Origin of the sequence: Micromonospora profundi, assembly GCF_011927785.1 — a bacterium.
GTDB classification, from domain to species: domain Bacteria; phylum Actinomycetota; class Actinomycetes; order Mycobacteriales; family Micromonosporaceae; genus Micromonospora; species Micromonospora profundi.
The window spans coordinates 5164352-5277737 of sequence record NZ_JAATJK010000001.1 but is presented as its reverse complement, the minus strand read 5'-3'; the positions used below and the strand labels follow the sequence as shown (position 1 = coordinate 5277737).

General features: G+C 71.4%; 110 protein-coding genes, 2 tRNA genes and 1 pseudogene (2 of these 113 cut by a window edge). 69 read left to right on the top strand and 44 right to left on the bottom strand.

Annotated features, from left to right (window positions below; genetic code table 11):
• Together F4558_RS23280 and F4558_RS23275 are read right to left on the bottom strand one after the other, a co-directional pair.
• Positions 1 to 65: the start of a hypothetical protein gene (locus tag F4558_RS23280; RefSeq protein WP_053659170.1), read on the bottom strand. 211 nt of this gene lie to the left of the window's left edge; 65 of the gene's 276 nt are visible here — the first part of the coding sequence; it begins with the start codon at positions 63 to 65; its stop codon lies beyond the left edge, outside the window.
• Positions 66 to 75: 10 nt separating this feature from the next.
• Positions 76 to 900, bottom strand: coding sequence for an SDR family NAD(P)-dependent oxidoreductase (locus F4558_RS23275; RefSeq protein WP_053659172.1), 825 nt, complete (start codon positions 898 to 900; stop codon positions 76 to 78).
• A gap of 131 nt (positions 901 to 1031) precedes the next feature.
• On the opposite strand from F4558_RS23275, the gene F4558_RS23270 reads away from it, so the two are divergent.
• Positions 1032 to 1988, top strand: a complete 957-nt coding sequence (locus F4558_RS23270) for an HpcH/HpaI aldolase/citrate lyase family protein (protein ID WP_053659174.1) — start codon at positions 1032 to 1034, stop codon at positions 1986 to 1988.
• Positions 1989 to 2066: 78 nt separating this feature from the next.
• On the opposite strand, the gene F4558_RS23265 is transcribed toward F4558_RS23270, so the two are convergent.
• Positions 2067 to 2576, bottom strand: coding sequence for a DUF4190 domain-containing protein (locus tag F4558_RS23265; protein ID WP_053659176.1), 510 nt, complete (start codon positions 2574 to 2576; stop codon positions 2067 to 2069).
• A gap of 118 nt (positions 2577 to 2694) precedes the next feature.
• Here F4558_RS23265 and F4558_RS23260 point away from each other — a divergent pair, with 118 nt between their 5' ends.
• Positions 2695 to 3600 (top strand): SDR family NAD(P)-dependent oxidoreductase, encoded by a 906-nt coding sequence (locus F4558_RS23260; RefSeq protein ID WP_053659177.1) that lies wholly within the window; start codon positions 2695 to 2697, stop codon positions 3598 to 3600.
• A gap of 15 nt (positions 3601 to 3615) precedes the next feature.
• Here F4558_RS23260 and F4558_RS23255 read toward each other — a convergent pair whose 3' ends face one another.
• Positions 3616 to 4152, bottom strand: coding sequence for a DUF4190 domain-containing protein (locus F4558_RS23255; protein WP_053659180.1), 537 nt, complete (start codon positions 4150 to 4152; stop codon positions 3616 to 3618).
• A gap of 176 nt (positions 4153 to 4328) precedes the next feature.
• On the opposite strand from F4558_RS23255, the gene F4558_RS23250 reads away from it, so the two are divergent.
• The gene (locus F4558_RS23250; RefSeq protein WP_053659181.1) at positions 4329 to 5525 is read left to right on the top strand and encodes an acyl-CoA dehydrogenase family protein; all 1197 of its coding nucleotides are present in this window, start codon (positions 4329 to 4331) and stop codon (positions 5523 to 5525) included.
• Positions 5526 to 5659: 134 nt separating this feature from the next.
• On the opposite strand, the gene F4558_RS23245 is transcribed toward F4558_RS23250, so the two are convergent.
• On the bottom strand, positions 5660 to 6067 hold the full coding sequence (locus F4558_RS23245; protein WP_053659183.1) for a CoA-binding protein: 408 nt from the start codon (positions 6065 to 6067) through the stop codon (positions 5660 to 5662).
• A gap of 26 nt (positions 6068 to 6093) precedes the next feature.
• A complete protein-coding gene (locus tag F4558_RS23240) occupies positions 6094 to 7140 on the bottom strand; it encodes an Rv2578c family radical SAM protein (RefSeq protein ID WP_053659185.1) in 1047 nt (348 codons plus the stop codon).
• Between the two features lie 92 nt (positions 7141 to 7232).
• Between F4558_RS23240 and F4558_RS23235 the strand changes: the two genes are divergently transcribed.
• Positions 7233 to 7652, top strand: a complete 420-nt coding sequence (locus F4558_RS23235; protein WP_053659187.1) for a thiol-disulfide oxidoreductase DCC family protein — start codon at positions 7233 to 7235, stop codon at positions 7650 to 7652.
• Here F4558_RS23235 and F4558_RS23230 read toward each other — a convergent pair.
• The 3 genes from F4558_RS23230 to trxA form a co-directional block, all read right to left on the bottom strand.
• Positions 7616 to 8587, bottom strand: coding sequence for an HTTM domain-containing protein (locus F4558_RS23230; protein ID WP_053659189.1), 972 nt, complete (start codon positions 8585 to 8587; stop codon positions 7616 to 7618). The two genes, F4558_RS23235 and F4558_RS23230, sit on opposite strands and share 37 nt — an antisense overlap.
• Positions 8584 to 9024: a hypothetical protein gene (locus tag F4558_RS23225; protein ID WP_053659191.1), complete on the bottom strand. Its 441-nt coding sequence runs from the start codon at positions 9022 to 9024 to the stop codon at positions 8584 to 8586. The genes F4558_RS23230 and F4558_RS23225 overlap by 4 nt, the downstream gene beginning before the upstream one ends.
• A 151-nt stretch (positions 9025 to 9175) precedes the next feature.
• Positions 9176 to 9538, bottom strand: coding sequence for a thioredoxin (gene trxA, locus F4558_RS23220; protein WP_030329190.1), 363 nt, complete (start codon positions 9536 to 9538; stop codon positions 9176 to 9178).
• A gap of 551 nt (positions 9539 to 10089) precedes the next feature.
• On the opposite strand from trxA, the gene F4558_RS23215 reads away from it, so the two are divergent.
• The 11 genes from F4558_RS23215 (at position 10090) to F4558_RS23165 (ending at position 18659) form a co-directional block, all read left to right on the top strand.
• Positions 10090 to 10605, top strand: coding sequence for a MaoC family dehydratase (locus F4558_RS23215; protein ID WP_053659194.1), 516 nt, complete (start codon positions 10090 to 10092; stop codon positions 10603 to 10605).
• A 113-nt stretch (positions 10606 to 10718) separates the two neighbouring features.
• Positions 10719 to 11222, top strand: coding sequence for a hypothetical protein (locus tag F4558_RS23210; RefSeq protein ID WP_167945983.1), 504 nt, complete (start codon positions 10719 to 10721; stop codon positions 11220 to 11222).
• A gap of 86 nt (positions 11223 to 11308) precedes the next feature.
• Positions 11309 to 11932: a TrmH family RNA methyltransferase gene (locus F4558_RS23205; RefSeq protein ID WP_053659460.1), complete on the top strand. Its 624-nt coding sequence runs from the start codon at positions 11309 to 11311 to the stop codon at positions 11930 to 11932.
• A gap of 40 nt (positions 11933 to 11972) precedes the next feature.
• Positions 11973 to 12692 carry a DUF6758 family protein gene (locus F4558_RS23200; RefSeq protein WP_312877388.1) on the top strand — a complete coding sequence of 240 codons (720 nt, stop codon included), beginning with the start codon at positions 11973 to 11975 and terminating at the stop codon, positions 12690 to 12692.
• Between the two features lie 116 nt (positions 12693 to 12808).
• Positions 12809 to 12967 (top strand): hypothetical protein, encoded by a 159-nt coding sequence (locus F4558_RS23195; RefSeq protein WP_007455302.1) that lies wholly within the window; start codon positions 12809 to 12811, stop codon positions 12965 to 12967.
• A 6-nt stretch (positions 12968 to 12973) separates the two neighbouring features.
• Complete coding sequence (locus tag F4558_RS23190) at positions 12974 to 13849, top strand: PH domain-containing protein (protein WP_053659197.1); 876 nt, start codon at positions 12974 to 12976, stop codon at positions 13847 to 13849.
• 104 nt (positions 13850 to 13953) lie between these two features.
• A complete protein-coding gene (locus F4558_RS23185) occupies positions 13954 to 14754 on the top strand; it encodes a SigE family RNA polymerase sigma factor (protein WP_167945982.1) in 801 nt (266 codons plus the stop codon).
• Entirely contained in the window at positions 14751 to 16007 is a 1257-nt protein-coding gene (locus F4558_RS23180) for a hypothetical protein (RefSeq protein ID WP_167945981.1), read from the top strand. The genes F4558_RS23185 and F4558_RS23180 overlap by 4 nt, the downstream gene beginning before the upstream one ends.
• A 160-nt stretch (positions 16008 to 16167) precedes the next feature.
• Positions 16168 to 17040 carry a PHP domain-containing protein gene (locus F4558_RS23175; protein WP_157552889.1) on the top strand — a complete coding sequence of 291 codons (873 nt, stop codon included), beginning with the start codon at positions 16168 to 16170 and terminating at the stop codon, positions 17038 to 17040.
• Positions 17041 to 17080: 40 nt separating this feature from the next.
• Entirely contained in the window at positions 17081 to 17695 is a 615-nt protein-coding gene (locus tag F4558_RS23170) for a MarC family protein (protein WP_053659201.1), read from the top strand.
• Between the two features lie 136 nt (positions 17696 to 17831).
• Positions 17832 to 18659, top strand: coding sequence for a RecB family exonuclease (locus F4558_RS23165; protein ID WP_197281630.1), 828 nt, complete (start codon positions 17832 to 17834; stop codon positions 18657 to 18659).
• Between the two features lie 17 nt (positions 18660 to 18676).
• Here the strand turns inward: F4558_RS23165 and F4558_RS23160 are convergent, their stop codons facing one another.
• Both F4558_RS23160 and F4558_RS23155 read right to left on the bottom strand, forming a co-directional pair.
• Entirely contained in the window at positions 18677 to 19540 is an 864-nt protein-coding gene (locus tag F4558_RS23160; RefSeq protein ID WP_167945980.1) for an oxygenase MpaB family protein, read from the bottom strand.
• A gap of 75 nt (positions 19541 to 19615) precedes the next feature.
• Positions 19616 to 20044: a Fur family transcriptional regulator gene (locus F4558_RS23155; RefSeq protein ID WP_053659205.1), complete on the bottom strand. Its 429-nt coding sequence runs from the start codon at positions 20042 to 20044 to the stop codon at positions 19616 to 19618.
• 201 nt (positions 20045 to 20245) lie between these two features.
• On the opposite strand from F4558_RS23155, the gene F4558_RS23150 reads away from it, so the two are divergent.
• Positions 20246 to 20728, top strand: a complete 483-nt coding sequence (locus F4558_RS23150) for a DUF2231 domain-containing protein (RefSeq protein WP_053659468.1) — start codon at positions 20246 to 20248, stop codon at positions 20726 to 20728.
• 72 nt (positions 20729 to 20800) lie between these two features.
• Here F4558_RS23150 and F4558_RS23145 read toward each other — a convergent pair whose 3' ends face one another.
• Positions 20801 to 21133: a hypothetical protein gene (locus tag F4558_RS23145; RefSeq protein WP_167945979.1), complete on the bottom strand. Its 333-nt coding sequence runs from the start codon at positions 21131 to 21133 to the stop codon at positions 20801 to 20803.
• A gap of 185 nt (positions 21134 to 21318) precedes the next feature.
• Between F4558_RS23145 and F4558_RS23140 the strand changes: the two genes are divergently transcribed.
• Positions 21319 to 21507: a hypothetical protein gene (locus F4558_RS23140; RefSeq protein WP_053659207.1), complete on the top strand. Its 189-nt coding sequence runs from the start codon at positions 21319 to 21321 to the stop codon at positions 21505 to 21507.
• 90 nt (positions 21508 to 21597) lie between these two features.
• Here the strand turns inward: F4558_RS23140 and F4558_RS31760 are convergent, their stop codons facing one another.
• A complete protein-coding gene (locus F4558_RS31760) occupies positions 21598 to 22305 on the bottom strand; it encodes a hypothetical protein (protein ID WP_231640174.1) in 708 nt (235 codons plus the stop codon).
• A gap of 308 nt (positions 22306 to 22613) precedes the next feature.
• On the opposite strand from F4558_RS31760, the gene F4558_RS32250 reads away from it, so the two are divergent.
• Positions 22614 to 22868: a hypothetical protein gene (locus tag F4558_RS32250; RefSeq protein ID WP_312877456.1), complete on the top strand. Its 255-nt coding sequence runs from the start codon at positions 22614 to 22616 to the stop codon at positions 22866 to 22868.
• 218 nt (positions 22869 to 23086) lie between these two features.
• Here F4558_RS32250 and F4558_RS23120 read toward each other — a convergent pair whose 3' ends face one another.
• On the bottom strand, positions 23087 to 23764 hold the full coding sequence (locus F4558_RS23120) for a 5-formyltetrahydrofolate cyclo-ligase (RefSeq protein WP_053659211.1): 678 nt from the start codon (positions 23762 to 23764) through the stop codon (positions 23087 to 23089).
• Positions 23765 to 23849: 85 nt separating this feature from the next.
• On the opposite strand from F4558_RS23120, the gene F4558_RS23115 reads away from it, so the two are divergent.
• The 8 genes from F4558_RS23115 to F4558_RS23080 all read left to right on the top strand — a co-directional run bounded on the left by F4558_RS23115 (position 23850) and on the right by F4558_RS23080 (position 31646).
• Positions 23850 to 26279, top strand: coding sequence for a diguanylate cyclase (locus tag F4558_RS23115; protein WP_312877387.1), 2430 nt, complete (start codon positions 23850 to 23852; stop codon positions 26277 to 26279).
• Between the two features lie 9 nt (positions 26280 to 26288).
• Positions 26289 to 27251: a UTP--glucose-1-phosphate uridylyltransferase gene (locus F4558_RS23110; protein WP_167945977.1), complete on the top strand. Its 963-nt coding sequence runs from the start codon at positions 26289 to 26291 to the stop codon at positions 27249 to 27251.
• On the top strand, positions 27248 to 28561 hold the full coding sequence (locus F4558_RS23105; protein WP_053659217.1) for a molybdopterin molybdotransferase MoeA: 1314 nt from the start codon (positions 27248 to 27250) through the stop codon (positions 28559 to 28561). Before F4558_RS23110 ends, F4558_RS23105 begins: the two co-directional genes overlap by 4 nt.
• 106 nt (positions 28562 to 28667) lie before the next feature.
• Positions 28668 to 29318 (top strand): GNAT family N-acetyltransferase, encoded by a 651-nt coding sequence (locus tag F4558_RS23100; protein ID WP_053659219.1) that lies wholly within the window; start codon positions 28668 to 28670, stop codon positions 29316 to 29318.
• Between the two features lie 177 nt (positions 29319 to 29495).
• Positions 29496 to 30278 carry a divisome protein SepX/GlpR gene (gene sepX, locus F4558_RS23095; RefSeq protein ID WP_197281626.1) on the top strand — a complete coding sequence of 261 codons (783 nt, stop codon included), beginning with the start codon at positions 29496 to 29498 and terminating at the stop codon, positions 30276 to 30278.
• A gap of 245 nt (positions 30279 to 30523) precedes the next feature.
• A tRNA-Ala gene (locus tag F4558_RS23090) sits at positions 30524 to 30600 on the top strand.
• Between the two features lie 246 nt (positions 30601 to 30846).
• Positions 30847 to 31167, top strand: a complete 321-nt coding sequence (locus F4558_RS23085; protein ID WP_197281627.1) for an ArsR/SmtB family transcription factor — start codon at positions 30847 to 30849, stop codon at positions 31165 to 31167.
• Positions 31164 to 31646, top strand: coding sequence for an SRPBCC family protein (locus F4558_RS23080; protein WP_167945976.1), 483 nt, complete (start codon positions 31164 to 31166; stop codon positions 31644 to 31646). Before F4558_RS23085 ends, F4558_RS23080 begins: the two co-directional genes overlap by 4 nt.
• Positions 31647 to 31891: 245 nt before the next feature.
• On the opposite strand, the gene F4558_RS32000 is transcribed toward F4558_RS23080, so the two are convergent.
• Together F4558_RS32000 and F4558_RS23070 are read right to left on the bottom strand one after the other, a co-directional pair.
• Positions 31892 to 33259 carry a DUF4352 domain-containing protein gene (locus F4558_RS32000; protein WP_280845244.1) on the bottom strand — a complete coding sequence of 456 codons (1368 nt, stop codon included), beginning with the start codon at positions 33257 to 33259 and terminating at the stop codon, positions 31892 to 31894.
• Positions 33260 to 33381: 122 nt separating this feature from the next.
• Positions 33382 to 34038, bottom strand: coding sequence for a 4'-phosphopantetheinyl transferase family protein (locus F4558_RS23070; RefSeq protein ID WP_053659227.1), 657 nt, complete (start codon positions 34036 to 34038; stop codon positions 33382 to 33384).
• 210 nt (positions 34039 to 34248) lie between these two features.
• On the opposite strand from F4558_RS23070, the gene F4558_RS23065 reads away from it, so the two are divergent.
• Positions 34249 to 34509, top strand: coding sequence for a hypothetical protein (locus F4558_RS23065; RefSeq protein ID WP_053659229.1), 261 nt, complete (start codon positions 34249 to 34251; stop codon positions 34507 to 34509).
• 76 nt (positions 34510 to 34585) lie between these two features.
• Here F4558_RS23065 and F4558_RS23060 read toward each other — a convergent pair whose 3' ends face one another.
• The 4 genes from F4558_RS23060 to F4558_RS23045 all read right to left on the bottom strand — a co-directional run bounded on the left by F4558_RS23060 (position 34586) and on the right by F4558_RS23045 (position 39174).
• Positions 34586 to 35368 carry a peptidase gene (locus F4558_RS23060; RefSeq protein WP_167945975.1) on the bottom strand — a complete coding sequence of 261 codons (783 nt, stop codon included), beginning with the start codon at positions 35366 to 35368 and terminating at the stop codon, positions 34586 to 34588.
• The gene (locus F4558_RS23055) at positions 35368 to 36651 is read right to left on the bottom strand and encodes a VWA domain-containing protein (RefSeq protein ID WP_167945974.1); all 1284 of its coding nucleotides are present in this window, start codon (positions 36649 to 36651) and stop codon (positions 35368 to 35370) included. Before F4558_RS23055 ends, F4558_RS23060 begins: the two co-directional genes overlap by 1 nt.
• A gap of 76 nt (positions 36652 to 36727) precedes the next feature.
• Positions 36728 to 37183, bottom strand: coding sequence for an MmcQ/YjbR family DNA-binding protein (locus F4558_RS23050; RefSeq protein WP_245241351.1), 456 nt, complete (start codon positions 37181 to 37183; stop codon positions 36728 to 36730).
• Positions 37184 to 37458: 275 nt separating this feature from the next.
• Entirely contained in the window at positions 37459 to 39174 is a 1716-nt protein-coding gene (locus F4558_RS23045) for a dolichyl-phosphate-mannose--protein mannosyltransferase (RefSeq protein WP_167945973.1), read from the bottom strand.
• Positions 39175 to 39267: 93 nt separating this feature from the next.
• On the opposite strand from F4558_RS23045, the gene rsmI reads away from it, so the two are divergent.
• On the top strand, positions 39268 to 40107 hold the full coding sequence (rsmI, locus tag F4558_RS23040) for a 16S rRNA (cytidine(1402)-2'-O)-methyltransferase (RefSeq protein ID WP_209274587.1): 840 nt from the start codon (positions 39268 to 39270) through the stop codon (positions 40105 to 40107).
• 105 nt (positions 40108 to 40212) lie between these two features.
• On the opposite strand, the gene F4558_RS23035 is transcribed toward rsmI, so the two are convergent.
• Positions 40213 to 41199: a hypothetical protein gene (locus tag F4558_RS23035; protein WP_312877386.1), complete on the bottom strand. Its 987-nt coding sequence runs from the start codon at positions 41197 to 41199 to the stop codon at positions 40213 to 40215.
• 158 nt (positions 41200 to 41357) lie between these two features.
• Between F4558_RS23035 and metG the strand changes: the two genes are divergently transcribed.
• From metG to F4558_RS23000, 7 genes are all read left to right on the top strand, one after another.
• Complete coding sequence (gene metG / locus F4558_RS23030; RefSeq protein WP_167945971.1) at positions 41358 to 43160, top strand: methionine--tRNA ligase; 1803 nt, start codon at positions 41358 to 41360, stop codon at positions 43158 to 43160.
• A 107-nt stretch (positions 43161 to 43267) separates the two neighbouring features.
• Complete coding sequence (locus tag F4558_RS23025; protein WP_167945970.1) at positions 43268 to 44167, top strand: TatD family hydrolase; 900 nt, start codon at positions 43268 to 43270, stop codon at positions 44165 to 44167.
• A gap of 46 nt (positions 44168 to 44213) precedes the next feature.
• On the top strand, positions 44214 to 45083 hold the full coding sequence (gene rsmA / locus F4558_RS23020; protein ID WP_053659238.1) for a 16S rRNA (adenine(1518)-N(6)/adenine(1519)-N(6))-dimethyltransferase RsmA: 870 nt from the start codon (positions 44214 to 44216) through the stop codon (positions 45081 to 45083).
• Positions 45084 to 45178: 95 nt separating this feature from the next.
• Entirely contained in the window at positions 45179 to 46129 is a 951-nt protein-coding gene (locus tag F4558_RS23015; RefSeq protein WP_167945969.1) for a 4-(cytidine 5'-diphospho)-2-C-methyl-D-erythritol kinase, read from the top strand.
• 226 nt (positions 46130 to 46355) lie between these two features.
• Positions 46356 to 48161 carry an ABC-F family ATP-binding cassette domain-containing protein gene (locus F4558_RS23010; RefSeq protein WP_053659242.1) on the top strand — a complete coding sequence of 602 codons (1806 nt, stop codon included), beginning with the start codon at positions 46356 to 46358 and terminating at the stop codon, positions 48159 to 48161.
• Positions 48162 to 48262: 101 nt separating this feature from the next.
• Positions 48263 to 48718 (top strand): DUF4383 domain-containing protein, encoded by a 456-nt coding sequence (locus tag F4558_RS23005; RefSeq protein WP_053659244.1) that lies wholly within the window; start codon positions 48263 to 48265, stop codon positions 48716 to 48718.
• A 253-nt stretch (positions 48719 to 48971) separates the two neighbouring features.
• Positions 48972 to 49448, top strand: a complete 477-nt coding sequence (locus tag F4558_RS23000; protein WP_053659246.1) for a DUF4383 domain-containing protein — start codon at positions 48972 to 48974, stop codon at positions 49446 to 49448.
• Positions 49449 to 49479: 31 nt separating this feature from the next.
• Here the strand turns inward: F4558_RS23000 and F4558_RS22995 are convergent, their stop codons facing one another.
• Entirely contained in the window at positions 49480 to 50160 is a 681-nt protein-coding gene (locus F4558_RS22995) for a TetR/AcrR family transcriptional regulator (RefSeq protein WP_053659483.1), read from the bottom strand.
• A gap of 219 nt (positions 50161 to 50379) precedes the next feature.
• Positions 50380 to 51345, bottom strand: coding sequence for an acyl-CoA desaturase (locus F4558_RS22990; RefSeq protein ID WP_053659249.1), 966 nt, complete (start codon positions 51343 to 51345; stop codon positions 50380 to 50382).
• 267 nt (positions 51346 to 51612) lie between these two features.
• Here F4558_RS22990 and F4558_RS22985 point away from each other — a divergent pair.
• The 8 genes from F4558_RS22985 (at position 51613) to F4558_RS22950 (ending at position 59357) form a co-directional block, all read left to right on the top strand.
• A tRNA-Gln gene (locus F4558_RS22985) sits at positions 51613 to 51684 on the top strand.
• Positions 51685 to 51794: 110 nt separating this feature from the next.
• Positions 51795 to 53327 (top strand): bifunctional UDP-N-acetylglucosamine diphosphorylase/glucosamine-1-phosphate N-acetyltransferase GlmU, encoded by a 1533-nt coding sequence (glmU, locus tag F4558_RS22980; RefSeq protein ID WP_167945968.1) that lies wholly within the window; start codon positions 51795 to 51797, stop codon positions 53325 to 53327.
• 57 nt (positions 53328 to 53384) lie between these two features.
• Complete coding sequence (locus F4558_RS22975; RefSeq protein ID WP_053659251.1) at positions 53385 to 54365, top strand: ribose-phosphate diphosphokinase; 981 nt, start codon at positions 53385 to 53387, stop codon at positions 54363 to 54365.
• 347 nt (positions 54366 to 54712) lie between these two features.
• Entirely contained in the window at positions 54713 to 55411 is a 699-nt protein-coding gene (locus F4558_RS22970) for a 50S ribosomal protein L25/general stress protein Ctc (RefSeq protein ID WP_053659253.1), read from the top strand.
• Between the two features lie 95 nt (positions 55412 to 55506).
• On the top strand, positions 55507 to 56097 hold the full coding sequence (pth, locus tag F4558_RS22965) for an aminoacyl-tRNA hydrolase (RefSeq protein WP_053659255.1): 591 nt from the start codon (positions 55507 to 55509) through the stop codon (positions 56095 to 56097).
• A gap of 133 nt (positions 56098 to 56230) precedes the next feature.
• Positions 56231 to 57061, top strand: coding sequence for an inositol monophosphatase family protein (locus tag F4558_RS22960; protein ID WP_053659257.1), 831 nt, complete (start codon positions 56231 to 56233; stop codon positions 57059 to 57061).
• A gap of 74 nt (positions 57062 to 57135) precedes the next feature.
• Complete coding sequence (cysD, locus tag F4558_RS22955; protein ID WP_053659260.1) at positions 57136 to 58047, top strand: sulfate adenylyltransferase subunit CysD; 912 nt, start codon at positions 57136 to 57138, stop codon at positions 58045 to 58047.
• Positions 58047 to 59357, top strand: coding sequence for a sulfate adenylyltransferase subunit 1 (locus F4558_RS22950; protein WP_053659262.1), 1311 nt, complete (start codon positions 58047 to 58049; stop codon positions 59355 to 59357). The genes cysD and F4558_RS22950 overlap by 1 nt, the downstream gene beginning before the upstream one ends.
• A 200-nt stretch (positions 59358 to 59557) precedes the next feature.
• Here F4558_RS22950 and galK read toward each other — a convergent pair whose 3' ends face one another.
• Positions 59558 to 60718: a galactokinase gene (gene galK / locus F4558_RS22945; RefSeq protein ID WP_053659264.1), complete on the bottom strand. Its 1161-nt coding sequence runs from the start codon at positions 60716 to 60718 to the stop codon at positions 59558 to 59560.
• Positions 60715 to 61701: a UDP-glucose 4-epimerase GalE gene (gene galE, locus F4558_RS22940; RefSeq protein WP_053659487.1), complete on the bottom strand. Its 987-nt coding sequence runs from the start codon at positions 61699 to 61701 to the stop codon at positions 60715 to 60717. Before galE ends, galK begins: the two co-directional genes overlap by 4 nt.
• A gap of 187 nt (positions 61702 to 61888) precedes the next feature.
• Here galE and F4558_RS22935 point away from each other — a divergent pair.
• From F4558_RS22935 to F4558_RS22910, 6 genes and pseudogenes are all read left to right on the top strand, one after another.
• Positions 61889 to 62863, top strand: a pseudogene (locus tag F4558_RS22935) (hemolysin family protein); the annotation flags it as partial.
• A 231-nt stretch (positions 62864 to 63094) separates the two neighbouring features.
• Positions 63095 to 64120 carry a tryptophan--tRNA ligase gene (gene trpS, locus F4558_RS22930; protein WP_053659268.1) on the top strand — a complete coding sequence of 342 codons (1026 nt, stop codon included), beginning with the start codon at positions 63095 to 63097 and terminating at the stop codon, positions 64118 to 64120.
• 70 nt (positions 64121 to 64190) lie between these two features.
• Entirely contained in the window at positions 64191 to 64715 is a 525-nt protein-coding gene (locus F4558_RS22925) for a 2'-5' RNA ligase family protein (protein WP_082377642.1), read from the top strand.
• Positions 64716 to 64794: 79 nt separating this feature from the next.
• Entirely contained in the window at positions 64795 to 65718 is a 924-nt protein-coding gene (locus F4558_RS22920; protein WP_053659272.1) for a YihY/virulence factor BrkB family protein, read from the top strand.
• Between the two features lie 4 nt (positions 65719 to 65722).
• Complete coding sequence (locus tag F4558_RS22915) at positions 65723 to 66106, top strand: GntR family transcriptional regulator (protein WP_231640177.1); 384 nt, start codon at positions 65723 to 65725, stop codon at positions 66104 to 66106.
• Positions 66107 to 66569: 463 nt separating this feature from the next.
• Positions 66570 to 67007, top strand: coding sequence for a hypothetical protein (locus F4558_RS22910; protein ID WP_053659274.1), 438 nt, complete (start codon positions 66570 to 66572; stop codon positions 67005 to 67007).
• Positions 67008 to 67017: 10 nt separating this feature from the next.
• Here the strand turns inward: F4558_RS22910 and F4558_RS22905 are convergent, their stop codons facing one another.
• The 3 genes from F4558_RS22905 to F4558_RS22895 form a co-directional block, all read right to left on the bottom strand.
• Positions 67018 to 67389, bottom strand: a complete 372-nt coding sequence (locus F4558_RS22905) for a VOC family protein (protein ID WP_053659276.1) — start codon at positions 67387 to 67389, stop codon at positions 67018 to 67020.
• 150 nt (positions 67390 to 67539) lie between these two features.
• The gene (locus tag F4558_RS22900) at positions 67540 to 69171 is read right to left on the bottom strand and encodes a glycoside hydrolase family 13 protein (RefSeq protein ID WP_167945967.1); all 1632 of its coding nucleotides are present in this window, start codon (positions 69169 to 69171) and stop codon (positions 67540 to 67542) included.
• A gap of 32 nt (positions 69172 to 69203) precedes the next feature.
• Positions 69204 to 70250 carry a LacI family DNA-binding transcriptional regulator gene (locus F4558_RS22895; RefSeq protein ID WP_053659280.1) on the bottom strand — a complete coding sequence of 349 codons (1047 nt, stop codon included), beginning with the start codon at positions 70248 to 70250 and terminating at the stop codon, positions 69204 to 69206.
• A gap of 197 nt (positions 70251 to 70447) precedes the next feature.
• On the opposite strand from F4558_RS22895, the gene F4558_RS22890 reads away from it, so the two are divergent.
• The 12 genes from F4558_RS22890 (at position 70448) to F4558_RS22835 (ending at position 85473) form a co-directional block, all read left to right on the top strand.
• The gene (locus tag F4558_RS22890; RefSeq protein WP_167945966.1) at positions 70448 to 71695 is read left to right on the top strand and encodes a sugar ABC transporter substrate-binding protein; all 1248 of its coding nucleotides are present in this window, start codon (positions 70448 to 70450) and stop codon (positions 71693 to 71695) included.
• Positions 71695 to 73326, top strand: coding sequence for an ABC transporter permease subunit (locus tag F4558_RS22885; RefSeq protein WP_167945965.1), 1632 nt, complete (start codon positions 71695 to 71697; stop codon positions 73324 to 73326). The genes F4558_RS22890 and F4558_RS22885 overlap by 1 nt, the downstream gene beginning before the upstream one ends.
• Positions 73323 to 74237, top strand: a complete 915-nt coding sequence (locus tag F4558_RS22880; protein WP_312877385.1) for a sugar ABC transporter permease — start codon at positions 73323 to 73325, stop codon at positions 74235 to 74237. Before F4558_RS22885 ends, F4558_RS22880 begins: the two co-directional genes overlap by 4 nt.
• Positions 74238 to 74379: 142 nt before the next feature.
• Entirely contained in the window at positions 74380 to 76191 is a 1812-nt protein-coding gene (locus F4558_RS22875) for a glycoside hydrolase family 13 protein (protein WP_053659284.1), read from the top strand.
• Positions 76192 to 76364: 173 nt separating this feature from the next.
• The gene (locus tag F4558_RS22870) at positions 76365 to 76706 is read left to right on the top strand and encodes a hypothetical protein (protein ID WP_053659491.1); all 342 of its coding nucleotides are present in this window, start codon (positions 76365 to 76367) and stop codon (positions 76704 to 76706) included.
• A gap of 276 nt (positions 76707 to 76982) precedes the next feature.
• Entirely contained in the window at positions 76983 to 78050 is a 1068-nt protein-coding gene (locus F4558_RS22865; protein ID WP_053659286.1) for a BMP family lipoprotein, read from the top strand.
• 90 nt (positions 78051 to 78140) lie between these two features.
• Entirely contained in the window at positions 78141 to 79850 is a 1710-nt protein-coding gene (locus tag F4558_RS22860; protein WP_312877384.1) for an ABC transporter ATP-binding protein, read from the top strand.
• Positions 79847 to 81202 carry an ABC transporter permease gene (locus tag F4558_RS22855; protein WP_053659288.1) on the top strand — a complete coding sequence of 452 codons (1356 nt, stop codon included), beginning with the start codon at positions 79847 to 79849 and terminating at the stop codon, positions 81200 to 81202. Before F4558_RS22860 ends, F4558_RS22855 begins: the two co-directional genes overlap by 4 nt.
• 3 nt (positions 81203 to 81205) lie before the next feature.
• A complete protein-coding gene (locus F4558_RS22850; RefSeq protein WP_053659290.1) occupies positions 81206 to 82489 on the top strand; it encodes an ABC transporter permease in 1284 nt (427 codons plus the stop codon).
• 58 nt (positions 82490 to 82547) lie between these two features.
• Positions 82548 to 83261 carry a cytidine deaminase gene (locus tag F4558_RS22845; RefSeq protein ID WP_053659292.1) on the top strand — a complete coding sequence of 238 codons (714 nt, stop codon included), beginning with the start codon at positions 82548 to 82550 and terminating at the stop codon, positions 83259 to 83261.
• Between the two features lie 135 nt (positions 83262 to 83396).
• Positions 83397 to 84680 (top strand): thymidine phosphorylase, encoded by a 1284-nt coding sequence (locus tag F4558_RS22840; RefSeq protein WP_053659294.1) that lies wholly within the window; start codon positions 83397 to 83399, stop codon positions 84678 to 84680.
• A gap of 112 nt (positions 84681 to 84792) precedes the next feature.
• Entirely contained in the window at positions 84793 to 85473 is a 681-nt protein-coding gene (locus F4558_RS22835; protein ID WP_053659296.1) for a DUF4272 domain-containing protein, read from the top strand.
• A gap of 8 nt (positions 85474 to 85481) precedes the next feature.
• On the opposite strand, the gene F4558_RS22830 is transcribed toward F4558_RS22835, so the two are convergent.
• Positions 85482 to 86495 (bottom strand): putative RNA methyltransferase, encoded by a 1014-nt coding sequence (locus tag F4558_RS22830; RefSeq protein ID WP_053659298.1) that lies wholly within the window; start codon positions 86493 to 86495, stop codon positions 85482 to 85484.
• 83 nt (positions 86496 to 86578) lie between these two features.
• Between F4558_RS22830 and F4558_RS22825 the strand changes: the two genes are divergently transcribed.
• Positions 86579 to 87658: an adenosine deaminase gene (locus F4558_RS22825; RefSeq protein WP_167945964.1), complete on the top strand. Its 1080-nt coding sequence runs from the start codon at positions 86579 to 86581 to the stop codon at positions 87656 to 87658.
• Positions 87659 to 87663: 5 nt separating this feature from the next.
• On the opposite strand, the gene F4558_RS31750 is transcribed toward F4558_RS22825, so the two are convergent.
• Entirely contained in the window at positions 87664 to 87957 is a 294-nt protein-coding gene (locus tag F4558_RS31750) for a hypothetical protein (protein ID WP_231640178.1), read from the bottom strand.
• A 502-nt stretch (positions 87958 to 88459) separates the two neighbouring features.
• Between F4558_RS31750 and F4558_RS22815 the strand changes: the two genes are divergently transcribed.
• From F4558_RS22815 to F4558_RS22800, 4 genes are all read left to right on the top strand, one after another.
• Entirely contained in the window at positions 88460 to 92128 is a 3669-nt protein-coding gene (locus F4558_RS22815) for a sensor histidine kinase (RefSeq protein WP_167945963.1), read from the top strand.
• Positions 92125 to 92529, top strand: a complete 405-nt coding sequence (locus tag F4558_RS22810) for a roadblock/LC7 domain-containing protein (protein ID WP_007455462.1) — start codon at positions 92125 to 92127, stop codon at positions 92527 to 92529. The genes F4558_RS22815 and F4558_RS22810 overlap by 4 nt, the downstream gene beginning before the upstream one ends.
• 97 nt (positions 92530 to 92626) lie before the next feature.
• The gene (locus F4558_RS22805) at positions 92627 to 93004 is read left to right on the top strand and encodes a DUF742 domain-containing protein (RefSeq protein ID WP_053659305.1); all 378 of its coding nucleotides are present in this window, start codon (positions 92627 to 92629) and stop codon (positions 93002 to 93004) included.
• Position 93005: 1 nt separating this feature from the next.
• The gene (locus F4558_RS22800; protein ID WP_007455465.1) at positions 93006 to 93599 is read left to right on the top strand and encodes a GTP-binding protein; all 594 of its coding nucleotides are present in this window, start codon (positions 93006 to 93008) and stop codon (positions 93597 to 93599) included.
• Between the two features lie 170 nt (positions 93600 to 93769).
• Here the strand turns inward: F4558_RS22800 and F4558_RS22795 are convergent, their stop codons facing one another.
• On the bottom strand, positions 93770 to 96157 hold the full coding sequence (locus F4558_RS22795) for a transposase (protein ID WP_167947603.1): 2388 nt from the start codon (positions 96155 to 96157) through the stop codon (positions 93770 to 93772).
• Between the two features lie 39 nt (positions 96158 to 96196).
• On the bottom strand, positions 96197 to 97213 hold the full coding sequence (locus F4558_RS22790; protein WP_053659310.1) for a SatS C-terminal domain-containing protein: 1017 nt from the start codon (positions 97211 to 97213) through the stop codon (positions 96197 to 96199).
• Between the two features lie 121 nt (positions 97214 to 97334).
• Here F4558_RS22790 and F4558_RS22785 point away from each other — a divergent pair, with 121 nt between their 5' ends.
• Positions 97335 to 97676: a PadR family transcriptional regulator gene (locus F4558_RS22785; RefSeq protein WP_053659312.1), complete on the top strand. Its 342-nt coding sequence runs from the start codon at positions 97335 to 97337 to the stop codon at positions 97674 to 97676.
• A 17-nt stretch (positions 97677 to 97693) separates the two neighbouring features.
• On the opposite strand, the gene F4558_RS22780 is transcribed toward F4558_RS22785, so the two are convergent.
• The 10 genes from F4558_RS22780 to deoC all read right to left on the bottom strand — a co-directional run bounded on the left by F4558_RS22780 (position 97694) and on the right by deoC (position 109295).
• The gene (locus F4558_RS22780) at positions 97694 to 98371 is read right to left on the bottom strand and encodes a permease prefix domain 1-containing protein (RefSeq protein ID WP_053659314.1); all 678 of its coding nucleotides are present in this window, start codon (positions 98369 to 98371) and stop codon (positions 97694 to 97696) included.
• Positions 98372 to 98438: 67 nt separating this feature from the next.
• Positions 98439 to 100265 (bottom strand): thiol reductant ABC exporter subunit CydC, encoded by a 1827-nt coding sequence (gene cydC / locus F4558_RS22775; RefSeq protein WP_167945962.1) that lies wholly within the window; start codon positions 100263 to 100265, stop codon positions 98439 to 98441.
• Positions 100262 to 101938, bottom strand: coding sequence for a thiol reductant ABC exporter subunit CydD (gene cydD, locus F4558_RS22770; RefSeq protein ID WP_053659495.1), 1677 nt, complete (start codon positions 101936 to 101938; stop codon positions 100262 to 100264). Before cydD ends, cydC begins: the two co-directional genes overlap by 4 nt.
• Positions 101935 to 102942: a cytochrome d ubiquinol oxidase subunit II gene (locus tag F4558_RS22765; protein ID WP_053659318.1), complete on the bottom strand. Its 1008-nt coding sequence runs from the start codon at positions 102940 to 102942 to the stop codon at positions 101935 to 101937. The genes cydD and F4558_RS22765 overlap by 4 nt, the downstream gene beginning before the upstream one ends.
• A gap of 10 nt (positions 102943 to 102952) precedes the next feature.
• On the bottom strand, positions 102953 to 104203 hold the full coding sequence (locus tag F4558_RS22760) for a cytochrome ubiquinol oxidase subunit I (RefSeq protein ID WP_053659320.1): 1251 nt from the start codon (positions 104201 to 104203) through the stop codon (positions 102953 to 102955).
• Positions 104204 to 104465: 262 nt separating this feature from the next.
• Positions 104466 to 105371: a M56 family metallopeptidase gene (locus tag F4558_RS22755; RefSeq protein ID WP_167945961.1), complete on the bottom strand. Its 906-nt coding sequence runs from the start codon at positions 105369 to 105371 to the stop codon at positions 104466 to 104468.
• A 7-nt stretch (positions 105372 to 105378) separates the two neighbouring features.
• Positions 105379 to 105846, bottom strand: coding sequence for a BlaI/MecI/CopY family transcriptional regulator (locus F4558_RS22750; RefSeq protein ID WP_053659324.1), 468 nt, complete (start codon positions 105844 to 105846; stop codon positions 105379 to 105381).
• Positions 105847 to 106081: 235 nt separating this feature from the next.
• Positions 106082 to 106906, bottom strand: a complete 825-nt coding sequence (locus F4558_RS22745) for an aldehyde dehydrogenase family protein (protein WP_053659326.1) — start codon at positions 106904 to 106906, stop codon at positions 106082 to 106084.
• Positions 106899 to 108329 carry an aldehyde dehydrogenase family protein gene (locus F4558_RS22740; protein WP_167945960.1) on the bottom strand — a complete coding sequence of 477 codons (1431 nt, stop codon included), beginning with the start codon at positions 108327 to 108329 and terminating at the stop codon, positions 106899 to 106901. Before F4558_RS22740 ends, F4558_RS22745 begins: the two co-directional genes overlap by 8 nt.
• Before the next feature lie 6 nt (positions 108330 to 108335).
• Positions 108336 to 109295, bottom strand: a complete 960-nt coding sequence (deoC, locus tag F4558_RS22735) for a deoxyribose-phosphate aldolase (RefSeq protein ID WP_167945958.1) — start codon at positions 109293 to 109295, stop codon at positions 108336 to 108338.
• 134 nt (positions 109296 to 109429) lie between these two features.
• Here deoC and upp point away from each other — a divergent pair, with 134 nt between their 5' ends.
• On the top strand, positions 109430 to 110062 hold the full coding sequence (upp, locus tag F4558_RS22730) for a uracil phosphoribosyltransferase (RefSeq protein WP_053659331.1): 633 nt from the start codon (positions 109430 to 109432) through the stop codon (positions 110060 to 110062).
• Between the two features lie 74 nt (positions 110063 to 110136).
• Positions 110137 to 110814 carry a GOLPH3/VPS74 family protein gene (locus tag F4558_RS22725; RefSeq protein WP_053659332.1) on the top strand — a complete coding sequence of 226 codons (678 nt, stop codon included), beginning with the start codon at positions 110137 to 110139 and terminating at the stop codon, positions 110812 to 110814.
• A gap of 57 nt (positions 110815 to 110871) precedes the next feature.
• Here the strand turns inward: F4558_RS22725 and F4558_RS22720 are convergent, their stop codons facing one another.
• Complete coding sequence (locus F4558_RS22720) at positions 110872 to 112539, bottom strand: phospho-sugar mutase (RefSeq protein WP_167945957.1); 1668 nt, start codon at positions 112537 to 112539, stop codon at positions 110872 to 110874.
• Between the two features lie 47 nt (positions 112540 to 112586).
• Positions 112587 to 113386, bottom strand: the final stretch of a protein-coding gene (locus tag F4558_RS22715; protein WP_167945956.1) for a serine/threonine-protein kinase. Its footprint extends 1258 nt past the window's final position; the window shows 800 of its 2058 coding nt (coding positions 1259–2058); the start codon falls outside the window, past its right edge; it ends in the stop codon at positions 112587 to 112589.

Below are 113386 nucleotides of genomic sequence, written 5' to 3'. Positions count from 1 at the left end.
TCGTAGCGCTGGCCATCGGACTCGGCCCCGGTGGGAAACTCGACGATCGCCACGAGAGTGAGCACGGTGGCAACGCTACCCGTCGATGCCCACGGCGGCGGCGCTTGCCGACCAGAGCCGGGCGGCGAGCCGTGGGTCGGCCGCCTTGCGGTACGGCCGGCGCAACCGCCTGTTGTAGTAGTACCCGCCGCCGACCAACCGGGCCGGGTCCTGGTTGGCGAGCCAGACCAGCGTCTCGGCGGCCTTCTCCGGGCTGCGGAACGGCAGCACCCGCATGCCGAACGCGACAACCCTGCTGTCGTTGCCGAACCGGGTGCGCACCACTCCCGGGTGGAAGCTGTGTGCGGGGATTCCCGGCCAGCGGCGGGCCGCCTCGGCGGTGAACAGGATGTTCGCCTGCTTGCTGGTGCCGTACGCGCCCAGCGGCCGGTAACGGCGCAGTGCCGCGTTCAGGTCGTCCGGATCGAGCGTGCCGAAGCGGTGCGCACCGGAGCCGGTGACCACGATCCGGCCGACCCGGTCGGCGAGCAGGTTGGTCAGCAGGAACGGGGCCAGGTGGTTGGCCTGGATCGACAGCTCGAAACCGTCGACGGTGGTGAGAGGCTGGAGCGCGATCGCTCCTGCGTTGTTGACGAGCACGTCGATCCGGTCGTACGCGGCGCGCAGCCCTTCGGCGAGCCGTCGGACGTCGTCGAGCACCGCGAAGTCGGCGCGGAACAGCTCCGGGCGCTCACCCGAGGTCTCCCGTACCCGTTCGGCGGCGGCCTGGAGGCGGGCAGGGTCCCGCCCGACGAGCACCACCTGGTCGCCGCGGCAGGCGAGGTGCACGGCGGCGGCCAGCCCGATCCCGGAGCTGGCCCCGGTCACCACCACGAGTCGACGCCCAGTGAGATCTTCCACAGGTCCATTCACCCCGGTCACGGCACGAGGTTACCGTGGCGTCAACACGCCCCTTTGGGATCGTTAAGTTTTCTCGGATCTGTCGTCAGGTGGCGTCGGCGTGCCCGCCGAACGCTGGAAGGAGTTCATCCATGGCCGCAGTCGGTCGTCCTCGCCGATCCTGTCTCGCCGTACCGGGTTCCAGCGTCAAGATGCTCGGCAAGGCGCAGGGCCTCCCGGCCGACCAGGTCTTCCTCGACCTGGAGGACGCCGTCGCCCCGCTGGCCAAGCCGGACGCGCGCAAGAACATCGTGGCCGCGCTCAACGACGGTGACTGGGCCGGCAAGACCCGCGTGGTACGGGTCAACGACCTGACCACCCCGTGGACCTACCGGGATGTCATCGAGGTCGTCGAGGGCGCTGGCGCGAACCTGGACTGCATCATGCTGCCCAAGGTGCAGGACGCCGCCCAGGTGCAGTGGCTGGACCTGCTGCTCACCCAGATCGAGAAGACGCTGGGCCTGGAGGTCGGACGGATCGGCATCGAGGCGCAGATCGAGAACGCCGCGGGCCTGGTCAACGTCGACGCCATCGCGGGCGCCTCGCCCCGGGTGGAGACGATCATCTTCGGCCCGGCCGACTTCATGGCCTCGATCAACATGAAGTCGCTCGTTGTCGGTGCGCTGATCCCGGACTACCCGGGCGACCCGTACCACTACATCCTGATGCGCATCCTGATGGCCGCCCGAATGCACGACAAGCAGGCAATCGACGGGCCGTTCCTGCAGATCCGGGACGTGGACGGCTTCCGTGAGGTGGCCAAGCGGTCGGCGGCGCTGGGGTTCGACGGCAAGTGGGTGCTGCACCCGGGCCAGATCGACGCCGCGAACGAGGTCTACCAGCCGGCGCAGGCCGACTACGACCACGCCGAGCTGATCCTCGACGCCTACGAGCACTACACCTCGGAGGCCGGCGGCAAGCTCGGCGCGGTGATGCTCGGCGACGAAATGATCGACGAGGCGTCCCGCAAGATGGCGCTTGTGGTCGCCGCCAAGGGCCGGGCCGCCGGAATGAGCCGTACCTCGTCGTTCACCCCACCGGCGGAGTGAGTGGTCGGGCCGGGTCGACAGCCGCAGGCTGTCGGCCCGGCCCGACAAAGCCGTTGGTACGTCGACCCGGCCGCCCTCTCAGTAGCTGCTGGTGCTGCTGTCGGCGTTCGAGACCGCGAAGATGATGATGGCGGCGTAGGCGGCGATCCCGAGCAGCATCAGCGCGGTGACGATCCAGCCGACGATGATGCCGGCCTTCGCCATACCTTCACCGGCCTCGCCGCTGGTGCGGATCTGACTCTGCGCCACGTGGCCGAGGATCGCCCCGATCGGCGCCGTGATCCCACAGGACGTGAGGCCGACAAGGCTCAGCACAAGCGACGCGATGGCAAGCCCGTTGTTCTTCGGGGGCGGCGGGTAGCCGTAACCGGGGTACGGCGGCGGATAGCCGGGCGGGGCGTACGCCACCGGCTGTCCCGGGGCCGCCTGCCCGCCGGCGTACGGGTCGGCCGGCGAGTACGGGTCGGAGGGGCCGGGCTGGGTTGGCACCGGCGGGCTGGACACCATTGTCGGATCCAGCGGTGAACTCGCCGGCTGAGCCGACCTCGTGGGGTCGTTCCAGTCGCCGGGGGGCGGGGGATTGGTCATGCGTACTCTCCGTCGGCTTGGTTGGCGCCGTCAGGGTAGCCAGGGGTGACCAAACCCGACGCCCCCGCTCCCGGGTGCCGCGTTGCCCAGGTCGGTCGTAACGGGCAGGATCCCTGGCATGGCAATCGAATCGCGTGCCGCGGACCGTTCCGGAAGCCGACCGAGACGGGACGTCAGCCGGCCGGGTGCGGCTCGGCGCGGCCGTGCGACCACGCCGGGCAGCGGGGTCGGCGCCGACGAGCCGGTCGCGCTCCCCGACCCGGTGACCATGCGGCTCGACGGGCGTGTCGCCCTGGTGACGGGGGCGGGCAGCCCGGACGGCATCGGGTACGCGACCGCCCGGCGGCTCGCCGACCTGGGGGCGCGGGTCGCGATCGTCTCCACGACCCGCCGCATCCACGAGCGGGCCGGCGAACTGGGAGTGACCGGCTTCGTCGCCGACCTGACCGACGAGTCGGAGGTCGGCGCGCTCGCCGACGCGGTCGCTGAGCAGTTGGGCGACGTCGAGGTGCTTGTCAACAACGCGGGCCTGGCGAGTCGTGCCAGCCAGGGGGTGCTGCGGCCGGTCGCGCAGTTGACCTACGACGAGTGGCGTGGCGAGATCGACCGCAACCTGTCCACAGCGTTCCTGTGCAGTCGGGCGTTCATCGGCGGGATGGCCGAGCGGGGCTGGGGGCGGATCGTCAACCTGGCGGCCACCGCCGGGCCGGTGAACGCCCTGCCCACCGAGGCCGCGTACGCGGCGGCGAAGGCCGGCGTGGTGGGGCTGACGCGGGCGCTTGCCATGGAGATGATCGCCGACGGGGTGACGGTGAACGCGGTGGCGCCCGGCACCATCTACACGGCGGCGTCCACGATGGCCGAGATCAAGCAGGGGCTGGGCACTCCTGTCGGCCGACCGGGCACCCCGGACGAGGTCGCGGCGGCCATCAGTTTCCTCTGCTCACCGGCTGCCTCGTACATCACTGGGCAGATGCTCGTGGTCGACGGCGGCAACAGTGTCCGGGAGGCCCGGTTCCGCTGACCGGTCCACTGTCGCTCAGTAGCTGCCGTTGTTGCTGTTGCTGCCGATGATGACGAGGGCCAGCCAGCCGCAGCAGGCCAGCAGTGTCAGCCCTGTGAAGACGTACCCGAGGATCATTCCCCAGGTGGCGAGCTGGCCGCCCTCCTCGCCGCTGGTGCGGATCTGGCGCTTGGCCACGTGGCCGAGGACAGCGCCGGCCGGTGGGAACACGAAGGCGAACACCAGCGACAGGATCGCCAGCAGGTTCGTGGGCCGGCTCGGTCCGGGCGTCGGCGGGCCGTACTGGCCGTAGGGGCCCTGCGGAGGGTACGGCGGCTGCTGCCCCCAGTGCGCCGACTGGTGCTGTCCCTGCTGCTCGTACGGTGACGGCTCGTCGGCGGGTGGCCCGTACGGTGAGCGTTCCGGCGACCCGAAGGAAGACTGGTCGGGCGGTGGCGGGTACGGCGTCTGACCGGCCGGCGGCGGCGCGTACGGCGACTGGTCCGGAGGCGGCTCGTAGGGTGACGGTGGCGGCTCGTCGCCGGATGGTCCCGACGGTGGCGGGTAGGTCACAGCCGTGCTCCTCCTGCCGGTGCCGGAAAAGTCCCTCTTGCCGGACGCTACCCGCAGCGGTGAACCTTTTCACAGCGGTTGTGTGGACTGGTCACCTTGGCCTTGCCGGCCCGGAGGTCGATACTGACCGAGCGTTCAGTTACCCATGAGTAGTGCGCTGATCCCCGGAGGCTGAGATGGCCCGACTCGCCCAGACGCCCGGCCTGACCGATGTGCAGCAATCGATCCTGGAGACCGTCCGCGAGTTCGCCGACAAGGAGATCATTCCGCACGCGCAGCGGCTTGAGCACGCCGACGAGTACCCCACCGACATCCTCGACGGGATGCGCGAGATGGGGCTGTTCGGCCTCACCATCGACGAGGAGTACGGCGGGCTCGGCGAGTCGCTGCTCACCTACGCGCTCGTGGTGGAGCAGCTGTCCCGCGGTTGGATGTCGATCTCAGGCATCGTCAACACGCACTTCATCGTGGCGTACCTGATCTCCCAGCACGGCTCCGCCGAGCAGAAGGCCCGGCTGCTGCCGAAGATGGCCACCGGCGAGGTGCGCGGCGCGTTCTCGATGTCGGAGCCGGAGACGGGCTCCGACGTGTCGGCGATCAAGTCCCGCGCGGTCCGCGACGGCGACAGCTACGTGCTCAACGGGCAGAAGATGTGGCTGACGAACGGGGCGTACTCCTCCGTGGTGGCCACCCTTGTCAAGACCGACACCGGCGCCGAGTCTGTGTACGGCAACATGAGCACCTTCCTGCTGGAGAAGGAGCCGGGCTTCGGCGAGACGGCCCCCGGCCTCACCATCCCCGGCAAGATCGACAAGATGGGCTACAAGGGCGTCGAGACCACCGAGATGGTGCTCGACGGCGTGACGGTGCCCGACTCGGCAATCCTCGGCGGTACCGACAAGGTGGGCCGCGGCTTCTACCAGATGATGGACGGCATCGAGGTGGGCCGCGTCAACGTGGCCGCCCGCGCCTGCGGCATCTCCATCCGCGCCTTCGAGTTGGCAGTCGGCTACGCGCAGCAGCGCAAGACCTTCGGCCAGCCGCTCGCCAAGCACCAGGCCATCGCCTTCAAGCTCGCCGAGATGGGTACGAAAATCGAGGCCGCGCACGCCCTGATGGTCAACGCCGCCCGACTCAAGGACGCCGGCCAGCGCAACGACGTCGAGGCCGGGATGGCCAAGCTGCTCGCCTCGGAATACTGCGCCGAGGTCGTCCAGGAGGCGTTCCGCATCCACGGCGGCTACGGCTACTCCAAGGAGTACGAGATCGAGCGCCTGATGCGGGAAGCCCCGTTCCTGCTGATCGGGGAAGGCACCTCGGAGATCCAGAAGACCATCATCAGCCGAGGCCTCCTAAAGGAGTACAAGCTCTAACCCGTCCCCCTTTTGCCCCGTCGATCATGGAGTTGTGGTGGGGGGTTCGGGCGACAAATCCTACTAACCTCGGCACCACAACTCCATGATCGACGGGGCAGCAGGCGAGATCAGCAGGCGGGATCAGGGAGCGGTTAGGGCAGGCGGGTTAGGGCTGCTGCGGCTCGTTCGACGGCTAGGCAGCGGTCTTCTACGTAGTCCATTCCGGCTTCTTCGGCTATCTGGCGCGCTTCCGCCGAGACGATGCCCAGTTGCAGCCAGACCGCCGGGGCGCCGATCGCCGCCGCTTCCCGAACCACCTGCACGGCGTCGGCGGCCGGCCGGAACACGTCCACCATGTCGACGGGGTGCGGGATGTCGGCGAGCGTCTTGTACGCCCGCTCCCCGAAGAGTTCGTCGACTGTCGGGTTGACCGGGATGATCCGCCAGCCGTACTGCTGCATCTGCAACGGCACGCGATGGGCGGCCTTCGATGGGTCGCGGGACGCGCCCACGACGGCGATCACGGCGGAGTCGGCGAGGATCTGCTGAGCTGTACGCACCCGCCGACTGTAGCTCCGACCTCCGGCTACAGCAGGGTCAGCTGCTCGGCGGCCGGTGGTGGAGGCGGCTCGGGCACGCGACGGTTGTCGCTCAGCTCACCACGGTGCAGCCCGTGCCGGCGGGCCGCGATGCGCACCCGCGCTGTCAGCTCCCGCTGGTACGCCTGCGGCGCGTAGGAGCCCGCCCGGTAGAGCTCGCGGTAGCGGGGCACGAGGTGCGGGTACTCCCGGGCCAGCCACTGCGCGTACCACTCCCGGGCGCCGGGACGCAGGTGCAGGGCCAGCGGAGTCACGCTTGTCGCCCCGGCGGCGGCGATCGCCGACACTGTGGCGTCGATCGACTCGTCGCTGTCGCTCAGTCCGGGCAGGATCGGCGCCATCAGCACTCCGACGGAGAAACCGGCGTCGGCGAGCGCACGGACCGCGTCCAGTCGGCGATGCGGGTGCGGTGTGCCCGGCTCGACGGCACGCCAGAGCTGTTCGTCGACGAAGCCCACGGAGTAGGAGATGCCGACAGTTGTCACCTCGGCGGCCTCGCGCAGCAGTGGCAGGTCCCGCAGGATCAGCGTGCCCTTGGTGAGGATCGAGAATGGATTGGCGAAGTCGCGCAGAGCCGCGATGATCTGCGGCATCAGCCGGTAGCGCCCCTCGGCCCGCTGGTAACAGTCCACGTTGGTGCCCATCGCGACGTGCGCACCCCGCCACGTACGCGCGGCAAGCTCCCGCCGGACCAGCTCGCCGGCGTTGACCTTGACGATCACCTTGCGATCGAAGTCCGCTCCGGAGTCGAGGTCCAGGTAAGTGTGAGTGTTTCTCGCGAAACAGTAAACGCATGCATGGGAGCAGCCCCGGTACGGGTTGATGGTCCACTCGAACGGGACGCGGGACTGCCCGGGCACCCGGTTCAGGATGGATTTGGCCTGCACCTCGTAGAACGTCATCCCGGCAAACTCGGGGGTGTCGAAGGTGCGGGCGATGGCGCCGGGCAGCGCCAGCGGCAGGGGTGGCGTCGCTGGCGCTGCCCGCTCGGGGTCTCCCTCGACCGGGGGAGCGGTGAGGTTGTCCCAGCGCATGGGGACTATTCGAACACGTGTACGAGCATGGCGCAAGTGACCCGCCGGACACCCGCGCCCAATCCGCAGGCCGGAGGGGGAGGATGGACGGCATGGAGACGTCGACATTCGTCTACGACGGGGACTGCGCGTTCTGCACGACCTGTGCGGAGTTCATCGAACGCCGGATCCCCACCGCCGCACGGGTGGTGCCCTGGCAGTTCGCCGACCTGGACGCGCTCGGCCTCACGACCGCGGAGTGCGAGGAGGCCGTGCAGTGGGTGGGCGCGGACGACTCCCGCGCGGCCGGCCCGGACGCCATCGCAAAGCTGCTCGCCGCCAGCGGTCCCCTCTGGCGGGCTGCCGGCGCCGTGCTGCGGGTCCCTCCCGTGCGCGCGGTGGCCTGGCCGACGTACCGCTGGGTGGCGCGCAACCGGCACCGACTCCCCGGCGGTACGGCGGCCTGCTCGCTGCCGCAGGAGGCCAGGGAGCGGCTCTACGGCCCGGCGGGCCGCCCGACCACCGGGGCCTGACCTCCGGGCGGCACCGGCTCCGCACCGGCTCCCACCGAAGCAGGGTCGGGCGGCGTCGGTTCGACGTCGACGCGCGCCGGCTCCGGGCCGGCCGTCGCTGACCCGCGAGCTTCGCGGCCGACGAGACGGCGCGCCCAGACCAGTGGTCGGACCCGCTCCAGCGGCAGGAAGCTGGCCATCGCGGCCAGGTGGGGCGCGAACGAGATGGTGATGGTCGCGATGGTCACCGCGTGGAACGAGTAGAAGAAGCCGACCATGGCCAGCCGCCAGCGCTCCCGCAGGAGGAAGACCACGGGGCTGAGCAGTTCGAAGGCCACGATGCCGAACTGGGCGACGATCAGCAGGTACGGCACCTGGGCGATCAGGTCCGCCAGGTCGGTGCCGCGTCGGATGATGGCCCTCGCCAGTACCGAGCCGGTCAGCCAGTCCAACCCGCCGAAGCGCAGCTTGGCGAAGGCGGCTAGGAAGTACGTGCAGATCACCGCGATCTGGGTGACCCGCAGCGCCCAGCCGCCGGCCTCGGTGCGGGTGGTGTCGCCGTGCCGGGCGCGGCCGGCGGTCGGCAGCACGGCGAGCGCGACGAGCAGGGCGAACCTGTCGTGGTCCACCTTTCCGTAGCTCATCGCGATGATCATCCACTCCAGGTACAGCGCGCAGACCGTCCAGCCGAGCAGCCGGGGTGCCCTGCCGGTCGCGGCCACCAGGGCGACGAGCAGCAGCACCCAGAAGATCACCGCCACCAGCGTCGGCGTCGGTGTGGGCAGTGGAAGGATCCGGCCGATCAGCAGCGGCTGGTACAGATCGCCGGGCACGCTGGCCCGGGTGCGGACCCAGGGAGTGAAGATCACCAGGTCGGCGGCGACGAAGAGGTAGATCAGGGTCCGGAAGGCGGCGATCCGGCCGCGCGGCACCGCCTCGGTCAGCCAGCGGCTCATGGGAGGGCCTGCCAGCGGACCACCGTCTGGTCGATGTGCTGCCCGGTGGGGCGACCGGCGCGGATGCCGTGCCAGCGGATGACGATGCGGACCTCGACCAGTTCGGCGGCGTCCGGGTGGCGTTCGGCGTACGCGTCGGCGATCTGCGTGAGCAGCGTCGGGTCGTCGACGTACCGGGACTGCTGGCCCTCGATCTCGGCGCGGCGGATGCCCGTCGCGTTCTGGTCGAGGTCGATCACGTCGCCGTCGCTGTTCACACCTTCGACGCGGGTGTCGGGCGCTGGCGCGTTCGGCGGGTTGGATGTGGAGTACATCCGGAACGGGCCGAACGGAAAGTCATCGTCGCTGCCCCAGAACGTGCCGACGAGGACCAGGACGAGGCCGAGCGCGGTTGCGCCCAGCCGGGTCACGCGCCCGCGGGTGGTCAGATTCTCCATCGGGTCGTGACGATACGGGATGTACCGGCCGTGCCGGGTCCGACTGATGGCCAGTTCCGGCTGCCCAGGCGGTGATCATGGGGTGGCCGGACACGACGAAGGCCGGGCCCGAACCGGGCCCGGCCTTTCGTGCCGTCGCAGGACGGATTGATCAGTGGTTGTGCTCGGCCAGCTGCTTGCGGACGTCGTCCATGTCCAGCGCCTCGACCTGCTCGATCAGGTTTTCCAGCGCGGACTCGGGCAGAGCGCCCGGCTGGGCGAAGACGATGACGCCGTCACGGATCGCCATGATCGTCGGGATCGATCGGATGTCGAACTTCGCGCCCAGCTCCTGCTGAGCCTCGGTGTCGACCTTTCCGAAGACGATGTTCTGGTGCTTCTCCGAGGAACGCTCGTAGACCGGGGCGAACCGCTTGCACGGACCACACCAGTCGGCCCAGAAGTCGACCAGGACGATGCCGTCGTTGCCGGTCACCTCGTCGAAGTTCGCCGAGGTCAGCTCAACGGTTGCCATTGCACTCTCCGATCACCGCGGTTTACCTACGTCCCGTAGAACCAGGGCTGACCGTATCGAATTCCCGGGCGGTGGGGCACGAAACGTGCTCCGGGCTACCCCGGGATCACGAAGGGTCATCGACAAACATCTGTTCATCTCGGTCCTGGCGGATCGCAAGTGCACGGTGCACTTGCGTGACCTGCCGTGATGGGAGCGTTTCCAGAGAGATCCACTCGATTGAGCTCTACGAATCGGTAACTTGAGCTCTGACGAGGACGTATCCAGCCTGCGGAGATCGCTGATCAACCCACATTTCATCACCCACAGTAATGTTACGAAAAGATAAATGTGACCTCGATCTCTGTCGGACCTACGCCACCGTAGGGCAGAATTCACCGCATCAGAGCGTGGGCGGCGGGTGCCGGGGAGGGCCCCGCCGCTCATTGCGTCTCCCCCCGTGCGAGTGACCGGTGTGACATTTCCGCCGAGGTCGCGCCCCGCCGGTCGCCTTAACCACCGGTAAGGCATGCTGTCCCGAACTCCATCGCCGCCCGTCGGAGGGGACCAGCATGCAGTTCGGCCGCTACTACGAGGAGTTCGAGGTCGGCGCGGTCTACCGGCACTGGCCGGGCAAGACCGTCACCGAGTACGACGACCACCTCTTCTGCCTGCTCACCATGAACCACCACCCGCTGCACATGGACGCGCACTACGCCGAGACGGCCAGCCAGTTCAAGCGCAACGTCGTGGTCGGCAACTACATCTACTCGCTCCTGCTCGGCATGTCGGTGCCGGACGTCAGCGGCAAGGCCATCGCCAACCTGGAGGTCGAGTCGCTGCGGCACGTGGCGCCCACCTTCCACGGCGACACCATCTACGGCGAGACCACAGTCCTGGACAAGCGGGAGTCCGGCTCCAAGCCCGACCGGGGCGTGGTGTCGGTGGAGACCCGCGGCTACAACCAGGACGGCACGATGGTCTGCGTCTTCCGCCGCAAGGTCATGGTCCCCAAGCGGGAGTACGCGGCGAGCGCCGTCGCCGAGGGAGTGGACCCGGAGCGGCCCAGCTTCCCCGACCCGCGCTGAGCATCGAAGCGGAGCCACTCCGCCGAGCAGGGCCTCTTCTCCCGGCAACAGCATCTGTTGGGGAAAGGGGCCCTGCTCCCGTTTCGCGGCTTATGCTGACGCCGGAGGTGCCGATGAGCCACTCCGTCGCCGGAGAGCCGCCAGCAACCGGGCGCCGCGCCGCGCCGTTGACCACCGCTGTCTACTCCGCCGCCGAATGGGACCTGCTCACCGGCCTGCCCGGTCGCGTCCTCGTGGCCGCCACGGCACCCGGTCCCGGCCGTCCCGAACGCGGGGTGCAGGCGGGCCTGGCCGGCCTCGACGCCGTGGCCGCCGGCCGTGGGTTCGACAGCGATCTGGTCCGGGCGGTCGTCGCCGCCATCTACGCCCGCCACGACGGCGCACCTGCGCCCACCGAACGCCTCACCGACATGGTGGATCTGCTGGCCGCTTGCCGGGCTGCGGTGCGGGTCCTCCAGCGGCGCGCCGACCCGGCCGACTCGGCCGCGTACCGCCAGTGGGTGCAGTCCGTCGCGGGCCGCGTCTGCCGGGCCGCGCCCGGGCCCGACGGCGTTGCGGCCAGCCCGGCGGACCGGCGCTTCCTGGACCGGCTCGGTGGCGCGCTCGGACTGGGCTGACCGGCCGGCTCTCCCGCCGGACCCTCGCCCCGGGCCGGGCAGGCCGTCGCGGTGGTCGCCGCGCGGGGCCGTACCCTCTGATGACCGTGACCGACGACCAGCTTGAGGTGGGTGTGGGCCCCTGGCCGGGGGACCCGCCGCAGGACCCGCTCTACGACCCGCAGTTGCTGGCCGAGGGGGACCGGCGCAACGTGGTCGACCGCTACCGCTACTGGCGGCACGAGGCGATCGTCGCCGACCTGGACCAGCACCGGCACGGCTTCCACGTCGCCATCGAGAACTGGCAGCACGACTTCAACATCGGCACTGTGGTCCGCAATGCCAACGCCTTCAACGCCGCCGAGGTGCACATCGTCGGACGGCGACGGTGGAACCGGCGCGGCGCGATGGTGACCGACCGCTACCAGCACGTGCGGCACCACGAGACGATCGAGGAGTTCGTCGACTGGGCCGCCGGACGGCGGCTGCCCGTGGTCGGCATCGACAACCTGCCCGGCTCCCGGCCGCTGGAGACGGGCACCCTGCCGCGGGAGTGCGTACTGCTGTTCGGTCAGGAGGGACCCGGCCTCTCCGAACCCGCGCGCCACGCGTGCGACCAGCTCTACTCCATCGCCCAGTACGGCTCGACAAGGTCGATCAACGCGGGGGTGGCGAGCGGCATCGCCATGCACGCGTGGATCCGTACCCACGCTGGGCCGCCGCCGGACTGAAACCGCGCCACGCCGACGCAATCGGACGATCCGACTTGACGTGCCGACGGTCCGGGGTGACGGTGGGGATGTGAGTGTCGCGGTGAGTTGTCCGAGATGCGGAGGCCCGGTACGGGCGCCGGATCTGATGCACACCGAGTCGAGGTGCCTGCGCTGTGGCCCGGTGCCGCCACTGCACGTACCCGAGCACATCGGAGCGGAGATCGTCGCGAGCGTGGTGGAGCGGATCACCGCGACAGCCGGTCCACCCGGGACGCCGCTGTGGTGCCCGTGGCCGCTGCCGCCAGGCTGGACTCTCACCGGAGTGGCGTACGCCGGGGACGACCGCACCGGAGTGCGGGCGACGGCGGTGGCCTGCGCCGGCCCCGCGCCGCTCGGTGGTGGGCCGGCGGACCTTGTCTTCGTGGCCGAGGAGCCCGGCGTCGGCCTGGGCACCAGACTTGCCGGTCTGTCCGGGCCGGACCCGGGGCCGGAGTTGGCCGACGCGTTGAGCGACCCCGGGCCGGGGCATCCGGAGCATGTTGGGCAGGCCAGGATCCGTGTGGGCGGTCATCCGACTCCACTGTGGTTGGTCAATTCGCCGACGGATCGAAGTGCGTACGCCGGCGAAGCTCGGGGAATGTGGCTGCATGCGATAGCCTGGCCGGCGAGTGCGGGTCACCTGCTCGCGGAAGAAGTCGTGCTACACGACCTGACCGAGTGGACTCCCCCCGAGCTCGTGTACGGCGCACCGTCCCCGTACCTACCCGGCAGGGCTTGACAACCCCTACGGATTGACGGAGAACGGACGCAGATATTCACTGTACGACACCACACTGATACTCTGGGTGCCGCTGCGGTAATGGGACCCGGCGCCGCGCGAGAGGATGGCCCGCCATGGTCAAGAAGGTCCTCACCTGGGCCGGAATCGCATTCTTGATCTTCTTCGTCGCCTATAGGCCAAACTCTGCGGCTGACGTGTTCAAGTCGCTGGGCGGCGGGATCATGGACATCGCCCAGGGGTTCGGCGACTTCTTCACCAGCCTCGTCGCCTAGCCGTCGATGGGAAGCCCCTCCGGACCACCCTTCGACCCGGACGACCCTGACCGGGAACGCCGCGAGCGCGACACCGAGCCGATCCCGCGGATCGACCCCGATGACGGCCCGGGCTACGGAGCTGGCCCTGGCCTGTCGGACGGTCCGTCCCTTTCGGACGACGTCGGCTACGGCGCTGGGCCCGGCTATGCCGGCGAAGGTCGGTCCGGTCGGGCCTGGATCCGTGATCCGGAGGCTGCCTATCAGCCACCCCAGATCTCCGAGGACGAGCTAGCGGGGCTGCGTGCCGACGCGACCGGCTCGACCCCCCGTCGGGTCCTTCCGCTGGAGGACGAGCCCAGCTCACTTGTCGCCCGTTACCTCTTCCCCACCGAGCGTTACCGGGGTGAGTGGAAGCGGCACTGGATCCACCTCACCACCCCGCTGTTGATCGGCATCGGGGCGACCTTCGTGCTCGGCTACCTGTCCGGTTTCCTCGCCGGGCAAAATGTGGGCGCATTGACCACCATCGCCGTGCTGCTCTGGTTCGCGGTGATGGGATGGGTGGCCTGGAAGGTCGCCGACTGGTGGTATGACCGTTTCATCCTGACCAACAAGCGGGTCATGGTGGTCAACGGCATCATCACCCGGCGGGTCGCCATGATGCCGCTGGTCCGGGTCACCGACATGAAGTACGAGCAGAGTCCGACCGGTCGCGCGCTCAACTACGGCACCTTCGTGCTGGAGTCCGCGGGCCAGGAGCAGGCGCTGCGCGAGATCAAGAATCTGCCCAACCCGAACGAGCTCTACCTGCGCGTCGTCGAAGAGATGTACGAGCCGCAGGCAGTCGAGGCGCGGCTCGGCAAGGAGGCCGACGAGGCCAAGGCCGACGACGGGGCGTGAAAGTTTTCGTCCGAACATCGGAGGAAGTGCGCACCTTTCGTCATGGACCGGAACGCCTCTGACGTGGCACTCTGCCAGGACAGCTTTGGGCGCGGAGGTGCGTGGTGGCGAGCAGGGACCCGTTGGAGGAGGAGTTTCGCGAGTTCGTCGCGGCTCGCTCCGCCGCCCTGCTCCGCACCGCCTATCTGCTCACCGGCGACTGGGCCACGGCCGAGGATCTGCTCCAGACCGCACTGACAAAGACCTACCTCGCGTGGAAGCGGCTCGGCGGAATCGAGGCCGTCGAGCCGTACGCCAGGCGTGTGATGGTCAACACGTCCACGAGCTGGTGGCGGCGTCGCTGGCACGGTGAACGCCCCACCGAGGTGCTGCCGGAGCGGGCCGGCGTCGACGAGATCGAGCAGCAACTCGACCGCGATCTGCTCTGGCGACACCTCAAGGAGCTGCCCAACCGGCAGCGGGCGGTGCTCGTGCTGCGCTACTACGAGGACATGTCGGAGGCTCAGACCGCCGCGATGCTGGACATCTCGCCCGGCACCGTGAAGAGCCAGGCATCCCGGGCGCTTGCCACGCTGCGCCGGCGGATCGGTTCCGCCACACCCGATCTGGTCGACGACGCTGCCAGGCAGGCTCAGGGCGACGCTGCCGGCACCGGCCGTACGGCCCGCACCGGCACCGGCCGTACGGGTGGCGGGGGTGCCCCGGGCCGGCGGATTCCCGCAGCGACGCCAAGAGTTGACGCGGCAGCCCGGTCCAGAGCCGACGCGGCAGCCCGACCTAGGCCCGACGCGATCGACCGGGCTGCGCCCCGCCCGGCCGTACCCCGTCCGGCCGCCCTGGCCGCCGACCTGCCCACCGCCCCGGCAGCCGTGCCCGTCGGCACCGGCCCCGGGGAACGGCAGTGAGCGCATTCCCCCGCTCGTCGGACAACCTGAACGGCGGGCCGGAGCGTCCTAACCAGGTGCGACGTGACGAGCTGGAAGGTGCGGTGCGGGAGACCCTCTCGCACCAGGTCGCTGTCGCCCACCCACTCAGCGCCGACCCCGCCGGGCAGGCCATCCGCCGGGCGAACCGGATCCGGCGGCGACGTGCAGGTGTCGGTCTCGCCCTCGGGGTCGCCACCACAGTGCTGATCAGCAGCGGCATGGCGCAGCTCGCCGAGGACACCAGCCGGCAGGGTCCACCCATCGTCGTTATCGGCGACCCCGACCCGTCGGACCGGTCGATCCCCTCGGCCACCCCCGTTGCCCCCACCACCGCACCGTCCGCTGGTCGGCTCCTCGCCGGGGTCCTGATCACCGCGGACGGGAAGCGGCTGGCCCAGCACACCGTCGGCCCGGCGGAACGGGCCCACCCGCTGCCGAACGGCGGGGGTCTGCTTGTGGTCGGCGCGGAAACCACAGCGGGCCGTTCCCTGTGGGTCACCCAGAACGACGGGCTGGTGCAGGTGCTGCTGGCCGGCGCGAGCCAGATCGTCCTGGCACCCGACGGCACCCAGGTCGCCTGGCGCGACGGCGCAGACCTGCTGGTGGCGGGCGTGGTCGGCACCCAGCTCATCGGGACGGTGCGCACTCCCGCACCGGACGGCGCGGAGCCCGTCCGGTTCGTCGGCGACCACGTCCTGGTCCGGCTCGACCCGAGCAGTCCCGGCCACGTCCTGTGGCGCCCCGGCACCGGCGACCTGGTTGTGGGCTCCGAGCGGAGCACCCTGAACGTCTACGGCGCGCTGCCGGACGGACGGCTGGTCGGTCAGGTCACCACGAGTGACCCGCGCGGCGCCTGCCTGGCCGTGCTCGACCCGGACCGGGGCCTGAAGCCGGTACGAACCGCCTGTGGCCCGCAGTTGAGCCGGGACGGCGTCGGCGAAATCTCCGCCGATGCGCGATGGCTGCTGGTGAACGGGTCGCTCGGCAAGACCGACAAGGCGCTCCTTGTCGACCTGCACCGGCTCGAGACGCCACTGACCGTCGTACCAGCCGGCCCGCCGGCAACCGGTGCTGTCGCCTGGCGCACCGAATCGGAAGCTTCCTACGTCGACAGCTCCGGAAACCTCGTCCGGGTCGACGTGAAACGGGCGTTGGCCGGAAAGTCGGCCGAGACGAGTCCCGTGCCCGGCCTGCAACCCGGCGACTGGCCGGTCCTGGTCACCGGCTCCTGACCGTACGCCTCGGTCGCGCTACCTTGCCTGTTCGCGACGTACCGGTGCTGCTGACCCTTTGCGGTGACCGGGAGGGCGGTCGCCTGCCGGGAGTCGCGCGGGGCCGGCCGATCGGCGGGCCTGGCGACCGCGGCCGGCGGTCCTCGGTAGCGTCGGGGTGGTGACCTCGCGTACCGGCCCCGCGCCACGAATCGACCTGCACACCCACTCCACTGCCAGCGACGGCACGATGAGCCCGGCGGAGCTGGTCCGCGCCGCCGCCGACGCGAGGCTGGACGTGGTGGCCATCACCGACCACGACACCACCGCCGGCTGGGCGTCGGCCCTGCGGGCGCTGCCCCCGAGGCTGTGCCTGGTCCGGGGCGCGGAACTCTCCTGCCGTTGGACCGGCGCGCATCGGGAGGTGTCCCTGCACCTGCTGGCCTACCTGTTCGACCCGGACCACCCGGAGCTGGTCGCCGAGCTGACCCGGCTGCGCGCTGCCCGGGAGGAGCGCGGCGAGCGGATCGTGACGTTGCTGCGCGCCGACGGCGTCGACGTGAGCTGGACCGAGATCCTCTCCGGCGCGGGCGGCGGCACGGTGGGGCGTCCGCACATCGCGCAGGCGTTGATCCGGGCCGGTCTGGTCGGCAGCACCCGGGAGGCGTTCGGCCCGGACTGGCTGGGCGAGCGCTACCGGCTGCCGAAGGAGGACATCGACATCTTCCGGGCGATCCGGCTGGTCCGGGCGGCCGGCGGCGTACCGGTCTTCGCCCATCCCCGCGCCAGCCGGCGCGGGCCGATCGTTTCCGACGAGCTGATCGCCGAGCTGGCCACAGCCGGGCTGGCCGGGCTGGAGGCCGACCACGAGGACCACAGCCCCGCCGAGCGCTCGCACGTCCGGGCGCTCGCCGGCGAACTGGGGCTGCTGGTAACCGGTTCCTCGGACTTCCACGGCACCCACAAGACCGTCGGGCTCGGCGCGTTCACCACAAGCGTCGAGGCGTACGAGCGGATCGTGGCCGAGGGGGTGACGGATGTCGCTTCGATCTGATCCGAGGTTCGGCCCGCATCGGCAGGGCTAGGTTGATCACGTGGATCTGAAGCTGTTCGGCGAGGTTTTCGTGACCCTGCTGGTGATCACCGACCCGCCGGGCATGATGCCGATCTTCCTGGCGCTGACCGGCCCCCTGCCCGCCCGCGACCGCCACCGGGCGGCCTGGCAAGCCGTCGCGCTGGCGCTCGGCGTCATCGTGATCTTCGCGGTGGCCGGGCAGACCCTGCTCGACTACCTGCACGTCGACCTGCCAGCCCTCCAGGCCGCGGGTGGCCTGCTGCTCGTGCTGGTTGCCCTGGAACTGCTCACCGGCAAGGCCGACGACCCCAGCAAACAGGTCACCTCGAACATCGCGCTGGTGCCGCTGGGTACCCCACTGCTGGCCGGCCCGGGCGCCATCGTGGCCACAATGCTCTTCGTCCAGCAGGCCGACGGGATTGGCGACTTCAGCGCCATCGCCGCCGCGATCCTCGCCGTGATGGTCACTGTCTGGATCGTGCTGCGTTTCTCCGGCGGCATCGTGAAGGTCCTGCGCCCCGGCGGCATCGAGGTGCTGACCCGGATCGCCGGCCTGCTGCTCGCCGCGATCGCCGTGCAGCTCATCGCCGACGCGGTGGCCGCCTTCGTCAGGCAGTACGTGAACATGGCCTGACCGGTACCTCCGGATGTCGGAGGTGGATGGCAGGATCGCAGGCGTGCGACGAGCCTCTTCAGCCGGACGACCCGCCGCAGGCGGCAGGGCCCCCCGACAACGCCCGGGTGGCGCCGAGCAGCTCGGCTTCGAGGGCATGCCGGAGCGGCTGTTCGTCTGCACGCCGAGCAAACTCGGCGCGTACGCCGACTGCCCCCGCCGCTACCGCTACTCCTACGTCGACCGGCCCGCCCCGCCGAAGGGCCCGCCGTGGGCGCACAACTCGCTCGGCGCCAGCGTGCACACCGCCCTGAAGAACTGGTACGCGCTGCCCGCCGACCGCCGCCGCCCCGAGGCGCTGGCCGTCCTGCTCAAGGGCACCTGGGTCCGCGAGGGCTACCGCGACGACGAGCAGGAGCGGGCCGCCTACCGTCGGGCGTTGGGCTGGCTGGAGTCGTACGTCGAGACGCTGGAGCCGGACGCCGACCCGCTCGGTGTGGAGCGGGTGGTGGCGGTCAAGACCGCCGTTCTCGCCTTCAACGGCCGGGCCGACCGCATCGACTCCCGCCCCGGTCCGGACGGTCCGGAGCTGGTCATCGTCGACTACAAGACCGGCCGCACCGGGCTCGACACCGACGACGCCCGAGGCTCGCAGGCGCTGGCGCTCTACGCGTACGCGGCCGAGCGGGTTTTCCGCAGGCCGTGCCGACGGGTGGAGCTTCACCACCTGCCGACCGGCACGGTCGCCGGCCACGACCACACAGTCGAGTCGCTGGCCCGGCAGCTGACCCGTGCGGAAGAGACAGCACGCGACATCATGGCCGCCGAGCGGGTGGTCGCCGACGGCGGCGACGCCGACGAGGCGTTTCCGGTGGCGCCCGGCCCGCGCTGCGGCTGGTGCGACTTCCGGCGGCACTGCCCGACCGGGGCGCAGACGCCGGGCAAGGAGCCGTGGGCGGCCGTGGACCGGCCCGCCGAAGGCTGACCCGGCGGCCGTCGTGGTCAGCCGGCCTGCGACGTCACCGTGAGCCGTGCCGCCCGCTCCTTGGCGGCCTGCAACAGCGGCCCCTCCAGATAGCGGCGGGGCACCGCGCCGAGCCCCAGCCTCAGGGCGCGCACGGTCAGATCCGCCGACAGCGCGGTGGTGGGCAGCCCCAAGCCGCCGTACAACCGGCGGGCCCACGCCGGCAGCAGGGCCAGCGCGGTGCCGGCGATCCCCAGGTACGCCCAGCGCGGTGGACCCAGTGTCAGCCCCAGCCGGGCCGGCAGGCTGAGCTTCCACGGCAGCGGCGGTGCGGTGAGGAACAGCGCCGTCTCGGCGGCCTCCCGGGTCATCCGCAGCTCCGGCCGTACCTCTTGGTAGTACGCCTCCACCTCGGCGGCCGTTCCCGGCACAGTGGCCGGGTCCAGGCCGACGAGTGCGGCCGAGCGGCGCTGCTCGGTGTAGTAGCCGTCCACCTCGTCGTCGGTGAGCGGCAGGCCCGCCCGCCGGGCGGTGCTGAGGAACGACTCGACCTCGGTGACGTGCACCCAGCGCAGCAGGTCAGGTTCGTCGACCCGGAACTCCTCGCCGGTGAGCTGGTCGGTGGCCCGCATCCGGGCGTGCAGCCGGCGCAGCCGCGCCCCGGCGGCCTCCGCCTCGGCAGTCGTCCCGTAGACGGTGGTCGCCACGTAGGTGGCAGTGCGGACCAGACGTCCCCAGGCGTCGGTGCGGTAGTTGCTGTTCTGCGCGACCCCGGCCATGGCTCGGGGGTGCAACGCCTGGAGGTAGAGCGAGCGCAGGCCGGCGACGATCAGGATCGGCTCCTCGTGCACCTTCCACGTGACCGAACCCGGACCGAAGAGGCCGAGGTCATCGGAGTCCACCGACCAAGAGTGCCACGGTCCGCCCGACGGTGCCCCTCGCGCGGAGGTGGAGGCGGGTGGTCACCTGTCAGCCTGTCAGCTGTCGGCGGAGCGGCGGGACTGGCAGGCCGGGCAGAGACCCCAGAAGGTCACCTCCGCCTCGTCCACCTCGAAGGCGTGTGCGACGCCCGGCTCCAGGCACGGCGCGCTGCCCACCGCGCAATCGACGTCGGCGATCTCGCCACAGCCCCGGCAGACCACGTGGTGGTGGTTGTCGCCGGCACGTGCCTCGTACCGGGCCGGACTGCCAGCCGGCTCGATCCGGCGGGACAGGCCCGCCCTCGACAGCGCCCCCAGCACGTCGTACACCGCCTGGGTGGAGACGGAGTCGAGGCGTTCGCGGACCCGCCGCGTGATCTCGTCGACGTCCAGGTGACCACCACCGGCGAGCACGTCGAGCACCGCGAGGCGCGGTCGGGTGACCCGCAGACCCTTCGATCGCAGTTGCTCCTCGGCACCGGACATGAGCCCAATGACAGCACGCGCGGTCGGCATCGACAACCGTCCGCCCGTCGCCGTGGTCACCGACACAACCTGGGATTCCCGGCGCAGGACCATGTCGCGCTGAACCCGATGGCCGCACCGCACGTGTCCTTCAGAAGAGAGCCCGGGAACAACCCGCGGTCCGTTTGCGGTCCCGTGACCGTGATTCACCAGGAGGAGTCGATGTTCGAGGAGATCCTGGGTCTACCGGCTCACGTCCTCGTCGTACACGCGGTGGTCGTCTTCGTACCGCTGCTCGCGGTGCTGGCCATCGGGTACGTGGGACTGCCGCGTTGGCGGCACCGGTTGGACTGGGCGCTGGGCATCCTCGCCGTGACCGCGCCGGTGACCGCCTTCGTGGCCGTCAAGTCCGGCGAGGCGTTCACCGATGCGCTGGTGGCCCGCGGTTACCAGGGCCAGATTCTCAACCAGATCTTCGAGCACTCCCGGTACGGCGACATCCTGTTCCGCATCGTTCTGCCGCTCGGGATCGTGGCCATCCTGCTGCTCGTGGTGACCAGCGGGCATCCCCGGGTGCCGCAGCTGCCGAACCTGGTGACGCCGGTGCTCGCGGTGGCGGTGGTCGCGTTGTCCATCGGCGCCCTGGTGTACGTCTACCTGACCGGCCACTCGGGCGCCGAGGCGGTCTGGGGCACGACCCTCTGATCGGCCCTGCTCTTTGGCTGGGCCGTGGTGCTGGGCTGCCTCTTCGGGCGCGGTGGCGGCGCGGCCAGGGGATCAGAAGATGACCCGCGAGCAGAGCAGGCAGACGAGTACCACAAGCACCACGCCGGCCGCCGCGCCGAAGCCGTAGGTGACCCGCTGCGAGCGCTGCTCGGCGGCGTCCAGGTCGGCCATGTCCTGCGGAGGCAGCCGTCGGGGCGGTGCCGGCTGAAGGTGAACGGGAGGGCGCCAGCCAGCCGGAGGCGGCACGCTCGGCGGTGGCCCCGGGTAGGCGCTCGGGGAGGCACTGGCGGGCGCGGCGGGTGGTCGGCCCGTCTGTTCGCCGTCACCGGTTTCGGGTCGACGCCAGTAGTCGTCCGGAGTGCTGCCACCGCTGGGGGTCGTCACGCCGTCCGACGCTACCAACGTGGCGGTCGGTCCGGTCACTTCTGGCCGGTGTGGCCCGCTTGGTCCGGTTGCCCGTTGGAGTGCCTCCGCTGACCGGGCCTCGTGCCTCCGCGCCCATTGGTCCGTTGCTTCCTGGTCAGCGCGGATGTCGGCGTACGGTTCGCTGCCCGCCGGCTGCGCTAGTCTTGCCGCTCGTGAGCACCGACCCCGGTACGCAGGGCACGCGCGGCGACGACGACCGCACTGTCGACCTGAGCGACGACTTCGTGGTGCTGCCCGAGCAGACCTCGGACGACACCGATCAGGGCTGGGGCGAGCGGGCCAGCGGCAACGACGACTGGCTTCTCGCGCAGCGCCCCCCGCACTGGGACTGACTCCCGCCTTTCCGCCAGCCGCTGCCGCCGGCTTGTGGTCAGCACCCGGTTCGGCGTCCGTCTACCTCGGGCCTCGTTCGAGCTGTGCGGTCAGCCGCGTACGACGATCGCGAAGCGGCTGCCCTCGGGCAACCCGACAGCGCGTTGTGCCTGGTCGGGGCGAAGTGCCAAATACAGCGCAGCGGAGCCGTCGGTCGCACCGGCACCCAGTACGTCCAGGACCAGGGCACCCGGTGCCAGCACTGTCGCCTCGGCGGCACCAGCCCCGCCGGGCGGCGCGGCCAGCAGGTCGACCCGGGCACCGGGCCGGACCACTGCCAGGGCTGCCGGCTCGGCCAGCCGGATCGGTACCCCTACCGCGCCGCTGGGCAGCGGTAGGGGACCCGAGGACGGGTGCGTGCCGCCCTCGGCAGTGCCGCTCCGCCCCTGCCCGGAGCCGGTTTGCCCGGTGCCGTTCTGATCCGTGCCGTTCTGTTCTGTTCCGGGCTGCCCAGTGCCGGTCTGACCGTTCCCGTTCTGGTCGGTGCCGGGCTGGTCGTCACCCGTACCGGCCCGGCCGTGGCCCGTGCCGGCCGGCCCGTTCGACGAGAGTGGTCCCGCGTTGGCCCCGCCGGAGCGCCCTGGGGACCGGTCGGCGGCATCGGTTGGCGGGCAGGTGGGCGGGGTGTGCAGGACGGCGGCGGCCAAGCCCAGCAGCGCGGCGACGAGCGCGGCCCGGAGCAGGGTACGCCCGCCGGGTAGGGCCAGCCGACGCAGCGGGCGCAGTGCCCGCGCCGAACCCGGATCGCCTGTCGCCATCTGGCGCCTCCCGTCCCGGGCGCCGCGGTGGCACCCGTGGACGGCAGGTTAGGCCGGTCGTGGCCGCCAGATCCGCCCCTGCGCGGGTGCCTGTGGATAACCCGCCGGCCTGTGGACAACGCCCATCCAACGGCCAGACCTGCTATGGCGCGAGAAGCTCCGCCGGCGCTGATCCACTCGGGTTCCTGGAAATCGGGGTATCCGAGCGGCTCGGAAAGGCCGCTTTCCAGGAACCCGAGTCGATCAAGAGGCTGGTGCGCCTGAAGAGGTTCGCGCGCCTCAAGAGGTTCGCGCCTCAAGAGGTTCGCGTGACTCGCGTGGGTCAGGAGGCGGAGCTGCCCGCCGGGGCCTTCCCGCCACTCGACCCGCCGGACGAAGACGACCCGGACGAGGAAGACGATCCGGACGAAGACCCGCCAGACGAGGACCCGGACGACGACGCGCCCGAGGACGAGCTCGACGAGCCGGAATCCCCACCCGAGGTCGACGAGGACGACTCGGTCTTGCTCGCCGTGCCGGCGGTCGCACCTTCGGAGCCGGCCGCGCGGGAGTCGGTGCGGTAGAAGCCCGAGCCCTTGAAGACGATGCCGACGGAGTTGAAGACCTTGCGCAGCCGCCCCTGGCACGTCGGGCACTCGGTCAGCGGCTCGTCGGAGAAGGACTGCACCGCCTCGAGTTGGTGACCGCACGCGGTGCAGGCGTACTGGTACGTAGGCACGTTCTCCTCCGGTATCGGGCTCGGGCCAGTTGGCACTCGACGTATTCGAGTGCCAATGGTGCGTCATTCGCCCCGGGTTCGTCCAGCGGACGTGTGGGGCGCGACACCATGCGCTCTACCCGGGCCGTCATCAAGCGTACGCACCCCGTCGGCCGGGGTGACGACCGCTCGGACCGGAAGGTCGTGCGCCTCGGCGGGAATCGTCTCGACCAGCTCTCCGTCGTGCAGTGGCACAACGGTCAGCGCGGTGGTCGGCACCCGTGCCAGCGCCCTGTCGTACGAGCCGCCGCCCCGGCCCAGCCGCCGGCCGCGCAGGTCGACGGCGAGCGCCGGTACGACCACCAGCTCCGCGCGGGCCACCGCGTCCACCCCGAGCCGTGGCCCGACCGGCTCGCGGATGCCCCGGCCGGCCGCCACCAGAGCGTCGGGCCCGGTGTACGCCGCCCAGTCCAGATCCAGGTCGTCGCGGAGCACCGGCAGCAGCAACTCTGCGTCGGCGGGCAGCGCCGCCCGCAGCACCTCCGGCAGGTCGGCGCCGCCCGGCTCGGAGCCGACCGGCACGTACGCCGTCATCCGGTGGGGGCGCAGCCGGCGTACCAGTGTGACCAGTTCAGCCTGGACGCGCCCGGCTGCGGCGGCCCGCGTCGGACCGGGCAGGGTCCGGCGGCGGGCGAGCAGGTCGACGCGGGTCTTCCGCTTGGCCTCTCGGGCCGCTTCCGCTTCATCCGAAAATTCCGGCACGCAACACTCCTGACGCAACACCACTACCACGGTCGCTCTGTGTCAGCATCGCAAGCAACGGAGGCGGAACTTCCGGGGGGACCGAGTGACGCTACGCGGACGGCTGACGGGAGCCTTCCTCGTTGTGGTGCTCGGACCGGTCCTGCTCGGGGCCTTCTTCGTCGCCTCCACCGTCGCGACCGTCGACCACAGTCGATCAATTGAGCGCCTCGCGGTCGCCGCATCCACGGTGCGTACCTCGGTCGACGCCCTCTGCCAGCAGCTACGTGCCACGGCCGACGCGGTCGCCCTCACCGGCGAACCCGCCGTCGCCGCCGGCCAGCTCGTCGGCCGAGGACTGGCCGCCGCCGTCCTGATCACCGACGTGACCGGTCAGGTCACCTACGCCTCACCAGGCGCGCCGCCGATGCCGTGGCGGGACTGCTCCGGCCCGGCCGCCGCGTCGCCCGGCCCGGTCCGCGCGCTGGCCGCCCGGGTCGACCTGCACGACCGGGCCGGGGCCCTTGTGGGTACGGTGGCCGCCGCGCAGCTGGTCGACCCCGCCTTCGTGGCCCGGCTCGCGGCGGTCACCGGGGTGGCCGTCACGCTGCTCGACGGGGGTGCGAGTGCCGCCAGGTTCACCCACACCACCGAGTCCCGCGAGGTACGCGACGCGGTGCTTGCCGCCGCCAACGCCACCCACGGCGAACGGGTCACGGAGACCACCGACGGTCGGTACGTGCGGCGGATCGGGCCGTCCAGCGGGCAGCCGCTGCCGTTGGTGCTCTCGGTGCCCAGCGAGCGGCCACCCGGTCTGCCCGCCACGCTTGCCGGCGCGGTCGTGCTGGCCGGGCTGCTCGCCGTGCTGGCCGCCTGGCGACTCGCCCGGGTGACCACCCGACCGCTTGTGGAGCTGGCCGGTGCCGTGGACCGGGTGGCGCACGGAGACCTGACCGCCCGGGTGCCGGTGCGCAGCCGGGACGAACTGGGCCGCCTGGCCGTCGCGTTCAACCGGATGACCCGGGAGACCGGGTCGTACGTCGCGGCGCTCACCAGCAGCCGCGACCAGTTACGCGGGCACCTGGCGGTGCTCGGCGACACCCTGGCCAGCACCCATGACCTGCAACGCATCCTGCGGGTGATCCTGCACAGCGCCATCGCGGCCACCGGTGCGCGGGCCGGCGCGGTGCTGCTTGTGGAGTCCGGCGGGGTGCTCGTCGCGCAGTGCAGCGAAGGGCTGGACGGGCGCTGGCCGGCGGGGGACCAGGACGGCCCGGAGCCGCTGCGGGTGCCGGTGGGCGTCGGCGTGGTGGGTGCGGTGGCCGCAACCGGTGTGCCGCAGCGGGGGCGCGTGGAGGCGACCGAGATCCCGACGGGGGAGCCACGCTGCCGCACGTACGTCGCGGTGCCGTTCGCCACCCCCGGCGGCACGACCGCCGTGGGCGGCGGCACAGCCATCCCCGGTGGCGGCACAGCGACCCTCGGCGGCAGCGGGACCGCCGTGGGCGGCGGGACCACCGTGGGCGGCGGGACCACTGCCGGTTCGGGTGGAACGGCGGAGGCCGACGAGGCCGGCGCGCCGGCGGCGGCGCTGGGAGTGCTGGCCCTCTACGACCGGCTGGGCGCCGACGAGTTCGACGACGACGACCTCGTCACCCTGCGGACCTTCGCCGGGCACGCGGCAGTGGCGGTGGACAACGTCCGGGTGCACGAGGAGGCGCAGCGGCTCTCCCTCACCGACCCGCTCACGGGGCTGTGGAACTACCGCTACCTGAGCGAGTCGATCCGGCGGGAGGTGGAGAGGGCCAGCCGGTTCGGCCGGATGCTCAGCGTGCTCGCCCTCGACCTGGATCGCTTCAAGGACGTCAACGACACGTACGGGCACGCGGCCGGGGACACGGTGCTCGCCGAGTTCGCCCAGCGGATGCGCGGCGAGATCCGCGAGGTGGACCTCGCCTTTCGCCAGGGCGGCGAGGAGTTCGTGCTGCTCCTGCCGGAGACCGACGCCCGGGGCGCGGCGATCGTCGCGGAACGGCTGGGCGCGGCGGTACGGGAGACGCCGGTGGTCGTCGAGGCGTACGCCGGGCCGATCGTGGTGACCGTGTCGGTGGGCATCGCCGTCTACCCGCACCACGGCACCACCGGCCGGGAGGTGCTGGAAGCCGCCGACGACGCCCTCTACGCGGCCAAGGCGGCCGGTCGGGACACCTATCGGGTCGCCGAGATCCGCCCCGACGTGCCGATGTGCGAGATCCCGGTGCCCTCGGGTGCCGTCAGCCCACCCGATGGGCTGCCGCGCGCCGGCCGGCCCATGCACGCCCAACGGGAGCCGGGCGGGCCCGCCCGGTCGGAGTCGGCTGCGGGCGTACCCGAATCGGACCCGCCGGGGCCGGCGCACGCCCGGCCGGAGCCGACCGACGACGCGGCCGCCACCACCGGCGAAGGCTCGCGGGCCGGCCCGGATGCCGGGCGGCCGGGGTCGGGTGGCGGCGCGTCTTCTGGGCCACACCCGCCGCGGCAGAGCCGTGGCCGATAGTCTCGCGGCATGTCGGAGCACTCAGCGAACCCCTCATCGACGGTCGCCGCAACCGGCCGTCCCCTGGCGGTCAAGGCCGTCATCCCGGCCGCCGGACTGGCCACCCGCTTCCTGCCGGCCACCAAGGCGGTGCCCAAGGAACTGCTACCGGTGGTGGACCGGCCGGTGTTGCAGTACATCGTCGAGGAGGCGACCCAGGCCGGCATCGGCGACGTGTTGCTGATCACCGGACGGGGTAAGACGTCGATGGTGGACCACTTCGACCGTCGCCCCGACCTGGAGGCCAGGCTTGAGGAGAAGGGCGACGCCGAGCGGTTGGCCGCCGTACGCCGGCCGAGTGAGCTGGCCGAGATCTACACCGTCCGGCAGCCGGAGCAGCTCGGGCTCGGTCACGCCGTCGGGTACGCCGAGTCGCACGTCGGTGACCAGCCGTTCGCTGTGCTGCTCGGCGACGAGTTCGTCAAGCCGTCCGAGCCGCTGCTGCCGGCAATGCTTGAGTTGCAGGCCCGCACCGGCGGCGTGGTGCTCGCCTTCTTCGAGGTCGACCCGGCCGAGACCAAGCGGTACGGCATCGCCTCCGTCGAGCCCGCCGAGTCGGAGCTCACCGACATCGGCGAGGTCGTCAAGGTGACAGGCATGGTGGAGAAGCCGCAGCCGGAGGACGCCCCGAGCAACCTCGCCGTGCTCGGCCGGTACGTCCTGCCGGGGAAGATCTTCGACGCGATCCGGCGGACCAAGCCGGGCAGCGGCGGCGAGATCCAGCTGACCGACGCCATGGAGTTGCTGCGTACCGAGGGCACGCCGGTGCACGCGATCGTCTACCGGGGCACCCGCTACGACACCGGCATGCCGCTCGGATACCTGCAGACGGTCGTGCAGATCGCCGCCGAGCGCGAGGACCTCGGCGCCGAGTTCCGTTCCTGGCTGGCCGAGTTCGTGAAGGCCGACGCGGCAGGCGGATCTGGTACATGACAGCTACGGCCGACGCCGAGGCGGCCGCGAACGAGTTGACGCCGCTCGCCGACTACCTGGGCAGCGTGCTGCGCAGGTTACGAGCGCTGCCGCCACTCGACCTCGACCTCACCCAGGCGCACGGCAACGTCCTCGCCGAGGACGTCGTCGCGCCGCACGCCTTCCCGGCCTTCGATCAGGCGGCCGTGGACGGGTACGCGGCACGCTGGGAGGACATCTCCGGAGGGGGCCGGGGCCCGAGCTACGTCCCGGCCCCATCGGGTACGCCCGGTGGGCGGACCATCCGGCTCAACGTGGTGGGCGACCTGGGCGCGGCGAGTTGGCGACCGGTGCGGCTCACCCCGGGCTCGTGCTTCTCGGTGGCCGCCGGGGCGCCGCTGCCGGTCGCCGCCGACGTCGTGGTCCCTGTCGAATGGACCGACCAGGGCATGGCCGCCGTGGAGATCTTCCGCGCCCCCAAGCGGGGGTACGGGGTGCGCCGCGCCGGTGAGGAGTTGGCCGTCGGCACCCTGCTCGCCCGTGCCGGCACATACGTCTCCCCGGCGCTGGTCGCCGTCTTCGCCGCCACCGGCATCGGGCACGTGGTGGTCCGGCCCAGCCCACGGGTCGTCATCGTGGCCACCGGCGACGAACTTGTCGACGTCGGCCGGGGCAGCCAGCCTGGGCAGGTGGTGGACGCCAACTCGCACGCCTTGACCGCAGCCGCGGCCGAGGTGGGCGCGCTGGCGTACCGGGTGGGTATCTGCGACGACGACCCGGAAGGGCTGCGCGGGCTTCTGGAGGACCAGACCCTGCGCGCCGACCTGATCATCACGACGGGCGGTACCGGCACCGGCCCCGGCGACATGGTGCGCCGTATCCTGTCCCGCCGCGAGGGCGGCCGGGCCGGCCCGGTCACCTTCACCGATGTGGCGCTCTACCCGGGCACCGCGCTCGGCTTCGGCACTGTCGGCGCCGAGGAGGTGCCGGTGGTCTGCCTGCCCGGCGATCCCGGTGCCGCGCTGATCGGCTTCGAGGTGCTGGCGCGTCCCGCCATCCAACTGCTTGCCGGCGCCGAGCCGGTGTTCCGTCCCAGCGTCCGCGCGCACCTGTTGGAGACCGTGTCGTCCCCGGGTGGGCTGCGGGAGTTCCGGCCCGCGCACGTCGCCGAGCGGCGTGGCGGCGGGTACACGGTGCAGCCGCTCAGCGGCGGGCCGTTCACCCTGTCCGGACTGGCCGAGGCGAACGGGCTGCTGGTGCTCGGGGAGCGGGTCACCACCGCCGCCGCCGGCTCCACCGTGGACGTACTGCTGCTCGACCGCCGTCGGTGACGGTTGCCCTATCTGCCCGCTCGCGGTCCGCTCCCACGATGGGCGGTCAGCGGTTCATCGCGGGTCTACTTGCGCGCGACAGGGTCCCGCGCGGGAGACTGTGCGTGTGAGTCTCTTCGGACCCGTGCGGGCACCCGGCTGGCCGGCGGTGCTGGCCGACGGCCCGGTGTTGCTGCGTCCCTACCGGCGCTCCGACGCGGCGGCCTGGTCTGAGGTACGCCGGGCCAACCGGGCCTGGCTGGCGCCCTGGGAGTCGTCGCTGCCCGGAAGTTGGGACGAGCTGAACTCGCCTGCCGCGTTCCGCTGGGTGCACCGCGACCAGCGCCGGTCCGCCCGGGAGGGCGAAGGCATGCCGTTCGCGGTCTGTCTGCGTGAGGGCGACCGGGATCGACTGGTCGGGCACATCAACGTTGGCAGCATCGTCCGGCGTGCCTTCTGCTCCGGATACGTCGGCTACTGGGTGGACGCCCGGGTCGCCGGTCAGGGCGTGATCCCGACGGCGCTGGCGCTCGCCGTGGACCACGCGTTCGGGCCGGGCGGGCTGCACCGGGTGGAGGTCAACATCCGACCGGAGAACCGGCCCTCCCGGCGGGTTGTGGAAAAACTCGGCTTCCGCGAGGAGGCGTACCACGTGCGCTACATGCACATCGACGGCGCCTGGCGGGACCACATCGGATACGCGATGACGAGCGAGGAGATCGCCGCCGAGGGCGGTCTTTTGGCCCGCTGGCATCGGGTACGCGCAAACGCCCGGTGAGCCGTCCCACGCACGGGATCGGCGCGGCGCGGTGGCATCCCGGTCGGCGAGCCGTAACCTCAAGTAACTGCAAGCTGTGGCAAGCGTTCCCCCGTCCGGACGATCTACGCACCCAGGCGCGATCGGTGGAAGATCCTGCGGTCGGGTGGCGGTTGCTCCGAATTGGTGACGGGAGGGGTGAGGGTGCCGACCTCGGTGCTCCTCGCCGTCCTCGCCGCCGCCGGCCTGCTCGCCCTGGCCCCGGCGCTGGTTCGCCGGTACGACGCCACCGAGCGGCTGGTGGCGGAGCGGGCGCAGTCGACGGCGCGGGTGCTCCAGCGCCGCCGACGGCGCCGCACTGTGCCCGGACGGCGACCCGTCCACCCTCCGCGCTCCCTCACCATCACTCTGAGTGAGGACGCGACTACAGGTAGGTTGGCCGCGCCGGTCTCCGCGCCCCCGGCAGCCCGCCGCTCCGGCCGGCTGCGCGCCGTACCGCCGGCCCCCAAGCGGTCCCGTCGCCGCCCGCCGCCGCGCCGACAGCACACCCCCGCCGTGTACCGCCGCCGCCGCGTACTCGCCGCCCTGCTGCTGCTCAACTTCGTCGAGTTGATCGGCGTGCTGTTCGTCAGCCCCGGCTTCTGGATCAGCTTCTCGGTCACCTTCCTGCTGCTTGCCATGTACGTCGTCCACCTGCGCGGTCAGGCCCTCGCCGGTCGCCGCCGACGCCGCGCCCGGGCCCGCGAAGCGGCCTGGTTGGCCGCCCGCCAGGCCGAGGTCCGCCGCGAACAGGCCCGCCGTGCCGCTGCCCGCCGCGAGGCGCAACGCCGCCTGGCGGCCCAGCGCGAAGGGGTACGCCGAGCCGCCATGGGCCTCGACCGCCCCGGAGACCTGCCGGCGGCCGTCAACGGTGGCTCGGTGTCGTACCGACGCTCCGGCGGGCTACGTGGCCGCCCCTATGAGGCGGGCCGAGGAGCCTGAGGCTCTTGGTCGGGCGGCGCTTGCTCTTGATCGACTCGGTTTCCTGGAAATCGCGGTGTCGTGGCGTCCCGGATGCCCCGGTTTCAAGGAAGCCGAGTCGATCTTCGGTGCGGCGTTGGCGCGGCGTCGGCTTGATGGCGGCGCGGCGGCGGGGGCGGATTCGCGGTGGAGGCCGGCGACCTGTTAGCCTTGCTGCCGGCCCGCCCGGTGTAAGCCGGGTGGGACCGAAGCCGGCTCGCCGGTGGGGGGCTGTGGCGCAGACTGGTAGCGCACCTCGTTCGCATCGAGGGGGTCAGGGGTTCAAATCCCCTCAGCTCCACCAGCAACACGTACGACCAGGGGGGCCCGCAGGCAAGATCAGCGGGCGCAGATCAGCGAGAATCCAGGGCCTTCGGGCCCTGTTTTCGTTTGGGCGCGCGTATCGCGGAGCGCCGCTGATGATTGCCCCTCAGGGCCATTCTTCGGCCACCAGTAGCGCGCCGGTTTCAGGTGATCCGCAGGCTGTCGGGGCGTCGAGGCGTTCAATTCTCGCCTTGACGCCAGCATCGGTAAGTCGTAGCTTACGTTCGTGGTGACTTACGGAGTGCATCCAGGCTGGGAGGCGCTGGGTGATCCCAGCAGGCTCGCCATCGTTCAGCGCCTGGCCGAGAGACCCTGCGCCGTGGGGGAGCTGGCAGACGAGCTGCCCATCAGTCGACCAGCCGTGTCGCAGCACCTCAAGGTGCTCAAGAGCGCGGGCCTGGTGGTCGACCACCCGATGGGAACCCGTCGCGTCTACCGGCTGAGTCCGGATGGGCTGGCCGCACTACGGGACCAGCTCGACACGTTCTGGCGACGGGCGCTGGACGGCTATCAGGACATCGTCGAAGAGACCGAGGAGCGTCCATGACGCAAGCAGCTACGGCGGTGGTGCGCCGGCAAATCGTCGTCGATGCGCCCATCGAGCAGGCTTTCACCGTATTCGTCGAGCGGTTCGGCGACTTCAAGCCCCGCGAGCACAACCTGCTCACGGTCCCCATCGCCGCGACAGTGTTCGAGCCGAGGGTCGGCGGGCACATCTACGACCGGGGTGTCGACGGCAGTGAATGCCGGTGGGCGCGCATCCTCGCGTACGAGCCGCCGACCCGCGTCGTCTTCAGCTGGGACATCGGGCCGACCTGGCAACCCGAACCCGACCCGGACCTCGCCAGCGAGGTCGAAGTCGCCTTCATCGTCGAGGCACCGGGCCGGACCCGGATCGCGCTGGAACACCGGCATCTTGAGCGGCACGGCCCTGGCTGGGAGTCCGTTCGAGACGGAGTCGACAGCGACGCCGGATGGTCGCTCTATCTCGGCCGCTATCTCTCCCTCTTCGGCGGCGACAGCTAGCGCGCGACAAGGCCGCCAAAGGGTGCCGGCACGGCGGCGGAGCCGGGCGGCCGCGCCCTCCAGTTGGTAGGGCTTGGTGACCACCGGGAACGACTGCCTGCTCGGGCCGAAGTCGGCGCGGGGAGTACGGCAGGCTGCTTGGGCCGAAGTCGGCGCGGGGAGTACGGCAGTCGGGCCGCCGGGACGAGGCGGCCAACCTGTTCGAGCTGGGGCCGGCCCCGACGGGCCGGCCCCACGTCACAGCGTCACGGCTTCCAGCTGGCGGCGGTCCTGAACCTGTGCTGGTACTCCAGAGTGCCGTTGGTGTCGGGCACGTTGAACACGATGGTGCCGGTGTGGGTGGTGCCGGCGGTCAGGTTGGTGCCGGACCGCAGCGTCGTGCCGCAGCCGGACAAAATCCCGACGATGGTGCTGGTCCTGGTGCCGTCGGCGGCGATCCACCAGAAGTACAGCTGGTTGATCGAGCCGGTGCCCTCGACGATCGACACGGTCACGTCGGCGATCAGGTACATGCCCTTGTCGGGCTTGGGGCCGCTCGTCCTGCACGGTTCGGTGGCGGTGCTGAACTTGGTCACGGTGACCTTCATGACGCCCCGGTCGTCGTCGATCTGCGCGGAGTTCCCCGCCGGCATGTTCATCGACGGGCCGCCGGTGGACGACGGGGCGGGCGCCGGCCCCCCGAGTTCGGGTATGGACTCGATCGTCTCGTTCGCGGTGCGGTTCGCACCGACGACCATCGTCACGATGCCGCCCACGCAGCACAGCAGGGCAAGCACGGCTGCGATGACCACGATGATCAGCACGGTCTTCGTGGAGTTCGCCCCCGTCGCGGGCGGCGGCATGCCGGGCGGATAACCCGGCCCAGCCGGCGGCGGGTAACCCGGCCCGGTCGGCGGCGGGTAGCCCGGCCCGGTCGGCGGCGGATAACCACCGCCGCCGCCGGCGGGCGGGTACCCACCGGCTGCGAACGGCGCCTGCTGCTGCCAGTGCGGACCCGGCGGGGACGAGTACGGCGGGGAGGAGTACGGCGGGGTCGGCTGCGGTGCGCCGGTGAACGGCGGCTGGTCGCTAGCGAACGGCGGCTGCGGTGCGCCGGTGAACGGCGGCTGCGGCGGGCTCGAGAACGGCGGTGGCTGCTGGTCGCCGGTGAACGGCGGCTGCGGTGCGCTGGAGAACGGCGGCTGCTCGCTGACGGACGGCTGCTGCGGCTCACCGCCGTGGGAGGGCTGCGGCGCGGCAGGCTGCTGCGCGCCGAACACCAGCGGTGGAGGTGGCGACCACGGGCTGGGCGATTCGGGCGCCGTCGGGGCGGTCGGGTCGGCGGCGGTCTGCGGAGGTGTCGCCGGGTTCGGCTGGGCCGGTGTCGCCGGGTTCGGCTGGGCCGGTGTCGCCGGGTTCGGCTGGGCCGGTGGCTCCGGGTTCGGCTGGGCCGGTGGCTCCGGGTTCGGCTGGGCCGGTGGCTCCGGGTTCGGCTGGGCCGGTGGCTCCGGGTTCGGCTGGGCCGGTGGCTCCGGGTTCGGCTGGGCCGGTGGCTCCGGGTTCGGCTGGGCCGGTGGCTCCGGGTTCGGCTGTTGAGGGTCCTGCGGCCCGCTGGGGGGCTGGGGGTGGGTCAACGTACTCCTTGGCACCTCGTCAGTTGCGGCTTCGGGAACCCGCCGACGTTACCGTGCCCTGTCGAGGGTCCTGTCGATGCGCCGGACCGGCACTTCCGCCCGGCCAGTGTGGACGACGCGACTCAGCTGAGCGGGAGGACGGCGGCGGTACGGACCAGGCCGTCGGCGACAACGAACCGCCCGGCGATCGTGGCGGGTGGGTCGACGACGTCGGCGGCGTCCACCCGGGAGGGTGCGATCCGTGCGGTGAACGTACCGGCGTCCGGGTCGATGCTCAGGTGGGCGTCGTGGAAGTCCAACCAGCTGCCGACGACCGGGTACCAGACCTTGTAGACGGTCTCCTTGGCGCTGAAGTAGACGACCGGCCAGGAGGTGCCGGCGGGCAGCCGGGCGCAGTTCTCCTCCTCCTCGGGCAGCAGCACGAGTCGGCGTACCCCGGTGTTGATTTCGCGGTGCCGCTCGGCGTCCATACCGACGGACCGGAGGTCGGTGGCGCGGGCTGCGGCGGCGGCGCAGTAGCCGCTGGTGTGGGTGATGCTGCCGACGACGCCGGCAGGCCAGACGGGCGCGCGGTCGGCGGCGGCCGGTACCGCCGTCGCCGGCAGGCCGAGGTCGGTCAGTGCCCGGCGGGCGCAGACGCGGCCGGCGGTGAAGTCCCGGCGACGGGCCTGTACCGCCCGTTCGCCGAGGCATTCCTGCTCGGCGGCGAGCAGCTTCCCGGCCCAGTCGTCGGGGCCGGCGACGGCCACGGCCACCGTCGGGGGCAGCAGGTCACGCATCGTTGTCGCCTACCAATCGGTAGAAACGGACGTTGAGCGCCGATAACCGGCCGACCGTCAACTTTCTGACTCTCACGAGGGGAGAAGGTACCGCAAAGATGTATCACCGGAGGGACGCGTCGCTCCCTCCCTGATGGCTCCGGAGGGACCACCATCAAAGCTGGCCGCGCGCGGCCGCCAGTCCCGTGGACATCTGGAGAGGACTATGCGATGACCGATGGTGCGGAACGGCCGGGAGTGCGGGCTGACGAGCATGCCCCGACGACCCCTGGCTGGAATTGCGGTTCCTGCGGTGAGGAGTGGCCGTGCGCGACGAAACGCGGCCGGCTGCTGGCGGAGTACGGGGGTGACCGGGCGATGCTGAGCGTCTACCTGGGTTCGTGCCTCGCCGCCGCCACGGAGGATCTGCGTACCGCCCCGGTCATGTCCCTCCAGGATCGCTTCATCGGCTGGATCCCGCGCCGCAGGTGAACGGCCGGGCCGCCGAAAATGCCCCGCAGTCGGTGGCCCCGCCCGACGGCGGGACCACCGACTTGTCGCGCGGGTTTCAGGCGCGTCGGGGACGCCGCGTCAGGGCGAAGCCGACCACGCCGGCCACGGCGGCGAGCACGCCGCCCACGCCGGTCCAGATCCAGCGCGAGCCGAGATCCGGCAGCCAGGCCGCCAGCGAGTCACCTTCGTCGTCGGCCTCCGGGTCCTCCGTGGGTACGGCGGTGAGCACTGTCCCCGCCTTGGTGTTCGCCACAAGTGGCGCGGCCAGCTCACCGTCCTCGGCCGAGGAGCCCCGGTCGGCGACGACTCCGACGAGCAGGTCCACGTCGATGGGCGCGCCGAGGTCCGGCTCGGGCAGTTCCACAACGGAGAGCCGGACGACGTACGTGCCGGGCAGCGGGTCGGCCGACCACGGCTCCGCCCAGGGCCGCACCTCGCGCAGTGTGCAGCCCAGCGCCACGCTCGACGCCTTCGCGTCCACCGTCGGGGTCTGCGCCCCGGCGGTGCAGGCCTGCCGCCGCCGCAGCCCGTCGAAGACGTCGACGGTCCAGGTGGACGCGCCGGAGCGTGCCTTCGGGAAGGTGACGGTGGCACTGATCTCGTGCACCTGCCCGGCGGTGGCAGGGAACGACCAGTACAGGTGGTCGCCGACCGAGGCGTCCACCCGTACCGGCTGCCCGGCGGTGATCGGGGTGGCGGTGAGGAACGAGGTGCCGGCGCGGGTCACAGGGGTGGCGCCCGGCGACGGCGTGGGGGCGGCGGCGGCCGCCGCGGGCAGCAGCGTGGCCCCACCGGCGGCGAGCAGCGCGACGAGCGAGCGGAACAGCGGTGTACGCATCAGTTCTCCCTCCAGGTGGCGACCCACCAGCGGGTGAGCAGACCGGCGATCAGGCCGGTGAGCAGTCCGGCGACGGTGAGCAGGGCGAGCAGCACCCAGCCCCGGCCGAGGTCGGGGCCGTCCGGGCCGGGAGCGGCGGCGACCACGTCGATGGTCAGCTCCACAGGCATGCCGGGCGTCGCGGCCGTTCCGGGGCGGGGGGCGAACGAATTGCTCACCACAAGGCAGACGGTGGTGGGCTCGACGACGGGCGCCGCACTCTGCTCGGCCACCGTGTCGTCCTCGTCGTCGGCGGTTGCCGACCAGCGCAGCCCGGCGGAGAGCACGTCGGCGCGTCCGCTGCCGGCGTCGGCGCCCCGGACGAGTTCCCGGCCGTCGGCGGCGGTGGCCCGCAGCAGCACCCCGTAGTCCCGGTTCACGGGCCGGTCCAGCGCCATGCTCACCGAGGCACGCAGCTCCTGCCCGGGGCGTACCGGAACGCGGTAGTAGCGGTGCTCGGAGAACGCCTCCCGGTCCGCGTAGACACCGGGGGCGAGCAGCGGCGCCGAGTCACAGGCGCTGGTACCGCCGACGACTGTCGGTGCCCGCGTGTGGGTGTCGGCGGCCCGCTCGACGAGCTGCTTGATCCGTCCGGTCAGCTCTTCAGCGCTCTGCGCCGCGGTGTACGTGCCGCCGGTCGCGCTGGCGATGCACAGCAGTTGCCGGCGGACCTTCTCGTCGGGCGCGAGACCGAGCGTGTCGACGACGAGGCTGGTGCCCTGCGCGGCCAACTCCCGGGCCACCTCGCACGGGTCCGGCGGGGCGCAGGTGTCCTCCCCGTCGGTGATCAGCACGATGCGTCGGGTGGTGGAACCGCTGCCCAGATCCTGCGCGGCGGAGCGCAGGGCGAGCCCGACCGGCGTGAACCCGGTCGGACGGAGTGTCGCCACCGCGTCCTTGGCCCGGGCACGGTCCACCGGCCCGACAGGCACGATCTGCTGGGTGTCCTGGCAGCCGACCTTCTTGTCCTTGCCCCGGTAGGTCGCGCCGAGCACCCGGATGCCGAGCTGCGTCTCCTCCGGCAGCGCGTCCACCACCTCGTTGAACGCCTGCTGGGCTACCGAGATCCGACTGCGTCCGTCGATGTCGGCGGCGCGCATCGAGCCGCTCACGTCGAGCACGAGTTCGACGCGGGGAGGTTCGGTCACCGGCTCCTCGCCGGCTCTCGCCGGGACCGGCCCGGTCAGCGCGGTGGTCGCCAGCAGTCCAAGGAGGACGGCCGTCGATCGTCTGAAGTTGATCACGGCCCGCAGTGTAGTGAGATCCACTTTGGACGATCATCCGGGTGACCGCCCGATGATCACCGCGGCGGGACGGGGGTCAGGCGGACGCGTCGAGCAGGGCGACAAGCCGCTTCGGCGCGATCTCCCGGTAAGCGTCCCGGCACAACTCGTCGATCTCGACCCAGTCGACCGTGCCGTCGAGCCGTACGCCGAGCCACCCCCGACCACCCACGTAGGGAGGGCGGAAGAAGCGTTCCGGGTCGGCGGCGGTCAGCTCCGCCTGCGCGCCCGGCGGGGCCGCGCACCAGAGGTGTGGGAAGTCGTTCTGGTGGTGCCCGTCGGCGTGCAGGGTGACGAAGACGCTCTTGTCCCGGACGAACCAGGTCGGTGACCCGTGACTGGGTCGCTCGGTCACCTCGGGCAGGGCCAGGCAGATCTCCCGGACCCGGGCCAGTAACTCCACAGCGCCCCGCCTCCTGTCACGATCGCCGCACAGGCCCGGTGCGGCACGGAACTGGACGCCCGCGTCAGCCGCGCGGCGTCGCATGAACATCGAAGCAGCCCATCGAGGCGCAGGGTCCACGACGGGTCACCCTCGGTCAACTATCGAAGGAATGTGCTGGACGCGGTGAGTATGGTCGGGAATCTGACCCAAGTCGACCCGTTGTGCCGGTGGTGCGGGGTGGTTAAGCTCTTCATGCGCGCCCCAATCGCCCGCTTCCCCCGTGGCAGGCGATCGGGGCGCGCGCCTTTGTCCAGACGGGCCCGCACGCTTGAAGCGTGCGGGCCCGTCTGCGTCGCGCTGTGCGGCGCGTCGCCTGCCGGTGCCTATATCCACCGACCGTCGAGCCACATTCGCGACAGCCAATCCGAGTACGGAATCACCTTGCCCACGAAAATCGGATAGAAGTACGCGAAGCACAGCCCCACCAGCAGCACGTAGGCGCCGGCCGCGACACTGCCCACCAGCCGCCGCTCGTACGCCGGGTCGCCGGGCGTCAGCCGAGTCACCTCGCCCACCTCGCCCCCGGCCGGTGCGATGAGCGCACCCAGCACGTAGACCACGGCAAGCACCAGGAAGGGCAGCACCGGCGCGGTGTAGAACGAGAACATCGTCCGGCCGTCGAGGGCGAGCACGAACCAGGGCAGCAGCCCGGCCGCCACGCTGAGCAGGATCGCGCCGGCCCGCCAGTCGCGCCGTGCCACACCCAGCCACACCAGCGCCACCAGGGCGGGCAGGAACGACCACCACAGCAGCGGGGTGCCCAGCAGCAGGATCTCCGAGGCGCAGCTCGGTGCGCCGCACGCCCCGTCGGTCGCGTAGTGGAACGCCACCGGACGGCCGAGCAGCAGCCACTGCCACGGCCACGACTGGTACTTGTGGGGATCGTCGAGTTGGGCGTGGAAGCCGTACGCAGCGCGGTGGTATTCGAAGAGGTTGATCAGCGGGCCGATCACCGGGGCGTCACTGAGCTTGTCGGTCGGGTACGCCGTCGACGACGCCAGCCGGTAGTAGCCGTCGTCGGAGAGCAGCCACCCCGACCAGGTGGCGATGTAGGTGACCACGATCAGCACGCCGGCCAGCACCAGCCACGGCAGCTCGTCGAGCACGGTGTCCCGCCAGGGCCGGCGGACGCCCGCGGACCGGCGGACCCCGACCTCCCAGAGGATCACCAGCAGCGCGAACGCGGGCACGAAGTAGACAGCGCTCCACTTCACCGCGCAGGCGCAGCCGATCAGCACCCCGGCGGCCAGGCGCCACCACGGCCACGTACGCCAGCCCGTCGGCGGTCGGCCGGCCCGACCCGGCCGGCTCGTGTCGAGCCCGTCGTCGAGAGCGCGCGCCCAGCGTCGGCGGCTGGCGTCGCGGTCGAGCACCAACGCGCCGAACGCGGCAAGCACGAAGAACAGCAGGAAGATGTCGAGCAGCGCCGCGCGGGACAGCACCAGGTGGAAGCCGTCCAGGGCGAGCAGCAGACCGGCAGCGCACCCCAGGACCGTCGAGCGGAACATCCGCCGGCCGATCCGGACCAGCAGGAGCACCGACAGGGTGCCGATGACGGCCGCCGAGAACCGCCAGCCGAACTCCGGCGAGGTGGTGATCAGGTGCCCGGGAACGGAGACCTTCGAATCGGCGTCCTGATAGCCGAAGGCCCACTCGCCGAGGCCGATCAACCACTTGCCCAGTGGCGGGTGCACCACGTACGAGGCGACGTTGTCCTTGTAGTTCCACTCGACGCCGCGGCTGATCAGCCCGTACGCGTCCTTGGCGTAGTACGTCTCGTCGAAGATCTTACCGCTGGGGCTGGACAGGCCGAGGAAACGTAGGATCGCCGCGATGGCCACCACGACTGCTGTGGCGAGCCACGAGAACCGGTCCGCCCGGGCGTCGACTGTGGCGAACCGGCGGCGGATCACAGCGGCAGCGCCGCCGCCCTCCACGCGGGGTGCCGGTGGATCCGCCGTGGGGCCGGGCTCGCCGGTCACCTCGACCGTGTCTGCCGGGTCGGCGCTCGGGCTCTGCGCTGTCGACGCACTCGTCACCCGGCGATCGTAGGCTGCCAAGGTGCCCGGTGGCGCCCGTCGTCCCCGATAGCGGTATGGATTGTCGATGAAGGAGACGATGTCGTGGGTGAAATGTCCGAGGCTGGGCGCCTCATTCTGCTCGGTGCCCCGCTCGGAAACCCCGCCGACGCGTCGGCCCGGCTCCGGGAGGTGCTGGCCAGCGCCGATGTGGTGGCCGCCGAGGACACGCGCCGCCTGACCCGGCTGGCCCGTGACCTCGACATCACCGTCGGTGGTCGGATCGTCTCGTATTTCGAGGGCAACGAGGAGCGCCGGACCCCGGAACTGGTCGAGGTGATCCTCGGCGGCTACACGGTTGCTCTGGTCACCGACGGAGGCATGCCGAGCGTCTCCGACCCCGGCTACCGACTGGTCAGGGCCGCGCTGGACGCCGGGGCGCCGGTCACCGTCGCCCCCGGGCCCAGCGCGGTCACCACCGCCCTCGCCGTCTCCGGGCTGCCCTGCGACCGGTTCTGCTTCGAGGGGTTCCTACCTCGGACGCCCGGCGCTCGCCGGTCCCGTCTGCGGGCGCTCGTCGCCGAGGAACGCACCCTCGTCTTCTTCGAGGCCCCACACCGGATCGGCGCGGCGCTCACCGACCTGGCCGAGACGTTCGGCGCGGATCGGCCGGCCGCGCTCTGCCGGGAACTCACGAAGACCTACGAGGAGGTGCTCCGCCGCCCTCTCGGTGAACTGGCCCGCTGGGCCGCCGATGGCGACCCGCGCGGGGAGATCACCCTTGTGGTCGCCGGGGCGCCGGTGACCGCAGCGGAACGTCCCGACGACGACACACTGCGCGCGGCGGTCGCCGAGCGGGAGGCGGCCGGCCTGTCCCGCCGGGACGCGATCACCGAGGTCGCCACCGAGTACGCCCTCCGCCGCCGCGACGTCTACACGATCGTGCACAGCTGAACCGGCCCGCCGACTCCGCCGCGCGGCGCTGGGCTCACCACGCGGCGGTGGATTCACCACGCGCAGATTCACCACGGGGCGCAGATTCACTAAGCGGCGCAGGATTCACCACGCGGCGGCGAGGAAACCGATGGTGATCAGCGCCGGGCCGGCAAGTGCGGCGGTGACCGCCCAGAGGCGGTGCCTCCGGCCGGGCAACCGGGTCGCGCCGGTCCAGCGGGCGATGCCGGCCGCGCAGCCGGCCACCACCAGCAGGCCTGGCAGCCAGCGCAGGTGCCGGCCGGCACCGGTGTCGGCGTACGCGGTGCCGCTGTCCGGGCCGGTCATCCGAGCGGGCAGCGTCGTCCCCCGCGCGTCCCGTCCGGCCGGTACACCGCTAACCCGTACGCCATGGGCCAGGAACTGCCCGTCGTCCGCGCTGAAGACGCCCCGGCACCGCTGGGTGAGCCCGTCGCCGGTGCACTCGTCGATCACCACTGTGCCGGTGCGGGCGTGCCCGACCGCGAGCCAGAACGGCCCCGCGCTGACCCAGGCGAAGAAGGCCGTGACCAGGCTCAGCAGCACCAGCGCGGCAAGCCCGGGCAGCGGGTCCGGCAGCGCTGCCGTCCGGGGCGGGGCGCGGCGTGCGACCCGCCGGTCGCGCTGGGGCTCGGTGTCCTGCCGGACCGGGGTGCCGTCCCAGTGCACCTGCTCGATCGGCGCCCAGAAGGCACCGTCCTCGTCGTCAGGCGCGTCGGCGTCGAGCCGCCGGGCACCTCGGTGCCAGCGGCTCTGCTGGCGGACCGGCACCCGTCGTGGCACCGCGTCCACAGGCGCCCCGGTGGTCGGCTCCACCTCGACTGGCGCTGCGCCGGCCGGCTCCGGGTCGTCCGCCGGCCCGTGAACCGGCTCCACACCGAGCGCCGCGCCGTTGGCCGGCCCCCTGCCGACGCCCGGCACCGGCCGGGGCTGCGGCGCGACCCCGGCACCCCGGGACGCGCCAGGTGCCACCCGGGCGCCTCGGGCCGGGTCAGGCGTCTGGACGGGCTCGTCGCCGGCCACCGGCCCGGTGGGACGGTCGTCGTGGTCCCGCGCCGTTCGTCTGCCAGTCACGACGACCATTGCACACCGGTCACGGGGACGGAACGGGCAGGTCGACAGCGTGTCGGGAACAAATCGGACCAATAGTCGGGGTGGTCGGCCCAGTCCGCCGGGCCGGCACCCCCTATTGGTTCGCGGGGCTCCCGGACGGGTCACTAGGCTTGCTGCTCATGAGTCACGTTCTCGCGGCAGTGGCCTGGCCGTACGCCAACGGCCCCCGCCACATCGGCCACGTCTCCGGTTTCGGCGTTCCCTCCGACGTCTTCGCCCGGTACATGCGGATGGCCGGCCACGACGTGCTCATGGTCTCCGGCACCGACGAGCACGGCACCCCCATCCAGGTGCAGGCCGACGCCGACGGGGTCACCCCGCGCGAGCTGGCCGACCGGTACAACAGGGTGATCGTCGAGGACCTGCACGGCCTCGGGCTCTCCTACGACCTGTTCACCCGCACCACCACCCGCAACCACTACGCGGTGGTGCAGGAACTGTTCGAGGGGATGTACCGCAACGGCTACATCGTGCCGAAGACCACCATGGGCGCCATCTCGCCGTCCACCGGGCGCACCCTTCCCGACCGCTACATCGAGGGCACCTGCCCGATCTGCGGGTACGACAGCGCGCGCGGCGACCAGTGCGACAACTGCGGCAACCAGCTCGACCCGATCGACCTGATCGACCCGAAGTCGCGGATCAACGGGGAAACCCCGAAGTTCGTCGAGACCGAGCACTTCTTCCTGGACCTGCCCGCGCTGGCCGAGGTGCTGCGGCAGTGGCTGGACACCCGCGACGGGTGGCGGCCCAACGTGCTGCGGTTCTCCCGCAACCTGCTCGACGACCTCCAGCCGCGGGCGATCACCCGGGACCTGGAGTGGGGCGTACCCATTCCGTTGGACGACTGGCGGGACCGGCCCGACAAGCGGATCTACGTCTGGTTCGACGCGGTGATCGGTTACCTGTCCGCCTCGATCGAGTGGGCCCGCCGCTCCGGCGACCCGGAGGCGTGGCGCAGGTGGTGGTCGACCGACGGCGAGGGCAAGGACGCGCGGTCGTACTACTTCATGGGCAAGGACAACATCGTCTTCCACTCGGTGATCTGGCCGGCGCTGCTCTCCGGCTACTCCGGCGAGGGCTCCCGCGACGGTGAGCCCGGCCAGCTGGGCCGGCTCAACCTGCCCACCGAGGTGGTCTCCAGCGAGTACCTGACCATGGAGGGGCGCAAGTTCTCCTCGTCCCGCAAGGTGGTCATCTACGTCCGCGACTTCCTGGAGCGCTACGACGCCGACGCGCTGCGCTACTTCATCGCCGCCGCCGGCCCGGAGAGCAACGACACGGACTTCACCTGGGCCGAGTTCCTCCGCCGCAACAACGACGAGCTGGTCGCCGGCTGGGGCAACCTGGTCAACAGGTCCGTCTCGATGGCGGCGAAGAACTTCGGCGCCATCCCGCCGGTCGACCCGGCAGGACTCACCGAGGCAGACGAGGCGCTGCTCGCGGTGGCCCGGGCCGGCTTCGCCACGGTCGGTGACCTGATCGGCCGGCACCGGCAGAAGCAGGCCATCGGCGAGGCCATGAAGGTGGTCGCCGAGGCCAACAGGTACCTGTCCGAGCAGGCGCCGTGGAAGCTCAAGGCCGAGGCCGACAAGCCCCGCCAGGGCACCATCCTGCACGTCGCCCTTCAGGTGGTCAGTGACGCCAACACGCTGCTCACCCCGTTCCTGCCGCACTCCGCGCAGCAGGTGCACGAGCTGCTGGGCGGCACCGGCGTACACGCGCCGATGCCTGTCATCGAGCAGGTCGACGACCTGGACGGCGGTCCGTCGTACCCGGTGCTGACCGGGGACTACACGGTCGGCGCGCGCTGGGAGTCGGTGCCGCTGGAGTCCGGCCGGCCGCTGGCACCGCCGAAGCCGGTGTTCCGCAAGCTCGACCCGTCGATCGTCGACGAGGAGCTGGCCCGCCTGGCCGAGTGACCGTCCGGGCCCGGCTTCGAACGCCGCGCGGCGACGGTGGGCCGCCGCCGCGCGGCGTGGTCGAGGTGAACGCCGGGTGGCGGGCAGATGGACAGCCCCGGTGTGTGATGCTGTCGCTGATGAGCGAGCCCACTGAAACCCGCCGCGAGCGTGCCGCCCGGCGGGCCGGAGAGTTCCCACCCGCCCCCGAACCACTGCCCCGGCCGGTGCTGGACAGCCACACCCACCTGGACATCACCGTCAGCGAGGCCGGCGTACCCGGCGGAGGGTCGACCGACGACCCGATCGGCTCGGCGGTCGCCGTGGCCGCCGAGGTCGGCGTGGATCGGCTGGTCCAGGTCGGAGTCGACGTGGCGTCCTCAGTGTGGGGCGCGGACGTCGCCGAGCGTCACCCGGCCGTGCTGGCCACCGTGGCGCTGCACCCCAACGAGGCACCCCGGTTGGCCGACCTCGACGAGGCGCTTCGGGAGATCGAGTCGTTGGCCGCCCGGGAACGGGTCCGGGGGATCGGCGAGACCGGGATGGACTTCTTCCGTACCGGCGACGAGGGGCGCGCCGCGCAGGAGGAGAGCTTCCGGGCGCACATCGCCATCGCCAAGCGGCACGGCAAGGCGCTCGTCGTCCACGACCGGGACGCACACGCCGACGTGCTGCGGATCCTCGACGACGAGGGCGCACCGGACACGGTGGTGCTGCACTGCTTCTCCGGCGACGCCGACTTCGCCCGCGAGTGCGTCCGCCGTGGCTTCCTGCTCAGCTTCGCCGGCACCGTCACGTTCGGCAGCGCGGGTGCCCTGCGCGAGGCGGCCGCGCTGACCCCGGTGGACCAGATCCTTGTGGAAACCGACGCGCCCTACCTCACCCCGATGCCGTACCGGGGCCGGCCGAACGCCTCGTACCTGATCCCGCTCACCGTCCGCTCGCTCGCCGCTACCACCGGCACCGACCTGGACGAGCTGTGCACGGCCATCTCCGCCACCGGCGACCGGGTCTTCGGCCCGTGGTGAGCCCGGCCGCACGGACGGTCCCGACGTCGCAGTTACGCTGCCAGCCATGACCGGTCTCCTCGGCCCGGCGGAGATCCGGGAACTCGCCGCCCGGCTGGGCGTCGCGCCCACCAAGAAGCTGGGCCAGAACTTCGTGCACGACCCGAACACAGTGCGTCGGATCGTCACGGCCGCCGGTCTGAGCCCCGACGACGTGGCCCTGGAGGTCGGCCCCGGGCTCGGCTCGCTCACACTGGGGCTGCTGCCCGTCGCCGGGCACGTGCACGCCGTCGAGATCGACACGGTGCTCGCCGGGGCGCTGCCGGACACCGCCGCGCGGTACGCCGGCCCGGACGCCGACAGGCTCACCGTGCACCGGGCCGACGCGCTGCGCATCCGCGCCGACGAACTCGCCGACCCCGCGCCGACCGCGCTTGTGGCGAACCTGCCCTACAACGTGGCAGTGCCTGTGGTGCTGCACCTGCTCGCCGAGCTGCCGAGCCTGCGCCACGGCCTCGTAATGGTGCAGAAGGAGGTCGCCGACCGGCTGGTCGCCGGTCCCGGCTCCAAGGTGTACGGCATTCCGTCGGTCAAGCTTGCCTGGTACGCCCAGGCCCGAGGTGCCGGTCGGGTGCCGCCGAACGTGTTCTGGCCGGTACCCAACGTCGACTCCGGCCTCGTCGCCTTCACGTGCCGCCAGCCACCGCGCGCCGACGTACCCCGGGAACGGGTTTTCGCAGTGGTGGACGCGGCCTTCGCGCAGCGTCGCAAGACCCTGCGCGCCGCGCTGGCCGGTTGGGCCGGCGGCGCGGACCGGGCCGCCGCCGCGCTCACCGCCGCGGGTGTCGACCCCGGCGCCCGGGGCGAGTCGCTGACCGTGGAGCAGTTCGCCGCGATCGCCGCGTCGGCTCCGGTCGGTACGCCGGCCGCGAAGTAGGCTGACGCGATGCCCGCCCACTCCGCTCACTCCGTCGAGGTGCTGATCGTGGCCAAGCCATTCGACATCCGCCTGCGTACGCGGACCGGCACCCCGTGACCGAGGCCTGGCGACCGGACGACGAGGACGAGCGGCGTGGTGCCCTCGGGCCGGTCAAGGTACGAGTCCCCGCGAAGATCAACCTGCACCTCGGGGTGGGCCCGCTGCGCCGCGACGGCTACCACGAGCTGAACACCGTCTACCACGCGATCTCGATCTACGACGAGCTGACCGCGCGCCGGGGCGACACCCTCGCGCTCACCATGGAGGGCGAGGGCACCGGCGAGCTGGCGCTGGACGACACGAACCTCGTGATCCGCGCCGCGCACGCCCTCGCCGGGTACGCGGGAGTGTTGCCGCACGCCCGGCTGCACCTGCGCAAGCAGATCCCGCTCGCCGGTGGTCTGGCCGGCGGCAGCGCCGACGCGGCCGCCGCGCTTGTGGCCTGCGACGCGCTGTGGGGCACCGGGCTGTCCCGTGACGAGTTGGCCGGGATCGCCGCCGACCTCGGCTCCGACGTGCCGTTTTTGATCTACGGCGGCACGGCGCTGGGCACCGGCCGGGGCGAGGCCGTCAGCCCCGTGCTGGCCCGACCGACGTCCTGGCACTGGGTCGTGGCGATCGCCGACGTTGGCCTGTCCACCCCGGCTGCCTACCGCGAGCTGGACCGGCTCCGCGACACCGGCGCGGCCGGCACTCCGTTGGGCAGCACCGATGCCCTGCTCGGCGCGCTGCGTCAACGCGACCCCCGGGTCCTCGCCCGTACGCTGGGCAACGACCTTCAGGACGCCGCACTGGCCATGCGCCCGGCACTGGCGGACACGCTCAAGGCCGGCGAGGCGGCCGGCGCGCTCGCCGGCATCGTCTCCGGCTCCGGCCCTACCTGCGTCTTCCTCGCCTCCGACGCGGCAAACGCGGAACGGATCGCCGCCGACCTGGCCGTCGCCGGCGTGTGCAGACTGGCGCGGGTCGCGCACGGCCCGGTCGCCGGCGCCCGCGTCGGCTGACCTCTCGCCCGGCTGCCGCGTCGGCTGGCCTCTCGCGTCCGGCGGCCCGTCGGTCGGCCGCGGCGCTCCGACCTGCGGTTTGTCGGTTGCCCGCGGCGGGTCAACCCTGTGGTCCATCGGTCGGCCGCGGGCGCGCGGCGAAGCTCTCGCGGACGTCCGCGTACCCTTGGGACAGGCGTCCAGGTGCCCGCCGGCACCGGGACGCCTTGATCATGAAGGGTGGAACGTGGCGAACATCGTCAATCTGGACCGGGTGTCCAAGGGGTACGGCGCCGCCGGCCGGCTGCTCACGGACGTCTCACTCGGTCTGGACGACGCCGACCGGATCGGCGTGGTCGGCCTCAACGGCGCCGGAAAGTCCACCCTGCTGCGGCTGCTCACCAAGCAGGAGGACCCCGACGACGGCCGGGTGACCCACCGCCGCGACCTGCGCGTGCTCTGGCTGCCGCAGCAGCTCACCCTCGCCCCCGACTCCACGGTGCGGGACGTCGTGCTCGGCACCGCCTGGCTCGACGAGGGCATGGGCGCCGAACACGAGTGGGCCGGCGACGCCGGAGTGCGCGCCATCCTCGACGGCCTCGGCATGCCACACCTCGGCCTCGACCAGCCGGTCGGCCCGATGTCCGGTGGCGAGCGTCGCCGGGTGGCGCTCGCCGCGCTGCTCGTCCGCGACTCCGACCTGCTGATTCTCGACGAGCCCACCAACCACCTCGACGTCGCAGGTGTCGACTGGCTGGCCCGGCACCTGGTCGGCCGCAAGGGCTCCCTCGTGGTGGTCACCCACGACCGGTGGTTCCTGGACGCGGTCTGCACGAACACCTGGGAGGTCGCCGACCAGACCGTCCGGGCGTACGAGGGTGGGTTCGCCGCCTGGATCCTCGCCCGCGCCGAGCGTGAACGCGTCGCCGCCGCCACCGAGGCCCGCCGGCAGAACCTGCTCCGCAAGGAGATCGCCTGGCTGCGCCGTGGCCCGCCCGCCCGCACCTCGAAGCCGCAGTTCCGCATCGACGCCGCGAACGCCCTGATCGCCGACGTGCCGCCGGCCCGCGACACCATGTCGTTGCAGCGCATGGCCACCTCCCGGCTCGGCAAGCAGGTGTACGACCTGGAGAACGTCGAGCTGCGCGCCGGCCCCAAGGAGATCCTGCGCGACGTCACGTGGCAGGTCGGCCCCGGCGACCGGATCGCCATCCTCGGCGCCAACGGCGCCGGCAAGACCACGCTGCTGCGGCTGCTCGCCGGCATCACCCGACCCGATGGTGGCCGCCTCAACACGGGCTCCACTGTCAAGCCCGCGTTCCTGTCCCAGGAGCTCGCCGAACTGCCCGGGCACCTGCGCGTCCTCGAGGCCGTCGAGGAGGTCGCCCGCCGGGTCCAGCTCGGCGACCGGGAGGTCTCCGCGGCCCAGCTCGCCGAGGTCTTCGGCTTCGACGACCGCCGCCTCTGGACGCCCGTCAGCGACCTGTCCGGCGGCGAGCGCCGCCGGTTGCAGATGCTGCGGCTGCTCGCCGGTGAGCCCAACGTGCTGCTCTTCGACGAGCCCACGAACGACCTGGACACCGACACGCTGGCCGCGCTGGAGGACCTGCTCGACTCGTGGCCCGGCACGATCGTCGTGGCCAGCCACGACCGCTACCTCATCGAGCGTGTCACCGAGACAGCGTTCGGGATGTTCGGCGACGGCCGGCTCGTGCACCTGCCCGGCGGCATCGACGAGTACCTTGCCCGGACTGCCGAGCGGGCGGGCGCGCCCCGGGCAGCTGCCACCTCGACCACAGCGTCCGCCGGCCCCTCCGCCGGAGGCATGTCCGCCGCCGAGGTACGCCAGGCGCGCAAGGAGCTGACCCGGCTGGAACGGCAGCTCGGCAAGCTCGACCAGCGCGAGACGACCCTGCTCGACCAGCTCGCCACCGACGCCACCGACTACGCCAAGGTCGCCGAACTGGACACCCAGCTCAAGGACCTGCGCGCCGAACGGGAGCGGATCGAGGAGACCTGGATGACCCTCGCCGAGGACCTGCCCGAGAGCTGACCGGGGTGGGAGACGCCGGCCCGGGGGCCGTGTGCGGCGTCACACCACCACATGCGGGACAATCGTCGGCGACACCTCACCCACGGCGTTGGAGATCAGACATGGCCCACACCCCCGTCAACCACCCCGCGCGGCCGATCTACCGGGCGATCGGCGGGCTGACCGGTCTGTACCTGGTGGTCTTCGGTGTGCTCGGCATCATCACGACCGCCGGCGACGAGCTCTTCGCGCAGGACGACACCCACGTGCTCGGTCAGGGCACGAACTTCGGGTTCTCGCTGCTCAGCGTCCTTCTGGGGATCGTCGTGCTGGTCGGCACCGTGCTCGGCCGCAACATCGACGTGGCGATCAACCAGTGGCTCGCGTACGCCCTCATGGCGATCGGCCTGGGCAGCCTGGCGTTCATCCGGACCGATGCCAACATCTTCAACTTCAGCGTCTTCACCGTGATCGTCATGCTGACGGTCTCGATGGTGCTGCTCATGGCCGGCATGTACGGCAAGGTCGGGTCGGAGGAGGAGGCGGAGGCGTTCCAGAAGGCTCGCCTCGTGCTCTGAGTTCCTTTGGTCGCTTCTCTTGGTTGCGGCCGTGGGTTTTCGCCGGAGCCCGACCTTGCTCGCTGTTGTGGTTTTCGCCGGAGCCCGAGCTGCTCCGGGCGGTCAGGCTTGATCCCTGCGCAGCTCGGGCTCCGGCGAGAACCTGACCTGGTCCCGCCTTTCGGCGGACCTTCCGCTTTGGCTGTTCAGCGGACAGCTTCTGTCGCGTCGGGTGACAATCCTCCTGAAACGGTCGATTCAGGGGGTTCGAGGCATGGCGCACTTTCCGGTGAACCATCCGGCACGGCCGCTCTACCGGGTCCTCGCCGGTCTGATCGGCCTCTACATCCTGGTCTTCGGCGTGTGGGGTGTCGCCGAGACGCTCGGTGACCCGCTGTTCGACAGGGGCAGCCACTGGGCGCTCGGCCTGCGCACCAACCTGGCCTTCTCGCTCGCCTCGGTGATCTTCGGAGTTGTCCTGATCATCGGGGCGTCCCGGCGCACCAACCTCGGCCACTACATGAACCTCACCGCCGGCGCGGTGTTCCTCGTGACGAGCATCCTCATGATGTCGGTGCTGCAGACCGAGGCGAACTTCCTCAACTTCTCGATGTCCACAGTGATCGTGTCGATGGTGTTCGGCCTGATCCTGCTGGGCACCGGCCTCTACGACAAGGTCGGGTCCGAGGAGCACGCCGAGACGGAACGCCAGAGGCGTAGCCACCCGGTGGCCGAGGTGCACCGCCGCTGACCCCTCGGGTCAGCAGCCCTCGCCGACCCGGTCAGCGACGCCGCGCGGTGATCAGGCCCGGCTTCGCCTCCAGGTGCGACAAGCCGTTCCAGGCCAGGTTGACCAGGTGCGCCGCCACCATCTCCTTGCGCGGCTTACGAACCTCCATCCACCAGCGGCCGGTCAACGCGACCATGCCCACAAGCGCCTGGGAGTACAACTCGGCCAACTTCGGGTCGTAGCCCCGGCTCTTGAACTCGGCGCCCAGTATGTGCTCGACCTGGTGGGCCACGTCGTTCATCACGCTGCTGAAGTTGGCAGTGCCGGACATCAGCGGCGACTCGCGGACCAGCACCCGGAAGCCGCTTGTCTCTTCCTCGATGTAGCCCAGCAGGGCCATCGCCGCCTGCTCCAGCAACTCGCGCGGATGCCCCGCGGTGAGCGCCGTGGTGATCCGGTCCAGCAGGGCCCGGACCTCCCGGTCCACCACCACCGCGTAGAGCCCTTCCTTGCCGCCGAAGTGCTCGTACACGACAGGCTTCGAAACCTTGGCGCGGGCCGCCACCTCCTCGATGGAGGTGGCGTCGAATCCGCGTTCGGCGAACAGTTGACGGCCCGTCGCGATCAACTGCTCCCGCCGTTGGGCCGCCGACATGCGTACCCGGGAGGCGGGTTTGGGTTTGGGCGCCGGAGCCGCGCGCCGGCCCCCGGCATCGTCGCTTACCTCAGGCATGTCGCCACCTCGCTGGCGCTCGGTGACGCCCTGCCGTGGGATGGACCCTCCGTTGTGCCCGTTCACATCGTCGCCTCACTGGCGGGCGGCTTCGCCGCCCGCCGTGCCGTGCGACCGTACCCGGAGCGGGCCCGGCCCTGTCCGCCGAGCCGTCCGGTCCCCCGCTTGGCTCGGTCACCCGGCCATCCTGCCAGGCGCCTCCCCGGAGTACCGCCCGCTTTACTGCGGTGGGACAGGCTTCACGAGCTTCGCCGCGATGCGTTCCGGCTTCGGCCAGCGGACCTGCGATGCCGCTCCGGTCTTCTCGAACAGCCAGATGACGCGTGCGGAGATGTCCACCTGACCGCGCAGGACGCCGTGCCGCGCGCTGGTGGGGTCGGCGTGGTGCAGGTTGTGCCAGCTCTCGCCGAACGACAGGATCGCCAGCGGCCAGAAGTTCGACGCCCGGTCGCCCTGACGCATGGCGAACGGACGCTCGCCGTAGACGTGGCAGACCGAGTTGATCGCCCAGGTGACGTGGTGCAGCAGGCCGATGCGGACCAGCCCGGCCCAGAAGAACGCGGTGAGCGCGCCCTGCCACGACCAGGTCACCAGGCCGCCGATCACTGCCGGGCCGAGCAGCGACACCATCACCAGCACCGGGAACAGCCGGTCCACCCGGCTGATGTCACGGTCGGCGATCAGGTCGGGCGCGAACCGCGCCCGGTTGGACAACTCCCGGCGGAACAACCAGCCGACGTGGGCGTGGAACAGGCCCCGGGTCAGAGCCCAGAAGCTGGTGCCGAAGCGCCACGGGGAGTGCGGGTCACCCTCCAGGTCGGAGAAGGCGTGGTGCCGCCGGTGGTCGGCCACCCACTGGATGATCTCGCCCTGCACCGCAAGGGAACCCGCTACCGCCAGGGAGACGCGCAGCCACCGCTTGGCCTTGAACGAGCCGTGCGTGAAGTAGCGGTGGAAGCCGACGGTGATGCCGAGTCCGCTGACCACGTAGAAGACCAGGCCGATGATCACGTCGGTCCAGCCCAGCCAGCCACCCCAGGCCAGCGGGACGGCGACCAGCAGGGCCACGAAGGGGATCACCACGAAGGCATAGAGGGCGGCCAGGATTCCGGGGGACTGGCTGCCGTCGGTGAGCGGTTTCGGGCCGGGACCGGCAGTGTTCGGTTCAAGCAGAGCGGTCGACATTGCACCTCGCAGAGGGGGACGAAAAGATCACTAAGCTACGCCTACGTCACCGTAACTTACGGCACCGTAGATCGCACGAGGAAGTTTCGGAAAGCCAGGTCAGAGGTGTCGCCGCCGGGGCATCGCGCCGCCGCGCGGGGTTGGGCTCAGGGCCGTTGGAGGCGGGCCGGGGACTTCGGGTGCGGCACCGACGCCCGATCGGCGATGGCGCTGGGCGACAGGGACGCTAAGGTGTAGCGGCGGGATGCGATGCGCTCGCGTCGATGATCGGCCGTGGTGTAATTGGCAACACCCGGGTCTTTGGTACCCGTATTTCAGGTTCGAACCCTGGCGGCCGAGCTGCCCAGTTTGGCCCGTTCTGAGGTCGGCTGGGGGTAAGTGGGAACATGGCCGGACCCCGCGGTTAGCATGACCGCGAGAGTGTCCGCCGTCCCGACGGGAGCCACGTCGTGCCCCAGCCCCACCTTCGAACCGTCGTCGTGCTCGCCGCCGGTGAGGGCAAGCGGATGAAGTCGACACTGCCAAAGGTGCTGCACCCCCTGCTCGGTCGTACGCTGCTCGGCCACGTTCTGAGCGCGGCCGCGCCGCTGGCCGCCGACCGCACGGTCGTCGTGGTCGGGCACGGCGCCGACCAGGTCCGCGCCCACCTCACCGATGTCGCCCCGGACGCCACGCCCGTGCTCCAGGCCGAGCAACTCGGCACCGGGCACGCCGTCCGCATCGCCCTGGAGGCCGTACCGGACGGAGCCGGCACCGTCGTGGTGATCAACGGGGACGTGCCGCTGCTGCGCCCGGAGACCGTCGGCGCGCTTGTCACCGCGCACGAGCAGGCCGGCGCCGCGGCCACAGTGCTGGCCGCCGAGGTCCCGGACCCGACAGGGCTCGGTCGGATCGTCCGGGACGCCGACGGGCGCCTGGAGCAGATCGTCGAGGAGCGCGACGCCGACGCCACGCAGCGCGCCATCCGGGAGATCAACGCCGGCATCTACGCGTTCGACGCGATGCGGCTGCGCGACGCGCTGGGCAAGCTCTCCACCGACAACGACCAGGGCGAGGAATACCTGACCGACGTGTTCGGGCTGCTCCGCTCGTCCGGCGAGCCGGTCGCCGTGCACGTCGCGGACGACCACGTGGAGACGTTGGGCTGCAACGACCGGGTGGAGCTGGCGACGCTGCGCCGCCTGCTGCGCGACAGGGTCAACGAGGCCTGGATGCGCACCGGCGTCAGCCTGCTCGACCCCGCTACCACCTGGATCGACGTGACAGTGGCGCTGGACCGCGACGCGGTCGTCGACCAGAACACGCAGCTGCGCGGCAGCACAGTGGTCGGCGCGGGCGCGCTCATCGGGCCGGACGTCACGCTCGTCGACACGATCGTTGGCCCGGCCGCCTCGGTGGTGCGCAGCCACGCGGTGGGCGCCGAGGTGGGCGCGGGCGCCAGCGTGGGCCCGTACGCCTACCTGCGGCCGGCTGCTCGACTCGCCGACAAGGCGAAGGTCGGCACGTTCGTCGAGGTGAAGAACTCGGAGATCGGTGCCGGCTCCAAGGTGCCGCACCTGACGTACGTGGGTGACGCGACGATCGGCGAGCAGAGCAACATCGGGGCGGCGTCGGTCTTCGTCAACTACGACGGGGTCAACAAGCACCGCACGGTGATCGGCAGCCACGCACGGACCGGCGCGGACAACATGTTCGTGGCGCCGGTCGAGGTGGGCGACGGCGCGTACACGGCGGCGGGCTCGGTCATCGTGGATGACGTGCCGGCCGGTGCCATGGGTGTCGCCCGTGCCCGCCAGCGCAACATCGAAGGCTGGGTGGTGAAGCGGCGGGCCGGCACTGCTGCGGCCCAGGCGGCTGAGCGGGCGGGTGCGGTGCAGGGTGCGCCCAATGGTGCCGGTGCCGCAAGTGACAGTGAGGCAATGCACGGGCCGGGCGAGACGGTGGGCGGGCCGTCCGGCGCGGGAGATACTGCAACCGAATAGTCTCCGACCCACCATCACCGGGCCGGGTATCGCCGACAAACGGGAGCAGACGGGCCCATGGGCAGCATCGTCGCCGAAAACCGCAAAAGCCTGATGCTCTTTTCCGGACGAGGGTTTCCGGAGTTGGCCAAGGAGATCGGCGAGGTGCTCGGCGTGGCGCCGACGCCCTCCGACGCGTACGAGTTCGCCAACGGCGAGATCTTCGTACGGTTCAAGGACTCGGTACGTGGTTCGGACGCCTTCGTGGTGCAGTCCGTGACGCACGGGGTGAACACCTGGGTCATGGAGACCCTGATCATGGTGGACGCGCTGAAGCGGGGTTCCGCCAAGCGGATCACCGTCGTGCTGCCGTTCTATCCGTACGCGCGGCAGGACAAGAAGCACCGGGGCCGCGAGCCGATCTCGGCGCGGCTGGTCGCGGACCTGCTGAAGACCGCGGGCGCGAACCGGATCCTCACCGTCGACCTGCACACCGCGCAGATCCAGGGCTTCTTCGACGGCCCGGTGGACCACCTCTTCGCGATGGACATCCTCGCCGAGTACGTGGAGCACAAGTACGCGGGCCGGCCGATGACGGTGGTGGCACCGGACTCGGGCCGGGTACGGGTGGCCGAGCGGTGGACCGACCGGCTGGGCGGGTGCCCGCTGGCGTTCATCCACAAGACCCGCGACCCGATGAAGCCGAACCAGGTCGTGGCGAACCGGGTTGTCGGTGAGGTGGAGGGCCGGGTCTGCCTGATCGTCGACGACATGATCGACACCGGCGGCACGATCACGAAGGCCGCTGACATCCTCAAGGAGTCGGGCGCGGCGGAGATCGTGGTGGCGTCCACCCACGCGCTGCTGTCGGACCCGGCCACCGAGCGGCTGAAGAACAGCTCGATCAGCGAGATCGTGGTCACCAACACGCTGCCGCTGCCGCCGGAGAAGCAACTGGACAAGCTGACGGTGCTGTCGATCGCGCCGCTGCTGGCGCGGGCGATCCGGGAGGTCTTCGACGACGGTTCGGTGACCACCCTCTTCGGCGGGCTGAGCTGATCGTTTCCTGACCCGGGCGAGCCCTGTTTCGCCGTTTGACGCGCCGGCGGGTCCGAAGCTGGCAAGCTGATGCGAAACAGGGCTGGCACGCTGGCGGGAGAGCCGTCGGTGGGCCGGCTCGCGGCGGTGACCGGGGACTGCCGTGAGCCGCGGAATCACCTCGGGTAGACTGGTGCGGTTGCCACGGCGAGGGTGCCCGGCGGGCCGCTGAAAGAGCGCCGCACGGAGGCACCGTCATCGACGCGGTGCTCCGGGCAGTCGTTCATGACGCATGAGCCCCAGCGAGCCCCTCGCCCCAGCACCGCCAGACGACAAGCCGCCGCAGCGAAAGTATCAGGAGTTTCCCCGTGTCCGAGGTAAAGATCAGCGCCGAGCCCCGCACCGAGTTCGGCAAGGGTGGTGCCCGCCGTACCCGCCGGGCCGGCAAGGTGCCAGCCGTGCTGTACGGCCACGGCGAGAAGCCCAAGCACATCGCGCTGCCGTCGCGGGAGTTCGCCGCGGCCATCCGTAAGGGTGGCGCCAACCAGCTCTTCGCGATCGACATCACCGACGGCACCCAGGTGCTGGCGCTGCCGAAGGCGATCCAGCGTGACCCGATCCGGGACAGCTTCGAGCACGTGGACCTCATCCTGGTCCGTCGGGGCGAGAAGGTCACCGTGGAGGTCCCGATCCAGCTGACCGGCGAGGCCGCCCGGGACACCCTGATCGTGCACGACCACGACACCCTCTCGGTGACCGCCGACGCCACCAAGGTGCCGGACCACCTCGAGGCTTCGATCGAGGGCCTGGAGGCGGGTTCCCAGGTGACCGCCGGCGACGTCGAGCTGCCGAGCGGTGTCGAGCTGGCTGTCGACCCGTCGCTGCCGGTCGCCGCGGTGACCGCCGCCCCGACCGCCGAGCAGCTCGAGGCGACGCTGCCCGACGTCGAGGAGGCCACCGAGGAGGCTGACGCCGAGGTCGGCGAGGTCACCGAGGGCTCCGAGGGCGCGGACGCCGCTCCGGCCGCCGAGGGCGCGGAGAACACCGAGGCGCGCACCGAGGCCTGATCGGTTCGTACGATGCGGCAGGCGTCCCCGAGGATTCGGGGGCGCCTGCTGGCGTGTCGGGGTCGGTCGGGCGGAACTGCGAAGGGGATCAGGTCGTGACGGACGAGGCGGGGCCGTGGCTTGTGGTCGGCCTGGGCAACCCCGGTCGGGAGTACGCCGGGAACCGGCACAACGTCGGGTTCATGGTGGCCGACCTGCTGGCCGGGCGGGTGGGAGCGCGGTTCGGCCGCCACAAGCGGGCTGTGGCTGAGGTCGCCGAGGGGCGGCTGGGGTTCGGCGGGCCGAAGCTGGTGCTTGCCAAGCCGCTGACGTACATGAACCTTTCGGGTGGGCCGGTCGCGGCGTTGTCGCAGTTCTACAAGGTGCCTCCGGCGCAGGTGATCGCGGTGCACGACGAGCTGGACATCGGTTTCGGCCAGGTGCGGATCAAGTGCGGCGGCGGCGAGGGCGGGCACAACGGCCTGCGGTCGATGTCGAAGTCGTTGGGCACGAAGGACTACGTCCGGGTGCGGTTCGGTGTCGGCCGCCCGCCGGGTCGGCAGGATCCTGCGGATTATGTGCTGTCGGATTTCGGCGCGGCGGAGCGCAAGGAGTTGGATTTCCTGGTGGACAGGGCCGCCGACGTGGTGGAGTCAGTGATCCACAAGGGCGTGGAGCCCACCCAGAACCTCTACCACGGCGGTTGAGCCGGGCGGGCCGTACCTGATCGGAAATGGTGGGCCGGTAGTCTGCGCCTTCGGGGTGCCGCGACAAGCGCAGCGGGTCGTGGCCAATCGGTCCGTGCGGTGCGGGACGCGGGCGAGGCGACGGGAGCGTCAGATGGGCAGTCCTCCGATGATCGACGGCGCGTTCGCCAGGTGGTTGGCTTCCCGGGCGGGCCAGGCGCTGCTCGCCCTGCGTGAGGAGTTGGGTTTCGCGGACGCGGGCGCCCTGAAGTCGGCCGGTGACAAGGTGTCGCACGACCTGATCCGCACGGAGCTGGCGAAGTGGCGGCCTGGGGACGCGGTGCTGTCCGAGGAGGACGAGGGCTCGCGGCTGGCCTGGGCGGCCGAGGTGAACGCCGAAGCGGTGTCCCGGCTGGCCGCCGACCGGGTGTGGATCATCGACCCGTTGGACGGCACCCGGGAGTTCTCGGAGGAGGGCCGCTCGGACTGGGCGGTGCACATCGCCCTCTGGGCGCGCAACGCGCCGAGCGGGCACGGGCTGGTCGCCGGGGCGGTGGGGCTGCCGGCGCAGCACCGGGTGCTGGGCACCGACTACCCGCCGGCGTACCCGCCGATGACTGTGGAGGCGGCGACGGCCGGCGAGCGGAAGATCCGCCTTGCGGCGAGCCGGAGCCGTCCGCCGGTGTTCCTCACCGACCTGGCCGAGGACGTGGGTGCGCACCTGGTGCCGATGGGTTCGGCCGGCGCGAAGATCGCCGCTGTGGTGACCGGCGAGGTGGATGCGTACATCCACGCCGGCGGGCAGTACGAGTGGGACTCGGCTGCTCCGGTCGCTGTGGCGACGGCCACCGGCCTGCACGCTTCCCGGATCGACGGTTCTGCGCTTCGATACAACGAGGCGGATCCGCGCCTTCCGGACCTGCTGGTCTGTCGCAAAGATCTCGCCAGTCGGTTGCTTGCAGCGTTGCAGAGGCATTCCGGGTAGCCTGAGCGGACTTCTTGACATGCCCGACCGGAAAGGTCTGGAAATCGGATGAGCAAGCGAATCGAGCCGCGGTCATGAGCGCCCCCGCCGCCTACCGGGTCTCCCACCTGGACGCCCTTGAGGCGGAGAGCATCTTCGTGATGCGCGAGGTGGTCGCCGAGATGGAACGCCCGGTGCTGCTCTTCTCCGGCGGCAAGGACTCGATCGTCATGCTGCGGCTGGCGCAGAAGGCGTTCGCCCCGGCCAACATCCCCTTTCCCGTGATGCACGTCGACACCGGGCACAACTTCCCCGAGGTCCTCGAATACCGCGACCAGCGGGTCGCCGAGCTGGGGTTGCAGCTCGTGGTGGCAAGCGTGCCGGAGGCGCTGGCCAGTGGGCTGGTCCGGGAGTCCGGCGACGGGATGCGCAACCGGATCCAGACGCCGGTGCTGTTGGAGGCGGTGGAGAAGCACCGCTTCGACGCGCTGTTCGGTGGCGCCCGCCGGGACGAGGAGAAGGCCCGGGCGAAGGAGCGGGTGTTCAGCTTCCGCGACGAGTTCGGCCAGTGGGACCCGAAGAACCAGCGGCCGGAGCTGTGGTCGCTGTACAACGGCCGGCACCACCCGGGTGAGTCGATCCGGGTCTTCCCGCTGTCCAACTGGACCGAGCTGGACGTCTGGCACTACATCGCCCGGGAACGGATTCCCCTGCCGTCGATCTACTACGCGCACGAGCGTGAGGTGATCGAGCGCGACGGCATGGTCTACGCCGTGAACGAGTTCTTCCGCCCCCGGGCGGGCGAGGAGCGGTTCAAGGCGCAGGTGCGCTACCGCACCGTCGGTGATGCCTCCTGCACCGCCGCCGTCAGGTCGGACGCGGACACCGTGGAGAAGGTCATCGAGGAGGTGGCGGCCACCCGGATCACCGAGCGTGGCGCGACCCGTGGTGACGACCGGGTCAGCGAGGCCGCCATGGAGGACCGCAAGCGGGAGGGGTACTTCTGATGACCACCGAGATCGTGGCCCCGGCCGCCGCCGAGACCACATCGGAGGCGCGGCCGATGGACCTGCTGCGGTTCGCCACCGCCGGCAGCGTGGACGACGGCAAGTCGACGCTGATCGGGCGGCTGCTCTACGACACCAAGTCGCTCTTCACCGACCAGCTCGCCGCCGTGGAGGCGGTAAGCGCTGCCCGTGGCGACGAGTACACCAACCTGGCGTTGCTCACCGACGGTCTGCGGGCCGAGCGGGAACAGGGCATCACCATCGACGTGGCGTACCGGTACTTCGCCACGCCACGGCGCAAGTTCATCATCGCCGACACCCCCGGGCACATCCAGTACACCCGCAACATGGTCACCGGGGCCTCCACGGCCGACCTGGCGCTGATCCTGGTGGACGCCCGCAAGGGCCTTGTCGAGCAGTCCCGCCGGCACGCGTTCCTCTGCTCGCTGCTGCGGGTGCCGCACCTGGTGCTGTGTGTCAACAAGATGGACCTGGTGGACTGGTCGCAGGAGGTCTTCGAGCGGATCGCCGACGAGTTCACGGCGTTCGCCGCGAAGCTCGACGTACCGGACCTGACGGTGGTGCCGGTCTCCGCGCTGCGCGGCGACAACATCGTGTCCCGGTCGGAGAACATGCAGTGGTACGAGGGCCCGTCGCTGCTGCACCACCTGGAACGGGTGCACATCGCCAGCGACCGCAACCTTGTCGACGTGCGGTTCCCCGTGCAGTACGTGATCCGGCCGCAGTCCACCACTGTCACCGACTACCGCGGCTACGCCGGCCAGGTCGCCTCTGGTGTGCTCAAGCCCGGCGACGAGGTGATGGTGCTGCCGTCCGGCTTCACCAGCCGGATCGCCGCCGTGGAGACCGCCGACGGGCCCGTCGCGGAGGCGTTCCCGCCGATGTCGGTGACGGTACGCCTGGCCGACGAGATCGACATCTCCCGGGGCGACATGATCTGCCGGCCGAACAACGCGCCAGCGGTCGCCCAGGACATTGAGGCGATGGTCTGCTGGATGGACGAGACCCGTCCGTTGCGGGTCGGCGGCCGGTACGCGATCAAGCACACCACCCGTTCGGCGCGGGCGATCGTGCGTGGGCTGCACTACCGGCTGGACATCAACTCGCTGCACCGTGACGAGTCGGCCGACGAGCTGCGCCTCAACGAGATCGGTCGGGTACGGCTGCGCACCACGGTGCCGCTGTTGGCCGACGAGTACCGCCGCAACCGCACCACCGGTGGCTTCGTCATCATCGACGAGGCCACCAACCGCACAGTGGGCGCGGCAATGATCGTCGAAGCGGCCTAACACCCGCACCCGCCGCTCCCGCTCCGCGCCCGCCTCCCGCTGCCACTCCCGCCGCTGCCGCTCCCGCCCTTCGCGATCTTGCAGTTTTGGTCGCCGTTCTGCCCCCTTGTAGGGGAATTGTCGCGGCAGAAACTGCAAGATCGCCGGGGTGCGGGGTGCGGGGTGCGGGGTGCGGGGTGCGGGGTGCTGCAGGTCGGGGGTTAGTCGAGGCGGGTTGCGCCGGGGGCGGGGAGGACCGTCAGAGTGTTGGGGGCGGTGAAGCCGCGCTCGGCGTAGGCCGTCCTGACGGCGGTCGCCACCGCTTCGGCGCGGTCCGCCTCGATGAGGGCCAGGACGCACCCGCCGAAGCCGCCGCCGGTCATCCGGGCGCCGAGCGCGCCTGCCGCCAGCGCCGCCTCGACGGCCGTGTCGATCTCCGGCACGGTGATCTCGAAGTCGTCGCGCATCGAGACGTGCGAGGCGGTGAGCAGCGGGCCGATGTCCCGGGCCCGGCCCGCGCGGAGCAGTGCGACAGTGTCGAGCACACGCTGGTCCTCGGTGACCACGTGCCGGACCCGCCGCCGGGTCACCTCGTCGTCGAGGCGGGCCAGCGCGGCGTCGAGCTGGTCGACGGTCACGTCGCGCAGCGCGGGAACACCGAGCGCCTTGGCCGCCGCCTCGCAGGACCGGCGGCGGTCGGCGTACTCGCCGTCGGCGTGCCGGTGCGGCGCCCGGCTGTCGATGACGAGCACAGCCAGCCCGGCGGCGTCCAGATCGAACGGGATGTGCTCGACGGACTCGTCGCGGCAGTCGAGGAAGAGCGCGTGCCCGGCCCGGCAGCGGATCACCGCGGACTGATCCATGATGCCTGTTGGCGCGCCGACGTAGACGTTCTCCGCGCGCTGCGCCAGCCGTGGCTGCCGTTCGGCAGGCAACTCCAACCCGCCGAGGTCGAGCAGGGCGGCGAGCACTGCTGCCTCCAGCGCCGCCGACGAGGAGAGCCCCGAGCCCAGCGGCACGTCGGAGGCGATCGCCAGCCGGGCACCGGGCACCGGATGGCCGGCGTCGCGCAACGCCCACACCACCCCCGCCACGTACGCGCCCCAGCCGGTCACCCGGCCCGGCTCGGCCACGTCGTCCGCGCCGAAGGTGATGGTCTCGCCGGAGAGCTCGGACCAGACCGTCCAACTTTCGTCGGCCTGCCGGTCGGCGGCTACGACGGTACGCAGCGGCAACGCGAAGGGCAGCACGAACCCGTCGTTGTAGTCGGTGTGCTCGCCGATCAGGTTCACCCGACCCGGTGCTGCCCAACGGCCGGCCGGCTCGACGCCGTACAGCTCGGTGAAGCCTGCGGCGGCCCGCTCGGCCACGTCACCGGTCATTGGTGCTGCTCCAGGATGTGCGCGCGGTAGAACGCCCAGGCGTCGCCGATCATGTCGTGCAGGGTCGGCTTCTGCGGCTCCCAGCCCAGTTCGTCGCGGGCCAGCGCGGAGGAGGCGACAAGCTCGGCGGGATCGCCCTCGCGGCGCGGCGCGACCTCGACCGGCACCGGGTGGCCGGTGACCTCGCGGACCACGTCGACGACCTGCCGGTTGGTGAAGCCGTTGCCGTTGCCCAGGTTGTAGACGCGGTGCTGGCCGGCGGTGGCGGCGTCAAGCGCCAGCAGGTGGGCACGGGCCAGGTCGGCGACGTGGATGTAGTCGCGGACGCAGGTGCCGTCCACGGTGGGGTAGTCGTCGCCGAAGAGCTGGAGCTTCTCCCGCCGGCCGGCGGCGACCTCCAACGCGATGGGGATGAGGTGCGTCTCCGGGTCGTGTCGCTCGCCCAGCGCGACATCGCCGGTGAGGTGGGCGCCCGCGACGTTGAAGTAGCGCAGCGAGACGGCGGCCAGCCCGTGCGCGATGGCCTCGGAGGTGAGTGCCATGTCGACGGCGAGCTTCGTGGCGCCGTACGTGTTCGTGGGCGCCTTGACCGCTGTCTCCGGAATGGGGAGTTCGGTGGGGTTGCCGTAGACGGCCGCGGTGGAGGAGAAGACCATCCGGGGCACCCCGGCGGCCCGGACCGCGTCGATCAGGGCGAGCGTGCCGACTGTGTTGTTCTGCCAGTACAGCTCAGGCTTGACCATCGACTCACCGGCGGCGATCAGGGCGGCGAAGTGCAGCACCCCGTCGAACCCGGCGTCGGGAGTGACGACCTGGGCGGCGTCGTGGATGGACGCCTCGACGTGGGTGGCGTCCGGAGCGAGTGCCTCGCGATGACCGGTGCGCAGGTCGTCCAGGACGACGACCTGGTGCCCGGCGTCGAGCAGCATCCGGGTCACGACGCTGCCGATGAAGCCGGCGCCCCCGGTGACGAGCAGTTTCACGTCGTTGCCTCCTGCCTGGCCCGCCGGGACGCGGTCCTTGATGATCACCCTACGGCTGCGCGTGGCACCTCGACCGGCCGCGCCGCCAACCCATTCCATCATAATCTCTCACGTCTAAACAGAGCCGAACATGCCGGCTCTCCCTGATGCCACGTGCGACGGGCCAACGGTGTCTACCATCTCTGTCATGCGGGATGTGGCCCGTGCCGGGCTCCGGCGACGCGCGCGGGGGCGACCCCGCCGCGACCCCGGCCCGCTCGCCAGGGCCGTCGCCCGGGTGCTGGTCCGCGCCGCGGACGGTGCCAGCCGCCTCGTCACCGACCTCCTCGGAGCCGGCCCGGCGGCCGGCCGGGAGCGCATCTCCGAAGCCGACCTGCGCGACCTGGTCGCGGCGAACACGGTGCTCGATCCGGACGAGCGACGGATCATCGACGAGGTCCTGGCGGCCGGTGCCAGCCTGGTGCGCGAGGTGATGATGCCCCGCACCGAGGTGGTCTTCCTGCCGGCCCGGCTGACCATCGCCGAGGCGGCCCGACTGGTCCGCGCCGAGACGCACACCCGCTACCCGGTCACCGACGGCACCCATGACGACGTGGTCGGTTTCGTGCACCTGCGCGACGTGCTGCTGCGCCCGGACACCGACCCCTGCGCCACCGTCGGTGAGCTGACCCGCGAGGTCAAGCGGCTGCCCGGCAGCAAACGGGTGCTGGCCGCGCTCACCGAGATGCGCCGGGAGCGTCACCACCTGGCGGTGGTGATCGACGAGTACGGCGGCACCGCCGGGATCGTCACGCTGGAGGACCTGATCGAGGAACTCGTCGGGGAGATCCACGACGAGTACGACACGGCGCCGGACCCGGTGCACGGCGGCCTTCCGGCGGTGGTGGACGGCAGGCTCAACCTCGCCGACTTCGCCGAGCGGACCGGGGTGGTTCTGCCCGACGGGCCGTACGAGACGGTCGGCGGGTACGTGATGGCAGCGCTGGGCCGACTGCCGGTGACCGGCGACGAGGTGACGGTGCCCGCCGGGCCGGCCGACGACGGCGGGCTCGATCCGGGCGACCCGCCCGGCGGCTGGCTGCTGCGCGTGCTGGCACTTGACGGGCGCCGGGTGGCCCGGCTCGCGGTCTCGGCGGTGCGCATGCCGGACCAGCGCCGCGACGCTGCCGCCTCGCGCGCGGTCGGCGGCGTCGATGAAGGGTCGGCCCGCGACGGTGGGACGGCGCCGCTTCGGGAGAGCTACGCCGCGCGGCAGGGCGGACCCGCAGCCGCGTCGACACGACGTTTCGGGGCGGGGGAGCCGGGCGAGGTCAACGCCCCGGCAGCGGCGGGCCGTGGCCGACCCGCCGGCCCGTCATGACGCACCCGGTCGCTTGCTGACAGAATTGTCGCCATGCCCGACGTCTCCGCCCGCCCGCGCGTCTTCTCCGGCATCCAGCCGACGGCCGACTCGTTCCACCTCGGCAACTACCTGGGGGCCGTGCGGCACTGGGTGGCGTTGCAGGAGACGCACGACGCGTTCTACTGCGTCGTGGACCTGCACGCCATCACCGCGGGCCACGATCCGGCGGTGCTGCGCCAGCGGACCAGGGTGGCGGCCGCCCAGCTCTTCGCCGTCGGTCTCGACCCGGACCGCAGCACCCTGTTCGTGCAGTCGCAGGTGCCCGAGCACCCGCAGCTGGCCTGGGTGCTGGGCTGCATCACCGGCTTCGGCGAGGCCAGCCGGATGACCCAGTTCAAGGACAAGTCGCAGAAGCAGGGCAACGAGCGGGCGAGCGTCGGCCTGTTCACCTACCCCGTCCTCCAGGCCGCCGACATCCTGCTCTACCAGGCCAACGCGGTGCCGGTCGGCGAGGACCAGCGGCAGCACCTGGAGCTGTCCCGGGATCTGGCTCAGCGGTTCAACTCGCTGTTCGGCGCGACGTTCACAGTCCCCGCGCCGCACATTGTCAAGGACACCGCGAAGATCACCGACCTGCAGGACCCGACAGCGAAGATGTCCAAGTCGTCGTCCTCGCCGGCAGGCATCATCGACCTCCTGGAAGACCCGGCCCGTTCGGCCAAGAAGATCCGCTCCGCGGTGACCGACACCGGCCGGGAGATCGTCTTCGACGCCGAGACCAAGCCCGGCGTGTCCAACCTGCTGACCATCCACTCAGCGCTCAGCGGTCGCAGCATCGACGAGCTGGTCGCCGCGTACGCCGGTCGTGGTTACGGGGATCTGAAGAAGGACCTGGCCGAGGTGGTGGCCGACTTCGTCCGCCCGATCCAGGAGCGCACCCGCACCTACCTCGACGACCCGGCGCAGCTGGACAAGCTGCTCGCCGCCGGCGCGGAGAAGGCCCGGTCGGTGGCAGGGGCGACGCTGCGGTCCGCGTACGAGCGGGTCGGGTTCTTCCCGCCGGTGCGCGGCGAATAGCGCCGCGGGACAGGTGGGCGGGTCGGTGGCGCAAGAGGCGGCGCGGAGCGTGGATCGCAGTGGCGGGGTGATGCCGTCGGGCGACACCATCCAGATCGGCATCGCGGTGGACATCCCCGAGCCCTGGGGGAGTCAGCTCACCCGGCGGCGGGTCGAGGCCGGTGACGCCCTCGCGGTGCCGGCCCACGTGACGCTGCTCGGCCCGACCGAGATCCCGACCGCCAGCCTCCCGGCTGTCGAACGGCACCTCGGCGACGTGGCCGCCGCGCACCCGCCGTTCGCGCTGCACCTGCGCGGCACCGGCACCTTCCGCCCGGTGACCCAGGTGGTGTTCGTGACGGTCGCCGCCGGGATCAGCGAGTGCGAGTTGCTTGCCGCGGCCATCGCCGCCGTGCCGGACGTGCACCGCGAGCTGCGCTTCCCCTACCACCCGCACGTCACGGTGGCGCAGGACGTGTCGCCGGAGGCACTGGACAAGGTGTACGAGGATCTGGCCGACTTCTCCGCGATGTTCCAGGTCGACGCGTTCACCCTCTTTTCACACAGCGGGGCGGCCCGGTGGCAACCCCGCCGGGACTTCCGCCTCGGCAACTGACCGTCGCCGACGCGCCGGCCGGCGAGCATTCGGAGCCGGTTGCCACAGCGGCGGTGGGAGATCGGCGAGGATGACCCGCGTGAACGTGTTCGGAGCCATCGAGGCGGGCATCGACCGCTGGGTGACCGCCGCGCGCCGCCGGTCGGGGCTCTTCGATCACGTGTGGCGTGCCGGAGCGCTCTACGCCGAGGTGCTGGCCGGGCGACTGGCCGCGGCGATCGCCTACTACGGGTTCTTCGCGGTCTTCGCCCTCGCCCTTGTCGCGTACTCCATCTTCGGCGCGATCCTTGAGGACAACGACGAGGTCAGCGAGGCGGCGGCCGATTTCCTGAAGGAGAACCTGCCGTTCCTGGACGCGCAGCAGATCGCCAACTCCAGCGGCACCGTCGGCGTGGTCGGCCTGATCATCCTGGTGTTCACCGGCATCGGTTGGGTGGAGTCGATCCGCTCCTCGCAGCGGCTGATGTACGCGCTCAACCAGCAGCCGGGCAACCTTGTGGTCCGGCGGCTGGTCGACCTCGGCGTGATGATCGGCGTCTTCGTGCTGCTCGGCGTGTCGGTGGCGGCGGTGGACGCGCTGGAGTCGCTGTTGCGCTTTCTGCTGCGCAGCACCGGCTCGGTCGGCCTCACCACGATCAGCGCGGCCCTCAGCGTGCTGTTCAACGCGGTGCTCGCCGTCGCGCTGCTTGTCGCGGTGCCCCGGCTGCGGATGAGCCGGTCCCGGCTGCGCCCGGTGGTGGTGCTTGTCGCGATCGGCATCACACTGCTCAACACCGTCGGCCGGTACTACGTGGTGCGCACCGAGCGGAACCCGGCGTACACGGTGGTGGCCGGCGCGGTCGGGTTGCTGCTCTACCTCTACCTGCTCAACCAGCTGGTGCTGTTCGGAGCGGCGCTCCTCGCCACCAGCCAGAAGGGACGGGTGATCGACCTGGCGGAGGGGCCGCCGCCGACGAACCTCGAAGAGGACACCGATCCGGGTACGCCGGGCGGTGGGGGTTGACGACGTGGAAGGTACGCAGGTGCTGATCTCGGTCGACCAGGATTCCCCGGTGCCACCGTACGAGCAGGTGCGCGGGCAACTCGCCGAGCTGATCGGCGACGGCCGGTTGCCGGTGGGCAGCCGACTGCCCACCGTCCGGCAGCTCGCCGCCGACCTGCGGCTGGCCGCGAACACGGTGGCCCGGGCGTACCGGGAGCTGGAAGCGGCGGGGCTGTTGGAGACCCGAGGGCGCAACGGTACGTTCGTCGCCCCCGGCCGGGACGACGCCCTGGACCGGCTGCAGCAGGCCGCCGCCGGGTACGCGGCCGAGGCACGGCGGCTGGGCGTCCCGCCGGACCGTGCCCTCGCCCTGGTCCGCGCCGCCCTCGACGCCATCCGCCACGACTGAGCGGGACGGGATCGCCCTTCGCTCCACCTCGCCGCAACTGCGCCGACGCATCGAGCAGGTCCCGACGAGGCCGTCGGCGTGGCGGGTGATGATTGTGACGTCGTGGTCTCTTCCGGCCTGGTGTCGGTGGCCTGCTGGAACAGCGCGGCGGCGTCGCTGGCGCCCTGAAACGCCTGATGACTCTCAGGCATATTGATACCTCAGAGTCATCACGCTTATGGCCGACCGCCCCCCGCGGAGGGCGCGCCGGCGTGGCCATCGGTGCCGCCGGCGAACCACGTCGGTCCACCTCGGCCACCCCGGCTACGTCGGTCCAGGTCGGCCACCTCGGCTACCCCGGCTACGTCGGCCATGTCGGCTACGTCTGCCACGTGGGCCCACGTCGGCCCACGTCGGCCCACGTCCGACGTACGTTGAGGCGAATGACGCCCACCTTCCCGGCGGGAGCGGCAATGATGAGCCGGTGGGCGCACTCATGACACTTGACCTGCCGTCCGACTCGCCGATGCTCGGCCTGCCGTGGATCATCACCTTCGGTCCGCTCGGCGACCTCGACGAGTGGGAGCCGGTGGTCTGCGGGCCGTACGAGCGGCCGCACGCGCTGGCGCTGGCCGAGGCGGTGGTGGCCGACGAGCAGTTGATGGCCGTGGTGGAGCCGCTGCTGCCGGCGCTGTCGCCCGACGAGATCCGCAGTGAGATCGCCGCCGCCCAGGTCGCCGCCGAGGACGAGGCCCGGCAGGCCGAGGGAGCCGATCTGTACGGCGACTTCGAGGACGTGGTCGACGAGGAGTTGGACGCCGAGGCCGACGAGGCGGGTCACGGAGAGCCCACCGAACCGCCGGACGAGGCCGAGGTCCGCGCCGGCTTCACCCGGATCGCGGCGCTGCTCACCGCCAAGTGACAGTAAGGGTTCAGCGGGTCGGTTCGGAGTGCAGTACGCAGAACTCGTTGCCCTCCGGGTCGGCGAGCACTGTGAAACCCTCGGACCCGGTCTGCCCGACGTCCACGGGTCGCGCCCCGAGGCCCACCAACCGCCGTACCTCGGTCTGCGGGTCGGCGTCCGCGACAAGGTCGAGGTGCAGCCGGTTCTTGCCCCGTTTGGCGGTGCCCGAGCCCTGCAACCAGACGGTGGGCGCGGCCCCGGACAGCTGTCCCGACGGCCAGAGCTTCGCGCTGCCGTCGTCGCCCTGCAAGACCTCGTAGCCGAGCGCTGCCGACCAGAACGCGACCATCACGTCCAGGTCCTCGACGTCGATCGTGCACTGGGCGATCCGTACCACCATGAGGTCACCTCCGTCGCGACGGACACCGGCGCCACGCGGACGAATCCGCGTGGCGCCGGTGCACCTCACCCCCCACCACAAGGGGCCGGTACCCCAGTCGCCCGCCGGCGCGGGGCACGGCGGACGACCAGGTCCAGATCGGTTACCCGCTCAGCGCCGTTCCAACCAGGCGGTTGCGTCGACGGGCAGCAGTTGGCCGGAGCCCTGCCCGGTGAGCGGCTCGCTGGCGAGGATCGGCTCGCCGTACCCGTCGATGAGGACTGGTGCGCCGCTGAGGTTCACCACGCAGGTCAGCACTGTCGAGCCGGCGGTGCGGGAGAAGGCCAGCACACCTGGCTCACCTTCCAGCCAGGCGACCCCGCCGGCGTCCACGGCCAGCGCCGGGTGTTCGTGGCGGATCCGCAGGGCGGCCCGGTACAGCTCCAGCGTCGAGCCGGGCACGCCGGTCTGCGCGGCGACAGACAGGGCACGCCAGGTCGCCGGGGCGGGCAGCCAGCTCACCTCGCTGCCGGCTGGCCCGAAGCCGTACGGCGGCAGGTCGCCGCTCCACGGGATGGGCACCCGGCAGCCGTCGCGGCTCTCGCCGGTACGCAGGAATGCCGGGTCCTGCCGTAGCCCGTCGGGGAGGTCGAGGACCTCGGGCAGGCCCAGTTCCTCGCCCTGGTAGAGGTAGGCGGAGCCGGGTAGGGCGAGCATCAGCAGGCTGGCGGCGCGTGCCCGACGCAGCCCTTCGGCGCCGTCGCCGTAGCGGGTGACGTGCCGCTGCTTGTCGTGGTTGGACAGCACCCAGGTGGTGGGCGCACCGACCACCTGCGACTCGGCAAGTGCGGTGTCGATCACCTTGCGGAACGAGTCGGCCGACCAGGTGGCGTCGAGGAAGTCGAAGCTGAACGCCTGGTGCAGCTCGTCCGGGCCGATGTAGCGGGCCAGCCGCTCGGGGGTCTCGGCCCACGCTTCGGCGACCGCCATCCGACCGCCCGGGTAGCTGTCCAGGACGGGCCGCCACGTGCGGTAGATCTCGTGGACCTCGTCCTGGTCGAAGTACGGCAGTCGGCCCTTGCCGAGCAGTTCGACCTGGCGCTGGCCTGTCGTCATCGTGCTGAAGCCGACGTCGGGCAGCCCTTCGGCCTTGATCATCCCGTGTGCCACGTCGATCCGGAAGCCGTCCACACCTCGGTCCAGCCAGAACCGCAGCACGTCGAGGAACTCGGCGCGGACCTCCGGGTGCCGCCAGTTCAGGTCCGGCTGGGTCGGGTCGAAGAGGTGCAGGTACCACTGGCCGTCCGCGACCCGGGTCCAGGCGGGGCCGCCGAAGATGCTCTCCCAGTCGTTCGGCGGCAACTCGCCGTGCGCGCCCTGACCGTCGGCGAAGAGGTAGCGCGCCCGCTCGGGCGAGCCGGGGCCCGCGGCGAGGGCGGCGGTGAACCACTGGTGCGCGCTGGAGGTGTGGTTGGGCACCAGGTCGACGATGATGCGCAGGTTGAGGGCGTGCGCGTCGGTGATCATCGCGTCGAAGTCGGCGAGCGTGCCGAACATCGGGTCGACGTCCCGGTAGTCGGCGACGTCGTACCCGCCGTCGACCATGGGGGAGGTGTAGAAGGGGGTCAACCAGAGCGCGTCCACGCCCAGGTCGCGCAGGTATGGCAGGCGCTGCCGGATGCCCTGGAGGTCCCCGACGCCGTCGCCGTTGCTGTCGGCGAAGCTGCGCACGTAGACCTGGTAGACGACAGCGGAGCGCCACCAGTCGTCGTCGGCGTGGGGCAGGGGGGCAGTCCTGATCATTCGAGCAATATGCCGGTCCCCTGCTGCAAGAGTCAAGCAGATCTTGCGTAAGAGAGTTGCGCGCCAGCCGGCGCGACAGCTGTCGAGCCGCGCACCACGAGTTCCGGGCGGAACAGGTATTCCGAGTGCGGGGCACCATGCCCGTTGATCTCGTCCACCAGGGCCCGGACCGCTGCCACCGCCATCGCGGCGACCGGCTGGCGCATCGTGGTCAACGGCGGGTCGGTGAAGGCCATCAGCGGCGAGTCGTCGTAGCCGACCACCGAGAGATCGCCGGGAACGGTCATGCCGCGCTGCCGCGCCGCCCGGACCGCGCCGAGCGCCATCAGGTCGGAACCGCAGACCACGCCTGTGACGCCCCGATCCAGCAGGCGACTGGCGGCCGCCTCGCCACCCTCCACACCGAACAGTGACAACTCGGCAAAGGATCCCAGGTCGGCCTCGGCGACGCCGGCCAGCCGGGTCATCGCCGCTCGCCAGCCAGCCACCTTGCGCTGCACCGGCACGAACCGGTCCGGGCCGGTGATCAGGCCGATCCGCCGGTGCCCGAGCGCCACGAGGTGGGCCACGGCCAGCTCGGCGGCTTCCCGGTCGTCGCAGGAGACGAATGGTGCGCCGATGCCGGGGACGTACCCATTGATCATCACGACGGGCAGCGGTCGGGCGAGCAGCGCCCGGTAGCGGTCGTGGTTGGCGGCGGTGTCGGCGTGCAGGCCGGAGACGAAGACGATCCCGGAGACCTGCCTGTCCAGCAGCATCTCCACGTACTCGTCCTCAGTGACGCCGCCGGCGGTCTGCGTGCAGAGCACCGGTGTGAACCCGCTCTGCGCCAGGGTGGACTCGATGACCTGCGCAAACGCGGGGAAGATAGGGTTGTCCAGCTCCGGCACGACCAGGCCGACCAGCCCGGCGCTGCGCTTGCGCAGGCGGGCCGGGCGCTCGTAGCCGAGCACGTCCAGGGCGGTGAGAACGGCCTGCCGGGTCTCCGGAGCCACGCCGGGGCGGTCGTTGAGCACCCGCGACACCGTGGCCTCGCTGACTTCAGCCTGCTGGGCGATGTCGGACAGTCGAGCGCGCATGGCGGCACTTTAGCCCACCGGCAAGTTCTTGCGTGGGCCTCTGCAAGAGCTTCCATAATCTGCAACCTCTTGCTAACGTCCCGGCAACGTGAGAGCAGTGGCGCAGCATCGCTGTGCCGGTTGGCAAGAACTTCCAGAGTTCCCACTGGCGGAGCCGCCCTTCCCCCGGCGGACCCGCCATGACGACAGGAGTACCGATGCGCATCCGTACCGCGGGTGTGGTCGCCCTCTTCGCCCTGGCGCTCGCCGCCTCCGGGTGTGGCGGCGACAGCGACGAACCGGCCGCCAACGAATCCCCCAAGGCCGCCGGCGGCAAGCTGGTGATCTGGGCGGACGACAAGCGGACCGCCGCCCTCAAGCCGTTCGCCGATGAGTTCGGCAAGGAGAACGGCGTGACCGTCGAGGTCCAGGCCGTCAGCAAGGACCTGCAGACCAACTTCGTCACCGCCTCCCAGCAGGGCAGCGGCCCGGACGTCGTGGTCGGCGCGCACGACTGGATCGGCAACCTGGTCCAGAACGGCGCCATCGACCCGGTGCAGCTCCCGGCCGAGCAGAAGAGCGGCTTCAACGAGACCGCGGTCAAGGCGGTCACCTTCAACGGCCAGCTCTACGGCGTGCCGTACGCCACCGAGAACGTGGCGCTGATCCGCAACACCGAGCTGGCCCCCGACGCGCCGAAGACCATTGAGGACCTGGTCGCCGCCGGCAAGAAGCTCAAGGCCGACAAGAAGGCCAGTGAAATCCTGTGCCTCCAGTCCGGCCAGAACGGCGACTCGTACCACATCTACCCGCTCTACACCTCGGGCGGCGGCTACCTGTTCGGCACGTCGGCCAACGGCGACTACGACCCGAAGGACCTGGGCGTGGGCAAGCCCGAGTCGATCGCGGCCTTCCAGAAGATCGCCAAGCTCGGCGAGAAGGGCGACGGGGCGCTGAAGCGCTCCATCACCCCGGAGAACGCGATCTCCACGTTCACCAGCAAGAAGTGCGCCTACCTGGTGTCCGGCCCGTGGGCCGTCGCCGACGCCAAGAAGGCGAACATCTCCTACGACATCTCCCCGGTCCCCGGCTTCGCCGGCGGCAAGGAAGCCCAGCCGTTCGTGGGCGTGCAGGCGTTCTACGTCGCCAGCAAGGGCAAGAACAAGGCGCTGGCCCAGGAGTTCGTCACCAACTACGTGACCAAGCCCGAGCTGGCCGTCGCGCTGTACAAGGCCGAGCCGCGCCCGCCGGCGCTGACCGCCGCCTTCGACCAGGTGAAGGGCGAGGACCAGGACCTGGCGAAGTTCTCCGAGGCCGGCAAGAACGGCCACGTGCTCCCGGCGATCCCGGCCATGGCCGCGATCTGGGACCCGTTCGGTAAGGCGGAGGCCGCCATCATCGGCGGTGCCGACCCGGCCACGACGATCACCGCCGCCGGCAAGACGATCCAGGGTCAGATCAAGTAATGAGCGCGCCGCTGTCCGGCCCGGGGTCCACGAGGACCCCGGGCCGGGAGCCCGTTCGCCCTGGGCTGTCCCGTACCGCGCGGCATCACGCGCCGATCACCGCGACCGGCCTCGTCGGCAAGGTGATCCTGCTCGGCCTGGTGGCCGGGATCGCGATCTGGGCGGCGTTCCCGCTCATCGAGGCCGAACACTGGATCGGGCTGGGCATCCTGGCGGCCACCACCGCCGGCCTGTACTACCTCTACCTGAGCCGCCGGCACATCCCGGCGAAGTATCTGGTGCCCGGCACGCTGTTCCTTATCGCCTTCCAGGTCGTCCCGGTGCTCTACACGGCGAGCACCGCGTTCACGAACTTCGGCGACGGCCATCGCGGCAGCAAGGACGACGCGATCGTCGCGATCCAGACCGCCTCGGTGAAGCAGGTCCCCGGCTCGACCGAGTACGCCCTCACCGTCGCCACCGACGGTGACCCGGCGACCGGCGCCCTTGTCTTCCTGCTCACCGACCCGAAGACCAAGGAGGTCTTCGCGGGAGACGCGGACGGGCTGCGCAAGCTCGACGCCGCCGACGTCACGGTCAGCAGCCTCAGCGGCAAGATCACCGCCGCGGACGGCTACACAGTGCTGAACATCGGGCAGGCCAGCGGGCGCAGCGACGCCGTCACCGCGCTCATCGTGCCCACCGACGACGGTGCGATCCGCTCCAACGGCCTCACCCGCGCTTACGAGGGCAAGGCCGCCCGGGCGTACGACGAGGCGTGCGACTGCGTCAGAGACAGCGAAACCGGTAGGACCTGGACCGCCGACGAGGAGTCCGGCTCCTTCGTCGCCGCCGACGGCGAGCGGCTCGCCCAGGGCTGGAAGGTCGACGTCGGGCTGAAGAACTTCAGCACAGTGCTCACCGACCCGAACATCTCCGGGCCGTTCTTCGGCACGCTGGCCTGGAACTTCGCCTTCGCGATCGCCTCCACGGGCCTCACGTTCCTGCTCGGCATGGCCATCGCGCTGGCGCTGCACTCGCCCCGGATGAAGGGCACCAACTTCTACCGGGTGCTGCTGATCCTGCCGTACGCGATGCCGTCGTTCGCGATGCTGCTGATCTGGCGGGACATGTTCAACACCGACTTCGGTCTGCTCAACAACCTGTTCGGACTGAACGTGGACTGGTTCGGCGGCACCTGGTCGGCCCGGATCGCTGTGGTGCTGGTGCAGCTCTGGCTCGGCTACCCGTACATGTTCCTTGTCGCCACCGGCGCGTTGCAGGCCATCCCGCGGGAGCTGACCGAGGCGACCTCGGTCGACGGCGCGTCGCCCTGGCAGTCGTTCCGGGCGGTCACCCTGCCGCTGCTGCTGGTGGCGCTCTCGCCGCTGCTCATCGCGTCGTTCGCGTTCAACTTCAACAACGTCAACGCGATCCTGTTCACCACCGAGGGCGGACCGTTCGCGCCGGACAACCCGACGAACGGCGCCACCGACCTGCTGATCACCTACACCTACCGGCTGGCGTTCGGCGCCCAGGGTGCCGAGTTCGGGCTGGCCGCCACTGTCTCGATCTTCATCTTCGCGATCGTGGCGACGGTGTCGGCGATCAGCTTCCGGCGGACCCGCAAACAGGAGGAGGTGTACTCGTGACAAGCACTGTGGACACTCCCACGGCCAACCGTGACCAGGCCGGTCGCAAGCCGGTCCGCCGGTCGCGCAAGCGCTGGTTCGCCCAGGTGGGCTGGCGGCACCTGGTCGGCGTGCTGGCGGTGGCGTTCAGCCTCTTCCCGATCCTGTTCGTGATCTCGGCGGCGTTCAACCCACTCGGCACGCTCTCCTCCACCGAGCTGCTGCCCACCGGGGCGTCGCTGGAGAACTTCGTCAACCTGTTCGACCGGACCGCGTTCGGCCACTGGTTCCTCAACTCGCTGCTGCTGGCGGGCGTGGCCAGCTTCGCGTCGATCTTCCTGTCGTCGCTCGCCGCGTACGCGTTCTCCCGGATGCGTTTCTCCGGACGCCGGGTCGGCCTGCTCGCGCTGCTGCTGATCCAGATGTTCCCGCAGTTCCTGGCGATCGTGGCGATCTTCCTGATCTTCACCACGCTCACCGACCTCTACCCGTCGATCGGCTTCAACACCCCGTGGGGCCTGTTCCTGCTCTACATGGGTGGCGCGCTGGGCGCGAACACCTGGCTGATGAAGGGCTTCTTCGACACCCTGCCGAAGGAGCTGGACGAGTCGGCGACCATGGACGGCGCGTCGCACGTGCAGATCTTCTTCCGGATCATGCTGCCGCTGGTAGCCCCGATCCTGGCGGTGACCGGCCTGCTCGCGTTCATCGGGTCGATCAACGAGTTCATCATCGCCAACGTGTTCCTCACCGAACCCGAGTCGAAGACCCTCGCGGTCGGCATGTACGGCCTGGTGGCGGGCGAGCGCAACAACAACTTCGGGATGTTCGCGGCGGGCACGTTGCTCACCGCGATCCCCACGGTGCTGGTGTTCCAACTCCTCCAGCGCTACATCGTCTCCGGGCTCACCTCCGGAGCGGTAAAGGGCTGAGCCTCCTCGGCTCACGCTGCGGCAAGGGCGTCGTGTCGACGTACACCGGAGCGGTTCGGAGGGCGGGCCGCCGCGGTCGGGTGAACCGGCCGCGGCGGGTGACCGCCCCCCTTCCTGTCCGTACGACGCGAAAGGCAGCACCATGCCCCTCCAGGCGCACCACGACGGCTCCGCCACCTACGTCCCCGAGCAGGAGCCCGCGCTCGGGCAGACCGTTCCGGTCTTCGTCCGGGTACCGGCCGGCACCGGCGTCCGCCAGGTGCACGTGCGCACCACGGGCGACGGCGAGCCGCGCTTCTCCGAGGCCGAGATCGACCGCACCGAGGACGGTGACGTGTGGTGGCGGGCCGACGTCGAGGTCCGCAACCCGGTCAGCAACTACCGTTTCCTGCTCGACGGCGAGCACGGCACCCGCTGGCTGAACGCCGCCGGCCTGGCCGACCACGACGTGCCCGACAACGGCGACTTCAAGCTTGTCAGCTACGCCCCGCCGCCGGCCTGGGCGCGGGACGCGGTTATCTACCAGATCTTTCCGGACCGGTTCGCCCGCTCCGCCGCCGCCGACGGCCGCACCCTGCCGGACTGGGCCATCGGCTGCGACTGGGACACCCCGGTCATCGGCCGGGGACCGGAGACGCCCCGCCAGCTCTACGGCGGCGATCTCGACGGCGTCACCGAACACCTGGACCACCTGGACCGGCTCGGGGTCAACACCGTCTACCTCACGCCGGTCTTCCCGGCCCGCTCCAACCACAGGTACGACGCGGCGAGCTTCGACACCGTCGACCCGCTGCTGGGCGGGGACGCGGCGCTGGCCCGTCTCGCCGACGCGGTGCACGCCCGGGGCTGGCGGCTGCTCGGCGACATCACGAGCAACCACACCGGCGATGCCCACGCATGGTTCACCGCCGCCGTCTCCGACGTGAACGCCCCGGAACGCGACCTGTACTACTTCGACCTGCCCGGCGGGGATTTCGAGTCCTGGAACGGCGTCAAGTCGCTGCCGAAGCTCAACTGGGGCAGCACGGAGCTGCGCCGTCGCTTCGCCACCGCCGAGGATTCGCTGCTGCGTCGCTGGCTGCGCCCGCCGTACGGGCTGGACGGCTGGCGGGTCGACGTGGCGAACATGACCGGGCGGCGGGGCGCGGACGCGTACACCCACGAGGTGGCGCGGCTGCTGCGCGAGGTCGTGGCGCAGACCCGCCCGGACGCGCTGCTGCTCGCCGAGCACGGCCACGACCACACCGGCGACCTGGACGCCGACGGCTGGCACGGGACCATGAACTACGTCGGCTTCACCGACCCGGTGTGGTCCTGGCTGCGCCACGGCGACGACCCGGTGCCGAACTTCCTCGGCACCCCGGGCGGGGTACGGCGGCGTGACGCGGGCGCGGTACTCGCCACGATGAACGCCTACCGGTCGCTGGTGTCCTGGCGGTCGTACACCCACTCCTGGCAACTGCTCGGCTCGCACGACTCGGCCCGTATTCGCACGGTGGTCGGCGACGCGGCCAGGCAGGAGGTGGCCGCCGGTCTGCTCGCCACGATGCCCGGTACGCCTGTGGTGTTCGCAGGGGACGAGCTGGGCCTCACCGGCACGAACGGGGAGGGCTCGCGTACCCCGATGCCGTGGCACCGGCCGGAGAGCTGGGACCGGCGCACGTTCGACGCGTACCGGTCGTTGTTGACGCTGCGCCGCGACGAGCCGGCGCTGCGGCGCGGCGGCCTGCGCTGGGTGCACGCGGACGCGGACACGCTCGTCTTCCTGCGGGAGGCGCCGACCTCCACGGTGCTGGTGTTGGCCAGGCGCGGGCCCGGTGCCCCGGTGCGGCTGTCGGGCCTGAAGCCCGGCGACAACATCCAGGGCGGCGCGGCACCCCTGCGCCCCGACACCGAGGGCGCTGTGACCCTCCCCGCCGAAGGCCCCACCTTCCAGGTCTGGCGCCTGTCCTAGCTCCACCCGCTTGCAGCCCTCGCGATCTTGCAGTTTCGGTCGGCTTCTCGTGGTTGTTGTCCCGTATGTCGAGGCAGCAACTGCAAGATCGCGGGGGGAGGTGGGTCACGGTATGGCGGCGGCACGGCGGGGCGACTACTACAAAGCGTCGTTGTTGAGGGACAATGGCCCGCGTGGAAGCTCTTCGACTGATCCTTCTCTACGTCCATCTGATCGGCTTCGCGCTGCTGCTCGGCGGCGGGATCGCCCAATATGTCACCGGCCGGCTGCGGGTCAACGCCGCCATGCTCTGGGGGTCGGTGATCCAACTTGTCACAGGCATCGGACTGTCCGCGCCGCTGCGCGACGGCGACGAACCGGCCCCCGCGAAGCTTGTTACCAAGTTGGTGCTCGCACTGCTGATCTTTGTCATGGTCTTCTTCTCTCGTAAGCGGGAGAGCGTGAACCGTGGCCACTTTCTCGCGATCGTCGGGTTGACCCTGGTCAACGCGGCAGTAGCGGTGTTCTGGCGTTAGTTCGCCAGGCATTGGGGAACCACGGAGAAACGGACGTTCGCGACACCCGCATGGTCGCCGATCTGCACGAGAAGTGATTTGCCGCACCCCAGGGTTACGCCGGGGTAACGGACGTTCAACAGTCGTGCACGATTGGCGGCCGGTGGGTGGGCGCGGGCGTACGCTCCCGTCCGTAACGTGGGACGCCGGCGGCACACGCAGGCCGGCGCAAGGGCTGCCCACCGCGCATGACGCGGTGGGCAATGGGAAGGAGACGTCTTGCGCTCTGTGCGTGGGATGCGGATCGCCTCCGCCTTCGTGGCGGGTGGCCTCGTGCTGGGCGCTGCCGCTTGTGGTGAGGCTCCCGATGACGACAACAACGCCGGTAGTGGCGCCAAGAAGTTCAGCGCCTGCATGGTGACCGACGTCGGCGGCATCGACGACAAGTCGTTCAACACGTCGGCCTGGAAGGGTCTGCAGGAGGCCAAGGCCGCCAACGACAACATCGACATCAAGTACGTGGCGTCGAAGGCTGAGGCCGACTACGAGCCCAACCTGACGCAGTACGTCAACCAGAAGTGCGACTTCATCCTGGCCGTCGGTGGCCTGATGGAGACCGCCACCAAGAAGATCGCCGAGGCGAACCCGAACCAGCACTTCGGCATCGTCGACGGCAACCCGAAGGTGGACAACGTCTACCCGATGCAGTTCGACACCGCCCAGGCCGCGTTCCAGGCGGGCTACCTGGCCGCCGGGATGAGCAAGTCCGGCAAGGTGGGCACCTACGGTGGTCTGCCGATCCCGCCGGTGACCATCTTCATGGACGGCTTCGTCGACGGTGTGGCGTACTACAACACCACGAAGAAGAAGGACGTCCAGGCGCTCGGCTGGAACAAGGAGACCCAGAAGGGTTCCTTCTCCAACGCCTTCGACAAGCAGGACGAGGGCAAGAAGGTCTCCGACGCGCTTGTCGCCCAGGGTGCGGACATCATCATGCCGGTCGCCGGTGGCGCCGGTCTCGGCACCACGAGCGCGGCCAAGGCCTCGGGTGGCAAGTACAGCACCATCTGGGTGGACGTCGACGGCTGCGAGAGCACCCCGGACTGCTCCGCGATCATCACGACGGTCGTCAAGAACATCCCGGGCGCCGTCAAGGAGGCCGTGCTGAAGGCCGCCGGTGGCGACAAGCTGCCGGCCACGCCGGGCTTCGTCGGCACCCTTGCCAACGACGGTGTCTCGATCGCCCCGTACCACGACTTCGACAGCAAGGTTCCGGCCGAGCTGAAGGCCGAGGTCGACAAGATCAAGGCGGACATCGCCGCCGGGACCATCACGGTCAGCTCGAAGGCCCAGCCGGCCAAGTGACAACCGGCCGTCCCATGCGGTGAGATCATCGCAGGGGCGGCTGGACAGGTACGACAGATCCGGCCGCTCCGGCACCGCGGGTGACCACCCGTGGAGCCGGAGCGGCCGATCGTGCGCCACGGTGACCGTGTCGGTCCGACCCGGTCGACCGGCAGCTACGCTGCACCATCGCTCGCACTCCAGGAGGTTGCGCTGAGACTCGAACTGCGCGGCATCACCAAGCGGTTCGGTGATCTGGTCGCCAACGACCACATCGATCTGACGGTGGAGCCTGGAGAGATTCACGCCCTGCTCGGCGAGAACGGCGCGGGCAAGTCGACACTGATGAACGTCCTCTACGGGCTCTACCAGCCCGACGAGGGCGAGATCCTTGTCGACGGCAAGCCGTTGAAGCTGCGGGGCCCGTCCGACGCGATCGGCGCCGGGATCGGCATGGTGCACCAGCACTTCATGCTGGTGCCGGTCTTCACCGTGACGGAGAATGTCATGCTCGGCGCCGAGCAGGTCAGGGGCGGCATCGGCGGCTTCCTGGATCGGCGGCGGGCCCGGCGCGAGGTCACCGAGGTGTCCGAGCGCTACAACCTGCGGGTCGACCCGGACGCTGTGATCGAGGACCTGCCGGTCGGCATCCAGCAGCGCGTCGAGATCGTCAAGGCGCTCACCCGCGACGTCGACCTGCTCATCCTGGACGAGCCCACAGCGGTGCTCACCCCCCAGGAGACCGAGGAGTTGTTGACTGTCATGCGGGCGCTCAAGGCCGCCGGCAAGTCGATCGTCTTCATCACCCACAAGCTCGGCGAGGTAAAGGCGATCGCCGACCGGATCACGGTGATCCGGCGCGGCAAGACCGTCGGCACCGCCTCCCCGGAGGCCAGCCGGGACGAACTGGCCGCGCTGATGGTCGGCCGCAGCGTGCGCCTCACAGTCGACAAGTCGCCTGCCACACCGGGCGAGCCGGTGCTGGAGGTGGCCGGGCTGGTCGTTGACGACGACCGGCAGATCCGGGCCGTCGACGGTGTCGACCTGACCGTACGCGCGGGCGAGGTGCTCGGCGTAGCGGGCGTGCAGGGCAACGGCCAGACCGAGCTGATCGAGGCGATCATGGGCCTGCGCCCGGTGCTCGCCGGCACTGTGAGCCTGAGTGGCGACCGGATCGACGGCTGGACGACAAAGAAGGTGCTCCGCGCCGGCGTCGGCTACGTCCCCGAGGACCGCAGCGTGGACGGCCTGGTCAAGGAGTTCAGCGTCGCGGAGAACCTGGTGCTGGACATCTACGACCGGCCGCCGTTCGGCTCCGGGTTCGCTCTCCGGCCGGACGCGATCGCGTCCTCGGCGAAGGAGCGGATCGAGCAGTTCGACGTCCGTACCTCGTCGGCCGAAGCGTCGGTGGGCACCCTGTCCGGCGGCAACCAGCAGAAGGTGATCGTGGCCCGGGAGTTGTCCCGGCCGCTGAAGCTCTTCATCGCCGCCCAGCCGACCCGTGGCGTCGACGTCGGTTCGATCGAGTTCATCCACAGCCGGATCATCCGCGAGCGGGACGTCGGTACCGCCGTCCTGGTGGTCTCCAGCGAGCTCGACGAGGTGGTCGCGTTGGCCGACCGGATCGCGGTGATGTACCGCGGCCGGATCATCGGCGTCGTCGCCCCGGACACCCCGCGCGAGGAGATCGGCCTGTTGATGGCCGGCATCAGCCCGGACGCCGCCGCCGAGTCCGGCGCGGCACCCACCGCCGACGACCCCGGCACAGCAGGCAGGGGCCCGGCGAGCGCCGACGGCCCCGCGAGCGAGGACGAGGCATGAGCGACGTGAACCCGCAGTCGGGCTCACCGGACAAGGAACCGGCGAGCGAGGCGCAGGCGGCGCAGACCGCGCTCGGCAACACCGAGCAGGCCAGTACGGCAAACACGCCGAAGGTGTCCGAGCCGGAGCCGAAGCCGTCCCTTGGTCGCCTGTTCCTGGACAACCTGTGGGCGGCAAACACCTTCACTGTGACGCTCCTGTCGCTGGTGCTGGCGATCGTGGTCGGCGCGATCCTGATGATCATTTCTGATCCGGACGTGCTCTCCACCTACTCGTACATCACCTCCCGTCCCTCCGACGCGATCAATTCCAGTTGGACGCTTGTCAGCGAGGCGTACTCGAACCTGTTCAAGGGCGCGGTCTTCGACCCGGAGGCGTTCTCCGCCTGGGTCAGCGGCGACGGCGGGTGGCCGGCCGTGCTCGCGCCGATCTCCGAGACGCTCACCTACACCGCGCCGCTGGTCTTCACCGGCCTGTCGGTGGCGCTTGCCTTCCGGGGCGGCCTGTTCAACATCGGCGCCCAGGGTCAGGCCATGATCGGTGTGATCCTCGCGGCGGTGGCCGGCTTCCTGCTGCCGCTGCCGCCCGTGCTGCACCTGCTTGTGGCGGTGCTTGCCGGTGCCCTGGGTGGGGCGATCTGGGGTTTCATCCCCGGCATCCTCAAGGCCCGTGCCGGCGCGCACGAGGTGATCAACACGATCATGCTGAACTACGTGGCCACGTACTTCCTGGCCTGGATCATCGTGCAGAACGGTGTGCAGGACCCGGCCCGTGCGGACGCGATCAGCAGGGCTGTGGAAAGCTCCGCCCAGCTGCCCCGACTGTTCGGCGACAACCTGCGCGTGCACACCGGCATTCTGCTCGCCGTGCTTGCCACCTGGGCCGTCGCCTGGCTGCTCAACCGCTCCACGCTCGGCTTCGAGCTGCGCGCGGTCGGCGCCAACCCGGACGCCGCCCGGACGGCCGGCATCAGCGTCACCAAGACGTACGTCCTGATCATGGTCTTTGCCGGCATCCTGGCCGGTCTGGGCGGCGCGAACATGGTCCTGGGCTCCACCGCGAGCGCGTTGACCCCCCTGGTGATCGCGCAGATCGGCTTCGACGGCATCCTGGTGGCGCTGCTCGGCCGGGTGAAGCCCTGGGGAGTGCTGCTCGCCGCGCTGCTGTTCGGTGCGCTCCAGGCCGGCGGCAACCGGATGCAGTCGTACTCCGGCATCTCGCTGGAGCTGGTGACAGTGCTCCAGGCGCTGATCGTCATCTTCATCGCCGCCCCCGCCCTGGTGAAGGCGATCTTCCAGCTCCGGGCGGCGCGGGCCGCCCGGTTGCAGACGAGCCTGGCGAAGGGCTGGTAACGCATGTCCACCATGGCTGTCCCCGACGTCGCGGTCGCCGCGGTCGACGAGGGCTTCTGGACCCGCAACCGCAAGGTCGGCGCCGTGCTGCTGGCGCTCGGGCTGCTCTCGACAGTGCTCTTCGGCGCGCTCGCCACCGACCAGCAGGCCCGTTTCACGCTCAGCGACGACGCGGCCGGTGCCGCGTTGGAGATCAACGGGACGATCGGCGCGATCCTGTTCGGGATCATCACGATCGCCGCCGGGGCGGCCCTGCTCGCCGACAGGCTGCCGAAACGCTGGTTCCTGCCGGTGCTCGCCGTCGGGCTGCTCGGGTTCGTGCTGTCCTTCCTCTGCTGGCAGGTCTCGGCCGCGCCGGCCGGGCAGAACTTCATGCCGCTTGTCAACATCATCCGGGGCACCTTCATCCTGGCCCTGCCGCTGATCTTCGGCGCGCTCGCCGGGGTGCTGTGCGAGCGCTCCGGTGTGGTGAACGTGGCCATCGAGGGTCAGCTGCTGATGGGCGCGTTCAGCGGTGCGCTGTTCGGCAGCATCTCGGGCAGCGTCTGGGTGGGCCTCGTGGCCGCCGCGATCGGTGGCGCGTTCATCTCGCTGCTGCTTGCCGTCTTCGCCATCCGCTACCTGGTCGACCAGGTCGTCATCGGCATCGTGCTGAACCTGTTCGCGGTCGGCGTGACCGGCTTCCTCTACGAGCGGCTTATGCAGACCGACGCGGAGAGGTACAACAGCGCACCGCGCTTCAGCAACTGGGAGATCCCGCTGCTGAAGGACATCCCGGTGCTCGGGCCGGCGCTGTTCCGCGGCAACATCTTCCTCTACCTCGGCCTGCTCCTGGTCCTGGTGATCCACATCGCGCTGTTCCGGACCCGTTGGGGGCTGCGCACCCGGTCGGTCGGCGAACACCCGATCGCCGCCGACACCCTCGGCGTCAAGGTGCTGCGGGTGCGCTACCGCAACGTCCTGCTGGCCGGCGTGGTCGCGGGCATCGGCGGTGCGTCCTACACGCTGGCCCTCTACTCGTTCACCAAGAACATGATCGGCGGTAAGGGCTTCATCGCGCTCGCCGCGCTGATCTTCGGCCGGTGGAACCCGACAGGCGCGCTGCTCGCCGCGCTCTTCTTCGGCTTCGCCGACCAGCTCGCCACCTACCTCGGCGCGATCAACAGCGCTATCCCCAGTCAGTTCCTGGCCATGCTGCCCTACCTGGCGACGATCCTCGCGGTCGCAGGGCTGGTCGGTAAGGTCCGCGCGCCCGCCGCCGACGGCAAGCCGTACGTCAAGGGCTGAGCATGGCGGCTGCGCCCCTGCCGGCTTCCGGCCTGGGCTACTTCGGCAGAATGGTGACATGACCGACATTGACTGGGAGCTACTGCGCGCCGTCGCCACGGAGGCGATGCGGCACGCGTACGCCCCGTACTCGTCGTTCCCGGTCGGGGCTGCCGCCCTTGTCGACGACGGTCGCGTGGTGGTCGGCTGCAACGTGGAGAACGCCGGGTACGGGGTGACGCTCTGCGCCGAGTGCGGTGTCGTGTCCAGCCTGCACGCCACAGGTGGCGGTCGACTCGTGGCGCTCTCCTGCGTCGACGCCACGGGCGAGCCGTTGATGCCGTGCGGTCGGTGCCGGCAACTGCTGTGGGAACACGGCGGCCCGGAATGCCTCGTCGAGGCGAAGGGCGGCCCGCTGCGGATGGCCGAGCTGCTGCCGCACGCCTTCGGCGTGGAGGACCTGGAGGCGGTCACCGGTGAGACGCCGGTGCCTGTGGTTCCCGAGCGGCTGGCCGCCTGGCGTGGGCGCGGCACCGTCTTCGTACACGCGGACATGTCCGCCGGCCAGCAGGTCTGGACGGCGTACTGGGAGCGGTCGGCAGGCGACGACGCGGGCGCCGAGACCGGTGTGCTGGAGGAGGCGCCCAGCTGGGGCGACCCGGCGGAGGCCATCGCCTGGGGTGCGGCCCGCACCCCCCGGGTCGTGGTGGTGGACGCCACCGGCACGATCTTCTGGGCCGGCGAGGGTGAGCCGCCCGCGGAGATCCCGGTGCGCTGGTCTGCTGCTGGTTGAGCTTGGGGGCGGAGGCCGACCGTGCCCGGCTCCGGGCGGTCAGGCTTGATCCCTCCGCCGGGCACGGTCGGCCCCCGCCCCACATGGCCGGCGGCCGTCGGTCGGGATCTGCAACAGACTAGGGAAGATCTTCTGATGAGTAGTGGTTTTGCTGCTGTTGACGTCATTCGGGCCAAGCGGGACGGGGGCGTGCTGTCGGACGCCCAGATCGACTGGGTGGTCGACGCGTACACCCGGGGGGTGGTCGCCGACGAGCAGATGTCCGCGCTGGCCATGGCGATCCTGCTCAACGGCATGACCGGGCCGGAGATCGCCAGGTGGACCGCCGCGATGATCGCCAGCGGTGAGCGGCTCGACCTGTCGGCGGTACGCCGGCCGACAGTCGACAAGCACTCCACAGGCGGCGTCGGCGACAAGATCACCCTGCCGCTCACTCCGCTCGTGGCGGCGTGCGGCGCGGCCGTGCCGCAGCTCAGCGGCCGGGGCCTCGGGCACACCGGCGGCACGCTGGACAAGCTGGAGTCGGTCCCCGGCTGGCGGGCCGCGTTGAGCAACGACGAGTTCATCACCCAGCTCGGCGACGTCGGCGCGGTGATCTGCGCGGCCGGTGCCGGGCTCGCCCCCGCCGACCGCAAGCTGTACGCGCTGCGTGACGTGACAGGCACAGTGGAGGCGATCCCGCTGATCGCCAGCTCGATCATGAGCAAGAAGATCGCTGAGGGCACCGGCGCGCTGGTCCTGGACGTCAAGGTCGGCTCGGGCGCGTTCATGAAGTCCGTCGACCAGGCCCGCGAGCTGGCCCGCACGATGGTCGAGCTGGGTGGCGCGCACGGCGTACGGACGGTCGCCCTGCTCACCGACATGTCCACCCCGCTCGGCCTGGCGATCGGCAACGCCGTCGAGGTGACCGAGTCGGTCGAGGTGCTTGCCGGTGGGGGACCGGCCGACGTGGTGGAGCTGACGCTGGCCCTGGCCCGGGAGATGCTCGACGCCGCCGGTCTGTCGGACGCCGACCCGGCCGCCGCGCTGCGGGACGGCCGCGCCATGGACACCTGGCGGGCGATGATCCGCGCGCAGGGCGGCGACCCGGACGCCCCGATGCCGACCGCGCCGGAGGTCGAGGTGGTCCGCGCCGAGCAGGACGGGTACGTGGCGGCCGTCGACGCGTACGCCATGGGGGTTGCGGCCTGGCGTCTCGGCGCGGGCCGCGCCCGCAAGGAGGACCCGGTCAGCGTGCCGGCCGGGGTGGTGCTGCACAGGCGGCCGGGCGACGCGGTGCGGGCCGGCGACCCCCTCTACGAGTTGCGCGCCGACGACGCCACGCGGATCCCGGCGGCGCTTGCGGAGGCCGCCCGCGCGGTGCGGATCGCGCCCGCCGCGCCGGCCGCGACGCCGCTTGTCATCGAGCGGATCGGCTGACCCGGGCGGACGGCCGGGCCGGCATGGTGTCGGTCACCGGGGAGCGCTATTGTCGCAGGCCAAGGGGGGACGAGCGGCCCTGAGCCGTCGCGAGCAGACAGGATGATCCGCCGTGACCGTACCTGCCCCCGACCCACGTGAGGTGCGCGAGGCGAGCCTGGACGAGCTGTCCCGGCTCGGCCTGCCGTTGCCGCCGGCACAGTTCCCGCTCGTCTGGGAGCCGGGTGACGAGATCGAGCTACGCCCGACGGTGGAGATCGAGGCGCGGATCGCCGTGCTGCACCTGATCCTGGCCCGCTGCTTCGGGATGCCCCCGCAGGCGGCGATGAGTTGGCTGCTCGGTTCGCACCTGGTGGAGATGGTCACCCCGCCGGAGTGGCAGTTCGTCATGGGCGGCAAGGGCGACCACCGCTCGTTCGTGCTGCACCACGACGCGCTGTTCGCGCTGGCCTGGGTGCTGGGACTGAGCAAGCAGCTCGACCCGACCCTGGCCGTGGACGAGCGGCTTGTCGAGCGGCTGCCGCACATCGCCGACGGTGAGACGTTCTCCCACTGGCGGACGAGGATCCTTGCCGCTCCGCAGCATCCGGCCGACGCGGCAGCCCTGCTCGACCTGCACTACTGCCTGGACTGGGCTTACCTGGAGACCGAGCGGGGTGGCCAGCGTGCGCCGGGGCTCGTCGACGCGAACGCGATCGGCCAGCGGCGCTGGGCGCTGGAGTGGGCGGTGATCCTGCGCGGGCCGTACCACGACGAGCCGCCCGGCTGGGAAGAGGTCGACCTCTCCACCTGAGCCTGCGCTCAGCGGGGCCGGTGGGCGTCGAGGTGGACCGCCACTGTCACCCGGACCGGTTCGGGAAGCGCGGCCAGGCGGGCGGCCAACGCGCCCGGGTCGGTGTGCCAGGCGCTCGGCCCCATCCCGACCAGGGTGGCCACCTCGGTGCGGGTGAGCGTCAGCTCGGCACGGTGCACAGTCGAGCTGACCGGAGTGAAGTGCCCGCCCAGGCTGGCGGCCACCCGGTCGGCCTTGTCCGGGTCCACCCGCAGCAGGTCGAGGGCGTCCACCAGTTCGGTGAGGTGGTCGGCGGCGGGCGTGACCACCAGCAGCGTGCCGGCCGGGTCGAGCACCCGGTGGAACTCCGGCCCGTTGCGCGGCGCGAACACGTTAAGCAGCACGGCCGCCGAGGCGTCGGCGAGGGGCAGCCGCTGCCAGGTGTCGGCGAGCGCAGCGGCCGCCCGGGGGTGCGCGCGTGCCGCGCGGCGCAGCGCCGGCTTGGAGACGTCAAGGGCCAGACCCACGGCGTCCGGTAGCGCCGCCAGCACCGCGCCGAGATACCGGCCGGTGCCGGCGCCGGCATCCACCACAAGGGGGTACGCCCTGACGTCAGGCGCCGGCGCTTCGACCCGTACCCCTGTTGGTGTGTCCCCTGCTCTGCTTACCTCCGCGCAACAGATCTGCCCGGAAACCGGTGCGTGGGTTGAAGCAGAGCAAAGGGCGGACGGCGGGGTCGGTGCCAGCGGCGGCGTGGCCGTCGCACGGAGCCGGACCACAGCCTCCGTCGCGGCGGCGGCGAGTGCGTCCGAGATGACGTCGTAGTGGCCGGCGGCCTGGAAGTCGGCCCGGGCGGCGATCATCTCGGCGGTGTCCCCGACGTGCGGGGCGCGACCGGCGAGCAGGTTCACGTAACCCTGACGGGCGATGTCGAAGCTGTGCCGGCGCGGGCAGCGCAGCGCCCGGGCGGTGCCTGCGGTCACCTCGGCCAGCGGATCCCCGCACACCGGGCAGCGCAGCCGTTCGAGGATGCGGAGGTCCACGTCAGGCCGCCGAGCTGTATCCACGAACCGAGTCTAGGCCGGTCCTGTCCCGACCCAGGAGGGTCGCTGACTAGGGTCTGAGCATGGTCGCAACTATCCGGTACGAGGACATCGTCAAGGCTCCGAAGGCACTGCTGCACGACCACCTCGACGGTGGCCTGCGGCCGGCGACGATCGTCGAGCTGGCGGCGGAGGTCGGCCACGAGCTGCCCACCACCGACCCGGAGGCGCTCGGGCGCTGGTTCGTCGAGGCCGCCGACTCCGGCTCGCTGGAGCGCTATCTGGAGACGTTCGCGCACACAGTGGCGGTCATGCAGACCGCGCCGGCGCTGCGCCGGGTGGCCCGTGAGTGCGCGCTGGACCTGGCCGCCGACGGGGTGGTCTACGCCGAGGTGCGTTTCGCCCCGGAGCAGCACCTTGAGCAGGACCTGAGCCTCGACGAGGTGGTCGAGGCGGTCCTCGCCGGGTTCGCCGAGGGCACCGCGCTGGCCGTCGAGGCGGGCCTGACCATCCGGGTAGGCACCCTGCTCACCGCGATGCGGCACGCCGCCCGTTCCCAGGAGATCGCCGAGCTGGCGGTGCGGCACCGGGACGCCGGGGTGGTCGGCTTCGACATCGCCGGCGCCGAGGCCGGCTTCCCGCCCACCCGGCACCTGGACGCCTTCGAGTATCTCCAGCGGGAGAACTTCCACTTCACCATCCACGCCGGTGAGGCGTTCGGCCTGCCGTCCATCTGGCAGGCCATCCAGTGGTGCGGGGCGGACCGGCTCGGTCACGGCGTGCGGATCGTCGACGACGTCACCCCCGGCGGCACCCCGGTGCTGGGCCGGCTGGCCGCGTACGTCCGCGACAAGCGGATCCCCCTGGAGCTGTGCCCCTCGTCGAACGTGCAGACCGGCGCGGTGGACTCGATCGCGGACCACCCGATCGGCCTCCTGCGGGACCTGCGGTTCCGGGTCACCGTCAACACCGACAACCGGCTGATGAGCGGCACCTCCATGTCGCGGGAGATGTTCCTGCTGGCCGAGACGTTCGGCTACGGCTGGCGGGAGTTGCAGTGGTTCACCATCAACGCGATGAAGAGCGCCTTCATCCCGTTCGACGAGCGACTCCGGATCATCGACGAGGTGATCAAGCCGGCGTACGCGAAGCTGCTGGCCTGAATCGTTCAGGCGTGCGGGTGGCTGGCGAGCAGGCCGGCCACCCGGTGCAGCACCTCCCGGGCGCGGGCCGCCTCCGCGCCCAGCCCGGTCTGCCGGCGTAGCACCGCGGGCTCCGCCCGCAGCAGCGCCACTCCGCGCCGGAGCAGCACCCGAGGTGCCTTGCGCTGCTCGGCCAGATCCCTGGCGAGCCGGCGTAGGAAGGTAGCCCCGCGCGGCCGGCGCAGCGCGTACGCCCCGGCGAGCAGCCCTCGCCGACGGCACTCCTCGACGATCTCGGCGGCGAAAATCCCTTCGGCCACGAAAAGTGGCGATCCGTCGACTTCAAATGCCCGAGTGGCCACCCGACGATCAGCGCCGATCGCATAAACCGGCACATCGGCTCGACCTTCGCGGGCGAGTCGCGCAATCGTATCGACGGCCGTCCGGGCGTCCCAGGACTGCGGCGAATCCCAATCCACCTGCCCGTTTCGACGGGGCAACGTAGGGTCATCGCCGTTCTTGTAAAAGTCGTCCAGACACAGCACCGGGAGGCCGGTTTGCCGTGCTATGTACGACTTTCCGGAGCCAGACGGGCCGGCGAGCAAGATAACGCGGTACTGATGTTCCATTACCTTCAGTTACTCCGACCAGACGGACTGCGATCAAATCGTATCAACATCTCATCACACCTCCCGCAGGTGACAACCTGGGCTTTCTTCTTGCCGGGCGTCGTGATGGAATCTCGGGGGTCCGACCCGCCGGGTCGGTCGCTGAGCGTTGCCCGGGGCAACGCGCTGAAGCTGTAATCGCGAGGGCGGTGACGTGAGCAAACGGCCAAAGACGGCGGGCTCCTTCCTGTCGCGGCTAGGCCGGCCGGCCAGCCGGCTCCGGGACATGCCGATCTGGTCCAAGCTCGGTCTCATCATGATCGTGCCGACCATCGCCACGGTCGTGGTGGGCACCAGTGGTCTCGTCGACCACCTGGAGACGCTCAACAACGCCGACCGAGCCGGCGACCTGGCCAGTCTGTCGAGCTACTCCGGTGCTCTGGTCGACACACTGCAGGACGAGCGGACCACCGCCGTGCTGCTGTTGCAGGCGACCGGCACGCAGCCGAAGGCGCAGTACCAGGAGGCGTACAACCGGGTGAACACCCGGGTCGACCAGACGACCGGCCCCTACCGCCAGCAGCGTGGCCAGCTTGAGGACCTGCCGGGCAGCCTCGACGGCCTGCTCAGCGGCATCGACCAGAGCCTGAAGGACCTGCCGGGTGTCCGCAGCCAGGTCTTCAACGGCAAACTCAAGCTCGCCGAGGCCGTCCAGGCGTACGAGGGTCTGATCAACGACCTGCTCTCCATCCGTGACTCGGCCACCCAGCTCGCCGGAAACAACGACCTGAGCGACCGGATGCGGGCCGTCGCGGCCGTCGCCCGGGAGAAGGAATTCCTCGCCGTCCGCCGGGTCGTCGTGCACCGCGCACTGGGCGTCCAGGGCGGGCAACGGTTGACCCCGGCCCTGCGCACCGACTACATCGCCAGCGGCACCGGCCAGCAGCAGGCGCTGCAGAGCTTCAAGGCTGTCGCCAGCCCCGACGAGGCCAAGTTCCACGACCAGACCGTCGCCGGCGGTGACCGCCGCGAGGCGCAGAACTACATCGGCTGGATCGACGGCAACACCACAGGCGACATGCGCGGGGCGCCGTTCGGCCCGGACCAGTGGGACTCGGCCATGACGGCCAACGCCAAGCTGATCCGCAACGTCGAGTCGCAACTCGACCGCGACGTGGTCACGAAGGCCAACGACCTGCGCGCGGACGTCCAGCGCCAGGTCTTCCTGGAGACCGGCCTGCTGCTCAGCATGCTGCTGCTGGCCATCCTCTTCGCGTACCTCGTCGCCCGCTCGATGGCCCGATCTCTGCGTGAGCTGCGCCAGGGTGCCCTCTCGGTCGCCCAGTACGGTCTGCCGCAGGCGGTGGCCCGACTCCGTGACCCGCAGGTCGTAGGCCAGCTCTCCCCGGTGCAGTTGGCCAACCAGATCGCCGAGCCGCTGCCGGTCCGCAGCAAGGACGAGTTCGGCCAGGTGACCGAGGCGTTCAACGCCGTCCACCTGGAAGCCGTCCGGACGGCCGCCGAGCAGGCGACCCTGCGCGCCTCTGTCGCGACGATGTTCGTCAACCTGGCCCGCCGCTCGCAGATCCTTGTCGACCGCCTCATCGGTCACCTCGACCGGTTGGAACGCGGCGAGGAAGACCCGGACCGGCTGGCCGAGCTGTTCCAGCTCGACCACCTGGCCACCCGGATGCGCCGTAACGACGAGAACCTGCTCGTGCTCGCCGGCGCCGACTCCACACGCGTACAGCGCGAGCCCGCCGCGCTCATCGACGTGCTGCGCGCCGCCCAGTCCGAGGTCGAGCACTACACCCGGATCGAGTTCGGCGTCATCGACCGCGACATCGAGGTCGCCGCACACGCGGTGAACGACCTCGTGCACCTCGTGGCCGAACTGTTCGACAACGCCACAGCGTTCTCCCCGCCGGACTCGCAGGTGATGGTCGAGGCCCGCCGGGTCGGCGACCGCGCCTCGCTCTACGTCGAGGACCGCGGCATCGGCATCAGCCGCGAGCAGTTGAACGACCTCAACGAGCGGCTCGCAACGCCCCCGCAGGTGGACGTCGCCGTGTCCCGGATGATGGGCCTGGTCGTGGTCGCCCGGCTGGCATCGCGGCACGGGGTCCGCGTCGAGCTGCGCCCCGGCAACGATCGCGGCACGGTCGCCGAGGTGACCCTGCCGACCTCCGTGCTGGTGCCCCGGGCGCTGTCCGGCCGGCCGCAGCAGCCGCCGGCCCTGCCCGCTGCCGGCCAGCAGTACGGTGGGCCCCCGCCCGGTCTCGGCGCCCTGCCCGCGCTGGGCAACGGCCCCCGCCCCGGAGAGTCCGGCAACCAGGTCACCCTGGGCGGCCGACCGTTCGAGCCGGCCTCGCGCAACGGCGCCGGCACGCCCGCCAACGCCGGCGCGTACGGGTCGATGCCGGCCTGGTCCGACCTGACCGGTGCCAGCGCGTCGAACAGCGTCAACGGCGGCGACGGGTTCACGCCCCGGTCGGCAAACGGCCAGCAGATCGACCCGCTGCCGCAGCGCCGCGCCGGTGACGAGCCCACGACCACCGGCCAGCAGCCGGGGATTCCGCGGCAGTTGCCCAGCAGCCCGGAAGCGCGCCCGTACTCCGCGCCGCCGGTCTCCGCTCAGCCGTACTCCTCCTCGCCGGTCTCTTCCTCGCCGGCCTCCGGCCAGCCGTACTCCGGGCACCCCTACTCGGGTGCGCCGTACGGCAGCCCGCCGGTGTCCGCCGCGCCGGCCTCCGGCCAGCCCTACGGTGGCCCGCCGGTGTCCGCGTCGCCGGTCTCGGCGTCGCCCGCCTCGGGGCAGCCGTACTCCGGTCAGCCGTATTCGACGCCGCCGGCCTCCGGCCAGCCGTACTCGGCGCCGCCCGCCTCGGGGCAGCCGTACTCCGGTCAGCCGTACTCGGCGCCCCCGGCCTCCAGCCAGTCGTTCAGCGGCTTCACGCCCCGGTCCGCTCCGCCCGCACCCGCCTCCAACACCCCCGCGCCTCCGGCCTGGCCGCCGGTTCCCGGCGCGGAGCGGGACGCGCAGACCCCGCCGGTGCCCGAGCGGCTCGCCGCCGCCCTGGACATGACGACGGAACTGCCGCGGATGCCGCGCGCCGAGCAGCAGGCCGCTGCCGCCCAGCCGCAGGCATCGCCGGCCCCGGTCACGCCCGCGCCGGCCCAGAACCGTCCGGTACCCCAGCAGCCGCAGGCCCAGAACAGGCAGCGGTACGCGGACGAGACCATGGAGCTGCCGATCTTCCGGGAGCTCGAGTCGGCCTGGTTCCGTACCCGCCGTCCGGGTTCCGAGGAGGCGGCAGAGGTGGCCAAGCCGGCGGCGAACGGCGGCGACGCGACCCAGCAGTTCGCAACGGTCGAGGCCAAGGCTCGGACAGTCCACAAGACATCACCCGGGACGACAGGTAACACACCGATGGCAGACACTCCGAGCACCGGAGGAGCGCCGCGGGACAACGGGTCGACAGCGAACGGGGGCGCACGCCCCGGTCTCGCCGAGAGCCTGCCGAACCGCCGGCCCCAGCCGCAGACAAACGGCTGGCAGACCGCCGCCGACGACGGCTGGCGTGCCGCCTCGGCAGCGGCCAGCGCGGTCCCGGTGAACGAGACCACCACGACCGGTCTGCCGAAGCGCAAGCCGATGGCACAGTTGGTGCCGGGCGCGGTGGAGAAGCCCGCCACCTCGGTCCAGCGGCGTTCCCCGGAGGCGGTCCGTGGCCTGCTCTCCGCCTACCACCGGGGCGTGCAGCGAGGGCGTAGCACCTCGGACAACCCGACCAGCCCGGAGGCGACTCCGGGAGGGCAGCAATCCTCGCAGTCTGGCTCAGGCTCAGCGGCCGGGAGCGGGCAGAAGGAGCAAGAAGGATGACAACTACGCAGGATCTTGGTTGGCTGCTTGCCAACTTCGCCGACCGGGTGCCCGGTGTCGCGCATGCGGTCGCCGTCTCGGCGGATGGCCTGCTTCTCGCGTCGTCACGGGATTTGCCGCGGGACCGGGCCGACCAGCTCGCCGCGATCGCATCCGGTCTGGTCAGCCTCACCCAGGGAGCAGCCCGCTGCTTCGAGGGCGGGGCCGTACTCCAGACCGTTGTGGAGATGGACAACGGCTTCCTGTTCCTGATGTCCATCTCGGACGGTTCGTCCTTTGCGGTGTTGGCCGCCCGCAGCTCCGACGTGGGGCAGGTCGGCTACGAGATGGCGCTACTGGTCGACCGGGTGGGCGACGCCCTGACCCCGCAGCCGCGTGCGGCCGCGGGCATGCTGGGCTGACGTCGCACCGACTTGAGGTCGGCGCAACTGCAACGACAACAACGACGAGTTCCACCGGTGGGAGCCGGTATCGGGTGCGAAGGAGGTGAGCGGCGACATGGCCGATCGTGACGAACCGACCGGAGCGTTGGTCCGTCCATACGCCGTGACCCGTGGTCGTACCCGCCCCCGGCTTGATATCGCGCTGGAGGCGCTCGTCGAAACGACGGTGCGTGGTCGGACCGCTGCCCATGGCAACGGCGGTCAGGGCCGCGAACACCAGTACATCGCCGCGCTGTGTGACGGACGCGTGCAGTCGCTCGCTGAGATCGCGGCGCGGATGCAGCTCCCGCTTGGTGTGGCCCGGGTGCTCATCGCCGACATGGCGACGGACGGCCTGGTCGCGGTCCACGAGCCGACCATCCTGGACGACTCCGACGACGCGGTGGGCACTGAACTGCTGGAGAGGGTGCTGAGTGGACTTCGCAGGCTCTGACATGTCGCACCGCCCGCCGAACCCGAGCGGGCGCGTGACGTCGGCGAAGATCGTTATTGCCGGTGGGTTCGGCGTCGGTAAGACGACGCTGGTCGGCTCGGTCTCGGAGATCACGCCGCTGACCACTGAGGCCATCATGACCTCCGCTGGCGTGGGCGTCGACGACACCCGGCAGGTGCCGGGCAAGACGACGACCACGGTGGCAATGGACTTCGGCCGGATCTCGATCGACCGTGACCTGATCCTGTACCTGTTCGGTACGCCGGGTCAGACCCGATTCTGGTTCATGTGGGATGAACTGGTCCGGGGCGCGATCGGCGCGGTCGTGCTGGTGGATACCCGCCGGCTGGCCGACTGCTTCGCGGCGATCGACTTCTTCGAGCACCGGCGGCTGCCGTACCTGGTGGCCATCAACTGCTTCGACGGGATGCAGTACCACGACCCGCAGGATGTCCGGGACGCCTTGGCGATCTCGAGCGACGTGCCGGTGGTGGCCTGCGACGCCCGTAACCGGGAGTCGACGAAGCACGTGCTGATCTCGCTTGTCGAGTACGTGCTCACCATGCGCCGTACGCGCGCCGTCGCTCCGGCCTGACCGGGACGATCCCGCGCCCGGTGGTGGCCCTGGCTGCCACCGGGCGCTGAGTGCTGCCCGGGCCCGCCCCTCGTGGGTCTACGCAACGTAAAAGAGATCCTGGAAGGAAGTCGCCCCCTGCGGGGCCACCTCTTTCCAGGATCTCTTTGCGTGTGGTGGGGTGAACTTGGTCAGGACTGGTAGCCCGCGGAGCGGTACTCGTACTCGTGGTCGTCGTCGCGGTCACCGTGATCGCGGCTGAAGTCCCAGCCGCCGGCGGCCTCGCGACCCGGTCGGCCACCCACCGCGAACCCGCCGATCTCCTGCCCGCGACGCCAGCCGCGGAAGTAGCCTGTGGTGTTTTCTGCGAGGCTGGCGGCGTCGCGCACTATCCGCAGTGGACGCTCCTCGCGCAGCGGGGAACCAGGGACGAGGTTGGCCTGCGGCACCCGCTTCGGCAGCCCGGCGTTGGTCTCGGCGCCAACCGACGGCCGGGCGGCCTGCTCGGCGGCCTGCCAGCCCGTGTCTGCGGTGGTCGACCAGTCCAGATCGGACTCCTCGGCGTGCCCGACGAACCAGGCGGACTTGGCCTGCGCGAAGATCAGCAGGTCGCCGTCACCCTCGTCAGCGACCGGCGGTGGCCGATGCTCGACAGGGGGCGCCGGGCGGTGCTCGGGGGCACGGTCGGCACGCGGTGAGGGGCGGTCGTTGCGGGCGGCCTGCTCCCGGTCGACGAGCCGCAGCGGCGGCGTCTCCAGGCGCGGGTCGGTCGACGGGTTGAGCCCTTCCCGCAGCGCCCGGTCAGCCAGCGGCGGCGGCTCGACAAGCCGCAGCATGGGCGGCTCCTGCGGCAGGTCGTCAGCCAGCCACGGCGGGGTGACCCGACCGTCGGCCCGACCCGGATCGGTCGGGGATTCGATGCCCCGCCCGCCACCGTACGAGTAGGCGGCCGGGTTGTTCGGCGAGCTGTCGGCCGGGTCCTCCGGGTTGTTGACCAGAGGCCAGTTCGCCCGGGAGCCCGGAGGCGCCTGCTGCTCCTGGCCCGGCCGGGGGGCGGGCACCGGGATGCTGAGGTCGGTGGCGCTGAACCCGCCGGTGTGCGGCTCCTCGATGGGCCGCTGGTGGCTCGGTCGCTCGCCGTTGGTCTTGGGACGCGGCGGGATGACAGTGCGCTGCCGTTCGGCCCGCGCGTTGTTGATCGCGGCGGTGGTGAGGGTCGGCCGGAACGGCTCGCCCGCCTCGGCCGGCGGCACGGTGCCGCGCTGCGCTGGAGCGATCGGGGTGATCCCGGGCGGCGGAGGCGGTGGCGCGGAGACCGGGCGGTTGGTCGGGCCGTCGATCCGGCTCGGGGTCGGCTCGGCCCGCCCGGGAGGTGCCGAAACCGGCGGGCCGGCCATCGCAGCCGGGGCGATGGGCGCGGGTGCGACAGGAGGCGGCGTGACCGGAGCAGGGGCGACCGGCGGCGGCCCGAGTGGGCGCGGCGACGCGAGCGGGGGGCTGCCCGGGGCCGGCTCGGGACGGCTGCGCCGGCCGACGACAGGCGCCGGCTGGGGTGTCGGGGTCGGTCGGACGGCACGCAGGCCGGTGCCCGTGTTGGTCAGGCCGGGCAACTCGTTAGCAGAGTCGTCATGGCGGGCGGCGGCCCGGCGGCCCGGCGTCGGGGCGGGCGTCCGCACCCGTGAGCTGAGGGCGCTCACCAGCGCCTCGCAGCCGGCATCACAGGCCCGTACGGAGGCGACGGCCTGCCGGACCGTCTCGGCCACGGCGGAGGTGAGTGCCCGGTTGACGGTGGCGCGTCGCGGCGTCTCCGAGATGGCGACCCGCAGCGCGGTGACCGCCTCGTTGATCTCTTCGGCGTCGGCCACCCCGTCCGATGCGAGGTGCGCGGCGATGGCGTCCGCGGCGACGGACACCTCGCGGCCGCGGGCGACGGTGCCGCCGAGCATGCCCGGCTCGGGCAGCGCGTCCAGCACCGCCAGTGAGACCGGCTCGGCCGGGTCCGGGTAAGCCCGCAGCGCGGCCGGGTAGAGCTCCCGCAGCACCTCACGCAGCGCCACGGCGGCGGAGTGCCGGCCGCTGGCCAGAGCGGCGTGCGCGGCGAGCACCTGCTTGTAGCCGGCGAGGTCCCGGGGTGCCGGCAGTGTGACGGCGGAGAGTGCGCCAGCCTGCAACGCGCGGGCCAGGCCGACGGCACGACGCTCGGCCGGCGGTGACTGCATCTCCTCAAGCGAGTCGTCGTCGGCGAAGCGCTCGGCGAAGTCGTCCACCAGGTCGTCGTCCGCGATCGCCAGGGGACGACCCGCCGCGCTCAACAGCGAAGTGACAGTGTTGTCATCGCTGTCGGCGGCGATAGCCGCACCGCTCGGCCCGCCCGACCGCTCCACGAGCAGCGCGACGAGCTGGGCGTAGCCAGCCGCGTCGTCACCGATCTCGCTGACATGCAGCAGACGGCCTGCGTCATCGACCACCGCGGACGTCAGCGTCGACCTGGCCGGGGCCGGTCGGTCAGCCGAATCCGCCGAGGCCAGACCGCAGTACACGCGCACGAGCGCCAAGGCGTCGTCCTCCTCCCGGGACAGGTCTTCCTACTGCCAGCAACTGATGCTCCCCGGTACGGGTCAGTCGCGCCAGTCCACGACCGCAGAGATCTTGCCGACAATCGTGCGCCAACCCAGACTTGCGGTTTGTGCCCCGATTTTTTTCAACCGTCGCCGGCCCATGAAACCGCCGATGCCGCCGTTGACGGTCGCCCGCAGGGCCTCGTCAAGGTTGTCGAGGCTGGAGCCGGCGGAGAGCATGTCCAGGACCGCTGGCAGCTGCAACGCGTACGACAGGTCGCGGGCGACCTCGCCGGCCTCGATGAGCAGTGTCGAATCCCAGGCGTCGTGCCCGCCGCGCAGGTTTTCCACAACGAGGTCGAGTTCGTAGGTGTCCTCGTCGAGCGGCACGATGTCGGCCGGCTCGACCCGTTCGGACAATTCATTCCAGCTGTCCAGTTGGGACAGATCATTCGGTGCGCCGGAACGGATGAAACTGACCAACGACTCGGGGGTCTTGAACAGCAGCAGCTTGCCCCGGTGGCTGAGGAAGACCGGCACCTCCTCGTCGTCCGCCTCGTCGGTGTCGTCCTCGTCCTCGTCCGCGTCGTCTTCGTCGGCGGTCGCGTCGGCGTCCGTGGTGCCGCTCCGGCGACGGCGTGACGGCTCGGTCTCGTCGTCGTCGGCGAACTCCTCGGCGAGGTCCTCGTCGAGGATGACGACGGTCTCGTCGTCTTCCTCCTCCTCGATGACCTGACGGCGGGCGAGGAACGGGTCGTCCTGGTCGCGTTCGGTCACGTCGGTCGGTGTCAGCGACCCCGCCGGCCGGTACGCCCGCAGCGTGAAGCCGGTGCCGGCGGGCAGGGCGATCTCCACCGGGTCGATCCGCAGCTCTTCCCACAGCGCCCGGTTGGCCGCGGCGCGGGGGGTGTCGTCGGCCTCGTCGGCCTCGTCGGGCTCGGCCGTGCCGGTGGTGTCGTCGAGCTCGGGCTCGTCGGCGTCGGGCCGTTGGGGCGACTGGCGGGCCACGCTGACCTCCGTGTGCTTCGGGTTGCTGACCCGCCGGCGTCTCGGACCGACGAGTGACTCTGGGCACATACCCTAGTCGGCGGCTCGGGAAGCTTGGAGCCCGCACCCCGTCGGCCGCTCCACGAACGGCTCGGGCCTGCGAGTGTGCGGCGGTGGCGCACAGGGCGCGCGACAAGTAGCGTTGCTACGCATGAAGGCCCAGTCGCTGCACGGCCATCTCGACGCGCTTCTCCTCGCCGTTCTCGAACAGGGCGCTCTGCACGGCTACGCGATCATCGAGTCGCTGCGCGCCCGCAGTGACGGCAGCCTCGACCTGCCCACCGGCACCATCTATCCGGCGCTGCGCCGCCTGGAGCGCGCCGGGCACGTGGCGAGCACCTGGAGCACCGTCAACGGGCGGGAGCGGCGCACGTACCAGCTCACCGACTCCGGCCGCCGGGCACTGGCAGGTGAGCGTGCCGGGTGGCAGGAGTTCCGCGTGACGGTCGGGCGGTTCCTCGACCCCGGCGCCGCCCCCACCACTCCGGCCTGAACCGCACCGGGCCGTGATCAGCGGGCGACGGTGGCCCGCAGCCAGCCGCGTGCCGCGCGGCTCAGCGAGAAGTACGCCCCGCCGGCCAGCACCAGGCCGATGATCATCGGCGGCCAGGTAAGCGCCGCGTCCCACATACCGAGCGACCAGCCGAAGAGCGCCCCACCGGTAAGCATGCCGAGCACCAGCACGCCCGTCAGACCGGTGCCCACCGCACGTTGCGCGACCGCCACGCCCGGCCGGGTCGACCGGGCACTCGCCGCCACCACCAGCAGGCCCGCCACCGCGAGCAGCAGCGCGCTCATCCAGATCCAGTCGACGGACTCGGCCAGCAGCCGGTAGGCGAACGGCGGAGGCCCGCCGGCACTCCAACTCGACCCGTGCCAGGTCAGGTCGCCGGCCACCACCGCCACGCCGGCCACGGCCAGCATCCGCAGGGAGAGCCCGCGCAGGGCGGCCACCGCCAGCTCGGCCTGCCAGGAGGGCAACAGCTGCGCCGGCGAGCCGAACTCGGCCACCGCCCGGCGCTGCGCCTCCGTGGGCGGCACCCCGTTCTCGCGGTACGCGTCGACGACGTCCAGCAGATCGTGCCGCGCCTCAGTCAGCAGGTCGGACTTCAGCCGCGCCGGCCCGTGCAGGCGGGAGGCCAACTCTTGCAGGTGTTCCTCCACCAGGACGTCCTCGGCGCGTGGCATGGCACCACCCTGCCACGGGCGCCGACCCCCGACGTCAGGGACAACCCTGGTCCGTCCCCGAACCGGGTCAGGGGGCGAGCGCCAGGTACCCGCGCTCGGCCGCCGCCTGGAGCAGCCACTGGTCCCGGTACCAGCCGGGCGCGGCGACCAGCTCGGCGTGCCGGCCGCGTTGGATCACCCGGCCACCGTCCAGGACGACGATCTCGTCCAACTCGGTCAGCCCGCTGAGCCGGTGACTGATCAGCAGCACCGAGTGCCCGACGGGGGTGGCGGCGAGTGCGGAGGCGAGCACCGCGTCCGCGGCGACCGGGTCCAGCCCTTCGGTGGGCTCGTCGAGCACCAGCACCGGCGGCGCGGCCAGCAGGGCCCGGGCCAGCGCGAGCCGTTGCCGCTGGCCGCCGGAGAGTTGACCACCCTCCTCGCCGACAAGGGTGTCCCAGCCGGCAGGCTGGGCGCGTACCCAGTCGAGCAGGCCAGCGGCGGCGGTCGCGGCGGCCAGTTCGTCGTCGCTCGCGGCGGCCCGGCCGAGCAGCAGGTTCTCCCGCACCGTGGCGTGGAAGACGTACGCCTCGGCGAGCAGCCCACCGACAGTGCGGGGAAGCTCCTCCTCGGCGTACGTGGACAGGTCGCGCCCGGCCAGTGTGACCCGGCCGGCGGTGGGGTGGACCGCGCCGGTCAGTACGGCGGCCAGGGTGCTCTTGCCGGCGCCGCTCGGGCCGACGACAGCGATCCGCCGGCCGGCCGGCAGGTCCAGGTTCAGCCGGTCCAGTGCGGGTGCGGCACCGGCCCGGTACCGAACGGTCAGGTCGGTGAAGCGCAACTCGTGCGGAACGTCAGGAGCCGCACCACCTTCCGCGTCAGCCGTCAGGGCGTCGACGGGTCGGGAGGTCGGCTTTTCGGCGTCGAGCAGGGTGGCCACCCGGGCCAGGCCGGGCCGCAGTTGGGTCCACTGTCGGGCGGCCGAGACCAGTGCCAGAGCCACCTCGACGGCGGCCAGCGAGCCGACGGCCAGCACGCCGACCAGCACCCCGCGCACGTCGGCGGCCAGCGCGACGAGCACCACGGCGGCGGCTGTCGAGCCGGCGACAAGCACCCCGACCGCGTCGACCGCGAACCCGGTGGCGGCCAGCCGGCGTTCCAGCCGGGCGAGCCGGCCGGCACGGTCCTCGGCGGCGCGCAGCGCGGTGTCGGTCGCACCGAACGCGGCCAGGTCGGCGGCGCCGTGGGTGAGGTCGACGGCGTCGGTGGCGAGCGCGCCCCGCAGCGGGGCGACCTCTGCCGCGCTGCGCCGGGTGACAGCTGTGGCCAGCGCCGGCAGCGCCACCCCGGCGACGAGCAGGCCGACGGCGAGCACGGCGGCGGCCGGGGGCGAGATCAGCGCCGCCCCACCCACCGCCAGTACGCCCACCAGGGCCGCCGCCGAGGCCGGCACCAGCACCCGCAGCAGCAGGTCCTGGACCGCCTCGACGTCGGAGACCAGTCGACTGAGGATGTCCCCGGAGCGCTGCCCGGTGGTGCGGCGGGCGGCGAGGGTGGCGAACACCCGGGTCCGCACGTCGGTGATCATGCGGAGCACCGCGTCGTGCCCGGCGAGCCGCTCGGTGTAGCGGAACACGCCCCGACTGATGGCCAGCGCACGTACGGCGACGATCGCCACGGTCAGCCGGTCCAGCGGAGGCTGACCGGCGGCGCTCATCAACAGCCAGGTGGCCGTGGCCATCAGGGCGAGCCCGGCGAACTCGGTGGCGGCGGCGAGCAGTCCCGCACCGACCAGCCGGCCCAGGTACGGGCGGGCGAGCCTCAGCACCGCCCGCTCGGCGGCCACCCGCCCGGCGGGGAGCGCGTCGCCGCCGTCGGTCGTGCCGCTCGCCGGTGGCGCCGGTGCCGTGCTCATCGGGCCACCTTCGGCGTCGGTGCGGGCGTCAGTTCGGTGACCCGGCCGTCCTCGATGCGCAGGATCCGGTCGGCGTCGGCAAGCAGCGCCGGCCGGTGCGCGACAAGCAGCGAGGTACGTCCGGCGACCAACCGGCGGGTGGCGTCCAGCACCACCGCCTCGGCGGCCGTGTCCAGCCGTGCGGTGGGTTCGTCGAGCAGCACCACAGGGGCGTCCCGCAGGAATGCCCGGGCGAGTGCGACACGTTGCCGCTGGCCGCTGGACAGGCCGTGCCCGCGCTCGCCGAGCAGCGTGTCCAGCCCGTCCGGCAGGCCGGCCACCACGTCGTCGAGCGCGGCGTCGCGTACCGCCGCCGCGAGCGCCTCCGGTGGGGTGTCCGGAGCGCCGAGCCGGATGTTGTCGGCAAGCGATGCGGCGAAGAGGTGCGCCCGCTGCGGCACCCAGGCGACCTGTCGACGCCAGGCGTCCGGGTCTGCGGTGGCGAGGTCGACGCCGTCCACGGTGATCCGGCCACTGGTCGCTGTCACGAAGCCGAGCAGCAGGCCGAGCAGGGTGCTCTTGCCGGCGCCGCTGGGTCCGATGACGGCGATCCGCTCGCCGGGCCGGATGGTCAGTGTCACGTCGCGCAGCGCTGTGGTCCGCTCGTACGCCACTGTCACGGCCTCGAACCGGATCTCGCCGCGACCGTGCGGGGTGGCGGCGCCCTCGCTGGCGCGGGGGGCCGCCGGGGCGGCCGAGACGGTGAGCGCCTCGTCCAGCGCGGTGAGCCCCTCCATGCTGGCGTGGAAGCGGCTGCCGGCGGCCCGCAGTGGCAGGTACGCCTCCGGGGTGAGCAGCAGGATCAGCAGCGCGGTCTGGAGGGCCAGCCCGCCGCCGAGCAGCCGGATGCCCACCGGCACGGCCACCAGGGCCACCGACAGGGTGGCGACCAACTCCAGCACCAGTGCGGAGAGGAACGCGATCCGCAGCGTCTTCATCGTGGCCACCCGGTGCCCGTCGGCCATCCGGCGGACCACCTCGGTCTGCGCCCGCGCCCGGCCGAACGCCCGCAACGTGGGCAGCCCGGCGACCATGTCCAGGAAGTGCCCGCCCAGCAGGGAGAGCCGCCGCCACTGGCGCTCGGTGGCAGCCTGCGCCTGCCAGCCGAGCAGCGCGCCGAAGATCGGGATGAGCGGCAACGTGCACGCGATGATCACCGCCGAGCCCCAGTCGGCGAAGACGACCCGAGCCAGCACCGCCACTGGCACCGTCACGCTGAGCACCAGCTGCGGCAGATACCCGGTGAAGTACGCGTCCAGCGCGTCCAGTCCTCGGCCGGACAGGGTGGCGAGCTGACCGGCCCGCTGGCCGGCGACCCAGGCCGGGCCGTGCCGGCCCACCGCCTGGAACAGGTCTGCCCGCAGCGTGGCCTTGACGGTGGCCGCGACCCGCGCGGAGACCGTGCCCTGTGCCCAGACCAGCGCCGACCGGGCGGCGACCGCGACCACGAAACCCGCAAGCGCCCGGCTGTTCAGCTGCCCCTCGAAGGCGGTTGCCAGCGCCGACGCCAGCGCGGTGGCCTGCGCGACAATCAGCCCGGCGGCGAGCACGCCCAGGAGCGCGAGCACGGCAAGGTCGCGCCGGGCCGCGGGGACCCGGCGCAGCAGACGCGGGTCGAAGGGACGGCGGTTCACCAGTACACCGGTGCCCTGCCGTCGGTCCGTCCCCGGAAAACCCACCAGCACATCGCCTGGAAGCCTAGTAGGGCCGGCAGCAGCGGTAACGCCACCCAGCCGAGCAGCCTCAACGTGGGTGTGCTCGCGGCGGCGTCGGCCACCGTCAGCGAGGCGGCCGGGTCGGTGGTCGACACCAGCACGTAGGGCCAGAGCGCCGCACCGACAAGGGCCACGGGCAGCGCCAGGGCGGCGCCGGTGGCGATCAGAGCCCACCCCGGCCGCCGCCGCGCCAGCGCCGCACGGGCCACCAGCAACGCACCCACGAGCAACACCGGCAGGAGTACGCCAAGCGCCGGTCGCTGGACGGTGTCGCGTACCCGAGCGGAGAGCAGGCCCACGACGGTGGCCAGGGCGACAGCGGACAGCGCCACCGGGACAAGCCGGCGGGCCGTGCGGCCGACCACTGCGGCGTCGGCTGCCGGCAGCCGCAGCGTGAGGAACGTCGCCCCGTGCACCGCGACGAGGGCGAGCATGGCCAGGCCGGCGGTGGCCGCGAAGGGGGTGGCCAGGTGGGACACGCCTGCCACGTGGCCGTCAGCCTGGCGGGGTACGCCCTGGAGCAGCGCGGCCAGCAGCACACCCCAGCCCAGCGCGGCGAGCATGCTGCCGACGATCACGACCCGGTCCCAGCGGGCGCGGACGCGCTCGTCGGCTGACCGGCTGCGCAGTTGCACCCCGGCGGTGACCAGGACGACACCGACGAGCGCGCCGGCGCCGGCCGGATAGCAGCCGGAGAGCAACTCGCCCTCCAGCAGCGGGAACGCGCCGAACAGGATGCCGACGGTGGCGACCAGCCAGACCTCGTTGCCGAGGAAGAACGGGCCGAGGGCAGTGAGTGCGCCGCGCCGACCGGCCGGCCCGATGCCGCGAGCCAGCAGCAGCCCCACGCCGTAGTCGTAGCCAGCGAGCACCAGGTAGGTGGCGAAGAAGAGGCCGAGCAGGGCGTACCAGGCGAGGTCCACGGTGATCTCCTCAGAAGAGGGCGGGTTCGGGGCGGGCCGGCTCGCTTGACGGTGCCGGTGGACGGCCGAGAGCCGGGTCGGCGGCGCCGCGTGCCGCGTGCCGGGCCAGCAGCACCCAGTTGGTGACGGCGAGGGTGCCCAGCAGGAGGCTGAAGCCGATGAGCGAGGTGAGCATCACGGGCGCGCCGACAGGGGAGACCGCCTGCTCGGTGGGCAGCAGTCCGTACGCCACCCAGGGTTGGCGGCCGACCTCCCGGGCGATCCAGCCGAGGATGACCGCGACGAACGGAAGCGGCAGGGCGAGCAGGGTCAGCCACAGCGGGAAGCGCAGCCGGATGATCCAGTCCCGGAAGAGCAGGGGGAGCAGGAGCCAGACGCAGCCGAGGGCCAGGCCGATCAGGATCATGAAGCCCAGCCCGACGTTGGCGAGCACCGGTGGTGCGTAGTCGCCCGGGCCGAAGCGGGCGGTCCACTCGGCGACGAGTGCCTGCGCCTCCGGGCCCTGCCCGAACTTCGTGGGCTGCACCGAGCCGACGGCCCCGAACTGGGCGAACCCGAAGCCCTGCACCAGCGTGATGGCAAGTGCCGCGGTGACCAGGCCGATCCGCAGCGAAGTGCGGAAGAGCAGGAAATCGGGGGTACGCCGGATCAGGTGCCAGGCGCTGACCGCTGCCATGAGCATGCCGCCGACCAGCAGCGCGGCCGACACCACGTGCCCGAACGCCATGCCGAGGCTGGGGTTTGTGAGCAGCGCGCCGAAGTCGGTGAGGTGGGCGATCCCGTCGCGGACCTCGTAACCGACAGGGTTCTGGAGCCAGGAGTTGGCCACCATGATCCAGAACGCTGAGGCGTACGCGGTGAGCGCCACGCCCCACAGCAGCGCGAGGTGGACGCCCTTGCGGAGCCGGTGCCAACCGAAGATCCACATTCCGAGGAACGTGGATTCCAGGAAGAACGCCACGAGCGTCTCGATGGCCAGCGGCGCGCCGAAGACGTTGCCGACGTAGCGGGACAGGCCGCTCCAGTTCAGCCCGAACTGGAACTCCATCACGATGCCGGTGGCGATGCCGAGCACGTAGTTGATGACGTAGAGCTGGCCCCAGTAGCGGGTGAGTCGCTCCCACTTCGGGTTGCCGGTGAGCACCCAGGCCGTCTGCATCCCGACCAGCAGGGTGACAAGCCCGAGCGTGACGACCACGAACAGGAAGTGGATCGAGGTGGTGGTGGCGAACTGCAGGCGGGCGAGGAGCAGCGTGTCCATGGCCGGCTCTCCGTAAGGTGTTGGCTCCCTTGTCGTAGGAACTCTACACGTAGCGTCGCTACCTATCAGTGCCGGCTACTACAAGAAGTCGTACAGCGGCGGTTCGGGGCAAGATCGTACTCGATCCTGGATGAAGTGGCCTCGCGCGCCTGGAATGCCACTCGATCCTGGATCGAGCACGAACATGCGCGCGCTCGCACAGCCCGGTGCGGGCGGCGCTGTGCTGTGCCTCGCGCCGCGCGCGAGCGCGGCGCGCGGCGGGTCAGCTCAGGAAGAGGCTGATCGGCAGGGCTACCAGGGTGGCGGCGACGGCCAGGGCGGTGCCGCCCAGGATCCGGGGCGGGCTGTCGCTGACCAGGAGGCGCTGCACGCGTACGTCAAGGTCCCGATCGCCCATGCCGAGCGCACCGGCCGGGGTGATGCGGTGGCCGGCGGCGGCGAACCTGCGCAGCGCGCCCGCCAGTGGCGCTTCGGCGTGCAGTTCGCGTGCCTTGTCGTCGGCGCGCATTTCGACAAGCAGGGCGACCCTCTCGTGCGCGTCGCGTACCCAGCCGAACCAGGGCAACGCCCGGCAGAGCGCGGTGAACGGCAGCAGCACCAGGTCGTGCCGCTCGTTGGCGTGCGCGCGCTCGTGGCTGAGCACGGCGGCCAGCTCGGCCCGGTCCAGCAGGCTGAGCGTGCCTGCGCTGACCACCACCTGCGGCCGGACGCCCGGGAGGCAGTACGCCGCGGCACTGGGGTGGTCCAGTACGAGTGCGCCGGGTGCGGCGGGGTCGTTGCGGGCCACGAGGGTGAGCAGGTCCCGGTGCCTGCGCTGAGCGAGGACGGCGCCGTGGATGCTGCGCGCGGTAGTGGCGACGAGCATCGCCCCGATGCCGATGCCCACACCAACTCCGGCCAGGTGGAACGCGGTCTCGCCGGCCGGCAGGGTGCCATGGACGAGGTCGCTGGCCAGGGCGAGCAGTGCGCTCCCGGTCGGCAGGTCGTACGCGGACAAGCCGAGCGCCATCGGCAGGCCGATCGCGGAGAGGCCCAACGCCAACCCGACGGCCTGCCAGCAGATGATCGCCACCCGAGGGCTGCGCCACGTCCAGGTGGAACGGGCCAGCACCTGAGCGGTCAGATAGCAGGCCAGCATGGTGGCGGCGAAATGCGCGGCGTACGCCATGGCGCGTCTACCGCTCCGCTGCCTCGCCGGCCGGTCGCCGGCCAGTCGGCCCGTCCACCCGGTCCGTCAACTCCGTGGCCGTCCCGCCCTGGTCGCCGCCGGTGGAGCCCGAGCCGGCCTCGGTCTCCAGGGCTGCCCGAAGCACCTCGGCTTCGGTGCCGGTCACCGAGCGGGCGAAGCGCACCAGCGCCGCGTCCCGGCTGCCGCCCAGGTCGAGGGCGTCGAGCATGAGCTGGGCGATGTGCGCCTCACGGCTGGCCGCGGGTCGGTAGCGCCAGGCCCGGCCCTCCCGCTCCCGCTGCACCATGCCCTTGCCGGCCAGTCGATCCAGCACGGTCATCACCGTGGTGTAGGCCAGTTCACGGCCGTCGAGAGCGTCGGCCACCTCGCGCACGGTCACACCGTCCGACGTACCGGGGACCACGTCCCACAGCACGTCCATCACCGCACGCTCAAGATCACCCAGCCGAGTCACGCGCCAATCCTACCCTCGGTAGTAGACCCCGCCCACCCCGCACACCGGGGAACGCAGAACAGCGCCCGAAGACCACCACTCCAAGGAGCCAGCGCGCCACTGAAGCGCCAAGATCGACCACCGAAACGGACCCGGCCCAGGTCAGGTTTTCCGGGGGAGCCCGCCCACGCGGGGATCAAGCCTGACCGCCCGGAGTGGGCGGGCTCCCCCGGAAAACCAGAAGGCCGAGACCGCATCACACCCCCTTGGGGTGCCACACCGTCTTCGTCTCCAACAGAGCGGTCATCCGGGTCACGCCAGGATCGGCGGACCAGTCGACCTCAGTCGACGCCGGCCGGAGCACCCGCTTGAGGTTCTCCGCGGCCTTGACCTCCAGGTCGGTGGCGAGCGAGGAGTTGCTCACCCCGGTGAGGTCGATCGCGTTGACGTCCATGTGGGCCGCCAGCGTCGGCGCGGTTTCGGTGATCGCGCCGGTGAGGATGTTGACCACCCCGCCGGGCAGGTCGGAGGTGGCAAGCACCTCGGCAAGGGTCACCGCAGCGAGGGGCTCGGTCGCGGAGGCCGCCACCACCACGGTGTTGCCGGTGACGATCGCGGGAGCGACCACACTGACCAGGCCGAGCAGCGCCGGGCGTTCCGGGGCCACCACCGCGACCACGCCCGTCGGCTCGGGCGCGGACAGGTTGAAGTAGGGACCGGCGACCGGGTTGGCGCCGCCGTACACCTGGGGGAGCTTGTCGGACCAGCCGGCGTACCAGACCCAGCGGTCCACAGCGGCGTCCACCTCGTCGCCGGGCACGCCCAGGGCGACGAACTGCTCGCGGCGGCCCTCAAGCATCTCGGCGACCCGGTAGAGGATCTGACCCCTGTTGTACGCGGTCGCGCCGGCCCAGCCCTTCACGGCGGCGCGGGCGGCGACCACCGCGTCCCGGGCGTCCTTGCGGGAGGCCAGTGACACATTCGAGGACTGCACGAGATACGACCGTCCCGACTCGCTGCGCGGGAACTTCCCGCCGATGAAGAGCTTGTACGTCTTGCGTACCGCGACCCGCTCAGACATTGAGGTAGCCCTCCAGCCCGTGCCGGCCGCCCTCGCGACCGTAGCCCGACTCCTTGTAGCCGCCGAACGGCGAGGTGGGGTCGAACTTGTTGAACGTGTTGGCCCAGACGACTCCGGCGCGCAGCCGGTCGGCCATCCACAGGATCCGGGAACCCTTGTCGGTCCAGATGCCGGCCGACAGCCCGTACGGCGTGTTGTTCGCCTTCTCGACGGCCTCGGCAGGCGTGCGGAAGGTGAGAACCGACAGCACCGGCCCGAAGATCTCCTCGCGGGCGATGCGGTGCGCCTGGGTGACCCCGGTGAAGATGGTGGGCGCGAACCAGAAGCCCCGGTCGGGCAGCTCGCACGGCGGCGACCAGCGCTCGGCGCCCTCGGCGGCGCCGGCGTCGGACAGCTCGCGGATCCGCTCCAGCTGGGCGGCCGAGTTGATGGCGCCGACGTCGGTGTTCTTGTCCAGAGGGTCGCCGACGCGCAGGTGGGCCATCCGGCGCTTCAACGACTCCAGCACGCGGTCGGCGACGTTCTCCTGGACGAGCAGCCGGGAGCCGGCGCAGCAGACGTGCCCCTGGTTGAAGAAGATGCCGTTGACGATGCCCTCGACTGCCTGGTCGATGGGCGCGTCGTCGAAGACGATGTTCGCGGCCTTGCCGCCCAGCTCAAGGGTGAGCTTCTTGCGGCTGCCCGCGACGGACCGGGCGATGGCCCGGCCGACCTCGGTGGAGCCGGTGAAGGCCACCTTGTCCACGCCGGGGTGCTCGACAAGCGCGCGGCCTGTGTCGCCGGCGCCGGTGACGATGTTGACCACGCCGGCCGGCAGGTCGGCCTGCTGGCAGATCTCGGCGAACAGCAGCGCGGTAAGCGGGGTGGTCTCGGCGGGCTTCAGGACCACTGTGTTGCCCGCCGCGAGCGCCGGAGCGATCTTCCAGGCCAGCATGAGCAGCGGGAAGTTCCACGGGATGACCTGCGCGGCGACCCCGACCGGCTGCGGGTTCGGGCCGAACCCCGCGTACGGAAGCTTGTCGGCCCAGCCCGCGTAGTAGAAGAAGTGCGCGGCGACAAGCGGCACGTCGACGTCGCGGGACTCCCGGATCGGCTTGCCGTTGTCGAGTGACTCCAACACGGCCAGCTCGCGGGAGCGTTCCTGGATGAGCCGGGCGATCCGGTACAGGTACTTGGCCCGGTCCCGGCCCGGCATCGGACCCCAGACCTTGTCGTACGCCGTGCGCGCGGCGCGTACCGCGCGGTCCACGTCCTGTGCGCCGGCCTCGGCGATTTCGGCCAGCACCTCCTCGGAGGCGGGGTTGATCGACTTGAAGTTGCCGCCGTCGGCAGGGTCGACGAACTCCCCACCGATATACAGCCCATAGGCGTTCTTGATTTCCACCACCGAGCGGGACTCGGGGGCGGGTGCGTATTCGAACATCGGCTCTCAGTCCAGTGTGAAGTAGTCGGGACCGGAGTAGGTGCCGGTCGTCAGCTTGGTGCGCTGCATCAGCAGGTCGTTGAGCAGGCTGGAGGCGCCGAAGCGGAACCAGTCGGGGTCGAGCCAGTCCGCGCCGACGGTCTCGTTGACCATCACCAGGTACTTGATCGCGTCCTTGGTGGTCTTGATGCCGCCGGCCGGCTTCACGCCGACCTGTCGCCCGGTGGCCTCGCGGAAGTCGCGGACGGCCTCCAGCATCACAAGGGTCACCGGCAGCGTCGCCGCGACCGGGACCTTGCCGGTGGAGGTCTTGATGAAGTCGCCGCCGGCCAGCATTGCCAGCCAGGAGGCGCGACGCACGTTGTCGTACGTGGCAAGCTCGCCGGTTTCCAGGATCACCTTGAGGTGGGCGTCCCCGCAGGCTTCCTTGGTGGCCACGATCTCGTCGTAGACCTCCTTGTAACGGCCGGCCAGGAACGCGCCCCTGTTGATCACCATGTCGATCTCGTCGGCGCCCGCCGCGACGGCGGCCCGGGTGTCGGCGAGCTTGACCTCCAGCGGCGCCTGGCCCGACGGGAAGGCGGTCGCCACGCTCGCCAGGTGCACGTTGCTCCCGGCCAGCACCTCGGCGGCGTACGGGACCATGGCCGGGTAGACGCAGACGGCCCCGACGTGCGGGCAGGACGGGTCGGCCGGGTCGGGGCGCAGCGCCTTGGCGGCCAGCGCGCGGACCTTGCCGGGGGTGTCCGCCCCTTCCAGGGTGGTCAGGTCGACCATGCGGATCGCCAGGTCGATGGCCTGCGCCTTGGCGGTGGTCTTGATGGAGCGGGTGCCGAGCTGCGCCGCCCGCTGCTCCGCGCCGACCTGATCCACGCCGGGAAGGCCGTGCAGGAAGGTCCGCAGAGCGGTCTCGGATCGTCCCAGCTCGGAGAGGTCCGACCGGGCCGACGTCGTTGTCGCCGTCATGTCTCGGAGTCTACGCACGGAACGACCCTGTGATCTTGCTCACGCCTCCCGGGCTGGGCGACCCGGGTGAGCGGCGTCGCTGGTCCGACCGCGCCCGCACCACCGCCGCGGTCCGCCCGGTAGGTTGAGCGATCGTGGACGTACACGTCATTGACCACCCGCTGGCCCAGTCCCGGCTGACCGCCATGCGGGACGCGCGCACCGATTCCTCGACGTTCCGGGCGGCGCTGCACGAACTGACCACCATGCTGGTGTACGAGGCGGCGCGCTCCTTCCCCGTCGAGCAGTACCCGGTGCAGACGCCGGTCACCGGCACTGTCGGCACCCGGCTGGCGAACCCGCCGCTGCTGGTGCCCGTGCTGCGGGCCGGCCTGGGCATGGCGGACGCCGCGCTCGGCCTGCTGCCGGAGTCGTCGATGGGTTTCGTCGGCCTGGCCCGCGACGAGGAAACCTACGAGCCGCGCGCCTACATGGAGTCGCTGCCCCGGGAGCTGGCCGGCCTGCCGGTGCTGGTGCTCGATCCGATGCTCGCCACCGGCGGCTCGCTGGAGCACTGCTGCCGGCTGCTGGCCGACCGCGGATGCACTGACATCACGGTGCTCTGCGTGCTCGCCGCGCCTGTCGGCATCGAGCGGCTGGAACGCTCCGGCCTGCCGCTGCGCCTGGTCACGGCCTCGATCGACGAAGGGCTCAACGACAGCATGTTCATCGTCCCCGGTCTCGGTGACGCCGGTGACCGCCAGTTCGGCGGCATGCCCCGGTTCTGACGCGCCACCCGGTCGGTGGTGGGTGCCGGCGGGTTCGCGCGCGGTGGTGCGCGAACCCGCTAGCGTGTGCGGCCATGACAGGTGTTGCGCTCGCCGAGGAGTTGCTGCTACTCGCCTACGACGACACGACCGGCAAGGCGACGATGCCGCGGATCAGCCTGGACCTGGGCATGGCCGCTGCGGTCCTCATCGAGTTGGCCCTGGCGGGCCGGCTCGCGTACGCCGACGGGGCACTGACGGTCGTCGACCCGACGCCCACCGGCGAGCCGGTCACCGACGAGGTGCTGGGCCGGATCGCCGCCGACACCCCGCACACCCCGGCCTCCTGGGTGCAGCGCCTGCGGCACGGCCTGCGCGACCGGATCCTCGGTGACCTGTGCCGGCAGGGCGTGGTGCGGGACGTCGACGAGACCGAGCTGGGCTTCATCCACGTCCACCGCTACCCAGTGGTGGACGCCTCCGTCGAGGCCGACACCCGGCAGCGGCTGACCGAGGCGCTGACCGGCTCGGTGGCACCCGACGAGCGGACAGCCGCACTGGCAACCCTGGTCGTGGTGCTGCGGATGGAGTCGGCGCTCGGCATGAGCGGCGACGCCGCCGCCGACGCCCGCCGGCGGCTGGAGGAGATCGCCACCGGCGCCGGCTTCTCCGGCGAGGTGAGCATCGACGACTCGGTGGTCCGCCCGTCGGTGGGCCTGGTCGTGGCAGCCCTGGGTCGGGCCGTCGACCAGGCGCTCGGTCCGCGCCGCTGACTGTTAGGAAGGGCCCCTTTCTATGCACCAGGCGTTAGTAAGGGGCCCTTCCTTGCACTAGAGGCCGAGGGCGGCTGCGATCTCGGCTCGGAGCTGCGCGATCGCCGCGCTGGCGCGGGCGCGTGCGGCGGTGACGTCGCCGTCCGGCACCGGCTCCACCACCTCCAGGTACGCCTTGAGCTTCGGCTCGGTTCCGGAGGGGCGGATCACCACCCGCGCGGTGGCGGTGCGCAGGATCACCACGTCCGACTCCGGAAGCAGGTCCCGGACGCTGTCGACGGGCTGACCCAGCAGGACTGTGGGGGTGGCTGCCCGGATTCGGGCCATCGCGTCGGCGATCACCCGCAGGTCGTCCACCCGTACGGAGAGCTGGTCGGTGTGGTGCACACCGAACTCGGCGGCCAACTCGTCCAGCCGGTCGGCGAGCGTACGGCCCTGCGCCTTGAGCCCGGCGGCCAGCTCGGCCACGGTCAGCGCGGCAGTGATGCCGTCCTTGTCCCGGACGTGCGCGGGGGCGACGCAGTAGCCCAGCGCCTCCTCGTAGCCGAAGACCAGTGGCGCGCTTCCGCCACCCGCGCGGACGATCCACTTGAAACCGGTAAGGGTCTCGTCGTAGGGCAGGCCACGGGCCGCGCACATCGCCCGCAGCAGCGACGACGACACGATCGTGGTGGCGTAGAGCCCTGTCACGCCGCGTCGCATCAGGTGGTCGGCGAGCAGCACGCCCACCTCGTCGCCGCGCAGCATCCGCCAGCTCTGCCCGCCGTCGCGGATCACCACAGCGCAGCGGTCCGCGTCCGGGTCGTTGGCGATGGCGAGGTCCGCACCCGTCGAGTCGGCCAGCGCGATCAGTCGGTCCACAGCACCCGGCTCCTCCGGGTTAGGAAACGACACGGTCGGGAACTCCGGGTCGGGTTCGGCCTGGTCGGGGACCACACCGGGGACCGGAAAACCGGCCCGGACGAACGCCGCCGTGAGCACCGCGGCACCCACCCCGTGCAGAGGGGTGTACGCCACCGACAGGTCCCGTGGCCCGTCCGGGTCGATGACCGCTGTGGCGCTTTCGACGTACGCGGCGATCAGGTCGTCGCCGAGGACCTCGCCGGCCCGGCCCAGCGGCACATCGATGAGGGGGCCGACGGCCCGGATGGCGGCCTCGATGCCGGCGTCGGCCGGCGGCACGATCTGCGCTCCGGCACCCAGCTCACCACCCAGCTCCGCGCCGAGGTAGACCTTGTAGCCGTTGTCCTGCGGCGGGTTGTGGCTGGCGGTGACCATCACGCCGGCCACCGCGCCGAGCTGGCGCACCGCGTACGCCAGCACGGGGGTGGGCAGCGGTCGGGGCAGCAGCAGCGCCGGCCGGCCGGCGCCGGTGGCCACCTGCGCGGTGCGCTCGGCGAACTGCCGGGAACCGTGCCGGGCGTCGTACCCGATCACCAGGGGGCCGGTGCCGCCCTGGGCGGCGAGCCAGCCGACCAGCCCGGCGGCGGCCTGGGTGACCACGGCGAGGTTCATGCCGTTCGGGCCGGCCCGGAGCGGGCCGCGCAGACCCGCGGTGCCGAAGGTCAGCGGGCCGGCGAACCGGTCGGCCAACTCGGGGGCGCTCGCCGGCAGCCTGTCGATCACCGCCGTCAGCTCGTCCCGGGTGGCCGGGTCGGGGTCGTCGGCCAGCCAGCGCCGAGCTTGCTCGCGAATGTCGTCGATGTCAGGGGTGTCCGCCGCCATGCCCCTTGATAGCACGGCGGCGGATCAGCGCTGTCGGTTCCCTCGGCTCAGCCGTCACCGGTGAGCTGGAACGTCCGCACCATCTCGTCGAAGATCGGCTTGCTCTCGGCGAACTTGGTGTCGGTCGAGGTGAGGTAGAACGAGTACGCCTTGCCGTCCTGCGCGACGCCCCGCCAGATGCCGTGCCGCATGGCGTCGCCCTCACCGCAGGTGTACTCGAATTCGGCGGCCGGCTTGCTGGCCAGCTCGGTCTCGGTGGAGGCGATCTGGTTGTACGGCTTGACGCAGGACGTGCTCCTGGTCTTGAGGCCGTTCTCGGCCGTCTCGGCCCACCGGGTGGAGCTGCTGGACCACTTCTCGGTGATGATCCGCACCTTGCGGCCGCTGTCCTCCGGGTCGATGTAGTCGGTGTACGAGCCGCCGGTGGCCTTCTTCCAGCCCTTGGGCACCATGACCTGGATGCCCCGCGCGACGTGCTCCTGCATCTCGACACTGGGACCGGCCGCAGCCGACGGGGTGGGCTGCGCCTGCGGGGCTGTCGGTGCGGGGTCGTCGCCGCCGGAGAACACCAGCACGCTGAGCAGCAGCACCAGTGCCAGCCCGCCGGCCGCGGCGAGCTGCACCTTGCGTGGCCAACCCTTGACGGTGCCGACCAGTTGACCACCTGTGGCGCGGACCTTGTCGAGAGCGCCGCCGCTCGGCGCGGTGGACGGCGTCGTCCAGGGCTGACCGGTGCCGGGCACCGACCACTGGTTGCCGCCGCCGTAGGTGCCGCCGACGCGCTGGGTGGCCTCCGACCCGCCGTACGGGACCTGCTGGGTGGCATCGGCTCGGCTGCCGTAGGTGA

What these genes read in the sequence shown, in the direction of transcription:
- F4558_RS22875 (WP_053659284.1), top strand. Translation starts at nt 74,380, where the DNA reads ATGCCCCTCCAGGCGCACCACGACGGCTCCGCCACCTACGTCCCCGAG.
- F4558_RS22755 (WP_167945961.1), bottom strand. Translation starts at nt 105,371, where the DNA reads ATGGCGTACGCCGCGCATTTCGCCGCCACCATGCTGGCCTGCTATCTG.
- F4558_RS22725 (WP_053659332.1), top strand. Translation starts at nt 110,137, where the DNA reads ATGACAGGTGTTGCGCTCGCCGAGGAGTTGCTGCTACTCGCCTACGAC.
- F4558_RS22800 (WP_007455465.1), top strand. Translation starts at nt 93,006, where the DNA reads ATGTCGCACCGCCCGCCGAACCCGAGCGGGCGCGTGACGTCGGCGAAG.
- F4558_RS23260 (WP_053659177.1), top strand. Translation starts at nt 2,695, where the DNA reads ATGGCAATCGAATCGCGTGCCGCGGACCGTTCCGGAAGCCGACCGAGA.
- F4558_RS22900 (WP_167945967.1), bottom strand. Translation starts at nt 69,171, where the DNA reads ATGATCAGGACTGCCCCCCTGCCCCACGCCGACGACGACTGGTGGCGC.
- F4558_RS23210 (WP_167945983.1), top strand. Translation starts at nt 10,719, where the DNA reads ATGAGCCACTCCGTCGCCGGAGAGCCGCCAGCAACCGGGCGCCGCGCC.
- F4558_RS22905 (WP_053659276.1), bottom strand. Translation starts at nt 67,389, where the DNA reads ATGGTGGTACGGATCGCCCAGTGCACGATCGACGTCGAGGACCTGGAC.
- F4558_RS22995 (WP_053659483.1), bottom strand. Translation starts at nt 50,160, where the DNA reads ATGCCTGAGGTAAGCGACGATGCCGGGGGCCGGCGCGCGGCTCCGGCG.
- F4558_RS22745 (WP_053659326.1), bottom strand. Translation starts at nt 106,906, where the DNA reads ATGTCTGAGCGGGTCGCGGTACGCAAGACGTACAAGCTCTTCATCGGC.
- F4558_RS22890 (WP_167945966.1), top strand. Translation starts at nt 70,448, where the DNA reads ATGCGCATCCGTACCGCGGGTGTGGTCGCCCTCTTCGCCCTGGCGCTC.
- F4558_RS23105 (WP_053659217.1), top strand. Translation starts at nt 27,248, where the DNA reads ATGACAGCTACGGCCGACGCCGAGGCGGCCGCGAACGAGTTGACGCCG.
- rsmI (WP_209274587.1), top strand. Translation starts at nt 39,268, where the DNA reads ATGTCCGAGGCTGGGCGCCTCATTCTGCTCGGTGCCCCGCTCGGAAAC.
- F4558_RS23215 (WP_053659194.1), top strand. Translation starts at nt 10,090, where the DNA reads ATGCAGTTCGGCCGCTACTACGAGGAGTTCGAGGTCGGCGCGGTCTAC.
- F4558_RS22975 (WP_053659251.1), top strand. Translation starts at nt 53,385, where the DNA reads ATGGGCAGCATCGTCGCCGAAAACCGCAAAAGCCTGATGCTCTTTTCC.
- trpS (WP_053659268.1), top strand. Translation starts at nt 63,095, where the DNA reads ATGCCCGACGTCTCCGCCCGCCCGCGCGTCTTCTCCGGCATCCAGCCG.
- cysD (WP_053659260.1), top strand. Translation starts at nt 57,136, where the DNA reads ATGAGCGCCCCCGCCGCCTACCGGGTCTCCCACCTGGACGCCCTTGAG.
- F4558_RS23265 (WP_053659176.1), bottom strand. Translation starts at nt 2,576, where the DNA reads ATGACCAATCCCCCGCCCCCCGGCGACTGGAACGACCCCACGAGGTCG.
- F4558_RS22790 (WP_053659310.1), bottom strand. Translation starts at nt 97,213, where the DNA reads ATGTGCCCAGAGTCACTCGTCGGTCCGAGACGCCGGCGGGTCAGCAAC.
- F4558_RS23190 (WP_053659197.1), top strand. Translation starts at nt 12,974, where the DNA reads ATGGGAAGCCCCTCCGGACCACCCTTCGACCCGGACGACCCTGACCGG.
- F4558_RS23250 (WP_053659181.1), top strand. Translation starts at nt 4,329, where the DNA reads ATGGCCCGACTCGCCCAGACGCCCGGCCTGACCGATGTGCAGCAATCG.
- F4558_RS22740 (WP_167945960.1), bottom strand. Translation starts at nt 108,329, where the DNA reads ATGTTCGAATACGCACCCGCCCCCGAGTCCCGCTCGGTGGTGGAAATC.
- F4558_RS23225 (WP_053659191.1), bottom strand. Translation starts at nt 9,024, where the DNA reads ATGGAGAATCTGACCACCCGCGGGCGCGTGACCCGGCTGGGCGCAACC.
- F4558_RS22810 (WP_007455462.1), top strand. Translation starts at nt 92,125, where the DNA reads ATGACAACTACGCAGGATCTTGGTTGGCTGCTTGCCAACTTCGCCGAC.
- F4558_RS23000 (WP_053659246.1), top strand. Translation starts at nt 48,972, where the DNA reads ATGGCGCACTTTCCGGTGAACCATCCGGCACGGCCGCTCTACCGGGTC.
- F4558_RS23070 (WP_053659227.1), bottom strand. Translation starts at nt 34,038, where the DNA reads ATGCGTGACCTGCTGCCCCCGACGGTGGCCGTGGCCGTCGCCGGCCCC.
- F4558_RS23065 (WP_053659229.1), top strand. Translation starts at nt 34,249, where the DNA reads ATGACCGATGGTGCGGAACGGCCGGGAGTGCGGGCTGACGAGCATGCC.
- F4558_RS22785 (WP_053659312.1), top strand. Translation starts at nt 97,335, where the DNA reads ATGAAGGCCCAGTCGCTGCACGGCCATCTCGACGCGCTTCTCCTCGCC.
- F4558_RS23005 (WP_053659244.1), top strand. Translation starts at nt 48,263, where the DNA reads ATGGCCCACACCCCCGTCAACCACCCCGCGCGGCCGATCTACCGGGCG.
- F4558_RS22760 (WP_053659320.1), bottom strand. Translation starts at nt 104,203, where the DNA reads ATGGACACGCTGCTCCTCGCCCGCCTGCAGTTCGCCACCACCACCTCG.
- F4558_RS22925 (WP_082377642.1), top strand. Translation starts at nt 64,191, where the DNA reads ATGCCGTCGGGCGACACCATCCAGATCGGCATCGCGGTGGACATCCCC.
- F4558_RS22850 (WP_053659290.1), top strand. Translation starts at nt 81,206, where the DNA reads ATGTCCACCATGGCTGTCCCCGACGTCGCGGTCGCCGCGGTCGACGAG.
- F4558_RS23270 (WP_053659174.1), top strand. Translation starts at nt 1,032, where the DNA reads ATGGCCGCAGTCGGTCGTCCTCGCCGATCCTGTCTCGCCGTACCGGGT.
- galK (WP_053659264.1), bottom strand. Translation starts at nt 60,718, where the DNA reads ATGACCGGTGACGTGGCCGAGCGGGCCGCCGCAGGCTTCACCGAGCTG.
- F4558_RS23165 (WP_197281630.1), top strand. Translation starts at nt 17,832, where the DNA reads ATGCCGGAGCGGCTGTTCGTCTGCACGCCGAGCAAACTCGGCGCGTAC.
- F4558_RS23235 (WP_053659187.1), top strand. Translation starts at nt 7,233, where the DNA reads ATGGAGACGTCGACATTCGTCTACGACGGGGACTGCGCGTTCTGCACG.
- F4558_RS22895 (WP_053659280.1), bottom strand. Translation starts at nt 70,250, where the DNA reads ATGCGCGCTCGACTGTCCGACATCGCCCAGCAGGCTGAAGTCAGCGAG.
- F4558_RS23150 (WP_053659468.1), top strand. Translation starts at nt 20,246, where the DNA reads ATGTTCGAGGAGATCCTGGGTCTACCGGCTCACGTCCTCGTCGTACAC.
- deoC (WP_167945958.1), bottom strand. Translation starts at nt 109,295, where the DNA reads ATGACGGCGACAACGACGTCGGCCCGGTCGGACCTCTCCGAGCTGGGA.
- rsmA (WP_053659238.1), top strand. Translation starts at nt 44,214, where the DNA reads ATGACCGGTCTCCTCGGCCCGGCGGAGATCCGGGAACTCGCCGCCCGG.
- F4558_RS23110 (WP_167945977.1), top strand. Translation starts at nt 26,289, where the DNA reads ATGTCGGAGCACTCAGCGAACCCCTCATCGACGGTCGCCGCAACCGGC.
- F4558_RS22825 (WP_167945964.1), top strand. Translation starts at nt 86,579, where the DNA reads ATGGTCGCAACTATCCGGTACGAGGACATCGTCAAGGCTCCGAAGGCA.
- F4558_RS23195 (WP_007455302.1), top strand. Translation starts at nt 12,809, where the DNA reads ATGGTCAAGAAGGTCCTCACCTGGGCCGGAATCGCATTCTTGATCTTC.
- F4558_RS23080 (WP_167945976.1), top strand. Translation starts at nt 31,164, where the DNA reads ATGACGCAAGCAGCTACGGCGGTGGTGCGCCGGCAAATCGTCGTCGAT.
- F4558_RS22990 (WP_053659249.1), bottom strand. Translation starts at nt 51,345, where the DNA reads ATGTCGACCGCTCTGCTTGAACCGAACACTGCCGGTCCCGGCCCGAAA.
- F4558_RS22885 (WP_167945965.1), top strand. Translation starts at nt 71,695, where the DNA reads ATGAGCGCGCCGCTGTCCGGCCCGGGGTCCACGAGGACCCCGGGCCGG.
- F4558_RS22840 (WP_053659294.1), top strand. Translation starts at nt 83,397, where the DNA reads ATGAGTAGTGGTTTTGCTGCTGTTGACGTCATTCGGGCCAAGCGGGAC.
- F4558_RS23050 (WP_245241351.1), bottom strand. Translation starts at nt 37,183, where the DNA reads ATGTTCATGCGACGCCGCGCGGCTGACGCGGGCGTCCAGTTCCGTGCC.
- cydC (WP_167945962.1), bottom strand. Translation starts at nt 100,265, where the DNA reads ATGAGCACGGCACCGGCGCCACCGGCGAGCGGCACGACCGACGGCGGC.
- F4558_RS23025 (WP_167945970.1), top strand. Translation starts at nt 43,268, where the DNA reads ATGCTGTCGCTGATGAGCGAGCCCACTGAAACCCGCCGCGAGCGTGCC.
- F4558_RS22855 (WP_053659288.1), top strand. Translation starts at nt 79,847, where the DNA reads ATGAGCGACGTGAACCCGCAGTCGGGCTCACCGGACAAGGAACCGGCG.
- F4558_RS23240 (WP_053659185.1), bottom strand. Translation starts at nt 7,140, where the DNA reads ATGCGCTGGGACAACCTCACCGCTCCCCCGGTCGAGGGAGACCCCGAG.
- F4558_RS22720 (WP_167945957.1), bottom strand. Translation starts at nt 112,539, where the DNA reads ATGGCGGCGGACACCCCTGACATCGACGACATTCGCGAGCAAGCTCGG.
- F4558_RS22960 (WP_053659257.1), top strand. Translation starts at nt 56,231, where the DNA reads ATGGGCAGTCCTCCGATGATCGACGGCGCGTTCGCCAGGTGGTTGGCT.
- F4558_RS23155 (WP_053659205.1), bottom strand. Translation starts at nt 20,044, where the DNA reads ATGTCCGGTGCCGAGGAGCAACTGCGATCGAAGGGTCTGCGGGTCACC.
- F4558_RS22950 (WP_053659262.1), top strand. Translation starts at nt 58,047, where the DNA reads ATGACCACCGAGATCGTGGCCCCGGCCGCCGCCGAGACCACATCGGAG.
- F4558_RS23230 (WP_053659189.1), bottom strand. Translation starts at nt 8,587, where the DNA reads ATGAGCCGCTGGCTGACCGAGGCGGTGCCGCGCGGCCGGATCGCCGCC.
- metG (WP_167945971.1), top strand. Translation starts at nt 41,358, where the DNA reads ATGAGTCACGTTCTCGCGGCAGTGGCCTGGCCGTACGCCAACGGCCCC.
- F4558_RS22865 (WP_053659286.1), top strand. Translation starts at nt 76,983, where the DNA reads ATGCGGATCGCCTCCGCCTTCGTGGCGGGTGGCCTCGTGCTGGGCGCT.
- F4558_RS22805 (WP_053659305.1), top strand. Translation starts at nt 92,627, where the DNA reads ATGGCCGATCGTGACGAACCGACCGGAGCGTTGGTCCGTCCATACGCC.
- F4558_RS22780 (WP_053659314.1), bottom strand. Translation starts at nt 98,371, where the DNA reads ATGCCACGCGCCGAGGACGTCCTGGTGGAGGAACACCTGCAAGAGTTG.
- F4558_RS23060 (WP_167945975.1), bottom strand. Translation starts at nt 35,368, where the DNA reads ATGCGTACACCGCTGTTCCGCTCGCTCGTCGCGCTGCTCGCCGCCGGT.
- F4558_RS31760 (WP_231640174.1), bottom strand. Translation starts at nt 22,305, where the DNA reads ATGGCGACAGGCGATCCGGGTTCGGCGCGGGCACTGCGCCCGCTGCGT.
- F4558_RS22845 (WP_053659292.1), top strand. Translation starts at nt 82,548, where the DNA reads ATGACCGACATTGACTGGGAGCTACTGCGCGCCGTCGCCACGGAGGCG.
- trxA (WP_030329190.1), bottom strand. Translation starts at nt 9,538, where the DNA reads ATGGCAACCGTTGAGCTGACCTCGGCGAACTTCGACGAGGTGACCGGC.